Here is a 115,343-nt window from a genome sequence, read left to right as displayed (position 1 = left end):
GCGCCGTGAGCGCGCTCTTGGCTTCGCCCAGTGCCGAGCTGTCGACGGCGAGGCGAATACCGGCACCGCTTTCACCTTCGGCGCCGGCCTTGTCGCGCATCTCGATCACCAGACGCTCGGCGGTCTTGCGGCCGACACCGGGCAGCTTGGTCAGGCGCGCCACGTCGCCGGCACGTATCGTGTTCCAGAAATCCTCGACGCTGACACCGGACAGCACCGTCAGCGCGAGTTTCGGACCCACACCGGAAATCTTGATCAGCTCGCGGAACAGGGTCTTCTCGGTGCCGGTCGCAAAACCGAACAGCAGATGCGCGTCCTCACGCACGGTCAGATGCGTCTGCAGGGTCACGGCCTCGCCGACCGCCGGCAGCTTGTAGAAGGTCGACATCGGCGCCTCGATCTCGTAGCCGACGCCGCCGACGTCGACCAGCAGCAGCGGCGGCTGCTTGAGCACGAGACGTCCGCTGATGCGCCCGATCACGCGCGGCCCCAGCGCTTGCCGCCGGCGAGCGCATCGGTCCGCGCCTTCATGCCGCGCACCTGCGCGTGCGTGAGCGCGATCGCCAGCGCATCGGACGCGTCGACCGCCATCGCGCCCTGAAGATTCAGCAAGACCTTGACCATGTGCTGTACCTGCAATTTTTCGGCACGACCGGAACCGGTCAGCGCCAGCTTGACCTGGGTCGGTGCGTATTCGGCGACATCCAGGCCTGACTGCGCGAGTGCGCACAAGGCCACGCCACGCGCCTGCCCCAGCACCAGCGCGGTCTGCACATTGCGATTGACGAAGACTTCCTCGATCGCCGCCTCGGCCGGCGTGAACTCGTGCAGCAGCGCGGCGAGTTCCCGCTGGATCTGCAGCAGCCGCTGCGGCACCGTGCCGCTGGCGGTGCTGATGCGACCGGCCGCGATCATGCGGGCGCGCCCGCGTTCGGATTCGATGACGCCGTAGCCGGTGTGCCGCGATCCCGGATCAATGCCGATGATGCGGACGGCGGCGATGCTCAATCGCCACCCAGATCGGCGTTCGAATAGACCTTCTGCACATCGTCGAGATCTTCGAGCGTGTCGATCAGCTTCTGCACCGCCTCGGCATGCTCGTCGGCGACGGCCACGACATTGCCGGGCCGCAGTGTGACGTCCGCCTGCACCGGCGTCAGGCCCTGCGCGGCAAGACCCTGCCGGACTGCCTCCAGACTGTCCGGGGCCGACAGCACTTCGGTCCAGCCGTCTTCGCTGATGACATCGTCGGCACCGGCTTCGAGCGCCACTTCGAGAATCTTCTCCTCGAGCGCGGTGTCGCCGGCGGTCTCGAAGAAGATCTGGCCGACGCGGGCGAACATGTAGGCGACCGCACCGCTGGTACCCAGATTGCCGCCGTTCTTGGTGAACGCGTGGCGCACGTCGGCAACCGTGCGCGTCGGATTGTCGGTCATGCAATCGACGATGATCGCGACACCGCCCGGCGCATACCCCTCGTAGCGGATTTCCTCGAAGTGATCCGCCCCGCCCTCGCCGGTCCCGCGCTTGATCGCGCGTTCGGCGGTGTCCTTGGTCATGTTCGCGTCGAAGGCCTTGTCGAGCGCCAGACGCAGGCGCGCATTGGTCTTCGGATCACCGCCGCCGGTGCGCGCGGCGACGGTGATTTCGCGAATGAACTTCGTGAACAGCTTGCCGCGCCGGGCGTCTTCCACACCCTTGCGCGCGGCGATACTCGGACCACGACCCATATATCGATTCCTTGCCGCTGCGCGTCAGAACGTCAGGCTGATGCCGCCGTACAGGCCGTTGTCGATGGTCTGATCCGGCGCATGATCGACACCGATCCTGACGTTGCGATAGCCGCCGAATACCGCGGCGCTGCGATTGATCTGATAGCTGAGCACCGCACTCAGATCGCGATAGTCGTCGACGTCGCCGAAGCTGACGACACCCGGCGCGTAATAGGCGGTGCCGATCAGACCGATGCGGTCGTAGCCCGGCAGACGCGCGTCGAGCTGCACGCCCGGCGCGATCGCCCCGCCGTTTTCGCCATCGCCGCCGACGAAGACGGCGCGCAGGCCGACACCGGCCTTGAGGTCGATGTCGCGCAGGCCGGCATCGCCGGTCGCAAGCGCGCCGACGTGCGCGGCGAAGCTGTCATTGCCGTTGCCGCGATGCTGCAGATAGCCCAGATCGTATTGGCCGTCGACCCCGCTCAGCACGCGCGACAGCGGCCCGCTCAGGCCGAAACGGAATGCGTCGCTGGACAGGCTGAAGTTGAGCGATTCGGCCGACGCCGAACCGGCGACGAAAGCCAGCGCAGCGGCGGCGAGCAACGCCGACTTCTTCACATTCATCATGATTTCTTGACCTTGTTGACTGCATGAATGGCGCGGCCGTCGACCGACAGCACGGCTTCGTGAAAATTCTCGGACAGCGTCGGATGGCCGTGCATGGTCAGCGCGATGTCCTCGCACGTCGCGGCGAACTCCAGACCGAGCACCGCTTCGGCGAGCAGTTCCGAAACATATGGCCCGCACATGTGCACGCCGAGGATACGATCGGTCTTGGCGTCGGCGATGATCTTGATCGAACCCTGCGCCGCCTCCATGGCCTTGGCGCGGCCGTTGGCCGCGAACGGCCCGCTGCCGACCTTGACCTCGTAACCCTTGGCCTTGGCCTGCTCCTCCGACAGACCGGTCCACGCCACTTCCGGCGCGGTGTAGATGACACTCGGGATCGCGTCGTAGTTCAGCTGCGTGTGATGGCCGGCGAGCTGCTCGGCCAGCGCCACGCCTTCCTCGATCGCCTTGTGCGCGAGCATCGCGCCGCCGATCACGTCGCCGATCGCATACACACCCGGCACATTGGTCTTGTAATGCGCATCGACCTTGACGAAGCCGCGCTCGTCGATCGCCACGCCGATTTCCTTCGCATTCAGGCCATCCGTGTTCGGCCGGCGTCCGACCGCGACGATCAGCTTGTCGAAGCTTTCCTTCTTCTTCTCGCCATTGACCTCGTATTCAACCTCGACCGCCTTGGCGCCGCTCTTGGCGGTGATGACCTTGGCGCCGAGGCGGATGTCGAGACCCTGCTTGGTGAAGTGGCGCAGCGCTTCCTTGGCGATCTGCTGATCGACCATCGGCAGGAAGTTCGGCAGCGCTTCGAGGATCACGGTCTTCGACCCGAGGCGGCTCCAGACACTGCCCAGCTCCACGCCGATCACGCCGGCGCCGATGATGCCCAGGGTCTTCGGCACTTCGGTGAAGTCGAGCGCACCCCAGGAATCGACGATGCGCTTGTCGTCGAACGGCGCGATCTTCAGGTTCACCGGCGACGAGCCGGTGGCGATGATGACGTGCTTGGCGCTGAGGACCTGCTTTTCGCCATTGTGCGGCGTGAACTCGACCTTGCCGTCGCCGAGCAGCTTGCCGAAGCCTTCCAGGCCGGTGACCTTGTTGGCGCCGAACAACGCCTTGATGCCGCCGGTGAGCTGACGCGAGACGGCCGTCTTGCGCGCCTGCATCTTGTCGAGGTCGACCTTGAAATCGCTGCCGCTGATGCCGTGCGCGCCGATCTCGTGCTGCATGCGGTGCCACAGCTCCGAGGATTCGAGCAGCGCTTTCGAGGGAATGCAGCCGGCGTTGAGGCAGGTGCCGCCGAATGCGGGGCTGTTGTCCTTGTTGAGCCATGCGTCGATGCAGGCGGTCTTGAAGCCCAGCTGCGCCGCGCGGATCGCCGCCGGGTAGCCGGCCGGGCCGCCGCCGACGACGACGATGTCAAATTGGTCCGTCATGTCGCTCCTTGTCCGTTTCGCCGGCCATTTTAGCGACCGCGGTGCGGCGCCGCACGACTGATCGGCCAGAAATTTCAACGGACTGCGTTGCCCCCCGTGAAACCCGGAGGCGCAGCAACGCGGGAAACGCTCAGGCCGGCTGCGGGTCCAGCGAGCTCATCACGGCGTCGGCGGCGACGATGGCATCGTTGCCGCTGCCTTCGTAGGCGCCCCGCCAGAGCCGGTAGGTGTCCAGATCGCCCTGCTGCCAGGGATGGAAGCCCGGTTTGTAGTAGGCCAGGTAATGGCGCATCAGGCGTGGATACAGGCCGCCCGGTCCGTACAGCCACCACAGCCCCTTGCGCCAGACGGTGAAACGGTTCTGCACGCCGTCGACCGTGAACATGTGGCGCATGATCATGAACACATGCAGCGGGAAGCTGAAGGACACCTGCATCATGCTCAGAATGCGGGTGAAGTAGCCGGCACGCGCAACCTTCTTCAGCACGTCATAGGCCACGGCCTTGTGCTCGATCTCCTCGACGGCATGCCAGGCATACATCGCACGCACGCGCGGATCGGCGTTGGCAAACATGCCGTTGGCGAAGAAGCCATGCGCCATCAGCGCGGTCATGTGCTCGGCAGCCGCGGTCTGGCCGAGCGTGAAGGTCTTCGGCAGGTACTTGCGGAAGAAGCCGAACATGATCTTCTTCTGTCGTTCGAGGACATGATCGACGGCAATGCCCTGCGATTTCAGATGATCGTTGAACGCGGTATGCACCATGCCGTGCTGGCCTTCCTGGTACATGAAGTCCTTGACCTGGGCGCGCAATTCGGGATCGGCAATCCCGTCGCGGAAATCGCGCACGCAGGCGATGAAGAACTTCTCGCCTTCCGGGAACAGCAGCGACATCGCGTCGAAGAAGCGGGTCTTGAACGGATCGTTGTCGAACCACCAGCGCGGCACGTCCTGCCATGCGAAGTCGGGGCCCTTGCGCGGAACGATTGCCTGCGGGCTGCCACCATCCATGCTCTTGCTCCTCATTATCTCTGCTGCCAATGTAGACGGCGTGCCGCGACAGGGCTATGACCGCTCACGCCAGCAAAGGAACAAATCGCGACACGCGCAATGGGATTGCCAAGCGTGACTGAATGTCATGTCTTGCCGCTGCGTACCTGAGGCGCAAGCCGGACGGATCGGGATTTCAGGGCATGAATGTCATGCGCGCCGGGAAGCGCCGAGGCGCCGGTCGAGAGCCGCGGGCTTTCTGGACCCGACTGAATGTCAGAGGTCCTGCCGATCGACGCCCGCGCAGCTCATTTCGCGTCTGGCCGACGCACGCGAGATGGCGGCCACGAGCCAACGCCGTGAACGAGCCGCTCAGTTCGGCGGATCGCGCCGCAGCCAGCTTTTCCAGAACGTGATGCGCGGCATGCCGCCGGCGATTTCTTCGGTATGGCCGGCCATCGTGCTCAAATGCACGGCGATGCGGAACAGCACGAGGCAGATTTCCAGCGCGACGCGAATCAGTGTCACCGACACGAGAAAAGCCACGGGCCCGATCAGCAGCATGCGGCCCATGCCGATCGTCGCCGACTGCGCGAAGCCATCCAGCACGAACATGACGACCAGATACAGGCTGCCGAGCACGCCCAGGACATAGAGCATCGGTGCCATGCGCGGCGTCAGCCATTGCCGGAACCCGAAATCGGTGAGCGCCCGGAAATAGTCGAGCAGATGATCGGCGAAGGTACGCAGGCCCCGCGCCACGATCGCGGCCGGGTCCTGATCCTGCTTCAACTGGGTCTGCTCGTCTCCCTTCATGGCCGACAGCCTACGCCAGGCGCTGCCGTCCCGCTGCTGAACCGGCGACCGCGCAAGCGGCGGGAACCGCCGCGCCTCAGAACGCGTAGCTGAAGCTCAGCGCGACGTTGTCACGATCGCTGCGCGTGTTGTAACGCCCGCCGCCCGTGTACCACTCGTAGACGACGCGGCCGCTGAACGCCGACGTGAAGTTGATGTCGGTGCCGGCGGCAATCTCCTTGCGGCCTTCGACGAAATTCTGTGCCGGCGATGGCGCGATGCCGCCGATGTCCCAGAAATACGCCAGCGTCGGCTTGAAGGTCCAGCCGAACGCCGCATCGTCGTATTCGCCGCGCAACGCGAAGCGCAGACCCCATGAAAACGCGTCGGCAAAGCCGCCGGTCTGCTGGGTCGGATTGAGACGTCGCGGATCGGGCTGGCCGTCGGCCGTGCCGGTGCCATCGGCCCCCGGGCTGTAGTGCGTGCGATTGGCGCCGGAGCCCTCGAACTGCAGCTTGCTGAGTTTGGGCATGCCGAAGACCTGCGTGAAGCCGGCTTCGCTGATCAGGATGATCTGGTCGGCACCGATCACGTTCGAGAACGCCCGGATCGCGGTCAGATCAAGCTGGCCCACCTTCATGCGCTGATAGCCCGGAATGTACTGGTTGGCGTTGATGCGCCCGAGATTGCGGTAGCTGCGCAGGTAGCTCGGCACCGCGACATCGGCGGACGGAAACGTCGCCCCGCCGAGCTGGGCGAGATCACCGATGAAGCCGCCACCGGACGGATACAGATTGGCGATGCTGCTGAGCGCGCCGGGCAGCACGGTGAACTGCTGGGCCGGAAACGCCGGTTGCAGACCGGTGAAGATCACGTCGGTCAACTGCACCTGCAGCGGCAGGTTGTCACGGAATGCATATTCACCGGCCAGCGACCACGAACCGACGTTGGTATTGAAACTGACGCCGTACAGATGGATGTTTTCCGGGTAGTCGAGCTGGATGCGCAGGGTGTCGATCGGCAGGGGCTCGCCTCGCGGCTGCCCGGGCTGCAGTTTCGGCAAGGGCAGCGTGCCGTTGAAGCCGTTGCAGGCCACGGCGGCGCTGAGCAGATCGGCATGATCGCGCGTGCAGGAATCGTCGGTCGCGTAGACCGACGCGTACGGCAGCCGCGAGTGGTAGTTGAGGTAATAGAACGACAGCTCGGTGCCGCCGTTCAGCCATTCGGCAAAGTAGTTCAGGCGGATGCCGTACTGGCCGCTGTCGCGCGGATGGTTGTTGTTCACCAGCGCGCGCGCCGAGGAGCCGCTGATCAGACCGAGCGGCCCGGCAAAGCGGCCGATGCCATTCGGGTCTTCACCGAACTGCCCGAGACTGATCATCGCGTATCGACCGCCGCCGGCGATGTCGCTGTCCGAATAGAAACTGCCGCGCGCATCCGGCTTGGTCGGACGCCACTTCAGCTGATAGAACAGCTCGGCCGACACGTCCTCGACGATGTCGGTCGACAGCAGCACGACCGGTACCGGCTGGAACACTTCACCCAGTTCCGCGCCGGGCATGTGCAGGACATTGGAGTCGGGCGCGTTGATCTCGGAGATGCTGTTGAGCGCGATGAAGGTGCTTTCGCCCCAGCGCACGGTCTGGTTGCCGACCGAGAACGTGCCCTGACGCTCGCCGAAGGTGAAGCCGTACTGCAGGTAGGCATCGTAGAGTCGCACGCCGCGCGCATAGCGGTCTTCGATGTTGCCGGGCCGGTCGCTGTGCGCCGGCTGGTAGGCGGTATAGGTATGGCGTTCGTCGAAGCCGGTATTGACCGGATCGAAGTAGCCGATGCCACGCACGCGCGCAATCCAGTTGTTCCAGCTCATGCGCAGGTCGGAGCTGAGCCGCGACGCCGCGGCAACCACGTCGTACTGCTGGTAGTTGAGATCACCGTCGTCGCCATTGACGCCGCTGAACACGCCGCGCGCGTCGACCAGCCGCTGATTCGGCTCCGGATCACCGTTCAGCGAAATGCAGTCGTCGGGAGCGCACAGATCCTGCTGTCCCGGCACGCTGAGCTTGCCGACCTGGTCGTTGTAGTCGATGCCCTGCATGCGCATCGCCGCACCGACACTGAAGCGGTTGTTGAGCTGGAAATCGAAATCGCCGAGCTGCCATTCCGAGGCTTGTGCCGCGGGCACCAGCAGGCACAGCAGCAGTCCCATCCACGCGCTACGCATGCGGCAACTCCTCCCTGTCCGAACTGCTCTGAGCGGCAGTTGTGAGGCGCAAGCTAACAGTCGACCCGGTCGCCAGCAGTGACCGGGCGTGACCTGGCGCTGTCATTTCGGCAAACTGTCGTCTGCGGCAATCATTCAGTACCGGGGCGAACAAGGCATGCGGGACTCGGGATATTTCCTCGAAATCATCCATGCCGGCATGGTCAATGCCGGCCTCAACGTCAACGCGATCTACGAAAAGCTCGGCTACAACGCCGAGGAACTGCCACTGCGCGAAATGCGCACGCCACATCAGTTGCAGGCGTACTTCTGGGAAACGGTCGAAGCGGTGACCGGCGACCCGGAGATCGGTCTGCATCTGTGTCCGCACCTGCCGGTGTTCCACGGCGAGGTGCTCGAATACCTGATCTTCAGCAGTGCCACGCTCGGCGAGGGCATGGAGCGTGCGCTCAAGTACCTGCGCCTGCTGTCGGACGCGCTGAACGTGCGCATCGTCAACGACGAGCTCGGGGCGCGCGCACTGATCAAGGGCACGGCCACCGAAGCCCCGCAGCTGCGCCACACCGAAATCTGCATCGTCTACGAACTGCTGCAGTTCCTGAAAAGCGTCACCGAAGGCCGCTTCGTGCCGCAGCGCGTGACCCTGCACTGCAGCCAGCGCGCCTCGCAAGCCGAGTACGACAGGATCTTCGGCTGTCCGATCGGTTTCGGCGCCGAGGAAAGCGAGCTGTGGTTCGATGCGGCGATTCTCGAATACCGCTCGCCGCGCTGGGACCCGGACCTGCTGAAGCTGCATGAGGATCTCGCCGAGCGTCGCCTGTCGAAGCTGCGCCGTCACGACCTGATCGAGCGCATCCAGAAACTGTTCGCGCAACGCCTGGAGCTCGATCAGCTGACGCTGGAAGATGTTGCCGCCGAACTCGGCGTACCGACGCGTCGTCTGCGTTTCGAACTGTCGCGCGCCGGCACCAGCTTCTCGGAGCTGCTCGCCGACTTCCGTTTCGCGCTGGCCAAACGCCTGCTCGCGGGCACCGAAGAGTCGATCGAGAACATCGTCTATCTCACCGGCTTCTCGGAACCGAGCACCTTCTATCGCGCGTTCAAGCGCTGGTCGAGCATGACGCCGGTGCAGTACCGCGAACAGAAGCGCGCACACCGCCGCCTCGCACGCGCATCCGCGCCCTGAGCGATCGACGCCGACTGGCTGCACCGCCAGCCGGCCCGTCCAGCGAGCCAAGGACGCCGGCCACGGCGCTCTCTAAGTTTCGTTCACCAAGCGGCCCGACAGAGCCGCCATGCATCCATCCCCCGGATGCCTGAACGACGAGGAGAGTCGCGAATGAACGTGATGCGCAAGGCCGCGCTGGCGGCATGGGTACTGTGTCTGGTCGCCGGCGCCGCCAGGGCCACCGCCACGCCGGAAGAGGCCGCCAGGCTCGGCAAGGAACTGACGCCGGTCGGCGCCATCCGCGCCGGCAATGCCGACGGCACGATTCCCGAATGGACCGGTGAAAAGAACTTCCCGGAAGAAACCAAGCACTTCACGCGCGCCAAGCTCGAAGACCTGCGCAAGAACCAGCCGGACGAGCTCGAAGCCAAGTTCAAGGGCACGCTGCCGCCGGACGTGCTCAAGCCGATCTTCACGATCACGGCCGCCAACATGGCGCAGTACGCCGACAAGCTCACCGAAGGACACAAGGCGCTGCTGAAGAAGTACCCGACCTACAAGATGAACGTCTACAAGTCGGTACGCACGGCGTTCTATCCGGACGCGATCTACAAGGCGACGATCCTCAACGCCACGCGCGCCAGCCTCGAAGGCACCGACTCGATCAAGCACGCCAGGCTCGGCTTCCCGTTCCCGATTCCGAAGTCCGGGGCGGAAGTCATCTGGAACCACAAGCTCAAGTACAAGGGCTCGGCGGCGCGTCGCTTCAACAACCAGGCGATCGTCAAGCCGGACGGCAGCTACACGATCACCAAGATCATCGAGGACGTGAAGTTCAAGTACGCGAACCTGCAGGAGCCCGGCGACACCGACAAGGAAAACCTGCTCGCGTATTACCTCTCGACCGTGGTATCGCCGCCGCGCGTCGCCGGCCAGATCACGCTGGTTCATGAAACGCTCGACCAGTCGACCGGCGGCCGTCTCGCGTGGATCTATTCGCCGGGCCTGGCGCGCGTCAATCGCGCGCCGGACGTCGGCTACGACAATCCGGCGGTGGGGACCGACAACGAGCAGTACAACGACCAGATCGACGTCTTCAACGGCGCGCTCGACCGCTACACCTGGAAGCTGATCGGCCGCAAGGAGATGTACATCCCGTACAACTCCTACCAGATCAATTCGCCGAAGGTGAAGTACAAGGACATCCTGCAGGCGCATCACATCAACCAGGATCTGGCGCGCTACGAATTGCACCGCGTGTGGGTCGTCGAGGCCACGCTCAAGCCGGGCATGCGCCACAACTTCGCCAAGCGCACGTTTTACGTCGATGAAGACAGCTGGTCGATCGCCGTCGTCGATTGCTACGACGCGCGCGGCTCGCTGTGGAAGGTGCAGGAAGCGCATCTGCTGACCGTGCCGTTCATTCCGACCACGACCGGCATTCCGGAACTGATCTACGACCTGCAGTCGACGCGCTACTTCGCGACGACCCTGGCCAACGAGGATTCGATTACCGATTTCGAGATCAGCTTCCCGGATTCGTACTTCGATCCGGCGAATCTCAAGCGCAAGGCGCGCAGCCGCTGAACGCGTGACCGATTGGGGATGTAGTTTCGGCGGCCGCAAGGCCGCCTTTTTTTGAGCACGACTGCCGCCTGCGGGGAGCGGCCCGATGAAGAACAAGTCTTTGCAGGACATCGAACGGGAACTGGGCGCGAGCGCGCCGCCCGGACTCGGCGCGCTGAATGCGTCCGCCCTCAAACAGCTCGGCGCGGCCCTGCACGGCGCCCGCAAGGCGCAGCGTGCGCAAATGGCAGCTGCGACCGAAAGCTCGCTGCAGCATGTACCGTTCCTGCTGCGCGGCGCCGTCAAGAAAGTGCTGGGCATCAAATGAGCGCACTGCGACATCGCGCCGAACTCCAGCGTCTGGCCCGCGTGCTCGGCACCGGCAGCGACAAGCTCGCCTATCTCGAAGCACTCGATCTGGTGACGCTCAAGCAGCTGCGCGAGCGCAGCACGGCGATGCTCTACGACGCCGATCGCGAGTCGCTGCAGCGCATCGCTTCGGCCGCACGGCTGCTGCCGGCGGCGATCACGGCGCTGATCGCCGAAAAAAGTCTCGGCCCCCTGCTCTGTGCGCGCATTGCCGGGCTGATGGCGGTCGAGACCGCCGTCGACGTCGCCAAACGCCTGCCGACCGGCTTTCTCGCCGATGTCTGCCTGGAACTGGACCCGCGTCGCGCCAAGGCCGTCGTCGACGGCATCCCGGTTCCGCGCGTCGTCGACGTCTCGCTGGAGCTGGCGCGGCGCGGTGAATACATCACGATGGGTCATTTCGTCGACATCCTCAGCGTCGACGCGCTGGCGGCGGTCATGGACCGGCTGCGCGACGACACCGCCCTGCTGAAAGTCGCGTTCTACGCCGAGGATCGCCCACGCCTGAACCGCATCATCGAGAAGCTGCCCACCGCGCGTTTCGGCGGCATCATCGATGCGGCCCTGGCCGATGGCGGCGAGCTGTGGCCGGAAGCGCTGTCGTTGATCGGCGAGCTGGAGTTGCGCTGGCGCCGCAAGTTCGGCGAGATCGCCCTGACGGGCGATGCCGCGAGCATCGCGCAGATCATCCTCGTCAGCGACACACAGTCGCTGTGGCCGGCCCTGATGCCGCTCGCCGACGCGGTGGCCGATGACACACGCGCCGTCGCGGGGCTGCACGCCGCCCTGTGCAGGCAGAAGCCGGCACTGCTGAAACGACTGCATGCCGCGGCGGCGGCGCACGGCGGCGCCATGCTCGAATGCCTGGCGACGCTGGACTGGCCGGCCGCGCTGCGTGACACGATGACGGCGCGCCGCCGCTAGCGTCGACGGGCCGTCACGACTCCGGCACCCAGCGCTTGCCGAGCTTGCGTGCCAGCGTGCGGCGATGCATGCCGAGCCGTCGCGCCGTCTCGGAGATGTTGAAGCCGGTCTCGGCGAGCGTCTCGTGAATGCGCTCCCACTCCAGGGTCTTGATCGAGGTCGGCCGCGCCGCAAACGGCACATCGACGTTGCCGCCCTGCTGGCTGAACGCGGCTTCGATGTTGTCGGTATTCGACGGCTTCACCAGATAGTTGCAGGCACCGAGCTTGATCGCTTCCACTGCCGTGGCGATGCTGGCAAAGCCGGTCAGCACGACGATCAACATCGCCGCGTCGCGCTCATGCAGGGCCTGCACGACCGCCAGCCCCGACGCGGCACCGAGCTTGAGGTCGACGACCGCGTAGGCCGGCGACACGACATCGAGCATTGCGCGTGCTTCCTCGACGCTGGCAGCCATCGCCACGCGATAGCCGCGCCGTTCGAAGGAACGCTTCAGCGTGCGCGCGAACGCGGCGTCATCCTCGACGATCAGCAGGCTGCACTCGCCGTCAGCCGACATGGGAGTCCTCGATCGCCAGCGACGCCATCGGCAGCTGCAATATCACTTCGGCGCCGGCGTCCGCGAGATTGCGCGCCGTGACGCGGCCGCCGAACTTGCGCACGACGTTGACGACCAGGAACAACCCGAGCCCGCCGCCCGGCCGGCCCTTGCTCGACTGATACGGCTTGCCGAACTGGCCGAGCATTTCCGGGGCGAAACCGGGGCCGCGATCGCGCACCGTCAGCAGCAGTGATTCGCCGTCGCTCTGCACGGTGAAACCGACCCAGGCCGGCGACGCTTCGAGCGCGTTGTCGAGCACATTGCAGATGATCTGCTTGAGCGCCGAATCGGAAACGATCGCCGGATCGTCTTCGAGCGCGTTGCGGTACTCGAAACCACGTACCGGCCGCGTGCCGCGCCAGTCCTCGACCAGCTCGTCGAAGAAGCCGGCGACCGTGCTGACGGTCGGCGATTCGCCGCGCGCCTCGCCGGCCGACAGCAGGATGCCGGTGACGATGGTCTTGCAGCGTTTGACCTCGGCCTGCATGTCCTCGATTTCCTGCAGCAGTTCGGGATCGGCCTGGAAGGCCGGCACGTGATGCCAGTCGCCGAGGATCACCGACAGCGTCGACAGCGGCGTGCCGAGTTCATGTGCGGCGCCCGATGCGAGCAGGCCCATGCGCACGATGTGATCTTCCTCCGCAGCACGCTGCCGCAAATCGGCCAGGCGTGCGTCGCGTGCGCGCAGATTGCGGTTGATGCGGGTCACGAACACGACCAGCAGCGCGGCGTCCATCACGAAGCAGATCAGCATGCCGATGATGTGCAGCTGATAAAGCTGTTCGTGGCTGCCCGACGGCAGGTTCAGCGGCACGTAGAAGCTCGTCAGCGCGGCGAAGCACAGGCCGGTGATCGCCACCAGCGTCCAGGTCGACCAGGCTTCGAGCAGCACGGCGGCCAGTGTCACCTGCAGCGCGTAGAGGAACACGAACGGATTGGTCGCGCCGCCGCTCAGGTACAGCAGCGCGGTCAGCGCCGCGACGTCGACCGTCAGTCCGAGCATCAGCGCGCCGTTGCGCACATCGCCATGCTTGCGCGGACGGAACAGACTGAACAGATTGAGCACGACCAGACCGGCGACGACGAAGGCCATCGGCAGCAGCGGCAGATCGATGCCGAACACCAGCGTCACGAACGCGATCGTCAGGATCTGGCCGACAACGGCGATCCAGCGCAGCTCGATCAGCTGCAGCATGTTCTGCTGGCCAACCGTCTCGCGCGTCGACGCGCGCAGGGAGCGCCCGGGCGGGGCAACACGGGTCGGCGCGGTGGCGATCGTCGGCGTCATGGTGGCGCCAGTCTAAGGGAGCGCCGGCGCAGCGTCGCCGGCGCTTGTTCAGGACTCGCCGGCGCCCCCCTGCCGCAGCCGCCATTCGTAGCGGCCGAGTCCGAAGGCTGCGCCGGCGACCATCAGCGCCAGCGTGTACCAGGTGATCGCGTAGATCAGGTGGCTGTTGTGGAAATGCACGACCGTCAGACCGCCGATCGGCCAGCCGCCGGGATTCGGACGCTCATCGGCGTCGATGAAATACGGCGCGACATCGGCAGCCGGCAGACCTTGCGCAGTGGCGATCGCCGCGACGTCGCGCGAATACCAGCGATGTGCGGCCGGATCGTTGTGGCGCAGGAAGGCGCCGCCCGGTTCGCTGAACCGCAACAGACCGCTGACGTGCACCGACCCTTGAAACTGCGCGGCCACGCGCGTGTCCGGCGCACGATGCCGGGCGTCGACGAACCCGCGGTTGATGAGCACCACGGAACCCTCGCGCGTGCGCAGCGGTGTCAGCAGCCAGAAGCCTGGTCCGTGCTCGGTGACGGCCTGCACGAAGGTCTCGTGATCGTTCAGCAACTCGCCGTCGACGACGACATGACGGTACTCGTCGCGATCACGGTTGATCGTCGGCCATTGCCCGCGCTCCGGCGCGGAAACCGCAGCGGCATGCAGACGCTGATCGACGCGCGCGATCAGATCGAGTTTCCAGCTGCGTCGATGAACCTGCCAGGTGCCGAGCGCGACAAAGCCGGCGAACAGCGTCAGCGCCAGCAGGGCCAGCAGCAGCAGGGCCGCAACGGAGCGCGGCGCACGATGATCGTCCGCTGCGACAGCCTTTCTCGAGGCGGCGGCGAGCGGCATGTCAGTACCGCGGATGGCCTGCGATGCCGAGGTGTGCCGCGCACGCGGCACCACGGCCGATCAACTCGCGCTCGCCGGCAGCCGTTGCAGACGGCTCAGGGCATGTTGCGCATGTCATGCGCGCTCATTGCCGGCATCATGTTGGCGTTCATGTGATACATCACCCACAGCGAACCGCTGAGCGTGATCACCACCAGCACCGCCGTGAAGATCAGCGCGAGCATGTTCCAGCCGCCTTCCGACGACGTGTTCATGTGCAGGAAGTACACCATGTGCACGAAGATCTGCGCGAACGCGAAGATCAGGATCACCAGCGTCGCGGTCTGCGGCGAGCGGAATACGTCGCCCATGACGATCCAGAACGGAATCGCGGTCAGGATCACCGACAGGATGAAGCCGGTGAAGTAGCCCTTCAGCGTACCGTGCGGTTCGGCCTCGCCATGACCGTGATCGTGGCTGTGGACATGCGCTTCGAGCGGATGGTCGTCGTGCGTGTCATGTGCAGCGCTCATCGCAGCACTCCCATCAGGTAGACGAAGGTGAAGACGCCGATCCAGACGACGTCGAGGAAGTGCCAGAACAGCGACAGGCAGCTCAGGCGACGGCGGTTGGCAGCCGTCAGCCCGCCCCTGGACACCTGCACCATCAGCGTGATCAGCCAGACGATGCCGAAGCTCACGTGCAGGCCATGCGTGCCGACCAGCGTGAAGAAGCTCGACAGGAACGCGCTGCGCTGCGGGCCGGCACCTTCGTGAATCAGGTGGATGAACTCGGTCAGCTCGAAATAGATGAACGCCGCGCCGAACAGGCCGGTGATCGCCAGCCAGGTCAGCGTCGCCAGCTTGCGGTTGCGCGCCATCTCCAGCATCGCGAAGCCGTAGGTGATCGACGACAGCAGCAGCATCGAGGTATTGACCGCGACGATCGGCAGATCGAACAGCTCCTTCGGCCCCGGTCCGGCCGCGTAGTTGCCGCCGAGCACGCCGTACATCGCGAACATGACCGCGAACAGCAGGCAGTCGCTCATCAGATACAGCCAGAAGCCGAGCATCGTCCCGTTTTCGGGATGATGATCTTCGCCGAGATAGAAGCTGCGGACGTCGTCCACGGTCGTCACTGTCGTGCTCATGACACGGATGCCAGTTGGGCGAGCTGCTGTGTGCGCTCGTTTTCGACGCGCGCCACCTCAGCGGCGGGGATGTGGAAGTCGCGGTCGTAGTTGAAGGTATGGGCGATCGCCGAGCCGATCAGACCGACGAACGACAGCGCCGCCAACCACCACACGTGCCAGATCAGGGCGAAGCCGCAGACCATCGCGATCATCGCCAGGATGAAGCCGGCCGCCGTGTTCTTCGGCATGTGAATGGCCTTGAAGCCCTCGACCGGGCGCTGGTGCCCGCCGGTCTTCATGTCCCACCACGCGTCCAGATCATGGATGCGCGGCGTGAACGCGAAGTTGTAGGCCGGCGGCGGCGACGAGGTCGACCACTCCAGCGTGCGGCTGTTCCAGGGATCGCCCGACAGGTCGCGCAGCGACTCGCGGCGACGGATGCTGACGACCAGCTGGACGATGAAGAACACGATGCCGAAGAAGATCAGCAAGGCGCCGAACGCGGCGATCTGGAACCAGATCTGCAGACTCGGGTCGTCGAAGTGGCTGAGTCGGCGCGTCACGCCCATCAGGCCGAGGATGTACAGCGGCATGAACGCGACCCAGAAACCGACCAGCCAGAACCAGAACGACATCCGCCCCCAGAACACGTCGAGCTTGAAGCCGGTCGCCTTCGGGAACCAGAACGTGATGCCGGCGAACGCGCCGAACAGCACGCCGCCGATGATGACGTTGTGGAAGTGCGCGATCAGGAACAGCGAGTTGTGCAGCACGAAGTCGGCCGGCGGCACCGCCAGCAGCACGCCGGTCATGCCGCCGATCACGAACGTGAACATGAAGCCCATCGTCCACAGCATCGGCAGCTCGAAGCGGATGCGGCCGCGATACATCGTGAACAGCCAGTTGAACATCTTCGCACCGGTCGGGATCGAGATGATCATGGTCGTGATGCCGAAGAACGAATTGACGCTCGCGCCCGAGCCCATCGTGAAGAAGTGGTGCAGCCAGACCAGGTACGAGAGGATCGTGATGACGACGGTCGCATAGACCATGGACGCGTAGCCGAACAGGCGCTTGCCGCTGAACGTCGAGACCACTTCCGAAAACACGCCGAACATCGGCAGGATCAGGATGTAGACCTCGGGGTGGCCCCAGATCCAGATCAGGTTGACGTACATCATGGCGTTGCCGCCGAGCGCGTTCGTGAAGAAATGCGTGCCGACGTAGCGGTCCAGCGACAGCAGCACCAGCACCGCGGTCAGCACCGGGAACGCGGCGACGATCAGCACGTTGGTGCACAGCGCCGTCCAGGTGAAGATCGGCATCTTCATCAGCGTCATGCCCGGCGCGCGCATCTTGATGATCGTCACCATCAGGTTGACGCCGGACAACAGCGTGCCGACGCCGGCGATCTGCAGCGACCAGATGTAGTAATCGACGCCGACGTCCGGACTGTAGGCGATGCCTGACAAGGGTGGATACGCAAGCCAGCCGGTGCGCGCGAACTCGCCGACGAACAGCGACATCATCACCAGCACCGCGCCGGCCGTGGTCATCCAGAAGCTGAAGTTGTTGAGAAACGGAAATGCCACGTCGCGCGCGCCGATCTGCAGCGGCACCACGTAGTTGATCAGGCCGGTGATGAACGGCATCGCGACGAAGAAGATCATGATCACGCCGTGCGCGGTGAAGATCTGGTCGTAGTGGTGCGGTGGCAGGTAGCCGGTCGAGTCGCCGAAAGAGATCGCCTGCTGGATGCGCATCATGATCGCGTCGGAAAAGCCGCGCAGCAGCATGACGATGCCGAGCACCATGTACATGACGCCGATCTTCTTGTGGTCGATGCTCGTGAACCATTCGGTCCACAGGTACGTCCACTTGCGGGCCCAGGTGATCCAGCCGAGCAGCGCGCCGCCGAGCAGCGCGACGACGATGAAGGTGATCAGCAGGATCGGCTCGTGGAACGGGATCGCGTCCCAGCTCAGGCGGCCGAAAATGAAGTTCATCAGATCAGAACGGTCTTGCATCGCCATCATTCCGGGTGCCGATCGGCGTGATCGGGCGTGTCATGGTCCATCGTCATGTCGTTCATCACCATGTCGGCATGACCACCGCTGTTCTTGCTGGCATCGATCGCCATCATCCGGTTCACGCACATCTGCTGCGGATCGACGCAGAGATTGAGAATGGCGTCGTACAGGCCGTCGGCCACCTTGCCGTAGTGATGCACCGGCTCGCGTTCGCTGGGCCTGGCCAGTTCAAGATAGTCGGCGCGCTGCAGGCTGCCGCCGTCGGCCTTGACCTGCTGCACCCAGTGCCGGAACTCCGCCTCGCTCAGACCGTGGAAGCGGAAGCGCATGTTCGAGAATCCCGCGCCGCTGTAGTTGGCCGAAAAACCTTCGTATTCGCCGGGCTGGTTGATGACGGCATTGAGCTGGGTTTCCATCGCCGGCATCGCGTAGATCTGGCCGGCCAGCGCGGGAATGAAGAACGAGTTCATCACGTTCGAAGCGGTGATGTGGAAGGTGATCGGCGTATCGACCGGCGCCGCCAGCTCGTTGACCGTGGCGATGCCGTAGTCCGGATAGATGAACAGCCACTTCCAGTCGAGCGCGACGACCTGCACCTGCAGCGTTTCCGCGCCCTTGGCGACCGGCCGACCGGCTCCGAGCCGGTCGATCTTGCGATACGGATCCAGGGTATGCGTACCGATCCAGGTCAAGGCGCCGAGCGCAATGACGATCAGCAGCGGCGCGGCCCAGATCACCAGCTCCAGCTGCGTGGAGTGATGCCAGTCCGGCTTGTACGTCGCCTGCTTGTTCGATGCCCGGTAACGCCAGGCGAACACCGCCGTCAGCACCATCACCGGCACGATGATCAGCAACATCAGGACCGTGGACGCGACGACCAGATCCCGCTGCTGGAGCGCGACATCGCCGGCCGGCTTCAGCACCACGGCATGGCAGGCGCCGAGCAGCGCCAGCAGGACGGTGACGGACAATCCGCGCAAAACTCTGACTGACATGTCGGATCGGTTGCGTTGAGGGATGTGCCACTTTAATCACCCTGGCCCGGAACTGCGATTGGACGTTTTGTCCTATCGCGCTTTTTTGGCCGATCCGTGACACTGGTCGCCGAAATTGCGTAACCACGCCACAATGCGCGCAGGTCCCCTGGGGATGCGGCGCCTGACGTCAATGCACAAAGTCCGCCACGAGGCACGGTCATGAGTCACGATCAGAAACTGGCAGCGCCGTCGTCCGGTGCCCACGCCGAGCCGGAAAACGTCGCCCCCGGTGAAATCGCGATCGGCGTGATCATCGGCCGCGTGTCCGAATTCTTCGATTTCTTCGTGTTCGGCATCGCCTCGGTGCTGGTGTTTCCACAGGTGTTCTTCCCGTTCGTACCGGCGCTGCAGGGCACGATCTACTCCTTCAGCCTGTTTTCGCTGGCATTTGTCGCGCGCCCGGTCGGCTCCTTGCTGTTCCGCTACATCCACCAGTTCTACGGCCGCGGCACCAAACTGACCGTCGCGCTGTTCATGCTCGGCACCTCGACCGTCAGCATCGCCTTCCTGCCCGGCTACGCCGACCTCGGCATCGCCGCCATCGTGCTGCTGGCGATCCTGCGCGTCGGCCAGGGCCTCGCGCTCGGCGGCAGCTGGGACGGCCTGCCCTCGCTGCTGGCCCTCAATGCGCCGGAGAACCGCCGCGGCTGGTTCGCGATGATTCCGCAGCTCGGCGCGCCGCTGGGCTTCATGCTCGCCGCCGGCCTGTTCGCGTTTCTCGTCCACAGCCTGTCGCCGGAGGACTTCGCCGACTGGGGCTGGCGCTATCCGTTCTACGTGGCGTTCGCGATCAATGTCGTCGCCCTGTTCGCGCGTTTGCGCCTGGTGATGACGCCGGAATTCACGCAGCTGCTGAAAACCCGCGAGCTGGAACCGTCGCCGCTGCTCGAGCTGATCAAGACCCAGGGCCAGAACATCGTGCTCGGGGCCTTCGCGCCGCTGGCCAGCTACGCGCTGTTTCACCTCGTCACGGTATTCCCGCTGTCATGGGTGACGCTGTTCACCAAGGCATCGGTCACCGAATACCTGATCGTGCAGATCGTCGGCGCGGCGATCGCCGTCGTGACGATGCTGATCTCCGGCGTCGTCGCCGACCGCATCGGCCGCCGCACGACACTCGGCATCGGCGCCGTGCTGATCGCCCTGTTCAGCATCGCCGGCATGACGCCGCTGTTCGCGCAAGGCAACTCGATGGGCGCCTACATCTTCATCCTCGTCGGCTTCGCCCTGCTCGGTTTCAGTCACGCGCAGGCCGCCGGCGCCGTCAACTCCAGCTTCGCCCGGCAGTTCCGCTACAGCGGCGCGGTGCTGACCTCGGACTTCGGCTGGCTGACCGGCGCCGCCTTCGCGCCGCTGGTTGCCCTGGAGCTGGCCTCGCACCTCGGCGTCGGCTACGTCGGCCTCTACCTGCTGTCCGGCGCCATCGCCACGCTCGCGGCGCTGCGCATCAACCGCAGCCTGGAAATGCGCGACGACGAGTGAGTGGCGTAGCGCGACGTCATTACCCCCCGCAAAGCCTCGTACGCGCCGGCCTGACTTGAACGAGCCTTTGTTCCGATACCCCACCATCGGAAAGCCTGATACGGTCTCAACATACTGCGCACCCACACTACTCATCGTTCCGATACCCCACCATCGGAAAGCCTGATACGGTCAGTGCTGGGCAGGACCCCGGCAATGACGCAGTTCCGATACCCCACCATCGGAAAGCCTGATACGGTCCTCAGCAGCTGCTCGCTGCAGCCGATGCCAGTTCCGATACCCCACCATCGGAAAGCCTGATACGGTCCGCTCGCTGGCGTGGCAGGCACAGATCATGGTTCCGATACCCCACCATCGGAAAGCCTGATACGGTCCGGCCGCGGCGAAGGCCTCGAGCACGGTGAGTTCCGATACCCCACCATCGGAAAGCCTGATACGGTCATCGAGTTCGTGCAAGCCGGCAACGTGTCTGTTCCGATACCCCACCATCGGAAAGCCTGATACGGTCATCTGACCCGCAGGACAGATCGTAGACGCAGTTCCGATACCCCACCATCGGAAAGCCTGATACGGTCCGCGCCCGTGCCAACGCTTCCACTGCCGCTGTTCCGATACCCCACCATCGGAAAGCCTGATACGGTCTCGTTTCAGGTGCTGGCGGCTGCCGATCTTGTTCCGATACCCCACCATCGGAAAGCCTGATACGGTCTGCACGAGCACCTTTGTCGGCGGCATTTCCGTTCCGATACCCCACCATCGGAAAGCCTGATACGGTCGTCACGCCATGAGGCGCAATCAACCCAACAGTTCCGATACCCCACCATCGGAAAGCCTGATACGGTCGGGGCTGGGCCTGACGCGCCTGACGACGATGTTCCGATACCCCACCATCGGAAAGCCTGATACGGTCAGGATCTCGGAAAAGGCCGCTTCGCCAGTCGTTCCGATACCCCACCATCGGAAAGCCTGATACGGTCGACCGCCATCCCGGGCAATGCGCTTGATGAGTTCCGATACCCCACCATCGGAAAGCCTGATACGGTCAATGCCCGCATCTTCGCCGACATCATGTTCGTTCCGATACCCCACCATCGGAAAGCCTGATACGGTCCCTCGCACGCACGGCCATCGAGCTCGACCAGTTCCGATACCCCACCATCGGAAAGCCTGATACGGTCGCCTCGATCAGTTCGTCCTGCGACGCGACAGTTCCGATACCCCACCATCGGAAAGCCTGATACGGTCAGTGCAGACAATATAGCGTTTGGCATGGGTGTTCCGATACCCCACCATCGGAAAGCCTGATACGGTCGTCGCGCGAAAACTACCGCACAGGTGTGCCGTTCCGATACCCCACCATCGGAAAGCCTGATACGGTCTTTGAGGTTGTCGGCCGTGATGGACAGCGCGTTCCGATACCCCACCATCGGAAAGCCTGATACGGTCTCGCGCAGCCGTTCGGCCGCCGCGCAAGCTGTTCCGATACCCCACCATCGGAAAGCCTGATACGGTCAACACAGTCTGGAATGATCCAGTGCCATTCGTTCCGATACCCCACCATCGGAAAGCCTGATACGGTCCCGCTCGGCTGGATGGACGCGATGTACTTGGTTCCGATACCCCACCATCGGAAAGCCTGATACGGTCCGGCGTGGCCGTCGTGTCGGCCGTCACGTTGTTCCGATACCCCACCATCGGAAAGCCTGATACGGTCTATGACGATCAGCTAGAACTGTACGCTGTCGTTCCGATACCCCACCATCGGAAAGCCTGATACGGTCCTGCGGGACCACGCATACGTCTCGGATGTTGTTCCGATACCCCACCATCGGAAAGCCTGATACGGTCCGAATATGCCGACGCCCCCGCACCAATTACGTTCCGATACCCCACCATCGGAAAGCCTGATACGGTCCTTGATGCCTTGCGGATTCGCGGGCGTCTTGTTCCGATACCCCACCATCGGAAAGCCTGATACGGTCGCGCTCTATGTCGGGGTGAATAAAGACGATGTTCCGATACCCCACCATCGGAAAGCCTGATACGGTCGATTGAAAACAAATATCTCTTATATTTATTGTTCCGATACCCCACCATCGGAAAGCCTGATACGGTCCCACGCGTGGACACCGCGCGGTGATAATTGGTTCCGATACCCCACCATCGGAAAGCCTGATACGGTCTGGTTGCCCGCAAGTCTCTGACTTGCGGGCATTCTTTTTAGATAAGCAATAGTTGTTCAGGCGCATCGGGGCGAATTTTGCTGCGCTTTGGACCTATGAATTCGCGCGTCATGCCGTATTGCTTGTCGGTGATGAAGAAAAATGCCACGTGAGCGTCCTCCGGCACACTCGGACGTAGACGCTCAACCTGAGCCTGAGCGGCAGCCAATGTCGGAAAGTGTTTGAGGTACACCGAGAATTGGTGTTGGGTGAAGTTTTCCCCTAGCAGCGCGCGACGAAACACCGTGTAATCGTGTCGTTCCTCTTTCGTACCGACCGGACAATCGAAACTCGCCAGTATCCACACGACACGCCAACTGTTGATTGCCATGATTGTTGCTGAGATTAGTACGCGCGAACCGTCATCAAGGCAATGCCAGTGTGCCGCTACCGGACTCCAGGACGCGTACAAAACTAGCTACCGTTTCCCGCAAAGCTGCAGGCAACCGAAACTCCATATTGCCCAGCGTAACCGTTCGTTTAACCAGCCCTAGCACCTTCAAGCGCGCTTGCGAATCGAATTCGTCGATGTTGCCACGCAATTCGTACACGGTCTTTTCGACCAGATGCCGGTAGGGCTCCATCAAGTCGTCGGCTAGATTGAAGCAGTTCTCGCGGTTGTTGTGCCCGATGCCCAGCATGGGAGTCAGGCTCGCAACTGCCAATTCGCGGGTGACCATTGAGCGCAGTACCGCATACCCGAAATTGAGGGCGGCATTCGTAACATCCTGAGCACCTTGCTTGTCACGCTTGAAATCCTTGCCAAGTAAGCAATCCCAGTAGTGCTTCGCTGCCTGGCCTTCGTGATGTGACGCGTCGCCCGGCAACACCTCTGTCGTCATACGCTCAAGACGCAGCGCACCGCTCAGATCCAACTCGCGCAAGGTTCTGGCCTCCGTGCGGATACGGGATTGGACAACGGCCTGCCAAAGACGTTTTTGTTTTTCCTCTTGTAGAGCGAATTGCTGGCGGAGACGCAGGCTAGCCTGAGGCAGGCCGAACATCGGAGTGAGCCAACCGCACGGATTGTGTTTGCTGTCGGTCAACAATACGATGGCGCGATTCTCGACCAGCAGTTGCAACGCCCGCGCTGTGAGCTCGATCGTATGGTGGTGCAGAACCGCAACAGCTATATCTGAAGGAGCGACAAAGATGTCCTGCTCGGCCTCCCGGCTTATGCGGATGCGGCCCAAATCAACCGTAAGGCGGGCCGGGCTTTCAATGAGCAGGATGCGATGCTCAGACATAGTGCCTTCAGAGCACTCTTAAACTCGCTATCCCGCGCCCTTTGAACTTTCGCAAACCAGAGGCCGCAGCTAAATCTCGTACTTCTCTGGCTTCAGTCACTAGTGTTCCAATCAGAGCACCGCCGTCTTCGGCCTTTATCTGACGAATGACAAAGTGCTTTCCATCTCGAGCATCTTCCACGGTGTCTCCCTTCCAGAATCGCCGCACACCGTGTGGCGGCCTAGAGCCTTTCTCTCGCATCGCCTCCTGGACATTGACAAGTCGCGGCTTTTTGACAAGTTTATTCTCCACCACAAGCACTTCCAAAAAGGCGTTACCATCGTGCGCATAGCGCTTGTGCAGAACCTTTCCTTCGCGATTCCGATGCACAATCAGTGCGGCAGTAGCAATGGAATTACCAAGTAGTCGAACACGGCGAATCGGGGTTCCGAACTGTGGATGCAAGACTACGTCGTTAAAAACTTGCTTGACGGGAATGCCTGCTTCGACGCGTCGATCAAACGCCTGCAACACCGCATCGCGCGTCGCCACGCTCTCAATTCCTTCCAATGCCTTGCGCGTCTTCTCTTTGTTACCTCCTTTGTCGATGAGCATGGTCAGAGGCTTACTTATCGTCAAAAGATGTTCACCGGAACGTTCATCCGGTTTACGGCTAATTCCGTAGGCAGTCTGCTCGAACAATGGGCCATCGGGGTGCCTATCAGGCTTATGTCTTATTCCCACCTTGCGAACAGCGTCGAGCGATAAATCGCGTATCGCTTCGACGGGTGGGGCGATACGCAAGCTCAGCCGCGCCCGCTCACCACGACGTTCCCGCTCTCGCTCGGTTTTGTAGTGGCGTGCCATCTCGGCATAGAGCTGACGTGAAGTGAGCGAAATCACCAAGGCGTCCACCAGATGATGTCGATGGTCGATGCGCTTGTCAGGTTTGCGATCCGTAGGGATTCCGCCAGCTCGCTCGTCGTGGCCCTCCCACCAACTGCGATGCTTGTGGAACTCTTCAGTTGAAATCCGCTCGCCTTCGCGATCAAGCACAGGGAGCCCGGACTCAAGGCGAACTTCGGGAATCACGGTATCGAGCTTCCAGATTCGCCGCAGATGCGCCGTCAGCTCCCCTCGCGAAACGGCAACGTTAGTACAGACTGCGCGCAGCCATTGCGCAATGAGCTTGGCAATCCATGAACTTTCGTGGAACTGTCTATCGCTAAATCCAGAAACTGCCTCGTCGTCCAGAACCTCATCTTCCCAGTCCTGAAGCAGTAGCAGCCTCGCCTTGCCCCATTGCTTGTTGGCTTGAAGTTGCCTGGCGCGGTCCTCGATGATGCGCCAGCGATCCTCGTCCTGACCGAATGCCTGCCAAGGTGTACGATTTCCCTTTTGCTGGTTGCAGGTACGATGAGCCAGGATGAGTTGACTGCGCTTGCCACCGACGCGGGTTAGCGTGCGCGGTAGGATGTGCTCGCGATCTGTTTCGGCGCCAAGCGCTTCCCCCAGTGTTATTCGATGATCGCAGTAGGGGCAGTAGTACAGCTGACTTTCCCACAAGAGATAGCGGTCGATCTTCCTGTCAGTGACCCGCTGACCCTGATCAGCAAGCGCCTTTGCAGCATCCGATCGCGCATTCTGGTTACGCTTGATGCGATTCTCGATCTCTCCACGCTTGCCTATCCCTAATGCCATGTCACGCGACAGTTCAACGATGACCTCTACAGGCGGACCAGCCAAAGCCTCCATTGCGCGATCAACCGCACGATAGATCTGTCGCAGCGCCACATCCACCACTGTGTTGCCGGTTTCCGCCGGCAGTGGAAGTTCACGACTGACAGCCTTTGCCTTGTGATGACCGGGATAAGCGTCGTCCACGGCCGCACGCTCGTCCCAACCTTCCTGCATCAGCGCGGCCAGCTTCCGCAGCGCCTTGATTGAATATCCCACACGACCACCGTCGAACCCCATCGCGGACAGGCGGCCGAACTTCGGATGTGCTCGCAGGTTATTAATGAAGTCCACGAACTCGTTGTTGAAATTTCTCTGCTTCCCCTTACTCGTCTTGAAATTCAGATGCCACTCGCTGCTGTCCAGCGCGTCCGGTGAACCAAGATCGGCGAGGAAGTTGATGACTTGCAACTGAGTACTTTCGTCGAGCGCATTCCAATCATCTTCCATTCCCAATCGTCGAAAACTGGCGAGCGTTGTGTTCCCTTTCAGTGTTTCGCGGCTGGAACGCTCCATGTTGAGGCCGCGACCTTGAGGTGGAGGGCAACCACTCGCCTCAAGTGCCTTTAGGATTTTCTTGAAGCTCAACTCCCCTTTCTCGGTGAGTTGCTCCGCATCATTCAGCAGCTTGCGCAGAATAGCCTTCTCGTCTTCCGTCATCGGTATTGAGCGGCGCCCGATACCCCATCGCAGATCGGCTATCTGCTTTTCGATGCGGAAGACCTGCGCCGCCATCTGCGCAGCAGGTGCGCGAGGCAGCGTCGGCTCCAATGGGCAATGACCGACCATAGGTGCTGGCGACTTCAGGGGACGCTGAAAAAAAACGGCGTTGAAGAAGCGTTGACGGATATCGCTATCGAGCATGACCGGATGGTGCTGCGACTGCGTATCCCAGATTCGGTCGAATTCCTCCTCTATCATGCGCCGACTGGGATAGAGACCGACGTCAGCGCGACCGAGAACAACCGGCTCACCCTTATTGCGCCGCCACGCAAGATACTGTCCTAAAGTTAGAGAGTCTTTGTTCAAAGCTGCTGCCGCTTCGTGCATCAAGTCCTTCAGCTTTCGCACACCGCCAACAATGTCTTTCTTTTCGTCGGCTGGCGCTTTATCTTTTGCAGCGGTCGAATCCGATCTGGGCTCTTTAGTACGCCGCCTGCTCTCCTTTCCGGACATGTCGGGCTCCGCTTCGACCCAGTCTCCAGAAGGACCACGATTCTTCGCCAAATGCAGCAACACAGGCATCAGTTGCGCCAATTCGATGCATTCTTCAGCCGCTTTGGCGCGCAGCGAATGAATCCCTTGGCCGAAATCCGACGGGGCAGCGGATTTATCCAATCCTAGCAACTTCGCCATGTGCGAAATTTTGCGCAAGCGGCGCGCACGCCGGCAGATGCCACGGCGCATCATTCGGGCAACCCGCCGTGCTGCCTTCTTCGGTTCACCGACGCCACCGGACTTAGCCGGAAGCAGTGGTTCAGACCAGATGTCGAGACTGTAATGAGCAAGACGAACTGGCACTCCATTTGCGTCGAGCTCCCACGCAACGAGCCCACAAGATGCGGTACCAGCATCCACTGCAAGTCGATAGTCCATTGCTCCCCCCATTCAATTCTTGTACCCTGAAAGCCGTATCAGGTTTTCCGATGGTGGGGACTATCGGCAACAAAGCCTTAAAAGGCTACCGATACAAACGGCCTCTTCGGAGGCCGTTTTACTTTCCGCACCAAGCTATTTGCTAATCTTCTTTGCTCACGTCGATCATTGACCGGTTGCCAGCGCCAACAAAAATGGCGGCGTCCAGTTCTTCGCAGTAGCTGACTCCGGCATGAGACGAACATTCATGGCCGACGGATACTTCTGCAAGTGCGGCGGTAGCGAGGAAACTGGAATCCGGACGTTAACGTACTTGCGGTCCGCCGTCAGTTGGACCGTAAACGGAAGGGTGCTGGGCATGACAGGGCTCGGCGGCGTAGGGTCGAATCGAGTCTGCCTGTGATTGGGCTCAAAAACTGAGACCCGGCGCAAACTCTGTCGCGCCATCGGCTACTAACCGCCCATGGCATAACGCGCCACCGCCTGCGCCAGCCGCGCCGCCACCGCCTGCCGCAAGGCCGGCGGCCCCAGCACTTCGACGTCCGGGCCGTAGCGGAGGATGTCGAGGATCAGCTCGTCGTCGCGGTGATACGGAACCGACAGTTCGTAGCTGCCGTCCGGCAGCCAGATGCCCTGTTGGTGCGGATGCCATTGCTCGACGGCGATCCAGCGTGCGCGTGCCGGCGTGAAACGCAGGACCGCGGTTGCGGTCGCGGCGCCGGAGAAGATGCCGTAGGAGCCGCCGAGCTCGTCGTCGAGCTTGACCGGGTCGATGTCCTGCGCGGCAGCCACGAGCGCTGCGGCCTGGCGAACGCAGTCGACCGCGAAGGTGCGCAGCCCGTTCGACTTGTGGCACCAGGCGTCGAGATACCAGTTGTCGCGATAGTGGACGAGGCGCTGCGGTGAGATTTCACGCGTCGTCACCTGCCCGGTGCCGCGCGCCTCGTAGTCGATCTTCAGCCGCAGGCGCTGCAGCACGGCACTGGCGATCACGGCGAAGTGCGCACCCGGCGGACGGGCGGCGGCGCGCAGCAGGCGGATGCGGCCGGCCTCGCCGGTCTGCAGGTTCTGCGACTTGAGGATCTGGTCGAGTCGATCGCGCAGCGGATCCAGGGCCTCGTCGAGCAGACCGGGCTGAAAACTGGCGAGCAGCTGCTGCAGGCTCAACAGCGACTGCAGCTCTTCAGGCGAGAACCAGAAGCCCGGCAATTCGTAGGCGGCGTCGGTGTAGCGGTAACCGCGCGGCTCGCGCGAGGTTTCGATCGGCGCGCCGAGCACATCGCGCAGATAGGCGAGCACACGCTTGGTCGTGGCGCGCGAGCATTCCAGCTCGCTCATCACGCGCTCGAACGGCACCGGATAGCGCGAGCGCTTCATGAGCCGGTGCAGACGGTAGACGTGCTCGAAGGATTTCATGGGTGGAGAGTAGCGCGATTGGCGGCCGGGACCGAGCCGACATGGGGGATCGAGCTTGCGCCTTCGAGCTTCACCGCGTGCCTCGATACACCGCCTGCGGCGGCACTCGGCATGAACGGTTTGGGGGTGAGGGGCGTTGCCGAAACCCGCCGTTCGCCCCGAGTGATCGCGCAGCGATCGTATCGAGGGGTCAGCGCTTTTCGGCTGCACCGCGTGCCTTGATACACCGCCTGCGGCGGCACTCGGCATGAGCGGTTGGGAGGTGCTAGGCGATTGGTTTTGGGGGACGCAAAAAAATCAGGGCGCCCGAGGGCGCCCTGACGGGACTGCTTGGAACCACGCGGGCTTCTTTTAGAAGTCGCCCATGCCGCCCATGCCACCCATGCCGCCGGCCGGCATGGCCGGGGCGTCGTTCTTCTGCGGCAGCTCGGCGATCATCGCTTCGGTGGTCAGCAGCAGGCCGGCGACCGAAGCCGCGTTCTGCAGCGCCAGGCGCGTGACCTTGGCCGGGTCGATGATGCCCATCTCGATCATGTCGCCGTACTCGCCGTTGCCGGCGTTGTAGCCGAACGCGGCCTTGCCTTCGGCGACCTTGTTCAGGACCACCGACGACTCTTCGCCGGCGTTCTTGACGATCTGGCGCAGCGGCTCCTGGATCGCACGGCGCAGGATGCCGATGCCGACCGTCTGGTCTTCATTCGCACCCTTGAGCTTCTCGAGCACCTTGGCAGCGCGCACCAGCATCACGCCGCCACCGGCGACGATGCCTTCCTCGACGGCCGCACGCGTGGCGTGCAGGGCGTCTTCGACGCGCGCCTTCTTTTCCTTCATCTCGACTTCGGTCGCGGCACCGACCTTGATCACGGCAACGCCGCCGGAGAGCTTGGCAAGACGCTCCTGCAGCTTTTCCTTGTCGTAGTCGCTGGTCGCGGCTTCAACCTGCGCCTTGATTTCCTTGATGCGCGAGGTGATGCCGTCCTTCTTGCCGGCGCCGTCGATGACGGTGGTGTTTTCCTTCTCGATCTGCACCTTCTTGGCGGTGCCCAGATCGTTCAGCGTGGCCTTCTCGATCGAAAGGCCCAGCTCTTCGGTGATCACCGTGCCGCCCGTGAGGATGGCGATGTCCTTGAGCATTTCCTTGCGGCGATCGCCGAAGCCCGGCGCCTTGACGGCGGCGACCTTGAGGATGCCGCGCAGGTTGTTGACGACCAGCGTGGCCAGGGCCTCGCCTTCGACATCTTCGGCGACGATCAGCAGCGGACGGCCGCTCTTGGCGACGCCTTCGAGGATCGGCAGCAGCTCGCGGATGTTGCTGATCTTCTTGTCGGTGATCAGGATCAGCGGGTTTTCCAGCTCGACCTGCTGGCTCTGCGCGTTGTTGATGAAGTACGGCGAGAGGTAGCCGCGGTCGAACTGCATGCCTTCGACGACGTTCAGCTCGTTCTCGAGGCCCGAGCCGTCTTCGACGGTGATCACGCCTTCCTTGCCGACCTTGTCCATCGCGTCGGCGATGATCTTGCCGATCGCTTCATCGGCGTTGGCCGAGACGGTGCCGACCTGCGCGATCGCCTTGCGATCCTTGCACGGCACGGCGTTCTTCTTGATCTCTTCGGTGACGGCTTCGACGGCCTTGTCGATGCCGCGCTTGATGTCCATCGGGTCGATGCCGGCGGTGACCGACTTCAGGCCTTCGTTGACGATCGCCTGGGCCAGGACCGTGGCGGTCGTGGTGCCGTCACCGGCTTCGTCGGAGGTCTTCGACGCGACTTCCTTGACCAGCTGGGCGCCCATGTTCTCGAACTTGTCCTTCAGCTCGATTTCCTTGGCGACGGAGACACCGTCCTTGGTGACGGTCGGCGCGCCGAACGACTTGTCGAGCACGACGTTGCGGCCCTTCGGACCGAGGGTGACCTTGACCGCGTTGGCGAGAACGTTGACGCCGGCGACCATGCGCGTGCGGGCGCTGTCACCAAAAACCACTTCTTTAGCTGCCATGTTGAGTTCCTCTTTCGAATTCGGGGGTGCGTGCTTACTTGCTGAAGACGGCGATCACGTCGTCTTCGCGCATGACCAGCAGGTCTTCGCCGTCGACTTTGACTTCCGAGCCGGAGTACTTGCCGAACAGGACGGTGTCGCCGACCTTCAGGTCGAGCGCGATGTTCTTGCCGCTGTCGTCCTTCTTGCCCGGGCCGACGGCGAGGATTTCGCCCTTGACCGGCTTCTCGGCCGCGTTGTCCGGGATGATGATGCCGCCAGCCGACTTCTTCTCTTCTTCAAGACGCTTGACGATCACGCGATCGTGCAGGGGACGAAGCTTCATGGTGAATCTCCAGATAGGTCAATGACTTGGTAAAACCCTGAAGAGTGCCGGAGCCGTTTTCTAGGCACGGTGTTAGCACTCTCCGATGAAGGCTGCTAATTGTTGGTGACGGGCCGGCGGGATTCAAGGGGTAGCGGCAAAACAATTTGCGGCAGGCCGATCCGTCCATGCCCCCGGGGCAAAGCCAGGGCGTGGCCCCGACACCGATGACACCCGGCCGGCGCTGGGCCATCATCGCGCGCTCGAGCAGCGGCACATAAGACACGAGTCAAGGGGAGAAACGCAATGCGCAAGGATGGGCCGCGGTGGCGGCAGATGGCCTCGGCCGCCGGCATCGCCGGTCTGGTCCTGCTGTCCGGCTGCGGCCGCAGCTCGGCCCCGCAGTCATCCGGTGGCGCGGCGCTAGGCGACTGCACGAGCGACATCGCCGGCGACGCCGCGATCATCGACGCGCTCGTACCGGACGTCGCGACGGTCCGCAAACGCCAGGTGGCGGCGGACCGCTTCGGCGACGGCTTCCGCGTCGAAGGCAATCAGGCCGAGCTCGATTACATCCATTACCTCGCCGGGCAACTGCGCAAGCTCGGCGCCAGCGACGTGCGCGAAGAACCGTATACCTTCACGTCGTGGTCGGCGAAGACAACGAAGCTCGAGGTGCTGAACGGCGCCTCGCCCGGCCCGCTGCATGTCGCGTATTTCATTCCGTCATCCGGCAGCACCGGCCCCGACGGACTGAGCGCACCGGTCACCTACCTGTCGGCGCTGTCCGGCGTCAATCTGCTCGGCGCGGTCTACGGCGCCCTGAGCCAGCAGAACCCTGCCGACATCCCGCTGGCGATCCAGGCCACGCTGCAGGACACGCTGAGCGGCGGCGTCTCGCTGACGCAGGCCATCGCGTCCGCGAATGTCGGCGGCAAGATCGTCCTGTACGACGCGCCGAAGCTGGCGCTGCCGATCGGCGCGTTCGAGGCCTTGTCGGTCTACGTCCACGACGACAATGGCACGCTGGGCCCACTGACGCCGTACACGCGGCCCTTCGTCAACGAGCTGATCCTGATCGGCGCGATCGACGCCGCGCTGAAGGCCGCCGGCGCCGCAGGGGTCATCGCCGTGCTCGATTATCCGCCGGCGGCCGCCGACAACTCCTACGTGCCGTTCGGCGGCCTGGCGATTCCCAGCGTGCCGGGCCTCTATCTCGACCGCGACACCGGCGCCGCGCTCAAGCAGCAGATCGTCGATGCCGGCGTCACGCCGCTGCAGCTGAAGATGACGCTCGACGCCAGTCAGGCCGACGCGACCTCGTACAACGTCTCGGCGCTGATACCGGGCGAGTGTGATCGGCAGATTCTGGTCAGCTCGCACAGCGACGGCCCGAACTCGATCGAAGACAACGGTCCGGCGGCGATCCTGTCGATGGCCGAATACTTCCTGCATGCGCCGGCCTCACAGCGCCGGCGCGGCCTGAAGATCGTCTTCACCGGCGGTCATTTCGCCGGCAGCCCCGGCATCAGCGCCTACATCGATGCGCATCACGACGAGCTGCAGGAAAAGGCGATGACGGCGATCGAGATCGAACACCTCGGCGCTCGCGAGTGGGACGAGCTCACGCCCGGCACGATGGCGCTCGACGGCCTGCCGGAGCCGCTGGTGCTGTACGGCGATCTCGGCAGCGTGCAGCAGGACGAAAGCGTGACGTTCGCCAGGCAGTTCGACCGCAGCCTCGTCACCGTGCCGCTGCCGTTCGGCGAAGGCGGCCCGTGGAGCAGCGACGCCGGGCTGCCGAAGATCCAGCTCATCACCGGCCCGGTATATCTGCTGAACGGCCCGCTCCCGGAAGTCTCCAGCGACTTCACCGACTACGATCTCGAACAGCGCCAGATCAAGGCGCTGATCCAGATGGTGCTGAACCTCAACACGCACTCGGCGGCGACACTGCGTGCCGATCGCAGCTTCAGCGATCTGCCGTAGCGGTGCGCTCGTGCGCGCGCTGCATCGCCATCAGGCCCTGTTCGATCATCGTCGCGATCCGCGACGCGAGCTCGTCCGGCAACAGATCGGCGATCCAGACCGCACGACAGCGCCCGGCGTCGTCGAACAACTGCAGGCTGGCATGGTGGTAACGCAGCTGCGGCGCATCGAGTACCGACCAGGCGATGCGCCGGCGCGCATCGTCGACATCGACGATGCGTTCGCGAACACGAAGGCCGTTGCCGAAGCACACCGTGCGGACCTCGCCGTCGACGACGGTATCGACGACGAAGCCCGGCACCAGACGATCGTGCAGCGCGCCGACATCGCGAACCGCGTCCCAGACCTGGGCGGTGCTCGCATTGATCAAAGCCTCACGCTGGATCGAGGCCATTTCAGTTGCCCGGCTTGAGGCAGACCGCTTCGACGTTGTTGCCGTCCGGATCGAGCAGGAACGCGGCGTAGTAGTTCGGGCCGTAGTCGGAACGCAGGCCCGGCGCGCCGTTGTCGCGGCCGCCGGCGGCCACCCCGGCATGGTGGAAGGCGTCGACCGCCGCGCGGCTGGCGGCCGCGAACGCCAGATGCACGCCGCGCACGCCGGCGTCGGCGTGCTCGTGCAGCCACAGCATCGGCCGCCCGTCCGGACCGAAGCCGCCGCCCGAGGCGTCCGCGACGTACCCGAGCGGTGCCAGCACGGCACGATAGAAGCGGCCGCTGGCCGCGAGATTTCCGATACGCAAACCGACATGGTCATACATGGCTGAGGTCTCCGGAGATGGAGACCGCAGTCTGGATGGGGCGTGCCAGGCGTTCTTGGAAAATCTTGCGGTCGCCGCGCGAGGCGTTCCGGAACATGCGCGGGGGTACGCCGGCGGCGCGCCGGAAACTGCGCACGAAGTTGGAGACGTCGTTGAAGCCGGCGTCGTACGCGACGTCGATGATCGGCTGCTCGTTCCCGACCAGCAGGCGTGCGGCACGCCGCAGCCGCGCGCGCAGCAGATACTGATGCGGCGTCACACCGAGCACACGCACGAACAGGCGCAGGAAATGGAAGGCGCTGAGACCGGCGACGCGCGCCATCGCCGCAAGGTCGATGTCCTGCACGGCCTGCGCGTCGATCCACAGCGCGGTCTCGACGGCGCGGCGACGATCCACAGCCGACGGCGACGACAGGCGATTGCCCTTGCCGGCGTGCACTGCGAGAAAGCGCGCCGCGAGCAGCAGGCCGAGCTCGTCGAGCGCGACCTCGCTGCACCCGTCGGCCGCCGCCTGTGCCAGCTCGCCGAGCACCATCAACTCCGGTACCGGCGGCATCCAGCCGGCCCGCCAACTCTGCCGTCGATCGCCGATCGTCTCGACGAGTCCCGCGTCGAAATGAAACGACAGGCACTCGTCGCCGCAGACATGATGGTCGTGCGTGCAACGGTATTCGTCGCCGGGATGACCGATCAGGAACGCGCCGGCGACCAGCTCGTATTCCCGGCCGCGCGATCGGCAGCCGAAGCTGCCGCGGCGCACATAGGAGATCGAATGACGCAGATGCTGCTCGTCGTAGGCACGCTCGCCCGGCAGCGCCCGACAACGATAGTCGGCCACCGTCAGCGCACCCTGCTTGAGGATCGTGACATCGGGCATTGCCGGCGAGGCTAGCGCCGGCCCGGCATCGCCGGCAAGCGCGACGCGCCACGCCGCATTGACGACAATGGCGCCACCCTTTCCGGAGAGTTCCGCATGATCTACCGCCTCGGCGACCGCGTTCCGCAGTTCGACGGCGAGCACTGGGTCGCCCCCAACGCCACCGTCATCGGCTCGGTGCGCTGCGCGCCCGGCGTCGGCATCTGGTTCAACTGCGTGCTGCGCGGCGACAACGACGACATCACGATCGGTGCCAACACCAACATCCAGGAAGGCTCGGTGCTGCACACCGACCCCGGCATCAAGCTGACGATCGGCGCCGACTGCACGATCGGCCACATGGTGATGCTGCACGGCTGCGAGATCGGCGACAACACGCTGATCGGCATCGGTTCGGTCGTGCTCAACCGCGCGAAGATCGGCCGCAACTGCATCGTCGGCGCCAACGCGCTGATCACCGAAGGCAAGGAATTCCCGGACAATTCGCTGATCGTCGGCTCACCGGCCAAGGTCGTGCGCACGCTGGACGAAAGCAGCGCGGCGATGCTGAAAATGCAGGCCCTGCACTACGTGCAGAACGCCAGGCGCTTCCGCGAGCAGCTGCAGCCGGTCTGAACGGATACGGCTCGCGCGCGCAGTCGGCGCTTTCTTATGGAAGCGGGCCAGGCCCGCGACCGCTGCGGCGCCGCGATCTCATCGCCAACAAAAAAGCCGCGCGAGTCGCCTCGCGCGGCTTCTTCACATCGCGGTGATTCTCACGCCATTGCTTCGTACAGCGGCAGCGTCAGGAACTCGGGGAAGTTGTCGGACAGCGACATCTCCTCGAAGATCTTCGCGGCCTGGTCGTAGGTGGCGGTGTCTTCGCCGCCGGCCGTGACGGTGGCCTTCACCTTCGCCAGTTCCTCCGGAATGATCGCGCGCACCATCGCCGCGTCGACCTTGCGGCCGTCGTCGAGCTTGCCCTTGGGGCTGACGACCCACTGCCAGATCTGCGAGCGGCTGATCTCAGCGGTGGCGGCGTCTTCCATCAGGTTGTGGATCGGCACGCAACCGTTGCCGGACAGCCACGAACCCAGATAGTGGATGCCGACGTTGATGTTGTTGCGCACGCCGGTTTCGGTGATCGGCTGTTCCGGCTGGAAGTTCATCCAGTCCTTCGGGCCGAAGGTATCGTCGCGCTGCTTGTCCCACTGGTTCGGGCGGTCGCCCAGCACCTTCTGGAACTCTTCCTGCGCCAGCGACACGAGGCCCGGATGCGCGACCCAGCCGCCGTCGAAGCCGTCACGCGCGTCGCGCGCCTTGTCGTTGCGGATGCCGGCCATGGCCTTTTCGTTGGCCGCTTCGTCGTTCTTGATCGGGATCAGCGCGCTCATGCCGCCCATCGCCGGTGCGCCACGCTTGTGGCAGGCCTTGACCAGCGCCAGCGCGTAGGCGCGCATGAACGGCACTTCCATCGTGATCGCCGCGCGGTTGGCGAGGCAGAAGTCCGTGTTGCGCTTGAACTTCTTGATGCACGAGAAGATGTAGTCCCAACGCCCGGCGTTCAGGCCCGCCGAGTGATCGCGCAGTTCGTAAAGGATTTCTTCCATCTCGAACGTCGCGAGAATGGTCTCGACCAGCACCGTCGCCTTGATCGTGCCCTTGGGCAGACCGATGTGCTCCTGCGCCATCACGAAGATGTCGTTCCACAGGCGCGCTTCCAGATGGCTCTCCATCTTCGGCAGGTAGTAGAACGGGCCGGCGCCGCGCGCGATCTGCTCCTTGGCGTTGTGGAAGAACACCAGCGCGAAGTCGAAGATGCCGCCGGACACGCGCTTGCCGTCGACCAGCACATGCTTCTCGTCGAGGTGCCAGCCGCGCGGACGGATCTGCAGGGTCGCGATCTTGTCGTTGAGCTTGTACTCCTTGCCCTTCTCGTTGGTGAAGCTGATCTGGCGGCGGATCGCGTCGTACAGGTTCACCTGGCCCTGGATCTGGTTCGACCAGTTCGGGCTGTTGGAATCCTCGAAGTCCGTCATGTAGGAATCAGCGCCCGAGTTGTAGGCGTTGATGATCATCTTGCGCTCGACCGGGCCGGTGATTTCGACGCGACGGTTTTCCAGCGCCTTCGGCAGCGGCGCGACCTTCCAGTCGCCCTCGCGGATCGCTTTGGTTTCCGGCAGGAAGTCCGGCAGTTCGCCGGCGTCGATGCGCTTCTGGCGTTCGACGCGGGCCTTCAGCAGTTCCTGGCGGCGCGGCTCGAACGCACGGTGCAGCCTGGCGACCAGCGCCAGTGCGTCCGGCGTGAGGATTTCGTCGAAGCGCGGCTGCAGCGGCGCGTTGATCTGCATGCCTTCGGGCAGTTTGAGGCTCATCGGGGGCTCCGGTCGGGTCCAAGAAACGAATCGCGATGATAGGCCTCGAAACGCGGCAGAAGAATGAACTACACTGCAAATCATCTTTTACTTTTTGTATCAACAGAGTGAATCCGCTCCGGGAAATCGAGACATTCGTGCAGGTTGCCCAGCGCGGCAGCCTCTCCGCCGCGGCGCGCGCGCTGGACCTGACGCCGGCGATGATCGGCCGCCGCATCGATGCGCTCGAAGCCCGGCTCGGCGTACGCCTGCTGACGCGCACGACGCGCAGCCTGAGCCTGACCGAGGAAGGCACGGCGTTCCTCGAGGACTGCCAGCGCATCGTCGAGGACCTTGCCAGCGCCGAGGCCAATGTGCGTCGCGGCAGCATGAGCGCCAGCGGCCACCTGCGGATCACGGCGCCGGCCGGCTTCGGCCGCCGGCACGTCGCGCCGGCCGTCGCCGACTTCCTCGCCCAGCACCCGGACGTCGATGTCTCGCTCGATCTGTCCGATCGCATCGCCGATCTCGCCAACGAAAGCATCGACTGCGCGATCCGCGTCGGCGAGCTGACCGATTCGCGGCTGGTGCGTGTGCATCTGGCCGACAACCGTCGCGTCGTCGTCGGCAGTCCGGCCTATCTGAAGCGCCGCGGCACGCCGAAACATCCGGACGAGCTGGCCGAGCACGACGGCCTCAGCCTCGGCGACACCGGCGGCCAGGCGCGCGGCTGGAGTTTCGTCGTCGACGGCGAGCTGCGCAGCGTCCGGCCACAGGGCCGCTTCGACTGCAACGACGGCGCCGTCCTGCACGAATGGGCGCTCGCCGGGCGCGGTCTGGCGTGGCGCTCGATGTGGGAGGTCAGCGACGACCTCGCCGCCGGCCGCCTGCGCGCCGTGCTGCAGGCCTTCGCCGCGCCGCCGAACGGCATCTACGCGCTGTTTCTCGAGCGCCGCCATCTGCCGCTGCGCACGCGCTTGTTCGTCGACCACCTCAAGCAGCGCTTCGGCAATCCGGCGTACTGGGGAACGCGCGAGCCGTCGGCTTGAGAAAGCAGGCCGCGGAGGCCGTACCATGCCACCACGTTTTCCGAGGAGCACCTGTCATGCGTCGTCTGCTCAGCTTGTCCCTGCTGTGGGTGCCGCTGCTGGGTCTGAGCGCCTGCGCTGCGGTCGCGCCGGACGCACCGGCACCGGTCGCCGCCGAAGCCGCCAACCCTGTGGCGACGCCACCGGCCGAGGCGGTACCGATCAGCGAGCGCCTCGCCGACTACGCCAGCGTCCGGCTGACCGCCGATCTGTCCGGCCTTGATGCCAATCAGAAAAAGATGCTCGGTCTGCTGATCCAGGCCGCCGATGTCACCAATGATCTGTTCTGGCAGCAAAGCTGGGGCGACAAGGACGCGCTGCTGCAGCGCATCGCCGATCCCGGGCGGCGCGCGTTTGCCGAATTGAACTTCGGCCCCTGGGACCGGCTGCACGCGGACGAACCCTTCGTCGCCAGCGTCGGCCCGCGACCACCCGGCGTGCAGTTCTATCCGGCCGACATGAGCAAGGCCGAGTTCGAGCAGGCCGACCTCGCCGACAAGACCGGGCTCTATACCCTCCTGCGTCGCGATGCGCAGGGTCGGCTCGTCACCGTGCCCTACCACGAGGCGTACAAGGCCGATCTGGCGAAAGCCGCCACGCTGCTGCGCGAGGCCGCGACGCTGTCGAAGAACCGCGACTTCATGAAGTATCTGAGGATGCGCGCCGACGCCCTGCAAAGCGACGACTACCAGCCCAGCGACTACGCGTGGATGGCGATGAAGACCAATCCGATCGACATCGTCATCGGTCCCATCGAAACCTACGAAGATCAGGTGTTCGGCTACAAGGCCAGCTACGAAAGCTACGTGCTGATCAAGGACCGGGCCTGGAGCGCACGACTCGCCCGCTTCGCCAAATACCTGCCGGAGCTGCAGCGCGAGCTGCCGGTGCCGGCGAAATACAAGGCCGAGACACCGGGCTCGGATGCCGACCTGAACGCCTACTTCGCGGTTTACTACGCGGGCAACGCCGATGTCGGCGCCAAGACCATTGCCATCAACCTGCCGAACGACGAGCAGGTGCAACTGAAGGCCGGCACCCGCCGCCTGCAGCTGGAGAACGTGATGAAGGCGAAGTTCGACAGCATCATGCTGCCGATCGCCAAAACCCTGATCGCCGAAGACCAGCAATCGCATCTGAGTTTCGACGCGTTCTTCCAGAACACCATGTTCCACGAGGTCGCGCATGGCCTCGGCATCAAGAACACGCTGGACGGCAAGGGCACGGTGCGACAGGCGCTCAAGGATCAGGATTCGAGCTTCGAGGAAGGCAAGGCCGACATCCTCGGTCTGTACATGGTCGCCAAGCTCGCCGACAAGGGCGAGCTGGACAAGACCAGGCTGATGGACAACTACGTGACCTTTCTCGCCGGCATCCTGCGCTCGGTTCGCTTCGGTGCCACCGACGCGCACGCCAAGGCCAACATGGTGCGCTTCAACTTCTTCGCACAGGAGGGCGCATTCACCCGCGATCCGGCCAGCGGCCGCTATCGCGTCGATTTCACGCGCATGACCGAGGCCATGAACGCGCTGTCGGCAAAGCTGCTGACGATCCAGGGCGACGGCGACTACGCCGCCGCGCGGGCGCTGACCGACAGCATGGGCAAGGTCGGTCCGACTCTCGCCGCGGACCTGAAGAAGCTCGATGCCGCGCACATTCCGGTCGACATCCGCTTCGAGCAGGGCGCCGCCGTGCTCGGCCTCGATTCCGCCACGACACCGAACTGAGTCGTCAGCACGGAAAGGGCCCGACGCGAACAGGTCGCGCCGGGCCCTTTTGCATGCACCGGCTCAGATCACGCTGAGCTGCACGTCGACGTTGTTGCGCGTCGCATTCGAGTACGGGCAGACCTGATGCGCCTTGGCGACCAGCGCCTCGGCATCGGCACGGGCCAGACCCGGCAGCGACACCGCAAGTGCGATCTCCAGACCGAAGCCGCCTTCCGAGCGCGGGCCGATGCCGACCGTGGCCTTGACCGTCGTGTCGGCCGGCACCTTCGGGCCGCCCTGCGCTGCGACGGCTTTCATCGCGCCGATGAAGCAGGCCGAGTAGCCCGCGGCGAACAGCTGCTCCGGATTGTTGCCATCGCCGCCGCCGCCGAGTTCCTTCGGCGTGCTGAGCTTGACGTCGAGGGCACCGCCTTCGACGACGCTGCGGCCGTCACGGCCGCCGGTGGCGGTAGCGCTGGTGCGATAGAGAACATTGACTGACATGGGGCACTCCTTGGCTTGTGGATTCTGGATGCGGCCGGCGATTTTTGGATGGATCGCCGCGCCCGACAGGAGTTAATTTACGTCAAATTAAATTGTGTACAAAATAATTTATGGGAATATGGCGCACGAGAATTATGCAATTCAATTGCGCACAATATAATCTTCCGCAAGGAGCCTGCCGGCTCCGCCCTGCTCCCGGACTGCCGCCATGACCCGACCGACCGACACCTTCGAAGACGCCGCCCTGAAGCTGTCGAACCAGCTGTGCTTTGCCGTGTATTCGACGGCGCTGGCGTTCAACAGTGTCTACAAGCCCCTGCTCGACAAGCTGGGCCTGACCTATCCGCAATACCTCGTGATGCTGGTGCTGTGGGAAGGCGACGACCTGCCGGTCAAGGACATCGGCCAACAACTGCATCTGGACTCCGGCACGCTGACGCCGCTGCTCAAGCGTCTGGAAAGCGCCGGCCTGCTGGCGCGCAGGCGTAGCGCCGTTGACGAACGCCAGGTTCGCATCACGCTGACAGCTGCCGGCCGCCGTCTTCGCGAGAAAGCGAAGACCGTGCCCTTGCACATCATGCAGGCCTGCGCACGCTCGACGCCGGCGATGCTGGAATTGAAGGACGATCTGCTGGCGCTGCGCGACCAGCTCAACGCGACCGATTGAGAAGCGAAGCGTGCCGGCCCGCGCGCCGGCCGCGCCGGATCGATGCTGCGTGAATGCCGGCTCAGGGCGCCGGGGTGCTGTGGCCGACGTACTCGAAGCGCGGCACCGACACGCCGCCGCCCGTGCTGACGACTTCGTTCCAGACCGCGAGTCGTCGCGTGCTCATCGGCAAGCCCTCGCGCACATACAGGCGCGTGTAGACGACGACGATCTCGTCGTTCTCGTCGGCCCGCGCCAGGCCCAGCGCAAGGTAGTGCTGTCCCTTGTAGTGACGATAGACACCGGGTCGGAAATCGGGGCTTTGCATGATGGATCGCGGCCGTGAATTCACCGCAGCTTCGCAAATTCCGGCGTGTCATGCCGCGCCGGCGATGGCGATGACGATGACTCGTCTGTACGGGTGACCGCCGCGCGACGGCGGCGCGCTAGAGTCGAGGCCGCAAGAACGGTCGGACGCCATCGCGCGCAGGCCGTCATCCACGGGAGAAAAGCTTATGAAGTCAGCTGGCATCGCCGCGCATGCGCGCGGGATTCTGTTCGGCATTGCCGCATCGCTGGCGCTGGCCAGCACCGCACAGGCCGCGTCGCAGATCGACAACGCCGCCCTGTCGAACGACGCCGACGGCAGCAACTGGGCGGCCAACGGCCGCACTTTCGACGAGCAGCATTTCAGCCCGCTGACACAGATCAACACGCAGAACATCGGCAAGCTCGGGCTGGCGTGGTCGCTGGACTTCGACGATGTCTGGAACATGGCGACGATGCCGGTCGAGGTCGACGGTGTGGTCTACGTCGCCGCCGGCTATTCGGTGATCCACGCCGTCGATGTGCGCACCGGCAAGCTGCTGTGGAAATACGATCCGCATGTCGGCGTGCGCAAGATGCGCATGGCCTGGGGCATTCGCGGCCTGACGTACTGGAACGGCAAGATCTACGCCGGCGTGCAGGACGGCCGCCTGTTCGCACTCGATGCGCACACCGGCGAGCTGGTCTGGGAAACGCAGACCACCGAGCCGGACGACAACCGCTACATCACCGGCGCGCCGCGCGTCTGGCAAGGCACGGACGGCCGCGCGCGCGTGATCATCGGCCAGGGCGGCGCGGACTTCGGCCACGTGCGCGGCTATGTCACGACCTACGACGCCGAAACCGGCCAGCAAATCTGGCGCTGGTGGATCGTGCCCGGCAATCCGGCCGACGGCTTCGAGAACAAGGCCATGGAAATGGCCGCCAAGACCTGGCACGGCAAGTGGTGGGAGAACGGCGGCGGCGGCACCGCGTGGAACGCGATGACCTATGACCCGAAATACAACCGCGTCTACATCGGCACCGGCAACGGCGGCCCCTGGAACGCCAAGCTGCGTTCGCCGGGCGGCGGCGACAACCTGTTCCTGTGCTCGGTCGTCGCGCTCGATGCCGACACGGGCGAATACGTGTGGCACTACCAGACCACGCCCGATGAAAGCTGGGATTTCACGTCGACGATGGACATCGAGCTGGCGACGATCGAGATCGACGGCAAACCGCGCGACGTGATCCTGCACGCACCGAAGAACGGCTTTTTCTATGTCATCGATCGCGCGACCGGCAAGCTGATCTCGGCCGAGAAGCTCGGCAAGGTCACCTGGGCCAAGTACGTCGACATGAAGACCGGCCGCCCGGTCGAGAACAAGGGCGCGCGCTATGAAGATGGCGAGGCGATGATCTGGCCGGGCTCGGCCGGCCTGCACAACTGGCCGCCGATGAGCTACAGCCCCGACACCGGGCTGGTCTACATCCCCGCGCACGAGATGGCCGGCTACTACAACGACGCCGGTCGCGACCCCAGCACCTGGAAGATGAGCAAGGGCGACGTCATGGGCCTCGATGGCTTCTTCGACGACGTGCCGAAGAACGCCGGCTCGAGTTCGATGCTGGCCTGGAATCCGGTCACGCAGAAGAAGGCCTGGGAGGAACCGACGCCCGGCGCCAACAACGGCGGCGTGATGGCCACCGCCGGCGGCCTCGTGTTCCAGGGACAGGCCGACGGCAAGTTCGTCGCGCACGACGCAAAAACCGGCAAGGTGGTCTGGAGCTTCGACATGGGCGTCGGCTCCATGGGTTCGCCGATCAGCTATGAAGTCGATGGCAAGCAGTACATCAGCATTCCGGCCGGCTGGGCCGGCGGGCAGATGCTGCTGGGTTCGCTGTCGGCGCAGCATGGCTGGGTCGGTCGCGACCATCCGCGTCGACTGCTGACCTTCGTGCTCGATGGTGACGCCAGGCTGCCGCCGACACCACCACCGGCGCAGGTCGCGCCGCTCGCGGCACCGGAGTTCAAGATCGACCCCGCGCTCGCCGAAAAGGGCAAGTACGTCTACCAGCAATGCGTGATCTGCCACGGCGTCGCCGCTGTCGCCGGCGGCTACGCGCCGGACCTGCGCGCCTCGCAAATTCCGCTGTCGACCGCGGCATTCACTGCCGTCGTCCGCGACGGCGGCCTGCTCGCGCGCGGCATGCCGCAGTTCAGCGAACTGTCCGACGAGGACATCCTCGCGCTGCAGAACTACATTCGCGATCGCGCACGCTACAAGCCCTCGGCCTGGGATCAGATCAGGACCGGCTGGCACTTCCTGATGTTGATGCTGAAGATGAAACTGAAAGCGCTGTTCGGCTGAGATCCGCCATTGCGGGAGCGCGCCCCGATGCGCTCCCGCTGAACCGCGACGCTCAGGAGGCGCTGCGCTGCTCGCGACGCTTCCTGATCAGCAGCACCAGCGCCGCGAGCAACAGGCCGGCCAGTGCCGAACCAAGCAGCATGACCGCGGCGGAGGCGGTGATCATGCCGAGCTTGCGCATCATCGACAGCACCGAATCGATCGTCGGTCCACTCTGCACCGGCGCCGGGGCCGCTTGCGCGGCGCCGTGTCCCTGCTCATCGAGTGGGCGCACGTAAACCGGCGCCGGCGCCGGGGTCTGGTCTGTCGCCGGTGGCGGCGCTGCCGGCGGATCGGCAGCCAGCGACGGCAAACTCGCAGCGGCGATGGCGCCGCCCAGCGCCACCGCGATCAGGACAGGTTTGAAAGTCATCGCGCATTTTACGCACAGCAGCAGTCGCCGCTGAAAAAACGGTGCCGGGGACCTCGCGGACACGCGCGTACAATCGGGCGGACACTTCGTGTCGGACCGACGGGCTTGCATGCACGCACTGGTATTTGACGGCGACCTGATCGTCACCATCCTGCAGATCATCACGATCGACGTTCTGCTCGGTGGCGACAACGCGGTCGTCATCGCGCTGGCCTGTCGCCAGCTGCCGCCGGAGTTGCGTGGCAAGGGCATCTTCTGGGGCACATTCGGCGCCATCGTGTTGCGCATCGTGCTGGTGTTCTTCGCGCTCGAACTGCTGGCTTTCCCATACCTGCGTCTGGCCGGCAGCGTGCTGTTGCTGTGGATCGGCATCAAGCTGTTGCTGCCGGAAGCCGACGACCACGCCGGGATTCCGGCCAGCACCCATCTGCTTGGCGCGATCCGCACGGTGATCGTCGCGGACACCGTGATGAGCCTCGACAACGTGGTCGCGATCGCCGGCGCCGCCAACGGCCACATCGGCCTGGTCGCCGCCGGCATCCTGATCAGTGTGCCGATCATCGTCTGGGGCAGCCAGCTCGTGCTGCGCCTGATGGACCGCTTCCCGATCGTCATCACGTTCGGCGCCGCGCTGCTTGGCTGGATCGCCGGCGAGATGGTGCTCGACGATCGCGCGCTCGCTATCAGGCTCGGCGCGCTGCCACCGTGGTCGCACTATGCCGTGCCGCTGGCCGGCGCCCTGCTGGTGATCGGCATCGGCCACACGCTCGCGAAGCACAGGCAGCGGCGCAAGATCGGCCGCTGAGCGCAGCCCGCTTTCGCAGCGGCGCTTGCCGCCTGCCACCGGCCCCGTAACACCAAGGTGTTATTTGAGCCCCGGCCGGCCTGCGGTACAAAGACTCCAGGCATCGTCCGTCGCGACCCGATCCGGGAGTCGGCGGTCATCAGCGCATTTCGACACGCGCCATAACCAGCGAGGAGAGCGGCAATGACGATCCGGCGAAAACTGCGGATTGCGTTTGGATTTGTGGGCCTGCTGACGGGCATGGCGATCGTCGGCAGCGCTCAGGCTGCGGCAACGACACCGACCGTTGTCGATCTGTGGCCGGCATCGGTTACCGATCACGCCCCGACCCGCGGTCCGGAACGCAGCGGCACCGAAGGCAAGGGTCTTGGGGCGGTCTCCAACATCAGCCGCGCGCGCATGGCGATCTATCAGCCGGCGCACCCGAACGGGACAACGGTCGTGATCATGGGCGGCGGCGGCTATTTCCGCATCCAGATCTCGAACGAAAGCCTGCCGGTCGCACAATGGCTGAATGCGCTCGGTGTCACGGCCGCGGTGCTCTACTACCGACTGCCGGCAGACGGCTGGAAGGCGGTCGCGCCATTCCAGGACGGCCAGCGCGCGGTGCGCATCCTGCGCGCGCACGCGACCGAGTACGGCATCGATCCGCACAAGATCGGTGTGCTCGGCATGTCGGCCGGCGGCAATCTCGCCGGCATCACCGAAACCCGTTTCGACGATCCGCTGTACGACGCGGTCGATGCCAGCGACAAGGTGTCGGCACGTCCCGACTTCGCGGCGCTGATCTTCCCGGTGATCTCGCTCAAGGGCGCGCTCAACACCACGCGCAGCCGTCGCGAGCTGAACACGCAGAGTGACGCCGACGACGCCTACTCCGCCGAGCTGCACGTCACGCATGCCACGCCGCCGACCTTTCTGGCGCATGCCGCAGACGACCCGATCGCCAACGTCGGCCACAGCCTGGTGATGTTCAACGCGCTGCACGCGGCGCAGGTTCCGGCCGAGCTGCACGTCTTCGAGAAAGGTGGTCATGGCTGGGGGCTCGGCGCGCCGGGCACGCTGGTCTCGGCCTGGCCGCGCCTGTTCGCGAGCTGGGCCCGCAGTCACGGCTTCATGGACAGCGCGCGCACCGCAGCAGCAGCGAAGCAGCCGGCGCCATCCGATGCCGACGATGCCGGTGACGACGACGCCGACGATTCCGACGGCCGCATGCGCGACTGATCGCGCCGCAGTCCTTTCCTCTTCCATCATTCAAGGGTGATCCCATGATCCCGTTCCGCAAGACCGTGCTCGCCACCGTGGTCGGCAGCTCGCTGCTGGCGATATCCCTGCCGGCGCTCGCCGACGACACGTCCAACGCGGCGCTGATGCGCCTGATCAAGCAGCAATCCGAGCAGATCGAACTGCTGCAGAAGCGTCTCGCCGCCGTCGAAGCCAGGGAAGCCGGCACGGCGGCGGCGGGCGACGCTGCGGCTGCGCAGGCTGCCGAGAAGAAAGCGGAAGTCGACGCCGCCGTCGCCGATTCGCAGCAAGGCCAGCTCGATCAGATGCAGGCACAGCTGGCACAGCTGGCCGGCGGCAGCAGCGGCAACGGCAACATCCGCTGGCGCAACGGCGGTCCGGAGTTCCGCAGCAGCGACGGCTTCTTCACGTTCCAGCCGCGCGGCCGCATCATGCTCGACTTCTCCAGCACGCACGGCTCGTCGTATGACGAGCGCAACATCAGCGGCACCGCCGCGCGCAATCTGCGACTCGGTGCCGACGGCGACATCGGCAAGCTCGGTTACAAGATCGATGTCGATTTCGCCGACAACCTCACGTCGGTCAAGGACGCCTGGCTGTCGTACAGCACGCGGCCGTTCGGCCTGCCGATCACCTACTACGTCGGCAACAAGCTCAAGGATCGCAGCATCGAAGGCTCGGGCACGATGTCGCGGCAGCCGTTCATGGAGCGCAACGCAGTTGCCAACGTCGGCGCCGGCGTGAACGGCTACTACGGGCTGGGCGGCTACGTGAAGGCCTACGGCTCGAACTGGCATGTCGGCGCCAGCATCACCGGCGACGACATCGACAACACGGGCGACAACAGCGATTCGCTGATGTACGCCATCCGTGCCACCTACAACCCGATCAAGGGCCGCCAGGGCTTCATCCATCTCGGCAGCTGGTACTACTACGAGAAGCTCGGCAAGGACATCACGTCGATCAATAACGTGCCGCGCATCGGTCAGAACTTCAACGACAATCTGCGCATCTCGTCGAGTTCGATCGCCGATCCGACGCGCGACGAGGCCTATGGCTACGAGCTCGGCGGCGTGTTCCGCAACTTCTGGGGTTTCGGCGAGTGGACACGCCGGCGCATCGATTCGTCGTCCGTCGACGTCGTCGATCGCCATGCGAGTTCAGTATCGGCCGGCTGGCTGATCACCGGCGAGAAGCCGGGCTTCTCGTCACGTTCCGGCGTCTGGGGCACGACCAAGGTGCTGAGCCCGGTCACCTCGGGTGGCTGGGGCGCCTGGGAACTGGCAATGCGCTTCGACCGCTACGACTTCCGCGATGCGCCCAACGGCGGCACCGGCAGCAGCAACACCATCGGCCTGAACTGGTACCTCAACGACTGGTCGCGCGTGATGCTCGACTACGTCGACTGGAATACCAACAACCGCGTCGGCAGCTACAAGGGGCCGGACGACGGCGACTCGGTTGGCCTGCGCATGCAGATCTCGTTCTAACACTCGCGACTGACGGAGACTCCACATGACGATCGAACATTCCGGTGCGGCTCGCGAGCGCCGCCTGCCCGCCCTGAGTCTGATGGCCGGCGCCTGCCTCGCGCTGTCGCTGCAAGGTTGCATCCAGCGCGATCATCCGGACAGCGGCAGCGGCGATACCGGTGGCGGCGGCGATGGCGGCACGACGCCGGGTGTCTGCGCCAATCTGCCTGCCGCGCTGACCCAATACAAGGGCGGTGATGCGCTCGGAGAGGAACTGACGCTGAGCCTCGACCCGGCAACGCTGGCCTACACGATCACGGTCGATGCCAGTGTCCAGCGCGCTGCCGCCAGCACGCGCAGCGGTACGCTGGCCCAGGTGGATGGCTGCACCTACACCAGCGGCGAATCCGGTGCGGTCTTCACGCTGTCCGCCAACGGCGTGGTCGAAGGGGGCGTGCAGACGCCGGCCGGCGACAGCTTCACGCCGCTGCTCGCGTTCCGCGATACCTACAACAATGCCGATGCACCGACCGCCTTCAACGATGTCGCACTGATCTTCAACGCCGTCGGCGTGCAGACCGAAGCCGGCGTCACCAGCTCGTACGCCGGTTCCGGCCGCCTGCGCAACGCCGGCACCGTGCAGTTCTGCACCGACGCGACGACCGGCGGCTTCACCGTCTACTCATCGAGCTGCGCGGACACCGCCAAGGGTTACATCAGCTACAACGCCACGCACGACGCTTTCGACTTCTACACCACCGATCCGGCGGGCAGCGCCGTCACCACCGGCGGCACGCTCAGCGGTTCGGTGATCCTCGGCGAAGCGGGAACCACGATCGTGCCGCTGCAGCTGGTGCGCAATTCGGCGACGAGTTTCGGCATGCGCATCCTGACGCTGCAGGACACCCTGCCGTCCGGCACTGCCGACGGCAGCTACGCGGTGGTCGACAGCGCCGGCAGCAACGCCGACGCCAGCTGGTCCGGTGATGCGTTTACCCGCGCCGGCAGTGCCGCGACGCTGGCCTATGACACGCCGGTGCCCGGCGTGGTCGAAGCCAGCGGCGCGCTCAGCGGCCATCTGATCTATGCCGGCGGCGTCTACGGCTTCGTGCCGGCGGCGGACGGTGCGGCGTTCGAAGTCGGCGTCGCGAACTGACGGCCACGAGACGGTCGCGCTTGCGCGGCCGTCTCCGCTGTCCCAAGGTAAGCGCATGCCCGCCGACGGCGTTCCGCCCGATGACCCTGCGCCGATGAAGCTGCTGATTGCCGACGATCACCCGCTGTTCCGCATCGCGATCTCGCACGCACTGCAGGGCATGCTGGCCGGCAGCGCACCGGTCGAAGCCTCGAGCCTGCGTACGCTCGAAGAGGCCGTGCACGCGCACGCCGATCTCGATTTGGTGCTGCTCGATCTGCACATGCCGGGCGCGCGCGGCTTCTCGTCGCTGGTGTTCCTGCGCGGCGAACGCCCGGACCTGCCGGTAGTCGTGATCTCGTCGAACGACCATCCCCGCACGATCCGCCGCGCACAGCAGTTCGGCGCCGCCGGGTTCATCCCGAAATCGACGCCGGTCGCGAGAATGATCGAGGCGCTGCAGACGGTACTCGACGGCGGCGTCTGGTTTCCGCCGCTTGCCGAAAAGAGCGAAGCGGACGAACAGCTGGCAGCCAGGCTCGCGCAGCTCACGCCGCAACAGGTGCGCGTGCTGATGTGCCTGGCCGACGGACTGCTCAACAAGCAGATCGCCTACGAGCTGGGGCTGGCCGAGAACACGGTCAAGGTTCATGTCACCGCGATCCTGCGCAAGCTCGAGTGCCACAGCCGCATGCAGGCGGCACTGCTGGTCAAGGCGCTGGAACCCGATCCGCCTCCCGAGCGTGAACGTGCGCCGGGCGACGGGGATTCAGACGCGGCGGACGACGAGCCGGCTGATCAGCGCTCGTAAGGCGGCCGGCCGGATCGGCTTGGCGAGAAAGCCCCAGCCGGCCTCGCGGGCGCGCGCCAGCAGTGCCGCGTCGCGCTCCGCCGAGATGACGATCACCGGCACGCTGCGGCCCCAGCGTGCGTTCAGTGCCGGCAGGCAGTCCGGACCTTCGCCGCTGCCGAGCCGGTAGTCGAGCAGCATCAGGTCGGGCACCGCCTGCGGATCGGCCGCGGCGAGCGCGGCTTCGGCATCGGCGTAAAGGCCGACCGTGCATCCCCAGGTTTCGAGCAGGGCGCGCGTCGCTTCGCGCACGCGCCCGTCGTCGTCCAGACACCAGAGCCGCAAGCCGCGCAGCGGTGAATCGTCGATGCGCGCCGGTGCCGGCGTCGTCACCGCAATGCGCGCCGGATCGCCGCGCGGCACGGTGACCGAGAACACACTGCCGCGGCCCGGCCACGAACGCAGCGCGACGCGATGACCGAGCAGTCGAGCGACGCGCTCGACGATCGCCAGGCCCAGCCCGGCACCGCGCTCCTGGGCATTGCGGCCGGTATCCAGCCGCCGGAACTCCTCGAAGATCACCGCGCGCTGGGCGTCGGGAATGCCGACGCCGGTGTCCCAGACCTCGATGCGCACGGCCTCGCCGGCGCGCCGGCAGCCGAGCACGATGCGTCCGCGCGGCGTATAGCGGATCGCGTTCGACAGGAAGTTCTGGACGATGCGGCGCAGCAGGTCTTCGTCGGTATGCACGATCGCGCGCGTCGGCACGTAGTCGAGGCGCAGGCCGCGCGACTCTGCGAGCACACCGAACTCGCGCGCCAGCGTGTCGAGCAGCGCGTCCAGCCGCAGATCGCGCCGACGCACATCGAGCGTGCCGGATTCCAGACGCGAAATGTCGAGCAGTCCGGCGAGCAGCGCGTCCTGTGCCGACAGGGCCTCGTCGACGTTGTCGATCAGGGTCTGCGCCTCGCCCGCCGCAACGCGGTTGCGCAAGGCCGAAACGAACATGCGCGCAGCGTTGAGCGGCTGCAGCAGATCGTGGACTGCGGCCGCGACGAAGCGCGTCTTGTAGAGATTGGCGCGCTCTGCCTCGCCCTTGGCCAGCTGCAGATCTTCGGTACGTTCCTCGATGCGGCGTTCCAGCGTGACCGCCAGCGTACGCAGATCGCGCGCCGCGTTCTTGTACTGGGTGATGTCGGCGTAGCTGGTGACGAAGCCGCCGCCCGGCAGCGGATTGCCGCGAATCTCCAGCACCGTGCCGTCCGGGCGTTCGCGCTCGTGCAGATAGGGCGTGCCGGCGCGCAGGTGTTCGAGGCGGCGGCGAATCGCCTCGTCGTAGTCGCCGTCGCCGAGCAGGCCGCGCTGCGCGTTGAAACGGAACAGATCGTCGATCGGCCGGCCGATCTGCATCAGCTCCGACGGGTAGCGGAAGATGTCGACATAACGCTTGTTCCAGGCTACCAGCCGCAGCTCGGCATCGACGACGCTGACACCCTGCGGCAGATGATCGAGGCTTGCGCTCTGGCCGAGCGCGGCACGACGCGCCGCTTCGACGACGCCGTCGCGCGCGGTGCGCAGCGCCGCCGCATGCTGCTTGACCATCTCTTCGAGTTCCTCGCGACTGCGCTTGCGCAGGCTCGCCAGCCGGGCGCGGCTCTGCACGAACAGCGCGAGCAGCAGCAGCGCCAGCCAGGCACCGGCCGCGGCGAGCCCGGCGATCCGTCCGGCGGCACGCGCCGCTGCGGTATCGCGCAGCAGATGCAAGGTCCAGTGCTCGCCACTCAGCGGCAGCGATTGCCAGAGCACGTCGAGACGCACGCGCGGTGCGTCCGGTGCCTTGATCTGCACACGCCGCAGGCGGTCACCCGCCGGCGGCGCCACCGGCAGGTCCAGCGCGCGCAGCGGCAGATCCGCGTATTGCCGGCTGCGGCCGATCTGCGCCGCTTCGTCCGCCGCCAGCGGGTGCAGTTCGCGGTAGCGCCAGGCCGGCCGGTTGGCGAGAAAGATCACCCCGTGTTCGTCGGACAGGAAGACGATGTCGGTGCTGGTCGCCCACTGCGTCTCCAGCTCCTGCAGATCGAGCTTGATGACCACCACGCCCAGCACCGCGCCGGCTGCATCGTGGACGGCCTCGGAGAGAAAATAGCCGGCGACGCCGGTGGTCGCACCGACGCCATAGAAACTGCCGTGGCCGGTGCTGACCGCTTGCTGGAAATAGGGCCGGAACGCGTAGTCGTAGCCGACATTGCTCGACGGCAGGCGCCAGTTGCTGGCGGCAATGCTCAGACCGCGACGATCGATCAGCGTCAGGGTCGACGAGCGCGTGACCCCGTTGACCTCTTCGAGTCGCGCATCGAGGCGCGCGCGCGCGGCCGCATCCGGCGGCCCGCTCAGTGCCTGTCGCAGCTCCGGTTCCAGCGCCAGTACCGCCGGCAGGGTGCGGTAGCGATCGACATAGCGACGCAAGGCATCGGCGTAGAGCTGCAGTTGCACGCGCGCCTGCGCGGCGTCCTGTTCGAGCGCGCGGCGCCCGGCATAGTGCGCCACCAGCAGACCGATCAGCAGCGCGCCGCCGAGCAGCAGCATGGCCAGCGCCAGCGCGTGGCGATACGCACGCAGCCGCGCCTTCAGCGACCAGCGCACGGCAGCTCCCGCCTTGGCATGCTCGGACCCATGCCGCATTCTGTCATCTGCCCATCGGCGCCGCGTCGCGGTAGTCCTAAGGTGTTATTGGAATGCCGACGGGGGACTGACATCCTCGCCTCATTCCGATGGCTTGCGTTGGAGCGCGCGCGGAAATGAAATCGAAGGCCTCACGTTTCTATCTGGTCGTGCTGTCGGCCATCATCGCCGGCGGACTGCTCGGCCATTTCGCGCCGGGCATCGCCGTGCAGCTCAAGCCGCTCGGCGACGGTTTCATCGCCCTGATCAAGATGCTGATCGCGCCGGTGATCTTCCTGACGGTCGTGCTCGGCGTCGCCGGCGTCGCCGACGTCAAGAAGGTCGGCCGCGTCGGCGGCAAGGCCATCCTGTATTTCGAGGTCGTGTCCAGCTTCGCGCTGCTGATCGGCCTGCTGGTCGTCAATCTGCTGAAACCCGGCGCCGGCTTCGACGTCGACCCCGCGACGCTCGATGCCGGCGCGGTCGCGCATTACGCGCAGCAGGCGCACGAGCAGTCGACCGTGCAGTTCCTGATGCACATCATTCCCAAGACCTTCATCGACGCGTTCACCGGCGATGGCGATCTGCTGCAGGTGCTGCTTCTCGCCCTGCTGTTCGGCTTCGCGCTGATGCAGATCGGCGAGGCAGCGAAGCCCGTCGTCGGTCTGCTCGAAAGCCTGTCGCAGGCGTTCTTCCGCATGATCGCGATGGTGATGAAGCTGGCGCCGCTCGGCGCCGGTGGCGCGATGGCGTTCACCATCGGCAAGTACGGCGTCGACAGTCTCGGTCCCCTGCTCAAGCTGATGGGCTGCTTCTATCTGGCCTGCGTGCTGTTCGTGCTGCTGGTGCTCGGCGGCATCGCGCGCGTCACCGGCTTTTCGATCCTGCGCTTCCTGCGCTACATCCGCGACGAGTTGCTGCTGGTGCTGGGCACTTCGTCGTCGGAATCGGCACTGGTGCCCCTGATGCAGAAGCTCGAACGGCTGGGCTGCCCGCGCGCCATCGTCGGCCTGGTGATCCCCAGTGGCTACTCGTTCAATCTCGACGGCACCAACATCTACCTGACGCTGGCGGCGATCTTCGTCGCACAGGCGCTGAACGTCGATCTGACGCTGACCCAGGAACTCACGCTGCTGGCGGTGGCGATGCTGACGTCGAAGGGCGCGTCCGGCGTCACCGGTACCGGCTTCATCACGCTGGCCGCGACCTTGACCGTCGTACCCTCGGTGCCGGTCGCCGGCCTCGCGCTGATTCTCGGCATCGACCGCTTCATGAGCGAGGCGCGCGCAATCACCAACATCATCGGCAACGGCGTCGCCACCATCGTCGTTTCGCGCTGGGAGCACGAACTCGATGTCGAGCACCTGAATCGCGAGCTGCACGCCCCATCCGACGAAGTGCCGTCGGCATTGCAGCTCGACGGCCGTGCCTGAGGCCCTCGATACACGAGGCCTGCGGCCCCGCACTCGGGATGACCGGCGAAGGGCGTGCTGGTCGCACCACAAGCCGTTCATGCCGAGTGCCGCGCGCAGCGCGGTGTATCGAGGCACGCGCCGCCGCGCGCTTCAATCCTCGCTGATCCGCGAGTGCGCCCTGGTGTCGCGCATGCCGACGTAGATCAGCAGCGAAATCGCGATGCACACCGTCACATACCAGGCGTAACCGCTTTCATGGCCGACATGCTTGAACCACAGCGCGATGTACTCGGCCGTGCCGCCGAAGATCGATACGGTCAGTGCGTATGGCAGCCCGACCCCGATCGCGCGGATTTCGGTCGGGAACAACTCGGCCTTGACGATGGCGTTGATCGACGTGTAGCCGCTGACGATCAGCAGCGCGCCCATGATCAGCCAGAACGCGCCCCAGACCGTCCTGATCTCGCCGAGCGCCGACAGGATCGGCACCGTCAGCAGCGTGCCGAGCACGCCGAACGCGATCAGGATCGGACGCCGGCCGATGCGATCGGACAAGGCGCCGATGAGCGGTTGCAGCAGCATGTAGAGAAACAGCGTCGCGGCGGAAATCAGGGTCGAGTCGGCCTTGCTGAAGCCGGCGGTATTGACCAGATATTTCTGCATGTACGTGGTGTAGGTGTAAAAAGCCAGGGTGCCGCCCATGGTCAGGCCGACGACGGTGGCAAGTGCCTTCGGATGCCTGGCCAATTCGCGCAGCAGACCGGTGTCGCGCAGCGCACCGCGACGCTGGAACGATTCGGTCTCCGCCATGCTGCGGCGCAGAACCATCGCGACGATCGCGCAGCCGGCGCCGATCACGAACGGAATGCGCCAGCCCCAGCTCTCCAGCTGCGCCGGCGTCAGCAGCACGAACTGCAGCAGGATCAGCACGCCGATCGCCAGCAACTGACCGGCGATCAGGGTCACGTACTGGAAGCTCGAATAGAAACCACGGTGTTCGCGTGTCGCCATTTCCGACAGATAGGTCGCCGACGTACCGTACTCGCCGCCCAGCGACAGCCCCTGCACGAGACGCGAGATCACCAGCAGGATCGGCGCGGCGACACCGATCGTCGCGTAGCCCGGCGTCAGCGCGATCGCCAGCGAACCGAAGCACATCAGCCAGACCGACAGCAGCAGCGCCGCGCGACGCCCGTGACGGTCGGCATACCAGCCGAGCAGCCAGCCCCCGATCGGCCGCATCAGAAAGCCGATCGCGAACACCGCGGCGGTGTTGAGCAGCTGCGTGGTGCGGTCGCCCTCCGGAAAGAAGGCTTTCGCGAAATACAGCGAAAACGCCGAGTAGACGTACCAGTCGTACCACTCGACGAGGTTGCCGATCGATCCGCTGAAGATCGAGCGGATGCGGACGGCGGTGCGTGGCGGTGCCTCGGGCATCGGGACTCCTGGTCACGGCCGCGACACCGGCGCAGCCTCGCGCCGATTGTGCAACATCGTGGCGCCGCCATCGGCCGGTCTGCGCCGTATTCCCTATAATCGCCGCCTGCTCGCGACCCCCGACGCGAACCCGATCCGAAGACCCATGCGCGACCTCAAAGCCCTTCGCCAAGCCGCTCTCGACTATCACGAGTTTCCGGTGCCCGGAAAACTCGCGGTCACGCCGACCAAGCAGATGACCAATCAGAGCGATCTGGCGCTCGCCTACTCGCCCGGCGTCGCCGCCGCCTGCGAGGAGATCGCCGCCGATCCGGTCAACGCCTATCGCTACACCGCGCGCGGCAATCTCGTCGCCGTCGTCAGCAACGGCACCGCGGTCCTCGGTCTCGGCACGATCGGTCCGCTCGCCGCCAAGCCGGTGATGGAAGGCAAGGCCGTGCTGTTCAAGAAGTTCGCCGGCATCGACGTGTTCGACATCGAGCTCGACCAGCGCGATCCGGACAAGCTGATCGAGATCATCGCCGCACTGGAACCGACCTTCGGCGGCATCAATCTCGAGGACATCAAGGCGCCGGAGTGCTTCTACATCGAGCGCGAGCTGCGCAAGCGCATGAAGATTCCGGTCTTCCACGACGATCAGCATGGCACTGCGATCATCGTCGGCGCGGCCGTCACCAATGGCCTGATCGTCGTCGGCAAGAAGATCGATGAAGTGAAGCTGGTGGTCAGCGGCGCCGGTGCCGCGGCGCTGGCCTGCGTCGAGCTGCTGGTCGATCTCGGCCTGCCGAAGCGGAACATCTGGCTGACCGACCTTGCCGGTGTGGTCCACGAGGGCCGTACCGAGCTGATGGACCCGGACAAGGCGCAGTACGCGCAGAAGACCGACGCGCGCACGCTGGCCGAAGTGATCGACGGCGCCGATCTGTTCCTCGGCCTGTCGGCCGGCGGCGTGCTCAAGCCGGAGATGGTCGCGAAGATGGCGGCCAGGCCGTTGATCCTCGCGCTCGCCAATCCGACGCCGGAAATCACGCCGGAGGAAGTCAGGCAGGTGCGTGACGACGCCGTGATCGCCACCGGTCGCACCGACTACCCGAATCAGGTCAACAACGTTCTCTGCTTTCCGTTCATCTTCCGTGGCGCGCTCGATGTCGGCGCAACGACGATCACGCGCTCGATGGAAATCGCCGTGGTCAATGCGATCGCGACGCTGGCTCGCCAGGAACAGAGCGACGTCGTGGCCCAGGCCTACGGCATCGAAGACCTCTGTTTCGGCCCGGAATACATCATCCCCAAGCCCTTCGATCCGCGCCTGATCGTGCAGATCGCGCCGGCCGTGGCGCAGGCCGCGATGGACGCCGGGGTCGCCACCCGACCGATCGACGACTTCGATCTCTATCGCCAGCGCCTGCAGCAGTTCGTCTACCACAGCGGCACGCTGATGAAGCCGATCTTCGCCGCCGCACGCAAGCTCGCCCCGGAGAAGAGCCGCATCGTTTTCGCCGAGGGCGAGGAAGAACGCGTGCTGCGCGCGGTGCAGATCGCCGTCGACGAAAAGCTCGCGCGACCGCTGCTGGTCGGACGACCGGCGGTCATCGAACACCGCATCTCGCAGTACGGTCTGCGCCTGAAAGCAGGCCAGCACTACGACATCGTCAATCCCGAACACGACCCGCGCTATCGCGAATACTGGGCGGCCTATCACGCGCTGATGGAACGCCGCGGCATCACCGCGCAACAGGCCAAGCTGGAAATGCGCCGCCGCACGACGCTGATCGCCTCGATGCTGCTGAAGAAGGGCGAGGCCGACGGCATGATCTGCGGCACGATCTCCAGCGTCGCACGTCATCTGCGCTACATCGACGAGGTGATCGGCAAGCGCGCCGGCATTTCGAGCTATGGCGCAATGAACGCCTTGATCCTGCCGGATCGTCAGCTGTTCCTTGTCGATACGCACATCAATCTCGACCCCAGTGCCGAACAGCTCGCCGAAATCACGCTGATGGCCGCCGACGAAATCCGCCGTTTCGGCATCGAGCCGAAGGCAGCCCTGGTCTCACACTCGAATTTCGGCAGCTCCGATGCGCCGTCGGCAGTGAAGATGCGCCAGACACTGGCCCTGTTGCGCGAGCGTGCACCGACGCTGGCGGTCGACGGCGAAATGCACGGCGACTGCGCGCTCGACGATGCCATGCGCAAAAGCATCCTGCCGTCGACGACCTTGCACGGCAACGCCAATCTTCTGGTGCTGCCGAATCTCGATGCCGCCAACATCGCCTACAACCTGCTCAAGACGGCCGCCGGCAATAACGTCGCGATCGGTCCGATCCTGCTCGGCGCCGCCGCGCCGGTGCACATCCTGACGCCGTCGACGACGGTGCGACGCATCGTCAACATGACGGCACTGACGGTGCTGGAGGCCAACGCCGCCGCGAACCGCTAGGGCCCGTCGAGCCCGAAAAAAAAGGGCGCCGGAGATCCGGCGCCCTTTTTCGTTGCAGCAGTGTTGTTACGGCGTCGCGCTGGCGGCCGTCGCCGCACAAGCCGAATGCACGTGCAGGGACGCCAGCAGACTGACCAGGCCACCCTGGAAGCTCAGGCGCACGCCATTGGCGGGCTGGGTGATCGGATCGGTGGCCAGCAGATACTCCGGCACGCTGCCGATCAGACCGAGCAGGCCGAGATGCAGGGCATCGCTGGAGCCGGCGAAGGTCTCGACCGGCGTGCAGTTGCTGCCGTTGACGTCGCAGTTGACGGTGGTCACGGTCAGCGTCGACAGCAGTTCCGCGGACAGCAGATCGGCGTCGCGGCTCAGGACCAGGCCGACCGACTTGCCGACCGTCAGCGGATTGCTGCTGTCGGACACGTTCAGCGAAAGCGTCGCGCTGAGCAGCAGGCCGAGCGGAATGTCCATCGTCGCATCGGTGTTGAGATCACCGTCGATGGCCTGCTCGGGATTGGCGACCGTGCAACCCAGGCAACCGATCGAGGTTTCGACCGACGTCTTGGCGCTGGGGGCCACGAATGCGCGATCGCAGAATGCATTGGCCGCCTGCACGACCAGCGTCGCGGTCGCGAATGTCGGCGTCACGCCGGTGACCGCCGAACCATCGGGCTGCTGCGTGACGGTGCCGCGGATCACGGTGGTGCCGGCGGTCGACGTCGTGAAGTTGCCGTCGCCCGCCGGGTTGTTGGCGACATCGGTGGCGCTGCTGGTCCAGGTGATGCCGAACGAGGCGTCGTCGAGCAGACGCGGTGCGTCGCTGGCGGTCTGATCGCTGAAGCGTCCGTAGAGCTGGAACGGCACGTTGTTGCCGGTGATCACCGTGTACTGATCGTTGCTCGTGCGTGCGGTGCCCGCTTCCGCCGCGTAGACGACGCTGGTCAGCACCGCAGACGTCACCGTGACCTGCACGGTATCGGACTTGCCGCCATAGCTTGCCGTGATCGTGACCGGCGTTGCGCTCGCCGACTGGCCTGTCACGACACCCTGGCTGACGGTCGCAACCGACATGTTGCTGCTGGTCCAGTCGGTCTTCGAAGTGACGTCTTCAGTGCGCGTCTGCGAGTCGATTTCGTTGCCCGCGGCGTCCTTGGTGCCGGGCTGCACCGTCACGCTGACGGTGGCCATCGCACGATACGAAAGCGTGGTACCGGCCGGCAGCGTGTTGGGCTGGCCAGCGGTCGCCGGCTGGATGTCCACACTGATGAGCGTGGTGACCGGCTCGAAGTCCGGGCTCTTGATGCTGCCGTTGCCGCATCCTCCCAACACCATCAGCGCGGCCAGCGCGCCCAATATGCCAACAGCCTTCACTGCCTTCATTGGAAGCTCCTGCCCTTTCTCGATGACCACGAATATCAGTTTTCCGACGCGCGACCGTATTTACGGCGTTCGGTTTCGCAATCATAATCGAGAAAGCCTCATGAAAGAGAAGTGCGAGATACCGCTTCGCGGTTCCCACTTCGAAGCCAGCATTACCGTCCGGGTACAGGGACGGGCCTGGCCCGGAACCATGCGGCGCGACAAGGGATTGGGAGAAGAAGAATGCGGAAATACGGTTGGCTGATCGTCGCGAGCATGCTGTGGGTCGGCAATGCCTTCGCACAAACCGACTACGACGGACGCTGGTACGTGTCGCCCTCGGTGGGCATCGTGTTCTCGGACAAGAACGACCTCGACTCCGGCATCGCCGGGTCGCTTGCCGTCGGTCGTTCGATTGCGCCTTACCTCGGCCTGGAATTCGAAGGCGGCTACAGCTACCTCGACGTCAAGGATCTCAGCAAGCAGAACGACTACAAGCGCGCGATTCTCGGCGTCAGCCTGATGCAGTATCTGGCTCCCGAGAAGTGGACCGTGCGGCCTTACCTGCTCGGCAACGTCAACGGCCACTATCTGAAGTTCCTCGACACCAATACCGGTGGCGCGGGCGTCGGACTCGGCCTCGGCAGCTTCTTCAACCTGTCGCAGAATCTCGATTTCCGGGTCGAAGGCCGATACAACCTCGACTTCGTCAACGGCAAGGGTCCGGTTGCCGACTCCACTTTCTACCTGTGGACGGCAACTGCCGGCCTGCGCTGGAAGTTCGGCGCCGATCCGAACGACGACGACGGCGACGGTGTGCCGAATTCGCGCGACAAGTGCCCGGGGACGCCGAAGGGCGTGACCGTGTACTCCGATGGCTGCCCGACCGACCTCGATGGCGACGGCGTGCCGGATTATCTCGACAAGTGCCCGAACACGCCGAAGGGCACGCAGGTCGGGCCCGATGGCTGCGAGCTGGATTCCGACGCCGATGGCGTGCCGGATGTCCGCGATCGCTGCCCGAACACGCCGAAGGGTGTGCAGGTCGACGTCAATGGCTGCCCGCTGGATTCCGATGGTGACGGCGTGCCGGATTACCTCGACAAGTGCCCGAACACGCCGAAGGGCACCAAGGTCAATGCCGACGGCTGCTCGACCAACGATTCCGATGGTGACGGCATCCCGGATGACCTCGACCGTTGCGCCAACACGCCCAAGGGTGTTGCCGTCGGTCCGGACGGCTGCCCGCTCGACTCCGACGGTGACGGCATCCCGGACTACCTCGACGAGTGCCCGCACTCGCCGCCGGGCGCCAAGGTGCTGCCGAACGGTTGCGCGCTGGTCGGCGATTGCCGCAAGCCGCATCCGGGTGAGCAGGTCGACGCCAACGGCTGCGCGGTTGAGCAGAACTTCGTCCTGCGTGGCGTGAAGTTCGAGTTCGACTCCGACCGCCTGACGCCGGAAGCGCAGCGCATCCTCGATCAGGTGGCGGTCACGCTGCAGGCTTACCCGAACGTCAAGGTCGAGGTCGAAGGCCATACCGACAACATCGGCTCGGAAGCCTACAACCTGGGTCTGTCGGAACGCCGTGCGATCGCCGTCAAGAAGTACCTGACCGACCACTCGGTCGCGGCTGGTCGCATGACGCCGGTGGGCTACGGCGAAACGCGCCCGATCGACACCAACGACACCGACGCCGGCCGCGAGAACAACCGCCGCGTCGAGCTGCACGTCGTCCAGTAAAGTATCCCTGCGGTCATCCCGCAGAACTTCAAAAGGCCCCGCTTCGGCGGGGCCTTTCTTTTGGCAGGGACTTCAGGAAGCGGGGATCGGGCCGCTAACAGGGCAGATTCGCCACGTTTGCCTGTCATGCCCACATCCAATTTCGGGCGGCTTTGCCGCCAACTCGAAGCCTGGGATGCCTATCCGGGTGCGATGCTGGTGTATGTCGACATCCGCCAGATGCGCAGCATCAACCAGTGGGCGGAACCGGAAGTCGGCGACCGCATCATCGAGCGCACACTCGAAACCCTGCAGCACTGGGCCGAACCGAGCGGCATCGCCGCTCGCCTCTGGAGCGCGGAATTCGTCGCCGCCAAGGCAATCGACCATGGCCAGACCGCGATCGACGAATGCCGGCGTCTGCGCGACGCGCTGTGCGCCATTCGCTATCCGTCGACCCTGGGCGAAAGCGAGCTCAGCGTTTCGCTGGGATTGGTCACGGTCGGGCAGAAGCGGGATTGGGCACGCCACATCGTGGCCGCCGGCGAAGCCTGCCAGGCCGCCAAGCAACGCGGCCTGAATCAGATCGTCACGGCGAAGACGGCGCAGCACGAAGGCGCCTGCGCACACCGCGATGCCGCGGCAGTGCTCAATTTCCGACGACTGCGCGACGAAGGTCTGCTGACCCTGCATCCGCAGCCGATCATGGACATCCGCGGCGGCGAGCCGCGCGTCGCCAAGGCCGAGTTCCTGATGCGCATGCGCGGACGCAACGGCTATGAGTCACTGCCGGCGGGCACGATCGAAACCCTCGAATACTTCGGTCTGACGCCGGAGCTCGACGCGTACTCTGCGCAATTCGTCCTGAGCTGGATCGAGGAGCAACCCCAGCTGGTCGGACAGCTGGATGGTCTGACGATGAACCTGTCGGCCCACTCGCTGGCCGATGCCCGCTTCATGCAAGGCCTGTTCAACGATGTCCGCGCGCTGCGGCCGCCACCCGGCAAGCTCGGCTTCGAAATCACCGAAACGGCTGCGATCGCGCAGCTGGAAATCGCTGCCGAGATCATCGAGGACTTCCGCTCGATCGGCTGCAACTTCAGCCTCGACGACTTCGGTTCGGGTCTGTGCTCGTTCGGCTACCTGCATTCGCTGCCGGTCACCGAAGTCAAGATCGACGGTCGCTTCGTTCGCGACATCGCCGACGACCCGCTCGCCCAGGAAATCGTCCGCGCCATTCACCAGGTCGCGCGCGCGGCCGGCAAGCGCACGGTCGCCGAGTTCGTCGACTGCCCGCGCAAGCTGGCAATGCTGCGCAGCATCGGCGTCGACTATGCGCAGGGCTTCCTGTTCTCGCCGGCGGTACCACCGGAACGACTGGCCGAAATGCTGCGCGGCAACACGATGCGCGCCGCCTGAGACAGCGTCAGCGCGAACCGGGGGCGCGCGCTCGGCGCCGCAAGCCGCCTGCCCCGGCAGACATGCGCGTCCTTGCGGCGACACACCGCACAAAGCGAAGCCATCCAGCCGCAGTACCCGATGCAGCTGCGGGCTGGATGGCTTTACCGCCAGGCAGTTCGCCGGCGCGAACTCAGATCGGGATCTGCATCCCTGCAGCGATCCGCGCTCCGCGAACCAGCGGCACCATCAGTGCCGCACGTACAGCAAGGCGTTCGGCGAACCGCTGCCGACATTGCTGAGCACCCCCAGCGTCGCATCGCCGAGCAGCTCGTCGGTCACCTGTGCCGGGTTCAGGCCGGGATTGGCGCCCAGCAGCAGCGCGACGGCGCCGGTCACGTGCGGCGTCGCCATCGAGGTGCCGCTGATCGTATTGGTCGCGGTGTCGCTGGTATCCCAGGCCGAGGTGATGTTGGTGCCCGGCGCGAAGATGTCGACGCAGCTGCCGTAGTTCGAATAGCTGGTATCGCGCGAATCGGCGTTGGTCGTCGCACCGACCGTGATCGCGTCCGGCACCTTGTTCGGCGAGCCGCTGCAGGCGTCGGCATTGCTGTTGCCGGCCGCGACGACGAATGTCACGCCCTGCGCGATCGCGCTGTCCACCGCATCGTCGAGGGTTGCCGAATCGCTGCCACCGAGCGACATGTTGGCGACCGCCGGCAGCACGCGATTGGCGGCGACCCAGTCGATGCCGGCGATCACGCCGGAAGTGGCGCCGCTGCCGCTGCAGCCGAGCACACGCACCGGATGGATCGTCGCCTTCTTGGCGATGCCGTAGACCGTGCCGGCCGCCGTGCCCGAGACGTGCGTGCCATGGCCATTGCAGTCGGTGGTGTCGTTCGGATCGGTATTGCCGCCGAACAGGCCGCCGAGCGACGGCAGGCTGATCGGCAGCAGGCCACCCAGCAACCCGCCCAGCAGGCCGTTGCTGTTCGGCGCGAAGTTCTGGCCGTTGCCGATGCGACCGGTGAATTCGGTGTGCGTGGCGGTGATGCCGGTATCGATGACGTAGATATTGACGTTCTGACCGCCGTTGTCCGGATAGCGATACAAGCCATCGAGCGGCAGCGCCGTCTGGTCGACCCGATCCAGGCCCCAGGTCGCGCCCGATTCGGTGGCGCTGGCCGTCATCACGCGGTCCGGTTCGACGCGGCGCACGCCGGGCAGCTTCGCCAGCGCCGCCGCCTGGTTTGCGGACAGCCGCACGGCGAAACCGAGCAGCGCATGGTCGTATTGCGCGAACACCTGTCCGCCACCGACCTTGACGAGCAGCGATTGCGCCAGCGCGGCGATACCCAGACCGTGTTCGCGCGTGCCGATCGCGGGCGTATTCAGTTCGACGATGTATTGATCGGAGATCGCCTGCGACGCCGCAGCGTGCGCATTGACGAACATAGAACCCAGGATGATGCCGGCCGCGACATGGCGCAGCGCTCTGCCCTTGCTTCCCATTTCATTCTCCCTTGCCTACTGCTTTTATCACCCGCCGACATGGCGAGCGCCCTGAAAATCAGCTTGCTGTCCCGCCCCGGCCGGACAAAAGAAAGGCGGGCCCGAAGGCCCGCCGAATGCTTGACCAAGCGATGAACATCGTGGCAGCGCCGTCCCTGGCGCCCATGACATTCACTTTCCTGCACCACCGTGTCGGCGGTGATCGCTCGCGTCGCGATCATCGCTGTCGTCGCCGTAGTGATACGGTGTCCATTGATGACGTCGGTAACCGGCGCTCACATCCCGTTGCGCCTCGTAGGGCCGCGACACGTCGAGATAGACGTTGTAGCCACGACTCGCATACTGCTGATAGAACACCGGCAGCGCACCGCCGCTCATCCAGCTGTCGCCGTCGGGCCAGAACCACATCTGTGTTTCCGGCGCGTAGTAGATGCGCTTGTCCGGGTAGTAGATGTAGTGGTGCGCACCGTGCTCGGCGGCGTGCCCGGGCGACGGCGCCTTCGGCGCCGCAAATGCCGCTGCGACCGGCAGCGACAAGGCCAGTGCAGCGATGGCGACCTTCAGCGTTCCGACCATGACGAAAAACCCCGGCGAAGCCTGGGTCGAGGCTAAGTCGAAGCGCTGAATTGAACCTGAACCCGGTGCGCGGAGCGCCGCGCATGCCGTGCGATAATCGCGGCCCGCTCTTCGCCGCTTCCTTCGAGCCATGGCCCGCCAGATTCTCGTCACCAATGCCCTGCCCTACGCCAATGGCCCGATTCATCTCGGTCACATGGTCGGCTATATCCAGGCGGACATCTGGGTACGCTTCCAGCGCATCCAGGGCCATGCGGTGCACTACGTCTGCGCCGACGACGCGCACGGTACGCCGATCATGCTGGCCGCCGAAAAGGCGAGTCTCGCGCCGGAGGCCTTCATCGCCACCATCCAGGCACAGCACGAGCAGGACTTCGCCGACTTCCTGGTCCAGTTCGATCATTATCATTCGACCCATTCCGAGGAGAACCGGCTGCTCTGCGAGCTGATCTACACGCGCCTGCGTGCAGGTTCGCCGGTCGCGGCCGAACGTGCCGCGATGCCGCCGGCGATCGCGCGTCGCACGATCCAGCAGCTCTACGATCCGGTGAAGGACATGTTCCTCCCCGATCGCTACATCAAGGGCGAATGCCCGAACTGCGGTACGGCCGACCAGTACGGCGACAATTGCGAGAACTGCGGCGCGGCGTACGCGCCGACCGATCTCAAGCATCCGAAGTCGGTGGTTTCCGGCGCGACGCCGGTGTTGAAGGACTCCGAACACTTCTTCTTCGAGCTGCCGAAGTTCCAGGCGTTTCTCGAAGGCTGGCTGGCCGGCGAAGTCGCGCACCCGTCGATCAAGGCCAAACTCCGGGAATGGTTCGCGGCCGGTCTGAAGGACTGGGACATCTCGCGCGACGCACCGTACTTCGGCTTCGCCGTGCCGGACGCGCCCGGCAAGTTCTTCTATGTCTGGCTCGACGCGCCGATCGGCTACATGGCCTCGTTCAAGGCCTTGTGCGAGAAGCTGGCCACCGACGGCAATCATCGCGACGCCGCGGAAATCTTCGCCGAGTTCTGGGACCCGCAACCCAGCGCCGCCGCCGAGCGCAGCACCGACAACGGCGGTGCCTGGCCGCTGGGCACCGAACTGCATCATTTCATCGGCAAGGACATCGTCAACTTCCATGGCCTGTTCTGGCCGGCGATGCTGCACGGCGCGGGCTTCCGCACGCCGACCGCGCTGCACGTCAACGGTTATCTGACGATCGACGGCGCGAAGATGAGCAAGAGCCGCGGCACGTTCATCAAGGCGCGCAGCTATCTCAAGCACCTGAATCCGGAATATCTGCGCTACTACTTCGCCGCCAAGCTCGGCAGCGGCGTCGACGATCTCGATCTCAACCTCACCGACTTCACGAATCGCGTCAACAGCGATCTGGTCGGCAAGTACGTCAACATCGCCAGCCGCTGTGCAGGTTTCATCGACAAGCTGTTCGACGGCCACCTGGCCGTCGCGATGCATGACCGCACGCTGTTCGAAGACTTCGCCGGCGAAGCCGACAATCTTCGCGAATTGTTCGAAGCCGGCGACTTCGCCAGCGCACTGCGCGAAATCATGCTGATGGCCGACGACGCCAATGCCGCCATCCAGAGCATCGCACCATGGACGCTGGCCAGGGACGAGGCGCGCCGCGAAGAACTGCAGCAGGTCTGCACCAGTTTCCTCAACCTGTTCCGCCAGCTCACCGTCTACCTCAAGCCGGTGCTTCCGGGCATCGCGGCTCAAGTCGAGCATTTCCTCAACATTGCGCCACTGGAGTGGAACGATGCGAAGAAGCCCCTGCTCGGCCACCAGATTCGCGCGTACTCGCCGCTGATCACGCGTATCGACCCGAAGGCGATCGCGGCGATGCTGGCCGAGGAAGCGGCGCCGATCTCACCGGAGCCGGCGAAGCCCGCAGCTGCGACACCGGCCGCAAAGACAGCACAGGACGAAGGCGCGGGCGAGACCATCGGCATCGACGATTTCGGCAAGGTCGATCTGCGCATCGCGCGCATCACCGCCGCCGAGCACATCGACGGCGCCGCCAAGCTGCTGCGCCTGACGCTCGATGTCGGCGCGCTCGGCAGCCGCCAGGTGTTCGCCGGCATCAAGTCGGCATACGCGCCGGAAGCGCTGGTCGGCCGTCTGACCGTGATGGTGGCCAATCTCGCGCCGCGCAAGATGAAGTTCGGCATGTCGGAAGGTATGGTGCTGGCGGCCAGCGACGAGCGCGGCGGGCCGTTCCTGCTGGCGCCGGACAGCGGCGCCGCGCCGGGCATGAAGGTGAAGTGAACGCAACGATGGCGTTCCGCGTCGCACTGATCGACGAAAGCCGCTGCATCGGTTGCGCGAAGTGTCTGCCGGCCTGTCCGACCGATGCCATCGTCGGGGCCGAGCACTATCTGCACACGGTCATCACGCGGGAATGCATAGGCTGCGAGCTGTGCCTGCCGCCCTGCCCGGTCGATTGCATCGAAATGCGACCGGTCGCGCAGCAGGCGTTCGACAGCGCGGTCGCGCGTCAGCGCGTGAAGTCGCGCAAGCTGCGCCTGCAACGCCAGGCCGACGAGCGCGAAGCCGAACGCGCACGCCGCAAGGCCATGCTCAAGACGCGCCCCCACTCGACTGATCCGGGCACAACGCCGCAGCTCGGCGATCCGCTCGCGCGGGCGCTGGCCGCCGCGCGCAAACCGGAACCCCGATGAACGCCGCCAAACGCGCCGAAATCTACCGCCGCCTGCGCGACGCCAATCCGTCGCCGACCACGGAGCTGCGCTATGCGACGGCATTCGAGTTGCTGGTCGCCGTCGTGCTGTCGGCGCAGGCCACCGATGTCGGCGTCAACAAGGCGACGGCGCGACTGTTTCCGGTCGCCAATACGCCGGACGCGATCCTGGCCCTCGGCGAGGCGGGCCTGCGCGACTACATCAAGACCATCGGCCTGTACCAGACCAAGGCGAAGAACGTCATCGGTCTGTGCCGGCAGCTGATCGAGTTGCACGGCGGCGACGTGCCGCGTGATCGCGAGGCGCTGGAAGCCCTGCCCGGCGTCGGCCGCAAGACCGCGAATGTCGTGCTCAATACCGCGTTCGGCGAACACACCATCGCCGTCGATACGCATATCTTCCGCGTGGCCAATCGCACGGGCCTTGCGCCCGGCGTCAATGTCCGCAAAGTCGAAGACAAGTTGCTCAAGCTCACGCCGGACGAGTTCAAGCGCGATGCGCACCACTGGCTGATCCTGCACGGCCGTTACGTCTGCAAGGCGCGCAAGCCCGAGTGCGGACGCTGCGCGATCGTCGATCTCTGCGACTACCGGAGCAAGACGCCGTTCGATCCGGCGCCGGTCAGCGACTGAGCGTCTACCAATGCAGCGTCAGCGCTGCATAGAGCTGTCGGCCGGGCGCCTGCTGCGCGTAGTACGAACCGGGGAACAACACCGCGTCGGTGACCTGATTCAGCACGCGCTTGTCACCAAGATTGCTGCCGCCGAGCGTCAGGCTCCAGTCGTCGTTCTGGTCGCCGACGCTGACACGCGCCGCGTACTGCCAGTAGCCACCGACATGGGTGTGCGGGTCCAGATCCGTGTCGGTGTACTGGTCGCCCTGGAAAATCGCATCGCCGGCAATGCGCACCGCCAGATCCCAGGGCATCGGCACGGTCAGGATCGGCGTGATGGTCGCCGTCTGCTTCGGAGCGAAGGCGATGCGGCGCCCCTTCAGGTCCTGCGTGGCATTGATGCCGTTGGCAATCGGCGCCGGCGCATCCGGGTAGGAATCGTAGGTGGCGTGCAGCAGGCCGAACGAGCCATTGATCGTCAGCAAACGCCAGGGCGTGAGCCACTGGAAATCCGACTCCAGACCCTTGGACGTCGCACTGGCGTTGCCGACATTGGTGGTCGCGCCGTGAAATGCGAGCACCTGCAGATTGTCGAGCGTCGTGTAGTAGAGCGTGGTGTTGAAATTCAGCGTGTGATGGAAGAAGCGGCTCTTGAAACCGACTTCGGTCGTCGCTGCCTTCTCCGGCTTGAAGGTCAGATCGGTGCCGGTGTACGACAGCGAGTTGTAGCCACCGCTTTTGTAGCCGCGCGCATAGCTGGTGTAGAAGTTGAGGTTCTCGTCCCAGATGTACTGCAGCGCGACCTTCGGCGAGATGTCGGTTTCGTCGCGTTTGCCCGGCACGTCGTAGTCGTTGGCACCGAGCAGCAGGCTGGTGACGCAGATCGACGATGCCGCGCCCTTGGCCGGGCACCCGGTGCCGGCCGTGTCGATGGTCTTGGTCTCGTGATTGACGCGGACGCCCGGTGTCAGCGCCCAGTGATCGCTGAGGTTCCAGGTGAACTGGGTGAAGAACGCCGCCGACTTCACGTTCTGCGCGTAGTCGAACTGGTAGTAGTCGTCGCCGATCACCGGCGACAGCAGGCTGCCGAGTATCGGGAAGCCCGGCAGATCGATCAACGTCAGCGGCGGTGCATTGAGGTTGCCGGTGGCCAGCTGCGCAAAGTCGCGCGTCAGCAGATAGGACCCCAGATCCTTGCCGGCCTTGATCTGCGCGAGCAGTTGGTAGTCGGACGTGAAGTAGTAGCCGCCGGTCACGAAGTCGACCGACTTGCCGAGACCGAACAGGCTGTCGGCACGGCCGTTGAAACGCAGCTCGACCGAGGTCTGATGGTAGTGCTCGTGGTTGACGAGTCGCAGCAGGTCGGCCGGCGAGACGTCGAGATCATTGAGCTGATTGATGTACAGCTTGCTGTAGCCGCCGACCAGCACGGCGTGCGCATCGTGGATCGGGCCGAGATCGCCGATCGTCCAGTCGGTCTTCAGGCTTTCGGTCGACGAGCCCTTGTCGATGAAGCCGGGCGCATCGAAGGAGGTCTTGAAGTCGTACGGATCTTCGTCCAGGTTCGGATCGAAGCTGTGCAGATACTGGCGCGTGCCATTGTCGAGATTGAACAGCTCGTAGGGCCAGAAGTTGATGCTGGTGTCCGAACGCACCAGATTGAGATCCATCTGCACATCGTCGACCGGCAGGTAGCGCAGCTTGATGCGCGCCGCCTTCTGATTCATCTTGTTCTCGTCGCGATCGAGATATTCGTTCTCGAGATCGCCGTCGCGGGCCTGCGCGAGGACCGACACGCGCGCGCCGAACGAATCGTTGAACATGCCGCCGACACCGCCCTCGAAGCGCTTCTCGTTGTCTTCGGCATAACTGAGGCGACCATCGGCGGACAGGGTGTCGGTCGGCCCCTTGCTGATGACGTTGTACAGGCCGGCGACCGTGTTCTTGCCGAACAGTGTGCCCTGCGGGCCGCGCAGGACTTCGACCCGATCGATGTCGAACATCGCCTCGGTGAAATACGCGCCGCGCGCGTAGAAGATGTCGTCCTCGACGAAACCGACCGAGCTCTCGAAGCTCGGATTGAAGGTATTGGTGCCGAAGCCGCGGATGAACACCTGTGGCGAGCCGAGGTCGTCGGTATCGACGCGTGCGTTCGGCACGTACAGCGCGACGTCGGTGAGATCGGACGCATTGATGTCGTGCAGCTGATCGGCACCGACCGCGGTGACCGACAGCGGCACGTCATGCAGCGACTGCACCCGTTTCTGTGCGGTGACGATGATCTCCGCCAATCCCTGCTGGTCGTCGTCGGCGGTGGTGGCCGGCAGCGGCTGTGGCTGGTCGCCGGAATCGACCGGGATCGTCGGTAGCGGCTCGGTCGCATCGGGCGTCGCCGCGTCCTGCGCCGTGGCCGAAAGGCAGAACAGCAGCGAAGCGGCGGCAAGCGATATTGAAGAGCGCGTAAAGCGTCGACCCATGACGATTCCCCTGGCCAGGCATGGCCGCGCCGGAGCCCGGCGGCGGCATTGGGCGGAACTTAGCAAGTCCGCCCCCCGGCGCGCTTTACATTTGCCGCCACCACGACATGGCGCCGGCAGTGGCGGAATCAGGCCTTCAATGCTTCCTGCGGCGGCAGGTAGTCGTAACCCAGCACGTCGGCGACCGCCTTGTAGGTGATCCGGCCGTGATGGACGTTCAGACCTTCGCGCAGATGCGGGTCGTCGAGCAACGCCTTGCGATAGCCCTTGTCGGCGAGCGCGAGCGCGAACGGCATGGTCGCGTTGCTCAGCGCGAAGGTCGAACTGTGCGCAACACCGCCCGGCATGTTGGCGACGCAGTAGTGGACGATGCCGTCGACGAGATAGGTCGGCTCCTGGTGCGTCGTCGGTTTCGAGGTCGCGAAACAGCCGCCCTGGTCGATCGCGACGTCGACGATCACCGTGCCCTTGGCCATCAGCCCGAGCATCTCCCGCGTCACCAGCTTCGGCGCGGCCGCACCGGGCACCAGCACCGCGCCGATCACCAGATCGGCCCTGGCGATACTGGTCTCGACGGCATCGACCGTCGAATACAAGGTCGTCAGACGTCCGTCGAACGTGGTGTCCAGCCAGTTCAGCCGGGCCAGCGAGCGATCGAGAATCGTCACGCGCGCGCCCATGCCGACCGCGATGCGCGCCGCGTTGTAGCCGACCACGCCGCCGCCGATCACGACAACTTCCGCCGCCGGCACGCCCGGTACACCACCGAGCAGCACGCCGTTGCCGCCCTGCGCCTTTTCCATCGCGTGCGCGCCGGCCTGGATCGACATGCGCCCAGCAACCTCGCTCATCGGCGCCAGCAGCGGCAGGCCACCGCGAGCGTCGGTCACGGTCTCGTAGGCGATCGCAACACATCCCGAGTCGACCAGAGCCTTGGTCTGCGCCGGGTCCGGCGCGAGGTGCAGGTAAGTGAACAGAACATGGTGCGGGCGCAGCATCGCGCATTCGGCGGGCTGCGGTTCCTTGACCTTGATGATCATCTCCGCGGTCGCAAAAACTTCGGCCGCAGTCGGCAGGATCGTGGCACCGACCCGCACATAGGCCTCATCGGCAATGCCGATGCCGAGCCCTGCACCGGCCTCGATGAAAACCTCGTGCCCGTGCGCGCACAGTTCGCGGACGCCGGCCGGCGTCAGGCCGACACGATATTCGTGGTTCTTGATTTCCCTGGGCGTACCGATACGCATGGATGTACTCCTTTCGCAGGCCGGGATTATCCCGCGCGACGCCGAACCCGGCCCTCCTGAAGTTCACCCAGACGCGGCAGAACCGCCGTGCTGCAGCCCTTAGAATGCCGAACTACTCATTTTCCGGACTCCGAACATGCTGCAAGCCCGCCGCTCGCGCGCCGCCTTCCCGTTCATGCTGCTCGCCGTCGGCATCGGCCTCAGCGGCTACTACGGCCTGAAGTGGTACGAGTTGCCGGCATACAGCGAAGCCGACATCGACGCGTCGGCCGAACTCAATCTGCAGCTCGATCTGCAGACGCAACATGAACACGTCAGCGAAGCGGATCTGCCGGCACTGCGTGCCAGGACCCGCGCGGAAGTGGTCGCCGACATCGCACGGGAACGCAATCAGATCGAGACCGGTCTCGGCGCCGGACTGATCGCGCTGGTCGTGGCGTGCGGCAACCTCGTGCTGATGAGCTTGCTGAATCGATCGCGCCAATGAAAACGGCGGCCCGAAGGCCGCCGTTTCGTTTACCTCGGATCAGTTCAATTCGGATCCGCGCAATCCAGAACGGTTCCGTACGGGCTTTCATCAGGCAAATGCGGAGCATCGGTCTCGGCAATACGGAGCCAGAACGCGCGCGATTCGGTCGTTTCCGTGCCAGCAACGTGCGCAACGCCAACGATTTTCACCTTGACGAATTCACCGAACTCTTTCGGGTAGGTCACGAAGAACTGACCGGTACCGTCGCTGTCGAGCGTCACCGTGCTCGGCACGGTCGCGACACGGCCGGGTTCCAGAATGCCATCGCCGTCCTTGTCTTCGCCAGGTTCGATGATGTCGTTGAGATTGACGTCTTCGTTATCGCACTCCAGGACGCTGCCGGACCGCGTACCCTTGCGGAATTCCAGGGGAATGATGCTGAGCGTGAACTCGGCATCGGTCACCGGATTGCCTGCCGAATCGTTGATCAGCACAGTCCAGGGATCCTGATATGTTGAAATGTTCTTCGACGTGATGTCGGCACCTGTGCCCAAGGTGATGCTGACCGCCCGCGCGCCGACCGTCAGCATTGCGGTGTCGGTAATCGACGTGCCACGCACCTTGCCGGTCACGACCACGTTCTGACTGGCGCTGGCCTGCGAGGTGGCGGTGTAGGTGACCTTCGCCAGACCCTGACTGTTCGTTACGGCACTGGCGGACGACAGCACACCGCCGGTCAGATCGGACAGGGAGAAGTCCACCGTTGCGTTCTTGACGAGGTTGTTGTCCGGATCACGGACGATCGCGCTGATTTCGCTGGTCTGATTGGTTGCGAGCACTGCCGGACTGGCCTGTACGTCAAGCATGTTGGGCGTCGTCGCGACAAACTCGATGGCAAGGCTCGCCGACGGCTTCGAAAACGCGGCGCTGCTGGCCGTGATCTCGGAGAAGCCGGCTTCACTCGACTTGATGTTGACGGTCGCAACGCCACCCGTCGTCGTCGCGGAGGCCGCCAGAAGCGTCCCGCGGGTCGCCGTGAAATCGATCACCGTACCGTCGGGAACCGCCGTACCGCTGCGCAGCCAGCGCAGCTTCACTGCCTTGCTGGCCCCGAGATTCACTTCGGTAGCGGCGGCAGGAGAGGTGAAAGTGAACTGATCGGTCGAAACGGTCACCGCCTTGGTCGCAGTCAAGCCGAGCGCGGTCGCGGTCAACGTCGAACTGGCTTTCGTCGCGTTGAGCGTGACCGTCACCTGGCCTGCTGCGTTAGTGACGGGTGCCACCGGTGTCACGGTGTTGCCGCTGTCCGTCGTAACGCTGATCGTCTTGCCGGCAATGCCGTTGCCGGCCGAATCCGTCAGCAGGACCGTATAGGGCGTATCGACACTGATCTGCGTGCTGCTCGATCCCGAAATGCTCAAGCTCGTGCCGACCACGTCGATGTTCGAAACCGTATGCAGCGATCCTGCAGTTGCCGTGACGTGAATCGTACGATTCTGAGGGTCACCGCCCGTTGTCACGACTGCCGTCGCGCGGCCATTCGTGTCGGTCGTCGCCGGATTGCTGACATTGATCTCGGCCGAGTCCGGGGTTCCGAATTGGACCGTCACACCAGGGACGACATTGTTGTTCGCATCCTTGACGATGGCCGTCAACGTCACGCCACTGGCGACAGCCGAAGCATTCGACGACAGCTGCGGCGCCGACGCCAGCAGCGTGAGCGTTGCTACATCAGGTTCGGTGCTGCCGCCCGTGGTACTACCCGTGGTGCTGCCGCTGCCATCGCCCAGTTCCGCACCACCACCGCAGGCCGTCAGCGCAAGAACAGCGAAAATCGCGACGCCATGCCGAATCGTCTTAAACACAGTCATCCCCCAGAGCCAGCCCGTCGGGCCTGCCAACATGATGCTTCGATGCTAGCCGGAAAACCCAGATCAAACAAGAAACTCTGCAAGGTTTTGAAACTGTTGCTGCAGATTTGGTGCCGCACCCGCAAACGTCCGCATGCCTTATCATGCCGGCCCGATGCGCCTCCGTAGCTCAGTGGATAGAGCGGCCGCCTCCTAAGCGGCAGGTCGCAGGTTCGATTCCTGCCGGGGGCACCAGATCCCCGTCCTGGCGTTCGCGGACGCCGATCCGCGCCGGAAACCCCAAAAAAAAGCCCCCACCGGAGGGCGGGGGCCAGCTTGGGATGAGTTGATGCCACGTCGCCAGCATGGCATGCGACGGCGAGCCAATCCGTGATCCAGGCCTCAGTACGGCGCGAGTCGCATGCCCCGTTCGGGGAATACCGATCGGGCACATCGCTTCCTATGGTTCCTGCCGGCGACTACCGTCGAACCAGGGGGAGTCGACATGAAAGCAGCAGGGATCATCGTGTGGGCCACGATGCTGGCGGTGACATCGCTGGCCGGAACGGCCGCACTGGCGGACGACGGGGCGGCCGCGGCGGCCACCGACACCGCGGCGCTCGCGGCCGGCGGCAATGCCGGCATCGGCCTGCCCGATATCGACGCCGACACCTATTTCGACGGCGCCGAAGGCGGCACGTTCGGCAAGAAGGTCAGCAAACTTCTCGGCCACAGCAATCGCGTGGCCGTGGCCGGCTTCCGGGTCGTGTTCATCACCGAAGCCGATGCCTCGGCTTCGGTACGGCCCAGCTACCTGCCGGGTCGCGACACGACCGGTGCCCATGCGTCGATCCACGTCTCGGTCGACGGCGTCGACAACGCGACGCGGCAGGCCATCACCGATCGCGCGTACGCGAACCTGCTCGCGGCGCTGAAGGCCGCAGGACGTGAAGTGGTGCCGGCGAGCGAACTGCAGCCGCTGTTCGCCAGGCTCGAACTGACGCCGAGCAGCGTCGACGCGCCGTACAGCAAGTCGGCGTACGGTCGCACCGGTGTCGCGTTCAGCCCGAGCGGCATGCCGATGTGGTGGTGGAGCGCGCTCGATGGCTGGGGCAATCTCGGCGCCTTCGGCCAGCACAACATGCGCACCGTGCCGGAGTTTTCAAAAGACCTGAACGCCTACGTGATCTCGCCCACGTTCGTGGTCGACTTCGCGCAGCTGAGCTCCAGCGGCAATCACTCCGGACTTGCCGCCAATTCGGCGGAAGTCGGCGTGTCGCTGCGCATCGCGGTGACCGACATGATCACCGGGCTGGTTCGCGCCGACGAGGTCAAGGGTGGCCTGACGGCCTCCGGCGACGATGCCTACATCCGTCTGACCAAGCCGTTCACCACCGATCTGTCGTTCGCCGATCTCGCCGAGACCGAGAGCCGCAAGACCACCGGCTTCATGGCGCTGATGACGGGATCGTCGAAGAGCAAGTCGACCCAGGTGGCAACCACCGACGACGCCCGCTACAGCGCCGCGGCCAACGCGACACTCGATCAGGCGACCGGCGCGCTGGCGCGCTTCTTCCAGCAGCACGCGCCCTGAGCCGCGCAGCCTGATGACCGGCTCGGGACCGCTCGGAACCGGCGGCCCCGAGCTACTTGAGAATCTGGCCGAGAAAGCCGCGCAGACGTTCATTGTCCGGCGCATCGAAGAACGACGCCGGTGCCGCCTGATGGACGATCTCGCCGGCCTCCATGAACACGACGCGGTCGGCGACCGCACGCGCGAAGCCCATCTCGTGGGTCACGACGCACATGGTCATGCCCTCGCCCGCCAGCAGCTTCATGACGTCGAGCACCTCGTTGACCTTTTCCGGGTCCAGCGCCGATGTCGGCTCGTCGAACAGCATGATGTCGGGCTGCATCGCCAGCGCACGTGCGATCGCCACACGCTGCTGCTGGCCGCCGGACAGCTGCGCCGGGTGCGCGTCGTGCTTGTCGGCGAGACCGACCTTGGCCAGCAGGGCCTCGCAGCGGGTGCGCACCTCAGCCGCCGGGGTACGCGACACGACCAGTGGCGCCAGCATCAGGTTTTCCAGCGCGGTCTTGTGCGGAAACAGATTGAACGACTGGAACACCATACCGACGCGTGCGCGCAGGCGATCGAGATCGACTCTCGCGGCATGCACGGATTGGCCGAGCACGACAACGTCGCCACTGCTGATCGTCTCCAGCGCGTTGAGCGTGCGCAGCAGCGTCGATTTCCCGGAGCCGCTCGGGCCGACGATGCAGACCACTTCGCCGCGTCGCACCTGCAGGGACACGTCCTGCAGCGCGACCACGCCGTTGGCGAAGGTCTTGCAGACGCCGCGCACATCGATCAGCACATCGGCCTGCGTGTCAGTCATGGGCGAGTTTCTTTTCCAGACGCCGGACCAGGATCGACAGCGTCCCGGTCAGGAGCAGATACATCGCCGCAACCGTGAACCAGACCTCGAACGGACTGAAGGTCGAGGCCACGACCTCGCGGCCCGCCTTGGTCAGATCGGTCAGCGCCATCACCGACACCAGCGAGGAATCCTTGATCAGGTTGATGAACTGTCCGGCCAGCGGCGGCAGCGTCTTGCGGAACGCCTGCGGCAGCACGACGTGGCGCATCGCCTGCGGCACGCTCATGCCGAGGCTGCGCGCCGCTTCCATCTGCCCGCGCGGAATCGCCTCGATGCCGGCACGGATGATTTCCGCGACGTAGGCGCCGGTGAATACCGCCAGCGCCGCGACGCCGGCGGTGAACGCCGAAAGCTTGAGCACCGTGCCGACGAAGAAATAGAAGATGAAGATCTGCACCAGCAGCGGCGTGCCGCGGATCAGCTCGACGTAGCTCGTGGCCAGTCCATAAACCGCCGGATTCTTCGCAACGCGGCCGAGGCCGGCGATCAGGCCGAACAGCATCGAGAACAGCAGCGCGATCGCCGAAATCTTCAGCGTCATCCACAAGCCGATCGTCAGCGGGCCGGCGACCCAGCCTCGCTTGCGCGCCAGCGGATCGTTCTGGAACACCAGATCGCCGTCGCCGACCAACAGATCATCGAAACCGCTGAGCACCTGCGTGCGGCCGCCCTTGAGCTCCTTCAGCGTCAGGCTTTTCTGGTCGGCCGCGATCGACACGAAGCCGTCGAACGGTGCCTTCATCTCCGTGCCGTCGTCGCTGATCAGATATTGCGGAATCCGCTCCCAGCGCCAGCTGTAGTCGACGCGTTTGCCGGCGGCATGCACGGCGACGCCGAACGCAAGCATCACGGCCAGGTAGACGCCATACCACCACCAGCGACGGGAGGAAGCCTGCATGCGGGAATGCCTAGCAAGAAACGGCCCGGATCGGCCGGCCGCGCCTCGACCGTAGCAAGCACCGGGGCCGCGCCGCAATCGGCGAAGCTGCTCAGGCCGGCAACATCAGGCTGACGCGCAGACCGCCGCCATCGCGATTGGCAAGCTGCAGACGCCCTCCGTGCGCTTCGGCAATCTCGCGCGCCAGCGCCAGACCCAGCCCTGTGCCGGCGCGCTTGGTCGAATAGAACGGCAGCAAGGCGTTGGCGAGCACCGTCTCGCTCATGCCGCTGCCGCGATCACGTACTTCGACGCGCCAGTTCGCGGCCACGCGCCGGACCTCCAGTTCGACCGCATCGGCGTCGCTGCCCGCCTCGTGCGCATTCTTCAGCAGGTTGATCAGCACCTGTTCGATCTGCGCACGATCGAAGCGCGCCTGGCCGTCCGGAACGCTGCCCGCGACCCGGAATTCGGCCTGCAGGCGCAGCGCGGAAACCAGATCCTGCCAGACGACCGCCTCAGGCCGCGGCGCCGGCAGGCGCGCGAACGTGGCATAGCTCTCGATGAACGAATGCAGGTGTTTGGCACGGCCGCCGATGCTGGCGAACACGTCCGGCAGACGTTCGGTCTGTCCGCGCCGCGCCAGTTCGCCGCCGGAATGCGCGAGCGACGAGATCGGCGCCAGCGAATTGTTGAGTTCATGGCTCATGACACGGATCACTTTCTTCCAGGTCGCGACTTCCTGACGCGACAGCTCGCGCGTCATGCGCCGGAACAGATAGAGACGATGGCCGCGCCCCTGCAGGCGGAAGCCTCGCTGGGAGAGGTGAAAGGTCTCCTCGCCTTCGCTGAAGTCGACGCTGAACAGGGCGTCGCCACCTTCCGCCAGCGCCTCGCGCATCGACGCGGGGCCGGACGCGACGATCGCCTCGAACGACATGCCGGCGAGGCTGCGGTTGTCGTTGAACAGCTGCCGCGCGGCGAGATTGGCGTAGGCAACGTGACCACTGTCGTCGACCAGCACCAGCGCGGTCGGCGTGTTCTGCACGACCGTATCGAGCAGCAGCTCGCGTTGCGTCAGATGCTGGCGCTGCTCGCGCAGGGTCTGACCCAGCGCATTGTGCAGCCGCGTCAGCGCGCCGAGCGGACCACGGCGATCGTCGGCGATCGAGAAACTGAAATCGCCGTCGCGAAAGCTCGCGACCGCCCCTTCGAGCGCGCGCAGCAGACGCTCCAGCGGCTGCACCAGCTGGTGCGCCAGCCAGCTGCCAGCCAGCAGCGCGACGGCAGTGGCCGCCAGCGCCGCCAACAGCATCGATGCCGTGCGTTGCGCAACCAGGACCGCCGCCATCGCCGCAAGCGCGGAAACGATCACAAACACCAGACTGAGGCGAGCCTGCAGCGAAAACGGGCGCATGAGCGAAGCCTGCGGAGCGATGCCGTGCAGCGTAGCAGCCGCTGCCGCGCGGCGGATCGGCTCAGCTGCCGGCAGTCTCGAAACCGTGGCGATCCATGCGCCGGTACAGCGCCTGTCGCGACATGCCGAGACTCTGTGCGGTGCGGCTGATGTTGCCGCCGCTGGCCTTCAGCGCCGCGGCGATGGTCTCGCGATCCGGTTCGTCGCCGCCACGTGCGCCAGCCCTGCGCTGCTGCGGCAGTCCCAGATCGGCGGCCCGAATCACCCCGGCCCGGCACAGCAGCCGCGCGCGCTCGACCGCGTTGCGCAGCTCGCGGACATTGCCCGGCCAGTGGTAATCGAGCAGCGCCTCACGCGCCTCGTCGGAAAATTGCGCGGCATCGCCGACGAAGAATTCGGCGAGCGGCAGGATGTCGTCGCTGCGCTCGGCCAGCGGCGGCAGGGCGACTTCGATCAGGTTGAGCCGGTAGTACAGATCCTGGCGGAAGCCGCCGTCGGCGATCAGCTTCGCAAGCTCGGCATTGGTCGCGCTCAGCACCCGCACCTTGACCTGCCGGGTGCGCGACGAACCGAGCCGCTCGAACTGTCCGGTCTCGAGCACGCGCAGCAGCTTCACCTGTCCGGACAGCGGCAGATTGCCGATCTCGTCGAGAAACAGGGTGCCGCCGTCGGCCGCCTCGAAACGGCCTTCCCGCGCGCGGTTGGCGCCCGTGTACGCGCCGGCTTCGGCACCGAACAGCTCAGCCTCGATCAGCTCGCTCGGCAAGGCGCCGCAATTGACGGCGATGAACGGGCCGTCGCGAACCGCCGAGTTGGCGTGCACGATCTGTGCGATGCGTTCCTTGCCGGCGCCGTTCGGGCCGGTGATCAGCACCGGTACGTCGGCGCGCGCGACCTGGCAGGCGAGCTCGACGACGCGCTCCATCGCTTCCGAACCATAGACCAGGCCGCGCAAGTCGTAGCGACGCGCCAGCTCTTCACGCCGCCGCCGGCGCTCGCTGCGCAGACGCGACATCGTGCGGCTGGCCTCCGACAGCTCAAGCAGGTTCTCGACCGTCGTCAGCAGCTTGTTGTCGTCCCAGGGCTTGGCCAGATAGTCGGCCGCGCCGGCCTTGACCAGTTCGACCGCGGTCTCCAGATGCGTCCACGCCGTCAGCAGCATCACCGGCATGTCCGGATAGCGCTCGCGGATCGCGCGAAACAGCGCGACACCTTCCTCGCCCGACGTCGTGTCGGCGCGGAAATTCATGTCGGCGATCACCAGATCGATGCGCTCCACCATCAGCATCGCCAGACCTTCCTCGGGCGTCGCGGCGCCACGCGCGCGAATCTCGTGCAGGGACAGCAGCAGGCCCAGTGCCTCGCGCACGGCGGCGTTGTCATCGATGATCAGGACACTGCGCATGTCGGTTCGTCGTGCCATGCATCACAGATGCAGGGCCTGCGGAAAAGGTTGGAATACGCTTCGATCATAGCCTGTGACCGGCCCCCAGGAAGACGCGCCGGCGAGCGGCGCGCAAGCTTGGGAGCAAAACGGAACCTCGACATTCAGACCGTGCGCGTCGCCGTGGCCGGCGGCACCGACGCCGCACGCAAGGCCGGCGCGAGCACTGACAACTGTCCAAGCAGCCACAAGGCGACGGCGCCCACCGGCAGGTAATACAGCGGCAGCCTCGGCAGTTCGTACTGATGCATCAGCCAGCCGCTGATCGCATAGGCGGCACCCATGCCGATGACGATGCCGACCGTGACGATCAGGAAATTCTCGGTCTGGAAGTAATGCAGGATCTGCCGACGCGTCGCACCGAGCGCGCGACGGATGCCGATCTGGCGGCGGCGGCGCTGTACCCAGAAGCTGGCGAGGCCGACGATGCCGAGCGCGGTGACGATCAGCAGCGATATCACCACGGCGACCAGCAGCCCGGCCATCACGCGATCCTGCTTGAAGTAGTCGCTGCGCGCGCTCTCCAGCGTTTTGGCGTCGAGCACGATGCGGTTCGGGGAAACCTCCTTGAGCTTCTTCCTGGCGGCGGCGATCACGGCGTCACGGTTGCCGGGGTCGGTGCGCAACACAAACTGGCCGTACCCGAGACTGAGACGCACCGGCAGGATCATGCTGCTGTCGGCGTCGATCAGGTCACTGCCGAAATTCGGCCGGATCAGATGCTCGACGATGCCGATCACGCGGGTCGGCTTCGTGTCGTCCAGATAAATGTTCTTGCCGATGGCGTTCTCGTCGCCGAACAGGCGCCGGGCCAGCGTCTTGGTGATGATCATCGAGGACGGCGGATCGCTCTTGCCCTTGAGCACGTCATCGAAGTTCAGAAACTCGTCGGATGTGAACTGGCGCCCGGCGATCAGCTTCACCCCGAAACTGTCAAGCATATGCTCATCGGCGTAATAAGCACCGACGTTGGCGCTGGTCTGCTGCTGGTCCGCGGCCAGCTTCACCCCGGTATTCCAGGACGAGTGCCCGAACGGGATCTGATTGATGATGGTTGCCGACTTCACGCCGGGAATGCTGGCCAGCGCTGCGCGGTCCTCGCGGGCGCGGACCATGGGATCGTCACCGCCGCTGGCGCCGATGCCGGCGGTACGGATGTAGACCAGCTCGTCTTCGACGACGCCGCTGGGCACGTGACTGCGCTCGAGACGATGTGTGATCAGGAACAGCACGTTGCAGATGATCGCGCAGGACAGGGCGATCTCGATCGCAATCAGTGCCGCCGCCGTCTTCTGCCGCTTCAGTGCCGCGATGATTGGGGCGATATCCATTGTCGTTTCCTCAGTCGCTTTTCAGTTGCAATGCCGGCGTCACCTGGCACGCCCGCCAGGCCGGCAACAGCCCCGACAGCAGGGCGGTCGCCAGCGCCAGCAGCAGGGTCATCAACAGCATGGTCGGATCGATGTGCGCCAGTTCCGCATAGTCGGCTGCCTGCTGGCGCACCCCCCAAAGCCCGAACAAGGCCAGCAGCAGACCAAGCACTGCGCCGGCGACCGCACCGGCTTCGACGAGGAACTGCGCGAAGATTTCGCGACGGGGCGCGCCGATCGCACGACGCACCGCGATCTCGCCGTTGCGACGCAGGAACTTGGCGAGCATCAGACCGATGGTGTTGACCAGACAGACCGCGAGAAATCCGAACGACAACCAGACCTGCAGACGCACGTCGGTCGGCACGACCTTCTGATCGTCCAGCCACTGCATCACAGTCGGCAGCCGCACATTGTTCGGCCGCGGGAAACGGCCCTGACTGCGCTGCTCGTCGGAGTAGTTGTTGAGGAAAGCCTGGTATGCCTTCGCTTTTTCCGGTGTATCGAGCTCCACCCAGAACTGCAGCCATGAGCAGTTCGGCGAGTGCAGCTGGTCGCCGTCGGGCGTGTTGTCCCAGCAATCCATCGAACCGTTGCGGCCGAATTCCAGTTCCATCGCCGTCGACAGCGGCAGAAAGACCTCCTCGTAGTCGCTGTAGCGCGCGCTGTTGAGGTCGTAGAAATGCGGGGTCGGCCGCCAGTCGTCGAGCACGCCGACCACACGAAAATCGGTACTCTGCAGGCGCAGCGTCTTGCCGACACTGTTGCCACCACCAAAGACCTTCTTGTTGAGACTCCTGGTGATCACGACGTCGCGCGCATGCGCGTCGTCGTCGGCCGCCTTCCAGCCGCTGCCGTACTGGAACGGCGCGTCGAACATCGCGAAGAAGTCGGCCGTCGTGTAACGCGCATCGACCGAAAACGGATCGATCGCCGCATCGTCCGGCAGCACGACCGCGCCGCCGCCGGTCATCAGCGCCTGCCGGTCAGCACGCTTGGCCTGCAGCAGATTCATGCCATCCGGATATGTGACCTGCTCTGCCGGTGCCTCGCCCGGGTGGTAGTCGTTGATGGTGCGCGGATCGATCTGCGGATAGAAAAGTCGCGCGCTCTTCTCCGGGATCGGGTCACCGGAGAGGATGTGCAGCACCGTCAGCGTGGTGATGCTGGCGCCGATGCCGAGACCGATCGCCAGCACCATCAGCGCCGTCAGCGCCGGATTTCTCTTGAGGCTGCGCGCCGCCAGCCAGGCGTAATAGCGGAGCATGGTCGTCTCCTCAGGCGTTGGCAGCGACGTTCATGCGTAGCGTCGGCGCTTCGCCGAGATCGACGACCTGGCCGTCGATCACATGGACATTGCGCTGCGCGCGCGCCGCCAGTTCCGGATCGTGCGTGACCATGACGATGGTCGCCCCGTCGCGGTGGATCTCTTCGAGCAGCTGCATCACGGCGCGCGCCATCTGCGAGTCGAGATTGCCGGTCGGTTCATCGGCCAGCAGGAGCTTCGGCGAGCCGGCCAGCGCGCGCGCGATCGCGACGCGCTGCTGCTGGCCGCCGGACAGTTCGGCCGGATAGTGGCGCAGACGGGCCGACAGGCCGACGCGTTCCAGGGCCTCGCCGATGCGCTTCTTGCGTTCGGCGCCCGACATCTTGCGATAACGCAGCGGCACATCGACGTTGTCGTAGATGTTGAGGTCGGGAATCAGGTTGAACGCCTGGAAGATGAAACCGATCTTGCCGTTGCGGATGCGCGAGCGGGCGTCGTCGCCGAGCCGGCTGACGTCTTCACCGTCCAGCTCGTAACTGCCGCCGGTCGGCGTTTCCAGCAGGCCGGCGATGTTCAGGAACGTGGTCTTGCCGGAACCCGACGGCCCCGTCACGGCGACGAACTCGCCGGTGCGCACATGTATCGAGAAATCGCGCAGCGCGTAGGTTTCGACGACTTCGGTGCGAAAGGCCTTGGCCAGATGCGTCATCTTCAGCATGGGAACATCCTCTCCAGAGTTAGGGCTCGTGTCGGCTCAGCGACTGAGGGCGACGCGATCGGCGTCGTTGAAGGTATCGGTGCCGGAAATGACGATCTGATCGCCCGGCTGCAACCCGTCGAGAATTTCGACCTTGTCGACGCTGGCGGCGCCGGTGCGGATGGCACGCTTCTCGGCGATGTCGCCGTCGACCACATAGGCCGTCGTACCGCGACCGAGGTCCAGGAACGGACCGCGCGCCACCATCACCACGTTCTTGCGTTCGTCGAGCACGACACGCACCGACAGGCGCTGGCTCTGGCGCAGACCCTGCGGCGCCTCGCCGACAAAGCGAACACGCGCCGTCACTTCACCGTTGACGACTTCCGGCGCCACCGCACTGACCTCGCCGCGCCATTCGCTGCCATTGCCGCGAATCGTCGCCGGCATGCCGACGGCAAGATCGCGCGCGAAGCTCTCCGGCACCTTGACCTCGACCTCGAGCGCGGACAGATCGACAACCGTCAGCAGTGCCGCGTCCTTGGCGACCGTCGAACGGTCGGTGACCATCAACTGGCCGACCTGACCGGACACCGGCGAGCGCAGCGTCAGCAGATCGACCTGACGCTGCAGATCGTCGACCATCAGCTGCTGGCGATCGCGCGCGAGGCGCCTGGCCTCGACATCGAAGCGACGCCCTTCCTTCTGCAGCTCGTGATCGGTGTCGGCCCGCTTCAGGGCGATCTCGGCCTTCTGCAGCGCGGCCTGCGTGCGCAGCACTTCGATCTCCGGCGTCACGCCGAGCTCGAAAGCCTTCTTCGTGCGCTCCTGTTCGGTGACCGCGGTCTGGCGATCGATCTGCGCCTGCTCCAGCGTCTGCTCCGCCACCAGCGCCTGCTGCCTGGCATCGAGTTGCGCACGCGAGTAATCGACCTGCAGCGCTTCGAGATTGGCGCGCTCCTGTGCGAGCTTGCTGGTCAGCTCCGGACTGTCGACGCTGCCGATCACCTGATCCTTGTCGACCTTGCCGCCGGCCTGCACGCTGAAGCGCACCGAGCCCGGCGCCGGTGCATACAGTGTCGGGCTGACGGCGGCGACGACGCGGCCTTCGGCGGAAATGTCGCGCGTGAAATCGCCGCGCTCCACGGTGGCGATGCTGATGCGCTGCCGGCTGACCGATGTGCCCGCCGACAGCGAGCGCAGCGTGACCGGCACGATCAGCGCGAGCACCAGTGCCGCGATGCCGCCGATCAGCAACCACTTGCGATGGCGCCGCCACCACGGCGTCCGCGCGATCACGCGATCCTGCCCGCTGGTATCCCGAATCATCATGGTCATGCCGGTTCCCCGCCGCGATTCGCGGTCCGGCTTTCGATGGCGCAAGCGCCATACCAGCCGTCAGCGACGCGATAAATTACTGTTATCAAAGACTTCTCCTCCGGGCCGACGGTGCCGGCGAGGCGTCCGCGGACAGCTGCCGCGGACACTGCGGACAGTTTTGCCTGGCCCCTCATGGCGCCTGTTCGTCCGGCATTTCGATCTGGCTGCCGTCATCGGCCAGTTCGGCATCGACAGCCACCAGATCCGCTTCGGTCAGCCGCCCGGCCTGCGCCTTGAGCTTCAGGCTGTTGTCCAGATAGTCGTAACGCGACTGGTAGTACGCGCGCAGGGCCGCGTAGTAATTGGTCTGCGCATTGAGCAGATCGAACTCCGTGCGGGTGCCGGCCTCGACGCCGTTCTGGCTGGCCTCGACTGCCGTGCGATTGGCATCGACCGCGAGCCGCCCGGAGCGGATATTGCGGATGCCGGCGATCACGCCGCGGTAAGCGGCGAGCGTGTCGCGCTCGGCCTGCCGCTTGCGATTCTGATATTCGGCCCAGCTCTGGCGAAATCGCGCCTCGGCCTCTCGGGTCTGCGAGCGCACCATTCCACCCTGGAAGATCGGCCACTGTGCGACCACGCCGATGCTGTCGACGCGCTGATCGCCGCCGAGCACGTCCGGGACTTCCGTCTTGCCCAGCGAACCTTGCAACGAAATCGTCGGCCAGTAACGCCCGCGCACGACCGCGACGCCGCGCTGCGCGGCGGCTGCCGCCAGTTCGGCCGCCTGCACGCCGTAGTTGTCGTCGCGCGTCGCAACCAGCCAGTCGTCCGAACTCGCCGGCCGCGGCGATACCAGCGGAATCTCGCCGCGCAGCGGCACGATCGCCGTCGACAGGCGCGTCATCTGCAGCAGGGCGCGCCGGGCGTCGAGCAGTGCCAGTTCGGAGTCGCTGACCGACTGCCCGGTCAGCGTGTAGAACGACTGCGCCTCCTCGACGCCAATGCGCGCGCCCAGACCGGTCTGCAGTTTCTTCTGCGCCTGGTCGACCAGCGCTCCGTAGGCCTCGCGCTCCGAACGATTGGCGCTGAGGTTGTCGGCTGCCGCGAGCACGGCGAAATAGGATTCGGCGACGCGCAGGATCAGCGCCTGCTGCGCATCGCGATACGCCGCTTCGGCCTGCGCGACCTCGAGACTGGACTGTCGCAACTTCTGGAACGACTCGACGCTCCACAGCGGCTGATCGAGATCCAGGCCGTAGGTCCTGCGCGTCGCCGCGAAGTTCGCGTTGTCGTCGGCCGGTGTCGGATTCGACGGATCGCCGACCACCGAATTCGCACCATCGAGCCGGTAGTGTTCGCGCGCCGCGGAAGCCGTGGCGGTCACCGTCGGCAGCAGCAAGGCGCGCGCCTGCGGCTGCACTTCGACCGCCGCATCCCGCACCGCGAGCGCCGCATCGAGCACCGCATCGTTGTGCTGTGCGGCGCGATACGCATCGAGCAGGCTGTTGGCCTGCGCCGGCGAGGCGCCGAACACACTGATCAGTACCGCCGCTGCCACCATCCGCATTGCCAGTGCCCCACTCTGGATTCAAGGGCTACTACGCAGCGCCTGTGCCAGCCGGGCTTCGTTCGGCACTACATTGACTGAAAAGGAATTTCCAGAATTCGTCCGGCTCGTGCCGCTGTCCGCGAACAGCGAGCGGACAGCAGCGGACACCCGATCGGCAGACCGGCGCCGCCCGGCCCCTGCCCGCGACAACGCCAATCCGCCGGTGGCGGACAACGGACCGTCGGCATGGCCAAACGACATCGGGTCCTGGCGGCGCTTCGCGCGACCGCGCCGCCCGATGCCGACCGCTCATGAGCTTCGTGCTCGCCGTCGGCGACCGGTCGCCGCGCCGCATGACGAGGCCAGGCGTGCCAATCACCCGGCTAGTCCGATCCGAGGGGGCGGCCGATGCAGGCGACGCGCAGGCTTGCGGAACGGAAAACGTGCCCGGCACCGCAACAGGAGTAGCGATGAGCATCGAACGCAACAAGCAACTGGCGCACGCATTTTTCGACGCGCTCAATCGCGGTGACGTGCCGGCGATCATTGCTGCCTATGCCGATGATGGCTACTGCCTCACCACCGGCAACACCCTGATCTCGGGAAAATTCGGCAAGGCGCAGATCGCCCAGGCTGCAGGCAGCGTGTTCGAAGTCTTCCCGAACGGCATCCGTTTCACGATCAAGGCGATGACCGCCGAGGACGATCGCGTCGCCGTCGAAGCCGAATCGGAAGGCGACCACGTGTCCGGCCAGCGCTACCGCAACCAGTACCACTTCTTCATGCGCTTCCGCGACGGCAAGCTCGCCGAGTTCAAGGAATACATGGACACCGAGCGCGTCACCGACATCCTCTGCGGCGGCCAGCGTCCGGGACCGTGAACCGCGCTTGAGCGCGGCCATCTCGGCATGACGCAGCTGTGTCGTACCGGCATGATCAAGCGCGGGAATCAAGAAGGTCGAGCAGACAGTATCCTGTCGCCTGCTCGAACGCTTGATTCCCGACACGTTCGTTCTGCTCACTCACTTGCCCAGTGGCCTCGGCCAACAGCTCGTCTTCGCTGAAGCTCGGCAAGTATCGCCGAGTGCGTGTTCCGGTTCAGACGATATCTGAGGAGAACGGCAACGGACAGCGCGGACAGCACAGCTGCCCCAGGGCCATAGATGAAGCCCAGCGCATTGGCTGTCGCTGCAGGTAGCACCGTTGTCGAGTCGACGTCTCCGACGGGAAAGTTGATCGCCTGCAGTGCAATGCCGGACAGAAAGGTCCCGAGCCCACTCGCCGCCTTGCTCGCAAAACTCCAGCTTGCGAAGTACAGCCCCTCACGGCGTGCACCGAAGCGGAGCTCATGTTCGTCGGCGGCGTCGGTTATCATCGACAGCAACGCGATTGCGGCGACCGTCGTCATCGCACCGCCGGCCAGGGCGGAGAGTGCCAGGACTTCAGCCAAAGGCAGCACCTCGGGCTTCAGCAAACCGGAAAGCTTCAGAGCGGCCGGCGTTGCCTGCGCCAGAATCAGTCCGCTCAAACCGATGAATGCAGCGGTGCGGCGTTCCAGCCTGGCAACAATCGAGCCCGCACAGGGCGCGCCCAGAATCAATCCGACGGGAAATGCCAGGGTCACCAGCTGGATCTGGTCGCTTGTCAATCGCCAGAAGAACGTGTTGGCGTGAAGACCAAGCGACTGCGTAATCCCTTGCGCCGCCGCGAACAATAGAGCGACGACGAAGACGACGAGGAACGTACGATTTGCAGCCAACTCGCCGAGTTCCAAGAAGAAGCCGGTGACAGACGCCGAGCCACGGGGCGGTGGCAAGTGCTGACGTGGCAGCGTTTGGCGAACGGCACTCATCGACAGCATAGCAGCCACGCACATCATTGCGGCAAGGGTCATCGCGAAGGGCGCATATGCCGCACGTGTACCAGTTCCGTGCGGACCTTTGAAGAAGACGCTGAATCCCAGTGCAACCGTCACAAGGGCCGCGAGCATTCCCGCGAGCCAGCGCCAGGCGATGATGTCGGAGCGTTCGCCGGCATCATCGCTGATCTCCGCACCGACAGCGAAGTACGGCAGATTGAACAGCGACAGGCTGACACGGACTGCAATGCAGGCCGCAGACAGGGTTGCAAAGAGCACCCACTGATTCGTCAGCTGTGGCAGGGAAAACAGCAAAACGAAACTCAACAGCAGAACAGGCGCGCCAAGGACCATGAAGGGCAGACGACGGCCCCACCGCGAGTGATGATTGTCAGACAGCGATCCGATAAGCGGGTCAGCGACCGCATCGACGATCAGGCCCATCGCCAAGGCGCCACCCGACAGTGCCGCCGACAAGCCGCAGACCACGCTTGCATAGAACAACAGAAAGACATTGATGCTGGTGTTCACGGTCAGGTCGAGGACCGAACCCGCCGCATAGCTCAGCTTCGAGGCCCGTGGTATCGGCACCGACCGCAGCAGCGCGCGTTCGTATTCACCAGACGGCGGACGCATTTGGATCGACGGCTCGTCTCTCAATGGCCCACTCCGAGGTGCAGCTCAACCCGGGCGCTCCGGCAGTCGCCGACGTTCGCAGGGTCGTATAGCGTCACGCTCGCTGTCCCGGCATCCCGGCATGCCACGCAATTCGATGTGCAGCCTTGCTCGGCAGCGGCCCGCCGGCGGCGCCGAGTTGAGGCGACCGGTGCACCCGCGGAGTACATATTTATAATACACGCTGTATTATCATGTCTTTCGCTGCATCGAATTGAAAACCGACCTTCAGGCCCATGGCAACCAAACTCAAACGCGTCGGCGTTCAGCGACTTTCTCGCGCCGACCAGAAAATCAGACGAACCGAATCCATGCTTGATGCTGCCTGGGTGATGTTCTGCGAGAAGGGCTACGAGGCCAGCACGATGGAAGAAGTCGCCGAGTCTGCCGGCGTCTCGCGCTATCCGGTGTACTACGCCTTTGGTGACAAGCAGAATCTTTTTCTGGAACTCTGGAAGAAAAAAGTGGGCGAAGTTTTCGAACGAGTGGAACCTCGCATCAAGCGTGGCGGCCCGCTTCGACTCAACCTCATGGCTCTCGCCCAGATTCTGGCGGAAGATCATCAAACGGTTCCGTACGCTCCAGTCGACAGCCTCTTCTTCGTCGTTCACAGCATCAGTCTCGGCAGACCCGATATCGCAGAGAAACTGAATCTGGTATCCGCAAGCGGCGTCGAGTACTTCGCGGGCATTGTCGAGTCGTCCTCTCTGGGCGCCGGCGAAAAGCTTGCCGGTCCGGCAAGAAACATCGCGGCCCACTTGCTCGCCATGACCAGCGGCCTTTCGGTTTTGCGATTCCAGACACACCAGTTGAATGTCGACGCAAAGCACATCCTGAAGGTATTTCTGACGATCGCGCTGGACACTGCCAAGACGTAACGGCGGATGTTCGACGACCGGCTGCGGCTAGGTCCAGATTTCATGCCGGTATTCCGGATCGACGTCGTACTCCAGGCGACAGCCATCGGCGGCTACCCGCATCGACGCACGCTGCGTCGACTCATACATTGGCCAGGAGCCCAGCGTGTCACCGGGCTCACCGGTGCGGGCAAAATGACCGAGCATCGCGACCCAGCGGCGAGCAAGGGCTGGTGCTCCCGGGTGCTCGGCAAATGCCGGAACGGTGTGTTCCGGATCGTCCCAGACGTTGAACGTCAGTGGCAGATCGACGCAGTGGCTAGACCGCAGCAGGCGGTCGGCGATCCGGGTCGGCACGTCGATGACATAGACGTAGCCGCGGCTGCCGGCTGAAGACGTGGCCTCGGCGTAATCCATCGATGCACGCCGAAACACATCTGTCCATACCAGATCGTTGAAGCGCGATCCGAATCCGATATCTCTCTTCACTTTCTTGAGACGCTTCAGGTAGGTCCTGACCTTGTCGGTGCCGTCCGCCGGATGTCGGGCCATTGTTCTGGCAACGATGTGCTGGACAACGTCGAGCAGCGGCCACGGTAAACCGGTCTCGAGTTTCAAGATGTAATCAAGGCTCTCACCTTCGTGGGTCGCAAATCCGGCGATCAATGGCACGGCACTCGATCCGCGATCCTGAATGAGCTGCTCGATTCGGGTGGGAAGCAGCGGGGTATTCACGACTTCGTGAGGTCCCAGGCCCTTGCCTTTGCGTCTCTGAAGCGCGAGCAGCTCCCCGGTGGAAGCGGCTTTCAGGTAACTGATTGCAGCCTCACGCGAACACTTGCGCATTTTCGCTATGATCGCGACGACATCGGGCGCGGGATCGCAGACCATGTTGCCAGGACTGCAGGCTACGGCTCGATGCACAAGTCCTCGGGCCTCCGGTGCGGCGCACAAAGCGATGACGGAAACCGCACCGGCAGATTCGCCGATGATCGTCACGAGTTCCGGATTACCCCCGTAGTCGACGACGTTTTCCCGAACCCAGCGAAGCGCGGCTATCTGATCGCTCAACCACAGCTCTCCGCGCCCTTCGTCCTGAGTGCCGAAGCGAGTGCTGTCGATCGACGCGAAAATGCCGAGCCGGTAGTTGATGCACACGACCACCGCATCGGCACCCGAGGCCAAGGCAGTGCCGTCGTAGAAATTCCCGGAGCCGGTAAGGTGGGAGCCGCCGTGAATGAACACCAGTACCGGGCGAAGTGCGGGTGAACTTTCGTTCGGAACATGCACATTCAGAAACAGGCAGTCTTCAGAAAGTCCGCTCTTCGGCATAGGGCCGAAAATGTCTTCCCGAATGGGCGCCTGGGCTGCTGCCGCCCGGTAGGCGGTTGCGTCATAGGTTCCAGCCCATGGCGTCGCCGACTCCGCCGGCTGGAATCGTCGGGCGGGCTGGGCGTAGCGGAGACCACGATAGGTCTCCACACCCAGGCGCACTGTTCCGCGTACGCGTCCTAGTCTTGTGGATCGTTCAATTGCGGGAAGAAGGTTCATTGAAGTTCTCTGATTCCGAGGTCTTTCCGATGTTCATTTCGGCGCCCGCGTCGCTGCGCGCGGGTCCGAGGCGCGAGCATCAAAAATCGACACTCAACCTGAGCGAATAGGTTCGCGGCGCAATCAAGCCGTACGCGTAGAGGTCGCCCAGCGGTACAAGCGGCGTCACGGCCCCGCCGGCGTTCGGGCGAGTTTCGTTGAGTATGTTGCTGACGTTAAGCGCCAATTTCGGATTGAATCGGAACGCATCCGTACCCAGCGTGAGACCTGCATCCAAGGTCCCGTACCCATTGATTTCGACGCTGTGCTGAAGGTCGCTGTAGCCTTGGCCGACATAGGTGTACCCGGTGCTTCCACCAATCACGAATTTGCCGATGGGTCGGAGATATTCGATGGTCGCGTGATATTGCTGCGGCGCCGTTCCCGGCATCTCCTGCCCCGATTCGATCTCCTCGCCGTTTGCCGCCTGGAATGGAGAGGTGATGTGGGCGTCGGTCAGCGCGGCCGTCAGCGCTATGCTCAGTCCGCGGAGTGGCGTATTCCACAGGAGGTTTGCTTCCAGTCCACGACTGATGGCAGATGACACGTTGTCGTTGTAGTTGATGGGGATTCCGGGTGTCGCCTGTGTGATGATCGGGTTCTTGTAATTGATGAAGAACGCCGTGAGATCGGCGTTCAATGTTCGATCCAGCCAACTCGTTCTCAGCCCGATCTCATAATTCCAGAGAGAGTCCGACTTGAAGGTGGGCGGCACGCCATTCGTGGGCGTCGAGGGCACATACTGGATGCCGCCGAAACGGAATCCCTTGGCGATCTGCAGATAGACCGAAACATCTCTCGTGAAGGCGTAGGTCGCGGTCAATTTCGGATTGACGCCGCGTTCCGCTATCTGGTCTCTCGTGTCCGAATTCATGCCATTGTTTTCGGCGCGAAGCAGGATCCCGGTGGCAACGAATCCACCGGCAACCTTCGTCTCGTAAAGACGCGCGCCTGCCGAAAGATCGAGTCGATCCCATAGCTTGTAACTGAGATCGAAGAATAGGGCGCGCTCCGTTGAGGTCACGTCGGAGGTGCCATTGAGCAGCTCCAGATTTTCGGTAAGTTGTGCCAGTGGAATGCCCAGCCGCGCGGCCAGCGTCACAAGTGCGCTGTCGGGTCCCGTCAGCGCCTGATTCAGCGGCGTGTCGATCAAGATATTGAAGTACAGGTGATAGCGGTAGTAGTACCCCCCGACCAGCCACTGGAATGGATCAGAACCGGTCGACTGCAGACGTATCTCTTGCGAGAAGGCTCTCGAGTTTTCCGTGACGGGTGACAGAAAGCCCAGGGCCGGCGGATACCCGATCGGCGGCGCTCCGATGATTGCCGGTGTGGCGTCGATATTGAATATGGAATCCTTGAACAGGTACGAACTCAGCGAGACGACTTTCATGGACTCAAAGTCGTATCCCGCCTCAAAACTGTCCATACCGAATTTGTTGGTGGCCGGCACCTTGAGGACATTGACCGAATTCTCTCTAGGGCCGTCTGCCGAATCGGCCGTGTAGATCGCGTTTGGTGCGTGGAAATCCTGGAAAAGGTGCGTCACCTTGATGGACCAGTCTTCAGGACGCCAAAGGACAATGGCGCGATACTGGTTGCCGCCGCCATGGTCAACGTCTTTTTCGCCCGTTTGCAGATCGTCATAAACGCCCGGGTAGTTTCGCCTGACGTAGCCGACTCGAAGGGCGAGATTGTCCTCGTTCAAGGGAACGTTGGCGGCCGCGCCACTGGTAAAGGCCGCGCTTCCACCGGACGGACTGGTGAATTGCGTAAATGCGCGTGCCTGCCATTCACCGAACACCGGCTCCTGTAGTTCGTAGCGGACTGCACCGGACAGCGCCGCTCCGCCGAACAGGGTCCCTTGAGGCCCCCTCAGCACCTGCACGCCCGCCAGATCGAAGGCACTGAGGTCGGGCACGATGTTCGCGATATACGGGTCGGTAAACGCCGTGTCGCCGATGAACACGCCGACCGGAGACGGTGACGGTGAGGTCGGTCCGGTGTCTGTGCTGATACCGCGCATCGTGAATCGTGTATATCCGGAATTGCCCTGTGTCGCGGTGACCCCTGGAGTCTGCGCGATGAAGTCGATCAGATTCAGCTGGCCATGTTCCTCCAGGCTCTCACCGCTGATTGCCGTAATCGAGGCAGGGATGTCGCGCACCGACTCCGCTCGTTTTGTGGCAGTGACCACAATCTCGGGGATCTGCTGCGCCGAGGCTCCGGTATCAACTTGCCCCACGACCGCTGTGGAAGTGCCAGGCACCGGGATCGTGTCTAGCTGGTCAGACGCGGGCCCTTTCGCTGCAGCAGGCTGTTCATCGGGCTTGTTCGATCGTTCGGGATCAGGACTTTCAGAGACATCGGCAGCCCCTGTCGCCACGGCCCCGCCTTTGGAAGTACCTGCTTCGTCATTCGACGGGCGTCCCTGGGCATGCATCGCCGGGCTGGCGAGCGACACGAACACGCAAGCGACAGCGAGCGCCATTCGGCCAATGCCGCATCTGTTCTTCTGCACAAGCATCCACGTTCTCCCCTGCACTTCGTATTTTCGGGTCTGCTTGTCCAGTCGCCGAACGGCCATCTGCAACTCGCGGCAATGACGCGGCATTCAATCGCGTCACTAACCGATGCATCCCGTGTTCATGATCATACTTAGTGTATGATAATAGTTAGTGTATTATTCATGTCAAGCCATTCTTGCCGAATGGCGGCGCAATTCGATTGCACGGCGCTTGGCAGCGGCGTCTTCCGGAACGAGCGACGACACGAGCAAGATCAACGAACCACTGGGGAGGGCCGCATGGGCAAGGACAAGATGTCGCCCGGTACGAGATTGACGCAGCTCGCGTCTGAACGGCCGGATGCGATCGCACTGATCCTGCAGAAGATGGACGGCAGCGACGAACGGCTGACGTGGATGCAGCTTGAGCGATGGGCAAATCGCCTGGCCCATAGGCTTTCCGAGCGCTCGGCAGGACCGGGGTCATTCATTGCGATTCATCTGCCGAATTGCCTCGAGCATGTGGTAGCGACGCTGGCCGCATACAAGCTTGGGGCCTGCCCCATGCCGATCAGCCATCGCATGCCCGCCACCGAGCGGGATCAGATGCTGGCTTTGTCGACACCGACGGCGGTGATCAGTGACGCGCCGGACCTCGAGGGGATATCCCGCGCTCAGCTCCGCTCGCTGGACAGGTATCCCGACGCCCCGCTGCCAAATGCAATCCCTCAGCCATTCAAGGCGATCGCCTCTGGTGGTTCGACCGGGAAACCCAAATTGATCGTGTCGCCCGGCGCCTTTCACTATGCTGCTGATGACTATCCATTTGCGACGCTTCTCGGAATCGTCGATGGCGATCGGCTGTATTCTCCCGGGCCCCTGTACCACAACCAGGCATTCCTGTTCACTCAGGCGGCTCTTTTCGTAGGCGCCAGCGCGGTCCTGAACGAGAAGTTCGATGCGGAGCAATCACTGTCCGCAATCGTGCGACACCGGCCGAGTGTGCTCAATGTGGTCCCGACCATGATGCTGCGCATGCTGCGGGCGGCCTCCTTCCAGGCAAGCGACCTGCGCAGCCTCCGCAGACTCTGGCACCTGGCAGCGCCATGCCCCGACTGGGTCAAGCGTGCCTGGATCGAACGACTGGGCGCCTCGAAGGTGTACGAACTCTGGGCCTCTACCGAAATCACCGGCATCACGGTCATAAGCGGAGCGGAATGGCTGGAACGCCCTGGCAGCGTTGGCAAGGGATACCACACCGAGATTCGTATCCTCGACGCTCGGCGCTGCCCTGTCCCGCCGATGGAGATTGGAGAAATCTTCACTCGCGCCTGGGGCGGGCCACCCCAGTACCGCTATCTCGGCGCTCCGGAACTGGAGACGGTTGGAACGGACTTCGCCAGCGTTGGCGATCTCGGCTACGTCGACGAGGACGGCTATCTCTACCTGTCGGATCGTCGCGTCGATCTGATCATCTCTGGTGGCGCGAACGTGATACCCGCGGAAGTCGAAGCGATTCTCACGCAGCATCCCGAGGTTCGCGATGCCGTGGTCATTGGCGTGAAGGACGAGGACCTGGGTCGGCGGGTACATGCACTGATCGAGCCCACGTCCGAAGATCGTTGCCCCGGCCAGGACGATCTCGATCGGCACGTCAGAGCGCATCTGGCAAGTTACAAGGTGCCGCGCGGCTACGAATTCCTCACTGCACTTCCCCGGGACGAAGCGGGAAAGATTCGGCGCAGCAAGTTGCGCGACGAGCGTGGCGGCTAAACACCTCAGGAGCCCCCGAGAAAGAGGGCTCCTGTCATCGACGACACTCACCGACGTGCGCGAGACAGCCCCTGATTGCCGGCGGCTCGGTGACAGCACATTCGAATTCATAGTCCGGACAGGGATCAATGGCAGTGGCTGGGAAACTCGACGGGAAGGTTGCCCTGATTACCGGTTCCGGCTACGGCATCGGTCGCGCGACGGCGCTGGAGCTGGCGGCCGAAGGCGCCCGTGTCGTGGTCAACGACCTTGATTCCGGACCAACCGACGATGTCGTGTCCACGATCAAGGCGATGGGCGACGATGCGGTGGTTTTTGCAGGCAGCGTCACTGCCGCCGATTTTGTCGAACGCTATCGCCACGGCCGTGCAGACCTACGGAGGCTTGGACATCGTCGTCAACAACGCCGGCCACAGCTGGGACAACGTGATTCAGAAAATGTCTGGTGAGCAGTGGCATGCCATGCTCGACTCCCATCTGACAGCACCGTTCCGAATTCTGCGCGCTGCGCAGCCGGTGATCCGCAGGCTGGTCAAGGCTGAAGCTGATGACGGTCGACGTGCAGTTCGCAAGATCGTTAACGTTTCGTCGATTGCCGGACTGTTCGGGAATTCTGGACAGACCAACTATTCGGCCGGAAAAGCGGGCATCGTTGGGATGACGATGACACCAGCCAAGGAGTGGGGGCGCCTGAACACGACGGTGAACTGCGTCGCCTTCGGTTTCGTCGAAACCCGGTTGACGGCCGCCAGCGCCGATGAGGGCGCGACGGCGAACATCGAGGACCGCGAGATCGGGACCGGCTTCAGCAAGGAACTCAAGCAGGCCCCGGAACGGAGTCTCCTGCTGGGGCGCGCCGGGACGGCTGATGACGCGGCAGGTTCGGTTCATCTGCTGTGCGCGCCGGAGTCGGACTATGTCAGCGGTCAGACCCTGATGTGCAGCGGTGGTGCTGACCGGCATTTGAATCGGCAGCCCTGCATCTGCGGCGACACGGCGATTCCTGTTCGTGCTCCATCGCCTGCAGGCTGTCAAACGGCGAGCGCCGAAACCCGAGCCGATGACAACTGGCGCACATTCGATCGAGCGGCGAACGACATGCGATCAAACCAAGGCGGCGGTCAAATCAAAAGGTGGAAGGCAGATCACATCATGCGTAATGAACCGCCCCGAGATTCTCGGAGGCCCCTTCATTTGAGAAGATGGAGCCAAGACGCGAGCGTCGAAGTTTTCTCCGGAAGTAATCAGTTTGATGGCTGACGCGCGGAACACGATCGTCCTTATCCGAACCGGACTGCTGGGGAAGGTGGTCTTGCCGCAAATCCACCGACCTGCGTCAATGCGCAGGAAACAAAAAAGCCACTGATTAATCAGTGGCTTATGTTGGTCGGGGCGACAGGATTCGAACCTGCGACCTCTTGCTCCCGAAGCAAGCGCTCTACCAAACTGAGCTACGCCCCGTCAGACGTTCAAGCCGCTCGATTGGTATTGAATCGGGCCAGCTCGATCATCGCTTTCTTGTGTGGTGAGTCGGGAATTTCACCGAGCGATTCGACCGCTTTGAGGCTGTGCCTTTCAGCGAGGGCGCGAGTGTAAGGAATCGCCCCTGTGGATTCAACTGCTTTCATTACGGCTTCAAGCTGGTCGACGCGGCCGTGCGTGATGGCGTCCCGAATCAGGGCGGCTTGCTGTGCGGAGCCGTGCTTCATGGCGTGAATCAGCGGCAGCGTCGGCTTGCCCTCGGCCAGGTCGGTGCCGACGTTCTTGCCGCTGACTTCACTGTCTGCCGTGTAGTCGAGTACATCGTCGACGAGCTGGAACGCCAGGCCGAGATGATGTCCGTAGTCGTGCAGGCGTTGCTGGATCGCATCGCCCTGTTCGGCGGCGAGCGCGCCGAGCCGGCAACCGGCCTCGAACAGGCGCGCGGTCTTCAGTTCGATGACGCGCATGTAACGCGCTTCGTCGGTATCCGGGTCGCCGCAGTTCAGCAGCTGCAGGACTTCGCCTTCGGCGATGGCATTGGTGGCATTGGCCATCACGCTCATCACTTCGGTGCGCCCGGGCTCGACCATCATCTGGAACGCACGCGAGTACAGAAAGTCGCCGGACAACACGGCCCCGGCATTGCCGAACACGGCGTTGGCGGTCTTGCGGCCGCGACGCAGTCCCGACTCGTCGACGACATCGTCGTGCAAGAGCGTCGAGGTGTGTATGAATTCGATCATCGCGGCATGCAGCACCGGTTCGGCGCTGGTGCAGCCGCAGGCGCGCGCGGCCAGCAGCACCAGCGCCGGCCGCAGGCGCTTGCCGCCGGCCGAGGTGATGTAGTGGCCGATCTCGTTGATCAGCGCGACCTCCGACCGGAGCCGGGCATGAATGGTGTCATCCACCTGCCGCATGTCGTCGGCGATGGGGGCGAGGATGGTCTTGAGGTCCATAGGGCGGCGCGATGCTAGGCGGCCGAACGCTTGGCCGTCAACGACTTAGCCGCATTCGCCCGGAATTTGGCGAAACCGCGGCCGCGTCCGACGCAAGCATGCAAATCGGTTGACCTTTCAGGGGGGCGCACCTACAATCACGCGCTTCATTCGGGCCGGGCAGCTTCATCGCTGCGGCTTACAAACATAATTAGATGATTTTCATTTTTGGAGTCAACGATGTACGCCGTAATCAAGACGGGTGGCAAGCAGTACAAGGTTGCCCAGGGTGACACCCTGAAGATCGAAACGCTGGTTGCCGAAGTCGGCAGCATTGTGTCGTTCGAAGAAGTGCTGATGGTGGGCGAAGGCGAGCAGGTCAAGATCGGCGCGCCGCTGGTTGCCGGCAGTGCGGTCAAGGCCGAAGTACTCTCGCACGGCCGTGGCGACAAGATCCGCATCGTCAAGCATCGCCGCCGCAAGCATTATCACAAGGAACAGGGCCATCGGCAGAACTTCACGGAAGTGAAGGTCACCGAAATCCTCGGCGCCTAAAGCGCACGGCCCACCGATTCAGGAGCATCCGAAATGGCACACAAAAAAGCAGGCGGCAGTACTCGTAACGGCCGCGACTCAGAATCCAAGCGCCTTGGCGTGAAGAAGTTCGGCGGCGAAGCGGTTGTCGCCGGCAACATCATCATCCGCCAGCGTGGCACCAAATATCACGCCGGTGTCGGCGCCGGCGTCGGCAAGGATCACACGATCTTCGCCCTCACCGAAGGCAAGGTGCAATTCCGCACCCGTGGCCCGGCCGGCAAGCTTCACGTCGACATCGTTCCGGCCTGAACGCCCGCATCCAAGCGCAAAAGAGCCCCGGAAACGGGGCTTTTTTGTGCGTTACCGTATGTACATCCTGTACAAACCGGCGCCATCCTCGGCCCCGGCGATCAAAGCAAGCACGACGCATACACCGCCATGAAGTTCGTTGACGAAGCCACGATCCGCGTTGAAGGCGGCAAAGGCGGCAATGGCTGCATCAGCTTCCTGCGCCTGAAATACATGCCGTTCGGTGGCCCGGACGGCGGCGATGGCGGTGATGGCGGCAGCGTCTGGGCGATCGCCGACGCCAACCTCAATACACTCGCCGACTTCCGCTACACGCGCCTGTTCAAGGCGCCGAGCGGCATCAACGGCCAGGGCTCGAACTGCACCGGCGCCGCCGGCGAGGACATCGAGATCCGCGTGCCGCCCGGCACCCGCATCTTCGACGCCGGCACCGAGGAGCTGATCGGCGAGCTGACGCGTGAAGGCCAGCGCGTGAAGGTCGCACAGGGCGGCCATCGCGGACTCGGCAATCCGCACTTCAAGTCATCCGTCAATCGCACACCGTACAAGGCCACCAAAGGCTCGCCGGGCGACATCCGCGAGCTGCGACTGGAGTTGTCGCTGATGGCCGATGTCGGCCTGCTCGGCATGCCGAACGCCGGCAAGTCGACGCTGCTCGCCTCGGTTTCCGCAGCGCGCCCGAAGATCGCCGACTATCCGTTCACGACGCTGTACCCGCAGCCGGGCGTGGTTGCCGCCGGCCCCGGCCGCTCGTTCGTGATGGTCGACATTCCGGGCCTGATCGAAGGCGCCGCGGAAGGTGCCGGACTGGGCATCCGCTTCCTCAAGCATCTGCAGCGCACGCGCCTGATGCTGCACCTGATCGATATCCTGCCGCCGGACGGTTCGGACATCGTCGCCAACATCAAGACCATCAATGCCGAGCTGAAGGCGTTCAGCGACGAACTCGCCGCGCGCGATCAGTGGCTGGTGTTCAACAAGATCGACGTCATGCCCGAAGACGAATGGCAGGCGCTGGTCAAACAGACGCTGAAGAAGCTGCGCTGGAAGGGTCGCTGGTTCGCGATCTCGGCTGCGTCGCACGCCGGCTGCGATGAAATCGTCGAAGCCGCCATGCAGTGGGTCGAAGCGCGCACATCGAGTACCGCCGCGCCGCAGGCATCCGCTGAAATCGAAGCGGCACCGGCACCCGCCCGGCGCAAGCGCGCGATACCGAAACGCAATCTCAAGGAAGAGGTTCCCAACAAGGACCTCGGCCGCACCAATACCCGCAGCACGCGCGCGCGTCGCAATGCGCCGCCGAAGCGCCCGCTCGACTGAGCGCTCCAACCCTCCCGACACGATGACGGCCTCCCCTGCTCCGCTTGCCGCGAACGCCCGCGCCAGGCTCGCCAACACCCGCCGCTGGGTGATCAAGGTCGGCAGTTCCCTGGTCACGGCCAAGGGCCAGGGTCTCGATCACGAGGCGATCCGCGACTGGTGTACGCAGATTGCGGCGCTGCGCGCGAGCGGCAAGCAGATCGTCCTCGTGTCGTCCGGTGCGGTCGCCGAAGGCATGGCGCGGCTGGGCCTGAAGAAGCGTCCCGGCGCCCTGCACGAACTGCAGGCGATGGCGGCGGTCGGCCAGATGGGCCTGGTGCGTGCCTACGAGTCGGAGTTCAACACGCACGGCATCAAGGCAGCGCAGATCCTGCTGACCCACGACGACGTCGCCGATCGCGACCGCTACCTGAACGCGCGCGGCACGCTCAACGCGCTGCTCGAATTCGGCGTGGTGCCGGTCGTCAACGAGAACGACACGGTGGCCACCGACGAAATCCGGCTCGGCGACAACGATACGCTCGGCGCACTGACCGTCAATCTCACCGAAGCCGATCTGCTGATCCTGCTGACCGATCAGGATGGTCTGTACGAGGCCGATCCGCGCCTCGTGCCCGATGCGCAGCTGGTGAGCGAGGCAGCGCTGACCGACACGCGTCTCGCCGGCATGGCCGGCGACAGCAAGGGCGTGCTCGGCCGCGGCGGCATGCGCACCAAGCTCAACGCCGCGCACACCGCGGCGCGCTCCGGCGCCGCCACCATCATTGCCCACGGTCGCCGGCCGGACGCACTGATGCAGATTGCGCGCGGCGAGACGATCGGCACGCTGCTGACGCCGGCGCTGGGCGTGATGACCGCGCGCAAGCGCTGGATCGCCGGCCAGCTGCAGCTGCGCGGCAAGCTGCACCTCGACGAGGGTGCGGCGCGCGTGTTGCGCGAGCAGGGCCGCAGCCTGCTGCCGGTCGGCGTGGTCCGGGTCGAGGGTGATTTCTCGCATGGCGATCTGGTGGCGCTGATCGACCCCAGCGGCGTCGAGATCGGCCGCGGACTCTGCAATTACGACGCCGACGAAGCCGCCAGGATCATGGGCGCGAAGCGCGACGAGCTGGCGGCACGCCTCGGCCACGTCGGCGAACCCGAGATCGTGCATCGCGACAACCTGGTCGTCGGCCCGACGCATCGCTGATCGGCGGTCGCGCGCCGCAGCAGCAGTGCCGCCTGCGGCCTATTGCGGCGTGTCGGCAGGCGGATCGCGCGGCGGCCAGAAGTAGTGCTGCGGGCGGCGCAGGAAACGCCGACCGAGTTCGAACAGCAGCGCACGCGTATCGGTGAAATGGATGCGTTGCGCCCGCAGCGCCACCGACAGCGCCAGCGTGAAGCTGACCCCGAGATTGAGGAGCCCGATCACCGCCACGCCGGCACAGAGCCGCGCGATCTCGCCTCCGCTCAAGCCACCGTCCAGCGTGACGATCGCGTAGGCGCAGTTCGCCGACACGAAGGTGACGTGCAGGCTGCCGAGCGGCACCCCGAGCACGCGACCCAGCGCCGCGGTGGTGCCGAGCATGATGCCGAACGCGATGCTGCCGACCAGACCGCCGAGATTCAGATCGATGTAGGTCGCCAGACGCTCGATGCCGCGCCGGCCGAGCAGCGCGCGCAACCAGCGCAGCTGCCTGAGTCTTTGCGGGACACGGTCGTACGCGGCCTTGTTGTCGTAGAAGCCGGAGATCAGGCCGGTCAGGAACAGCCAGATGCCGGTGATCGCAGCCCAGGCCCAGACGCGCGGATCGAGCGGATCGGCGTCTTCGAGCAGATGCCGGGCCTTGGCCTCGCCGACGTAGTAGTGCCCGGTCTGCGCGTACATCAGATCGGCGATCAGCAACGCGACCGGCACGACGATCAGCAGGTTGCCGGCGATCGCGACGAACTGGCTGCGGAAGGTGCGCACGACGATTTCCGCCAGTGCCTCGATGCGGCGCCTGGCGCCGGCTTCCTCGATGCTCCGCGCAAAGCGGTGTGCGGTCACTGCCGGCTGCTTGGTTGCCAGCGAGAAATGGCAGACGTACATCAGCACGAACGCGGCGGCGTAGTTGAGGCTGTAGACCACCGCCTCGCCGAACGGCGCACGCGCCTCGCCCGACAGCGCCAGCTTGATGAACGCCGCGACGACGACCACGAAGCCGGCACCGAGCGCCGAGTTCAGCAGACCGAAGTACTCGCTGCGCGTGGTCGTGATGTACTGCTCGCCGGTCTTGCTGGCGTTCTCGATCACGCGCGAGCTGAGCAGGTCGGCGGTCTGCGACCACAGCTCGCGAATGCTGTGCCGGCGGTTTTCGGCTCGCACCAGCGCCTTGAGAAACTGCACGCGCACACCGTTCAGCTCGTGTGTCGGCCGGTCTTCCAGCAGTGCCAGCAACACGCGCAAACGCTCGATCTTCTGTTCGATGCGCACCAGCAGCACGGTCAGGCTGACGCTGGCACCGGTCTGTGCGGCCTGCTTGCGGACCTTGTCGATGATCTTCCTGCACTGGTCGAGCAGCATCAGCAGCTGCTTGTCGTCGAGCGCGACTGCGCGCTTCTCCGCGGCCGCCGCGCGCCGTTCGGCAATGAAGGCATGCACCTCGACGTTCTGCATCAGGAACGGCGACTCGTAACGTTCGATCGCCGGATAGCTGCGCACGAACTCCGGCTCCAGGCCGATCGATGCGATGCGATAGGAGACGACCTGCAGGGCATCGAGAATCTGCAGCGACATCACCGCCTGCTCGCCGGGCGCCGCCGGCAGGCGCGCGGCCGAGAAGTCGAGCGCGTCGAGCAGCGCCACCCAGACGTCGTCGGCGACCGCGCCGACCCAGACATGATCGGTGTCGCGATCGAAAAGGCGCGCGAGGCAATCGCGCAGTTCGTCACCGCGCCACTCTTCCGGCAGCAGGCGTTCGCCGAGGCGCCGACGCAGACCGGCGAAGAAGCTCTCCTGGGCCAGGACGCCGGATTCGGTGAACAGGCGCAGCGGCTGCTTGCTGCCCAGCAGCCAGACCAGCGCGTCGCGCAGGCTGGCGCGCACCGCCGGGTCTTCGCGCACGCGCTCGGTCAGCCGCTGCAGCTGCGTCTGCGCCGGCTCGGCCAGCCGTGGGCGCGCCGGCCGCAGGGCATCGACCAGCGCCGCCAGCGCGTCGAGGCGCTGCGTCTCGTCGGCCGCGGCGATCCGCGCCAGTGCGGCGTCGAGCGCGCGCGCCTGGCGCTCGGCCGGCGGCATCCGTCGCAGACGCGGCAGCAAGCTGCGTGCGGCGCCGTCGGCGGAACCGGAAGCTGCGTTGTCGTTCGGCGGGCTCGGCATCGAATGCTTTGGGAAACCGCGTGGCATGGAGTAAGGTCTCGGCCGGTTCTCGCGGCCTGAAGGTGCCATGACCAGGGTTCTGACGATCGAAGACGACGAGGTCACGGCTCGGGAGATTATTGCCGAACTCGAGCAGCATGGAATCGAGGTCGACTGGGTAGACAACGGCCGCGACGGTCTGGTCAAGGCGATCGGCCCCGGTTACGACGCGATCACGCTCGATCGCATGCTGCCCGGCGTCGACGGTCTGGCGATCGTCACCACCATGCGTCAGGTCGGCGTCGAAACCCCGGTCCTGATGATCAGCGCGCTGTCCGACATCGACGAGCGCGTGCGCGGCCTGCGCGCCGGCGGCGACGACTACATGACCAAGCCCTTCGCGCCCGACGAGATGGCGGCGCGTGTCGAAGTGCTGTTGCGCCGCAGCCGCGGCGGCGCGGTGCCGCTGACCGAGTTGCGCGTCGCCGATCTCGAACTGGACCTGATGACGCGCAACGCGCGCCGCAGCGGTCGCGACCTCGAACTGCTGCCGACCGAGTTCCGCCTGCTCGAGTTTATGATGCGCAATTCCGGGCAGGTGCTGACGCGCATGATGATCTTCGAGGCGGTCTGGGGCTTTCATTTCGATCCCGGTACCAACCTGATCGACGTGCACATCGGTCGCCTGCGCAAGAAAGTCGATCCGGCCGGCGTCACGCCGCTGATCCGCACCGTGCGCGGCTCGGGGTATCGCCTTGGCGACGCCTGACTCGCCGCTGCACGGCCGCTGGCGCTCGTCGACGACGCGCCTGCTGCTGATCTATGGCGCGCTGTTCGTGGTCTGGGGGACGGTGTTGATCGGCGTCATCAACCTCGAAACGCAACGCTATCTGTCACAGGTTGTCGACCAGATTCTCGAACAGCGCGCGCATTACCTCGCCAGTATCGATCGCAGCCAGTTGCCGGCGGCTATGGCGACGACGAGTGCGCTCGATCTGCAAGGCGTGATGGCGTTCGGCGTGTTCGCCGCCGACGGCCGGCACCTGGCCGGCAATCTCGCCGAACTGCCGGCGCATCTGCAGGCGGACGGTCATGTGCACCTGCTCGCGCATGGCGTGCAGCGCCTCGATCAGGTACGCGTGCAGCGTGCACGCGCACTGGCGCTGCGCCTCGGCAGCGGCGAGCTGCTGGTGCTGGCGCGGGCCACCAGCGTCGTCGACCAGGTCGGCGTGATCCTGCGCCAGAGCCTGCTCTGGGCGCTGTCGCTGACGCTGATTCCCGGCCTGATCGGCGGCTACCTGCTGAGCCGCGGGCCCCTGCGCCGCGTGCGCGCCCTGGAAGCGGCGGTGCAGCCGATCATGCGCGGCGATCTCGGCCGCCGCCTGCCGCTGTCCGGGCGACGCGACGAACTCGATCTGCTGGCCTCGATCGTCAATGCCATGCTCGCCGAACTCGAACGTTCGATGAGCGAGGTCAAGGGCGTTTGCGACAACATCGCGCACGACCTGCGCACGCCGCTGACGCGCCTGCGCGCGCAGCTGCACCGCCTGCAGCAGCACGCGCCGATCGACGCCGATCGCGGCGCCCTGGTCGAGCATTGCATCGCCGACGTCGACTCCCTGCTCAGCCGCTTCGCCGCGCTGCTGCGGATCTCGGAGATGGAAGACCGGCGCCGGCGCGCCGGCTTCGGCAGCGTCGATCTCGGTGCGATGCTGCGCGAGATCCACGAGCTGTTCGCCCCGCTGGCCGAAGACAAGAACGTGCGGCTCGAACTGCAGCTCGAAGCCGTGCCGGCGATCGACGCCGACCGCGAACTGCTGTTCGAGGCGATCAGCAATCTGGTCAGCAATGCGATCAAGTTCACGCCGGACGGCGGCATCGTGCAGCTGCGCGCGCGCACCGACGCCCATGGCGCGCGGCTGTGCGTACTCGACAACGGACCGGGCATTCCGGCCGGCGAGCGCGATGCCGTGCTGCAGCGCTTCTATCGCAGCGAAGGCACCCGCCAGCTGCCGGGATCGGGACTCGGGCTGTCGATCGTGTCGGCGATCGTGCGCCTGCACGGGTTCCGCCTCGACATCGGCACCGGCGAACACGGCGGCGCGCGCGTCACCCTGCACTGCCAGCCGCCGGCGATCGGCAACTGAGCCGCAGCCCGCGCGCGGCGCTGGCGGACGGCGTCATCGGCGGGAAAGCGGCGCGCGCCAGGGCTCATGACTTTTCTTTCATGAAGCGGACAGCCTCGCGCCACCTGCGGGCAGCGATACTGCGCGGCCTCCGCTCCCCGCCGCTCCCCCGGAAAACGCCATGCAGGGCCTGGTCAGAATCGCGCTCGCGCGGCCGTACACTTTCGTCGTTCTCGCGCTGCTGCTGCTGATCATCGGGCCGCTGGCCTATCTGCGCACGCCGACCGACATCTTTCCGGCGATCAGGATTCCGGTGATCGCCGTCGCCTGGCAGTACAGCGGCCTGCCGCCGGACCAGATGGCCGAGCGCATCACCACCGCCTACGAGCGCGTGCTGACAACCACGGTCAACGACATCGAGCACATCGAATCGAGTTCGCTGGTCGGCTTCGGCATCGTCAAGATCTTCTTCCAGCCCGGCGTCGACATCGCCACCGCCAACGCGCAGGTCACGGCGATCTCGCAGACCATCGTCCGGCAGTTTCCCGCCGGCACGACGCCGCCGCTGATCCTCAACTACAGCGCCTCGACCGTGCCGATCATCCAGCTGGCGCTGTCCGGCCCCGGCTTCTCCGAACAGAACCTCGGCGATCTCGGCCTCAATCTGGTGCGCACGCAGCTGGTCACCGTGCCCGGTGCCGCCGTGCCCTATCCGTTCGGCGGCAAGACGCGACAGATCTCGATCGACATCGACAACAGCAAACTGCAGGCGCGGGGCCTGGGTCCGCAGGACATCTCCAATGCGCTGGCAGCGCAGAACGTGATCCTGCCGGTCGGCACGCAGAAGATCGGCAGTACCGACTACAGCATCCGCCTCAACAACGCGCCGCTGAAGTTCGAGGACCTCAACGATCTGCCGATCAAGGCCGTCAACGGCACCAACGTCACCATGCGCGACGTCGGTTTCGTGCACGACGGCAACGCCACGCAGACCAATATCGTCCACGTCAACAACAACCGCTCGGTGCTGCTGACCGTGTTCAAGATCGGCGCGACCTCGACGCTGGCGATCGTCGACGGCGTCAAGGAACGTGTCAAACAGCTCAAGGAGCTGGTGCCGGACGGACTGAAGATCGATCTGATCGGCGACCAGTCGGTGTTCGTGCGCGGCGCCGTCAACGGCGTGCTGCACGAGGGCATCCTCGCCGCATCGCTGACCAGCCTGATGATCCTGCTGTTCCTCGGCAGCTGGCGCTCGACCGTGATCATCGCCGTCTCGATTCCGCTGTCGGTGCTCGGCGCGATCACCATCCTCTCGCTGCTCGGCGAGACGCTGAACATCATGACGCTCGGCGGCCTGGCGCTGGCGGTCGGCATCCTCGTCGACGACGCGACCGTGACGATCGAGAACATCAACTGGCATCTCGAGCAGGGCAAGGACGTCGAGACCGCGATCCTCGACGGCGCGCAGCAGATCGTCACGCCGGCGTTCGTGTCGCTGCTGTGCATCTGCATCGTGTTCGTGCCGATGTTCTTCCTCGACGGCGTCGCGCGTTTCCTGTTCGTGCCGATGGCCGAGGCCGTGATGTTCGCGATGGTCTGCTCGTTCATCCTCTCGCGCACGCTGGTGCCGACGATGGCCAAGTACCTGCTCAGGCCGCACGCACCTCATACCGACGTGCATGGCAACGATGCCGCGCTGCCGCCATCGCGCAATCCGCTGGTGCGCTTCCAGCGCGGTTTCGAGGCGCGCTTCGAGCGCGTGCGGGCCGGCTATCACGACCTGCTCGATCTGGCGCTGCACCACCGCGGCGTGTTCGTGCCGGCGTTCCTGGCGTTCGTCGCGCTGTCGTTCCTGCTGCTGCCGTTTCTCGGCCGCAACTTCTTCCCGTCGGTCGACTCCGGGCAGATGCTGATCCACGCGCGCGTGCCGGTCGGCACGCGGCTCGAGGAGACCTCGCAGCGCTTCGCGCACATCGAAGATGCGATCCGCCGCGTCATTCCGGCCCGTGAACTGGCGGCGCTCGCAGACAACATCGGCGTGCCGGTATCGAGCATCAACAACACCTACAACAACACCGGCACCATCGGCCCGCAGGACGGCGACATCCAGATCGCCCTGAGCGAGGACCATCATCCGACCGCCGATTACGTGCGCACGCTGCGCGAGCAGCTGCCGCTCGAATTTCCCGGCGTGCAGTTCTCGTTCCTGCCGGCGGACATCGTCAGCCAGATTCTCAACTTCGGCTCGCCGGCGCCGATCGACGTGCAGATCCGCGGCCCCAGGCTCGACGCCGACTACGACTACGCCAGGCAGCTGTTGAGCCGGATCCGTTTCGTGAAAGGCGTCGCCGACGCGCGCATCCAGCAGTCGCAGCGCTATCCGGACCTGCAGCTGAACATGGATCGCGCGCGCGCCGAGCAGCTCGGCGTGACCGCGCACAATGTCACCGACAGCATGCTGATCTCGCTGGTCGGCACCAGTCAGGTGTCGCCGACCTTCTGGCTCAACCCGACCAACAGCGTGTCGTACCCGATCGTCGCGCAGGTGCCGCAATACCGTCTGCAGACGCTGTCCGATCTGCAGAGCCTGCCGGTATCGTCATCGAACGGCGGCACACAGATCCTCGGCAGCGTCGCCAGCATCTCGCGCGGCATGAGCGATGCCGTCGTCACGCATCGCGACATCATGGCGGTCGTCGATATTTACGCAACGCCGCAGGATCGCGATCTCGGCGCGGTCGCCGCGGATATCCGCGACATCGTCGATGCCGCCGCCGGGGATGCTCCGAAGGCCACGACCGTCACCCTGCGCGGTCAGGTGCAGACCATGAACAGCGCGTTCTCCGGCCTGCTGTTCGGTCTGCTCGGCGCCATCGTGCTGATCTACTTCCTGATCGTCGTCAATTTCCAGTCCTGGGCCGATCCATTCGTCATCATCACCGCGCTGCCGGCGGCGATCGCCGGCATCGTCTGGATGCTGTTCACGACGCACACGACGCTGTCGGTGCCGGCGCTGACCGGCGCGATCATGTGCATGGGCGTGTCGACCGCCAACTCGATTCTCGTCATCAGCTTCGCGCGCGAGCGGCTCGAAGCGACCGGCGACGCGGTGCAGGCCGCGCTCGACGCCGGCTTCACGCGCTTCCGGCCGGTGCTGATGACCGCGCTGGCGATGATCATCGGCATGGCGCCGATGGCCTTCGGTCTCGGCGAAGGCGGCGAACAGAACGCGCCGCTCGGGCGTGCCGTGATCGGCGGCCTGCTGTTCGCCACCGTCGCCACGCTGATCTTCGTGCCCGTCGTGTTCAGCATCGTCCACGCGCGCTACGGCCGCAAACCTTCCTCCGCGCCTGCGGGAGTTCCCCATGTCGCCCACTAAACCACCTGCCACCACCGCCCGCCCCGTGCCGCGCAGCCTGCGCACCAGCGGCATCGTCATCGCCGTCGTGCTGGTCGCGATCGTCGCGATCGGCCTCACGCAACGCGCACGCAGCAGCAGCCAGCTGCGCGACTGGACCGATGCCAACGCGCTGCCGGTGGTCGCGACCGTGCAACCGCAGGCGCTCGGCGAGAGCGATGCGCTGCAACTGCCGGGCCGACTCGAGGCCTACGCCAGCGCGCCGATCTACGCCCGCACCAGCGGTTATCTGAAAGACTGGAAGGTCGACATCGGCGCGCACGTGAAGGCCGGCCAGTTGCTCGCCGAAATCGAAACGCCGGACGTCGACCAGCAGCTCGCGCAGGCACGGGCCGACTTCGCCAAGGCGAAGGCCGACGCCGATCTCGCGCGCAGCACGGCGACGCGCTGGCAGGCGATGCTCGGCAGCGATGCCGTGTCGAAGCAGGAAGTCGACGAAAAAGTCGGAGACGCCGCCGCCAAGCAGGCCGCCGAAGCGGCCGCGCGCGCCAACGTCGATCGTCTCGCGGCGACGCAGGGCTTCCAGCGCATCGTCGCGCCGTTCGACGGCGTCGTGACTTCGCGCTCGACCGATGTCGGCGCACTGATCAGTGCCGGCGGCGGCAGCGGCCCGGAACTGTTCACGGTTGCCGACACGCACAAGCTGCGTGTCTACGTGCAGGTGCCGCAAAGCTACATCGCAAGCATCCGGATCGGACAGACCGCGACAATGACCGTGCCGGAATATCCGGGCCGGGAATTCAGCGCGAAGATCGAAAGCACGGCGCAGGCCATCAGTGCCGCCAGCGGCGGCACGCTGGTGCAGCTGGCGGTCGACAACACCGATGGCGATCTGCTGCCCGGCGGTTATGCCGATGTCAGCCTGGCTTTACCCGGCGACGCCAAGGGCGCGTCGGTGCCGGCCAGTTGCCTGATCTTCGACGGCAGCGGCATGCACGTTGCCCTGCTCGGTGCCGACAACAAGGTGAAGATGACGCCGGTCGACATCACCCGCGACCTCGGCAAGACCGTCGAAGTGGCCGGCCTGCAGAGCAGCAATCGCATCATCGACAGCCCGCCGGACTCGCTGCGCGACGGTGACGCCGTGCGGCTCGCCGACAAGCCCGCGGTGGCCCCGAACGCTGCGCCCGGAAAAAGCGATGCGAACCGGAAAGCTTGAGCGGCGCGCGATGCCGGCTACGCCCGGCTGGACAGCGGCCCTCGCCGGCCTGGGCGCGATCGCGCTGAGCGCCTGCTCGTTTGCACCGAAGTACACGGTCCCCGACGTGCCGATCGCAGGGCGGTATCAGGCCGGCGCCGGCGGCGACGCAGGCGCCGGCTGGACGCCGGCCTCGCCGGCCGATCGTCTGGCACGCGGCAACTGGTGGACGCTGTACGGCGACGATCAACTCGACGCGCTGGCCGCGCGTGTCGAAACCGGCAGCCCCGATCTCGCGGCCGCGCTCGCGCATTACGAACAGGCCGCGGCCTATCGCGACCAGACCCGCGCCGCGTACTTTCCGAACCTCTCGCTCGGCGGCACCGTCGAGCGTGAACGCGCTTCCGCCATGCAGCCGCCGTCCGGACGCAGCGAGAAATATTTCGACAGCAACTCGCTGGGCCTGAGCGCCGCCTACGAACTCGATCTCTGGGGCCGCGTCCGCAACAGCGTGCGCGCCGGCAACGCCGGACTGGCCGCCGCCGCCGCCGATCTGGAATCGGCGCGCCTCAGCCTGCAGGCCGAGCTGGTCGACGACTACGTGCAGCTGCGCCGCTACGACAGCGAAACGCAGTTGTTGCAGGACACCGTCGTCGCCTACGACAAGGCCTTGCAACTGACGCAGACCCGCCACGATGGCGGCATCGCGTCCGGCCTCGATGTCGCCCGTGCGCGCACCCAGCTGCAGACTGCCCGCGCGCAGGTATCGACGACCGCGGCGCAACGCACGCTGCTCGAGCACGCGATCGCCGTGCTGATCGGCGAGTCGCCGTCGAGCTTCACGATCGCAGCCGATACGACGCCGCTGGCGCTGCCGACGATTCCGCTGGAACTGCCGGCGACCCTGCTGCAGCGTCGTCCGGACATCGCCGCCGCCGAGCGCCGTACCGCTGCCGCCAACGCCACCGTCGGCGTCGCGCGCGCGGCCTGGTTTCCATCGCTGAACCTGAGCGCCAGCGCCGGCTATTCGAGCTTCGACAACAGCGACTGGTTCAAGGCCTCGAACCTGTTCTGGGCCGTCGGCCCCAGCCTCGCGCTCGACCTGTTCAACGGCGGGTTGCGCGCAGCGCAAGTCCGCCAGGCACGCGCCGCACTCGACGAAGCCGGCGCGGACTATCGCGCCGTCGCCCTGCAGGCCTTCTCGCAGGTCGAAGACAATCTCACCGTGCTGGCCCGCTATCGCGACGCCGCCGCCGACCAGACCCTCGCCGTCGACGCCGCGCAGCAGGCGCTCGACTATGCGATGACCCGCTACCGCGAAGGCGCCGTCAACTACCTCGACGTCACCGTCGCCCAGACCGCCGCCCTGCAGACCCGCCGCGATCAACTCGCCCTGCAAACCGGCCGCCTGCGCGCCAGCGTCGCCCTGATCCGGGCACTTGGTGGCGGATGGTCGGAAGGCGATCGACCGGTGATGGCGGAAGCGATGCCGGAATCCGACGCGTCGCGTTAGTCGGCGGGGCCGAAATGTCTGCATGAGTTGGTTTACCGGCGACGACGGGCTCGCATCGCTGAGTGCATGCGTGTCCGCGCGCTGATCCCTTGATCGGGCACCCACCTCCCCCAAGCCCCTCCGCCCTGAAGGGCGGAGGGGAATCGGGCGCTTGCATGCGGACGCAAGCCGGAGTTCGAATCGCTGAGTGCATGCGTGTCCGCGCGCTGATTCCTCGATCGGGCACCCACCTCCCCCAGCCCCTCCGCCCTGAAGGGCGGAGGGGAATCGGGCGCTTGCACGCGGACGCAAGCCGGGGGCTCGCATCGTTGAGTGCCTGTGTGGCCATTGGCTGCTCGCCTGATCGGGCACCTGCCTTCCTCGGCGCCTTCGCGCTGAAGGGCGGAAGGGGGGTGGGCGCTTGCACGCAGACGCAAGCCCGGGGGCTCGCATCGCTGAGTGCATGCGTGTCCGCGCGCTGATCCCTCGATCGGGCACCCACCTCCCCCAGCCCCTCCGCCCTGAAGGGCGGAGGAGAATCGGGCGCTTGCATGCGGACGCAAGCCGGGGCTCGCATCGTTGAGTACCTGTGTGGCCATTGGCTGCTCGCCTGATCGGGCACCCACCTTCCTCGGCGCCTTCGCGCTGAAGGGCGGAAGGGGGGTGGGCGCTTGCACGCAGACGCGGACGCTTTGCGTTGCCTGCAGCGGTCGGGGTCTTTGACCCTGCGCTTCAACATTCGCCGCAGATGAAGGAAGTCGGGCGCAAGGCGCTGCGGTGCGCTGGCCCTCTCCTCCTCCGGAGGAGAGGGTTGGGTGAGGAGGTCGACCGGACGAAAGCCGCGGGTGCTGATCACATCACTGTGACTTGAATCCCGAACAACTGCACTCCGCCACGCGACAATCATCGCGGAGAACAGCGCAATGGCGATCAAACCCCGCACCCGGCGCGCCCGCGCCCTGCGTCGGAACATGACGCCCGCGGAGCAGCGGCTGTGGCTGGCGCTGCGCGCGGCGGAGCTGCCGTGGAAGCTGCGGCGCCAGCACCCGATCGGGCCGTATATCGTCGACTTCGCGATCCCTGCGCGCCATCTGGTCATCGAACTCGATGGCGGCCAGCACGCGCAGTGTCTGGACGCCGACAAAGCGCGGACGGCAGCGATCGGGCTGCGGGGATACCGGGTACTGCGTTTCTGGAACCACGACGTCCGCGAGAACCCGAGCGATGTCGTGGACGTGATCCTGCGAGAACTGGGGTTGGTCACCTGATCCGCACCCACCTCCCCCAACCCCTCCGCCCTGAAGGGCAGAGGGGAGCAGGGCGCAAGACCAAGCGAGATGTTCGCAACGCTTCCAGCAGAGCAGCGCCCACATCGAACTTCGACGGTATCGGACGATCGTCATTTTCGAGATGACGAAGTCGAAGCCTCGGGAGTCCACGTCCACCGCCCGCTGAAAGACGCGCAGCTCGGACACTAGTTGCGCACGCTGGCCTCGCACGCTTCCTTCCACCGAGCGGCACCCGGCACGCGACCGTGGCCCCATCCTGAGCGCTCTCCTTCCGTGTCGAACCCGCTCCTCCGACGGAGGAGCGGATTGGTGAGAAGGCGCAGTACTCGGAGCCCCTGTTCCTTCGGAAGCGGAAGAGCCAGGACGGTGGATCGCGGAGGCCACGTTCCGGACGCGGGATGCGGAATGCCGCTTGCCGCACGCCACATTCCGGACGCGGGATTCGGGTGCGGAACACTGGATGCTGGATGCCACACGCCACGTTCCGGCCATGAGATGCGGGATACGGGACGCTGGATGCCGGACGCGGGTTTCGGGGTCCGGAACACTGGCGCTGGATGCCACATTCCAGCCGCGAGATGAGGGATACGGGACGCTGGATGCCGGACGCGGGATTCGGGGTCCGGAACACTGGGCACTGGATGCCACATTCCAGCCGCGAGATGAGGGATACCGGACGCTGGATGCCACACGCGGGTTTCGGGGTCCGGAACACCGGGCGCTGGATGCCACATTCCAGCCGTGAGATGAGGGATACCGGACGCTGGATGCCACACGCGGGATTCGGGGTCCGGAACACTGGACGCTGGATGCCGCACGCCACATTCCGGACGCGGGATTCGGGTGTGGTACACCGAATGTCGAATGCCGGATGCCGGATGCCGGATGCCGGATGCCGGATGCCGGATGCCGGATGCCGGATGCCGGATGCCGGATGCCGGATGCCGGATGCCGGATGCCGGATGCCGGATGCCGGATGCCGGCAGGTTCGTCGCAATCCTCCTTCCGTCAAGCAGAACCCGGCAGGCAGCCGTGACACCGTGCCCGAGCCCTCTCCTCCCGTGGAGGAGAGGGTTGGGTGAGGAGGCGCGGCGTTGCCGCGTAGTCGGTCAAATGGCCCCGTTTCCGTGATCTATAAAGCGATACGGAAACTTTATCATTGAATTATGCACAATCTCCCCTGCCGGTGGAACGCGTGTGGAACCGGCATTTCGGGGCGCGGATCGTGGCTGCATCAGGATCGCGCACGGTGCTCGAATGGTGACGGAAGCTAAGTATCTGTTTCGTCGCGGCATTCGGGTATTTGTCCCACATTTGCCCACAGCTTGTGCACGCACCTTGCACCGCTTCAACACAAGCCCTTGGGGTCGCATGGAAATATAACCACAATATGTTGGAAAAATCGGTTGACGCTCAACGGAACGAAGCCTAGTCTTGGGAGACTGCCACCCGTCACCCCGCCATGGAAATAAAGCGGCCGGGACGCGTGACGCCAGATATCGAAATCAGCAGTCCAGGGGACGTCAAAAATGCTTACTCAAAACACCACGTCGTCGGCGGAATCGCGCCGCACCCCGCCGGAAACCCAGGTCAGCACCGCAGAAGTCGCGGCGACCGCTCCCGGCGGCATCAAGGTCATACGCCGCAACGGCAAGCTGACCAGCTTCGACGCGCAGAAGATCGCGGTCGCCGTCACCAAGGCGTTCCTCGCCGTCGAGGGCGGCGCGGCAGCGGCGTCGGCGGCCGTGCGTTCCAAGGTCGAGGCGATCACCGCGCAGGTCGAATCGGCGCTGACGCGCCACATGGTCGGCGGCGGCACCCTGCACATCGAAGACATCCAGGATCAGGTCGAACTGGCGCTGATGCGCGCCGGCGAGCACAAGGTCGCCCGCACCTACGTGCTGTACCGCGACGAACAGGCGCGCAAGCGTGCCGCCGAAGCGGCGAAGGCGCCGGCGGTCGTGCGCCCGGGCATCAACGTCAAGCTCGACGACGGCAGCGTCGTCGCCCTGGACGAAGCGCGCATGCGCCGTCTGGTGACGGAAGCCTGCGCCGGACTCAGCGGCACCGACATCGAGGAAGTGGTCGCTGCCGCGCTGCGCGATCTGTATGACGGCATTCCGGAAACCGAACTCAGCCAGGCGCTGACGCTGGCCGCGCGCGCGCGCATCGAGAAGGAGCCGAACTACACCTACGTTTCGGCGCGCCTGCTCTGCGACGCGATGCGCCACGAGGCCCTGAAGTTCCTCGGCCTGCCTGAAACCCGGCCGACCTTCGAGGAAATGAAGGCGGTCTACCCGGACTACTTCCGCGCCTACATCCACAAGGCCGTCGAACTCGAACTGCTGGACCCCAAGCTCGCGCTCTACGACCTCGACGCGCTCGGCCGCGCCCTGCTCGCCGATCGCGACGGCATGTTCGACTACCTCGGCCTGCAGACGCTGTACGACCGCTACTTCATCCACAGCAACAAGACGCGCTTCGAACTGCCGCAGGCGTTCTTCATGCGCGTGGCGATGGGACTGGCGATGAACGAGATCGACCGCGAAGCCCGCGCCATCGAGTTCTACACGCTGCTGTCGTCGTTCGACTTCATGAGCAGCACGCCGACGCTGTTCAACTCCGGCACGCTGCGTCCGCAGCTGTCGAGCTGCTACCTGACGCAGGTGCCGGATGATCTGCACGGCATCTTCGGCGCGATCCACGACAACGCCATGCTGTCGAAGTTTGCCGGCGGCCTCGGCAACGACTGGACGCCGGTGCGCGGCATGGGCGGCTACATCAAGGGCACCAACGGCAAGTCCAACGGCGTCGTGCCGTTCATGAAAGTCGCCAACGACACGGCCGTGGCCGTCAACCAGGGCGGCAAGCGCAAGGGCGCAGTCTGCGGCTATCTGGAAACCTGGCACCGCGACATCGAGGAATTCCTCGAACTGCGCAAGAACACCGGTGACGACCGCCGCCGCACGCACGACATGAACACGGCCAACTGGGTGCCGGACCTGTTCATGAAGCGCGTCATGGAAGACGGTCAGTGGACGCTGTTCAGCCCGGAAGAAACGCCGGACCTGCACGACCTGATCGGCCGCGCGTTCGAGGTGAAGTACACGGAGTACGAGCGCCTCGCCGACGAAGGCCGCATCAAGAACTTCAAGCGCATGCCGGCCACCAACCTGTGGCGCAAGATGCTGTCGATGCTGTTCGAAACCGGCCATCCGTGGGTCACGTTCAAGGACCCGTGCAACCTGCGTTCGCCGCAGCAGCATGTCGGCGTCGTGCACTCGTCGAACCTGTGCACCGA

Annotated in this window: 89 protein-coding genes, 2 tRNA genes, 1 pseudogene and 1 CRISPR repeat array (2 of these 93 cut by a window edge); of the genes and pseudogenes, 41 read left to right on the top strand and 51 right to left on the bottom strand. The window is 64.9% G+C overall.

Going from position 1 to position 115,343, the window contains the following annotated elements:
• The 8 genes from ruvA to G7Y85_RS05550 form a co-directional block, all read right to left on the bottom strand.
• On the bottom strand, positions 1-481 hold the 5' portion of the coding sequence (gene ruvA / locus G7Y85_RS05585) for a Holliday junction branch migration protein RuvA (RefSeq protein ID WP_166253047.1). It extends 107 nt beyond the left edge of the window; only the first 481 of its 588 coding nucleotides appear in the window; the start codon lies at positions 479-481; its stop codon lies beyond the left edge, outside the window.
• Positions 478-1,008: a crossover junction endodeoxyribonuclease RuvC gene (gene ruvC / locus G7Y85_RS05580; protein WP_166253044.1), complete on the bottom strand. Its 531-nt coding sequence runs from the start codon at positions 1,006-1,008 to the stop codon at positions 478-480. The genes ruvA and ruvC overlap by 4 nt, the downstream gene beginning before the upstream one ends.
• Positions 1,005-1,730, bottom strand: a complete 726-nt coding sequence (locus G7Y85_RS05575; protein ID WP_166253041.1) for a YebC/PmpR family DNA-binding transcriptional regulator — start codon at positions 1,728-1,730, stop codon at positions 1,005-1,007. The genes ruvC and G7Y85_RS05575 overlap by 4 nt, the downstream gene beginning before the upstream one ends.
• 24 nt (positions 1,731-1,754) lie before the next feature.
• On the bottom strand, positions 1,755-2,339 hold the full coding sequence (locus tag G7Y85_RS05570; protein WP_166253038.1) for a YfaZ family outer membrane protein: 585 nt from the start codon (positions 2,337-2,339) through the stop codon (positions 1,755-1,757).
• Positions 2,339-3,778, bottom strand: a complete 1,440-nt coding sequence (lpdA, locus tag G7Y85_RS05565) for a dihydrolipoyl dehydrogenase (protein WP_166253035.1) — start codon at positions 3,776-3,778, stop codon at positions 2,339-2,341. Before lpdA ends, G7Y85_RS05570 begins: the two co-directional genes overlap by 1 nt.
• 130 nt (positions 3,779-3,908) lie before the next feature.
• Complete coding sequence (locus G7Y85_RS05560; protein ID WP_166253032.1) at positions 3,909-4,802, bottom strand: metal-dependent hydrolase; 894 nt, start codon at positions 4,800-4,802, stop codon at positions 3,909-3,911.
• A gap of 336 nt (positions 4,803-5,138) precedes the next feature.
• Positions 5,139-5,582, bottom strand: coding sequence for a DUF4282 domain-containing protein (locus G7Y85_RS05555; RefSeq protein ID WP_166253029.1), 444 nt, complete (start codon positions 5,580-5,582; stop codon positions 5,139-5,141).
• Positions 5,583-5,658: 76 nt separating this feature from the next.
• Positions 5,659-7,785, bottom strand: a complete 2,127-nt coding sequence (locus tag G7Y85_RS05550) for a DUF1302 domain-containing protein (protein ID WP_166253026.1) — start codon at positions 7,783-7,785, stop codon at positions 5,659-5,661.
• Between the two features lie 157 nt (positions 7,786-7,942).
• Here G7Y85_RS05550 and G7Y85_RS05545 point away from each other — a divergent pair, with 157 nt between their 5' ends.
• The 4 genes from G7Y85_RS05545 to G7Y85_RS05530 all read left to right on the top strand — a co-directional run bounded on the left by G7Y85_RS05545 (position 7,943) and on the right by G7Y85_RS05530 (position 11,812).
• The gene (locus G7Y85_RS05545; protein ID WP_166253021.1) at positions 7,943-8,971 is read left to right on the top strand and encodes an AraC family transcriptional regulator; all 1,029 of its coding nucleotides are present in this window, start codon (positions 7,943-7,945) and stop codon (positions 8,969-8,971) included.
• A 153-nt stretch (positions 8,972-9,124) separates the two neighbouring features.
• Complete coding sequence (locus G7Y85_RS05540) at positions 9,125-10,540, top strand: DUF1329 domain-containing protein (RefSeq protein ID WP_166253018.1); 1,416 nt, start codon at positions 9,125-9,127, stop codon at positions 10,538-10,540.
• Between the two features lie 85 nt (positions 10,541-10,625).
• Positions 10,626-10,847 (top strand): hypothetical protein, encoded by a 222-nt coding sequence (locus tag G7Y85_RS05535; RefSeq protein WP_166253015.1) that lies wholly within the window; start codon positions 10,626-10,628, stop codon positions 10,845-10,847.
• Positions 10,844-11,812, top strand: a complete 969-nt coding sequence (locus G7Y85_RS05530) for a hypothetical protein (RefSeq protein WP_166253012.1) — start codon at positions 10,844-10,846, stop codon at positions 11,810-11,812. Before G7Y85_RS05535 ends, G7Y85_RS05530 begins: the two co-directional genes overlap by 4 nt.
• Before the next feature lie 13 nt (positions 11,813-11,825).
• On the opposite strand, the gene G7Y85_RS05525 is transcribed toward G7Y85_RS05530, so the two are convergent.
• From G7Y85_RS05525 to cyoA, 7 genes are all read right to left on the bottom strand, one after another.
• Positions 11,826-12,371: a response regulator transcription factor gene (locus G7Y85_RS05525; RefSeq protein WP_166253009.1), complete on the bottom strand. Its 546-nt coding sequence runs from the start codon at positions 12,369-12,371 to the stop codon at positions 11,826-11,828.
• Positions 12,361-13,701, bottom strand: coding sequence for an ATP-binding protein (locus G7Y85_RS05520; protein ID WP_166253006.1), 1,341 nt, complete (start codon positions 13,699-13,701; stop codon positions 12,361-12,363). Before G7Y85_RS05520 ends, G7Y85_RS05525 begins: the two co-directional genes overlap by 11 nt.
• Before the next feature lie 48 nt (positions 13,702-13,749).
• On the bottom strand, positions 13,750-14,547 hold the full coding sequence (locus G7Y85_RS05515) for an SURF1 family protein (protein WP_166253003.1): 798 nt from the start codon (positions 14,545-14,547) through the stop codon (positions 13,750-13,752).
• Positions 14,548-14,642: 95 nt separating this feature from the next.
• Positions 14,643-15,059: a cytochrome o ubiquinol oxidase subunit IV gene (gene cyoD, locus G7Y85_RS05510; RefSeq protein WP_166253000.1), complete on the bottom strand. Its 417-nt coding sequence runs from the start codon at positions 15,057-15,059 to the stop codon at positions 14,643-14,645.
• A complete protein-coding gene (cyoC, locus tag G7Y85_RS05505) occupies positions 15,056-15,676 on the bottom strand; it encodes a cytochrome o ubiquinol oxidase subunit III (protein WP_166252997.1) in 621 nt (206 codons plus the stop codon). Before cyoC ends, cyoD begins: the two co-directional genes overlap by 4 nt.
• The gene (gene cyoB, locus G7Y85_RS05500) at positions 15,673-17,685 is read right to left on the bottom strand and encodes a cytochrome o ubiquinol oxidase subunit I (RefSeq protein WP_174839738.1); all 2,013 of its coding nucleotides are present in this window, start codon (positions 17,683-17,685) and stop codon (positions 15,673-15,675) included. The genes cyoC and cyoB overlap by 4 nt, the downstream gene beginning before the upstream one ends.
• Before the next feature lie 5 nt (positions 17,686-17,690).
• Positions 17,691-18,683 carry a ubiquinol oxidase subunit II gene (gene cyoA, locus G7Y85_RS05495; RefSeq protein WP_166252991.1) on the bottom strand — a complete coding sequence of 331 codons (993 nt, stop codon included), beginning with the start codon at positions 18,681-18,683 and terminating at the stop codon, positions 17,691-17,693.
• Between the two features lie 201 nt (positions 18,684-18,884).
• On the opposite strand from cyoA, the gene G7Y85_RS05490 reads away from it, so the two are divergent.
• The gene (locus tag G7Y85_RS05490) at positions 18,885-20,207 is read left to right on the top strand and encodes an MFS transporter (protein ID WP_166252988.1); all 1,323 of its coding nucleotides are present in this window, start codon (positions 18,885-18,887) and stop codon (positions 20,205-20,207) included.
• A 69-nt stretch (positions 20,208-20,276) separates the two neighbouring features.
• Positions 20,277-22,390: a CRISPR direct-repeat array (repeat unit 37 nt; unit sequence GTTCCGATACCCCACCATCGGAAAGCCTGATACGGTC).
• A 37-nt stretch (positions 22,391-22,427) separates the two neighbouring features.
• On the opposite strand, the gene cas2 is transcribed toward G7Y85_RS05490, so the two are convergent.
• From cas2 to G7Y85_RS05460, 6 genes are all read right to left on the bottom strand, one after another.
• Positions 22,428-22,760 (bottom strand): CRISPR-associated endonuclease Cas2, encoded by a 333-nt coding sequence (gene cas2, locus G7Y85_RS05485; protein WP_166252985.1) that lies wholly within the window; start codon positions 22,758-22,760, stop codon positions 22,428-22,430.
• A 34-nt stretch (positions 22,761-22,794) separates the two neighbouring features.
• A complete protein-coding gene (gene cas1 / locus G7Y85_RS05480) occupies positions 22,795-23,676 on the bottom strand; it encodes a type II CRISPR-associated endonuclease Cas1 (RefSeq protein WP_166252982.1) in 882 nt (293 codons plus the stop codon).
• A 7-nt stretch (positions 23,677-23,683) separates the two neighbouring features.
• Positions 23,684-26,989: a type II CRISPR RNA-guided endonuclease Cas9 gene (cas9, locus tag G7Y85_RS05475; RefSeq protein ID WP_166252980.1), complete on the bottom strand. Its 3,306-nt coding sequence runs from the start codon at positions 26,987-26,989 to the stop codon at positions 23,684-23,686.
• Between the two features lie 453 nt (positions 26,990-27,442).
• Complete coding sequence (locus G7Y85_RS05470; RefSeq protein WP_166252977.1) at positions 27,443-28,405, bottom strand: helix-turn-helix transcriptional regulator; 963 nt, start codon at positions 28,403-28,405, stop codon at positions 27,443-27,445.
• Positions 28,406-28,756: 351 nt separating this feature from the next.
• Entirely contained in the window at positions 28,757-30,400 is a 1,644-nt protein-coding gene (gene groL / locus G7Y85_RS05465; protein WP_166252974.1) for a chaperonin GroEL, read from the bottom strand.
• 34 nt (positions 30,401-30,434) lie between these two features.
• Positions 30,435-30,725, bottom strand: a complete 291-nt coding sequence (locus tag G7Y85_RS05460) for a co-chaperone GroES (protein ID WP_166252971.1) — start codon at positions 30,723-30,725, stop codon at positions 30,435-30,437.
• A gap of 285 nt (positions 30,726-31,010) precedes the next feature.
• Here G7Y85_RS05460 and G7Y85_RS05455 point away from each other — a divergent pair, with 285 nt between their 5' ends.
• Positions 31,011-32,693, top strand: a complete 1,683-nt coding sequence (locus G7Y85_RS05455; protein ID WP_166252968.1) for a zinc-binding metallopeptidase family protein — start codon at positions 31,011-31,013, stop codon at positions 32,691-32,693.
• Here the strand turns inward: G7Y85_RS05455 and G7Y85_RS05450 are convergent.
• Genes G7Y85_RS05450 through G7Y85_RS05440 form a run of 3 tightly spaced genes read right to left on the bottom strand, consistent with a single transcriptional unit; the run spans position 32,677 to position 34,328 of the window.
• Positions 32,677-33,087: an SRPBCC family protein gene (locus G7Y85_RS05450; RefSeq protein ID WP_166252965.1), complete on the bottom strand. Its 411-nt coding sequence runs from the start codon at positions 33,085-33,087 to the stop codon at positions 32,677-32,679. The two genes, G7Y85_RS05455 and G7Y85_RS05450, sit on opposite strands and share 17 nt — an antisense overlap.
• Position 33,088: 1 nt before the next feature.
• A complete protein-coding gene (locus tag G7Y85_RS05445) occupies positions 33,089-33,451 on the bottom strand; it encodes a VOC family protein (protein WP_166252962.1) in 363 nt (120 codons plus the stop codon).
• Positions 33,444-34,328, bottom strand: a complete 885-nt coding sequence (locus G7Y85_RS05440) for a helix-turn-helix domain-containing protein (RefSeq protein WP_166252959.1) — start codon at positions 34,326-34,328, stop codon at positions 33,444-33,446. The genes G7Y85_RS05445 and G7Y85_RS05440 overlap by 8 nt, the downstream gene beginning before the upstream one ends.
• 96 nt (positions 34,329-34,424) lie before the next feature.
• Here G7Y85_RS05440 and G7Y85_RS05435 point away from each other — a divergent pair, with 96 nt between their 5' ends.
• Complete coding sequence (locus G7Y85_RS05435; RefSeq protein ID WP_166252956.1) at positions 34,425-34,943, top strand: gamma carbonic anhydrase family protein; 519 nt, start codon at positions 34,425-34,427, stop codon at positions 34,941-34,943.
• A gap of 140 nt (positions 34,944-35,083) precedes the next feature.
• On the opposite strand, the gene aceB is transcribed toward G7Y85_RS05435, so the two are convergent.
• Complete coding sequence (aceB, locus tag G7Y85_RS05430; protein ID WP_166252953.1) at positions 35,084-36,682, bottom strand: malate synthase A; 1,599 nt, start codon at positions 36,680-36,682, stop codon at positions 35,084-35,086.
• A gap of 107 nt (positions 36,683-36,789) precedes the next feature.
• Here aceB and G7Y85_RS05425 point away from each other — a divergent pair, with 107 nt between their 5' ends.
• Positions 36,790-37,710 carry a LysR family transcriptional regulator gene (locus tag G7Y85_RS05425; RefSeq protein WP_166252950.1) on the top strand — a complete coding sequence of 307 codons (921 nt, stop codon included), beginning with the start codon at positions 36,790-36,792 and terminating at the stop codon, positions 37,708-37,710.
• Between the two features lie 56 nt (positions 37,711-37,766).
• A complete protein-coding gene (locus G7Y85_RS05420; RefSeq protein WP_166252947.1) occupies positions 37,767-39,476 on the top strand; it encodes a DUF8614 domain-containing protein in 1,710 nt (569 codons plus the stop codon).
• A gap of 63 nt (positions 39,477-39,539) precedes the next feature.
• On the opposite strand, the gene G7Y85_RS05415 is transcribed toward G7Y85_RS05420, so the two are convergent.
• Positions 39,540-39,962: an organic hydroperoxide resistance protein gene (locus G7Y85_RS05415; RefSeq protein ID WP_166252944.1), complete on the bottom strand. Its 423-nt coding sequence runs from the start codon at positions 39,960-39,962 to the stop codon at positions 39,540-39,542.
• A gap of 208 nt (positions 39,963-40,170) precedes the next feature.
• Here G7Y85_RS05415 and G7Y85_RS05410 point away from each other — a divergent pair, with 208 nt between their 5' ends.
• Entirely contained in the window at positions 40,171-40,629 is a 459-nt protein-coding gene (locus tag G7Y85_RS05410) for a MarR family winged helix-turn-helix transcriptional regulator (protein ID WP_166252941.1), read from the top strand.
• Between the two features lie 61 nt (positions 40,630-40,690).
• Here G7Y85_RS05410 and G7Y85_RS05405 read toward each other — a convergent pair whose 3' ends face one another.
• Entirely contained in the window at positions 40,691-40,936 is a 246-nt protein-coding gene (locus G7Y85_RS05405; RefSeq protein WP_166252938.1) for a DUF1653 domain-containing protein, read from the bottom strand.
• A gap of 187 nt (positions 40,937-41,123) precedes the next feature.
• Between G7Y85_RS05405 and G7Y85_RS05400 the strand changes: the two genes are divergently transcribed.
• Positions 41,124-43,286, top strand: a complete 2,163-nt coding sequence (locus G7Y85_RS05400; protein ID WP_166252935.1) for a PQQ-dependent dehydrogenase, methanol/ethanol family — start codon at positions 41,124-41,126, stop codon at positions 43,284-43,286.
• Between the two features lie 52 nt (positions 43,287-43,338).
• Here G7Y85_RS05400 and G7Y85_RS05395 read toward each other — a convergent pair whose 3' ends face one another.
• The gene (locus tag G7Y85_RS05395) at positions 43,339-43,698 is read right to left on the bottom strand and encodes a hypothetical protein (RefSeq protein ID WP_166252932.1); all 360 of its coding nucleotides are present in this window, start codon (positions 43,696-43,698) and stop codon (positions 43,339-43,341) included.
• A gap of 109 nt (positions 43,699-43,807) precedes the next feature.
• Between G7Y85_RS05395 and G7Y85_RS05390 the strand changes: the two genes are divergently transcribed.
• The 5 genes from G7Y85_RS05390 to G7Y85_RS05370 all read left to right on the top strand — a co-directional run bounded on the left by G7Y85_RS05390 (position 43,808) and on the right by G7Y85_RS05370 (position 49,166).
• On the top strand, positions 43,808-44,503 hold the full coding sequence (locus G7Y85_RS05390) for a TerC family protein (RefSeq protein WP_166252929.1): 696 nt from the start codon (positions 43,808-43,810) through the stop codon (positions 44,501-44,503).
• A 183-nt stretch (positions 44,504-44,686) separates the two neighbouring features.
• The gene (locus tag G7Y85_RS05385; protein WP_241696011.1) at positions 44,687-45,727 is read left to right on the top strand and encodes an alpha/beta hydrolase; all 1,041 of its coding nucleotides are present in this window, start codon (positions 44,687-44,689) and stop codon (positions 45,725-45,727) included.
• Positions 45,728-45,771: 44 nt separating this feature from the next.
• Positions 45,772-47,238: an OprO/OprP family phosphate-selective porin gene (locus G7Y85_RS05380; RefSeq protein ID WP_166252926.1), complete on the top strand. Its 1,467-nt coding sequence runs from the start codon at positions 45,772-45,774 to the stop codon at positions 47,236-47,238.
• A 25-nt stretch (positions 47,239-47,263) separates the two neighbouring features.
• On the top strand, positions 47,264-48,376 hold the full coding sequence (locus G7Y85_RS05375) for a hypothetical protein (protein WP_166252923.1): 1,113 nt from the start codon (positions 47,264-47,266) through the stop codon (positions 48,374-48,376).
• 94 nt (positions 48,377-48,470) lie between these two features.
• A complete protein-coding gene (locus G7Y85_RS05370; RefSeq protein ID WP_166252920.1) occupies positions 48,471-49,166 on the top strand; it encodes a LuxR C-terminal-related transcriptional regulator in 696 nt (231 codons plus the stop codon).
• Here G7Y85_RS05370 and G7Y85_RS05365 read toward each other — a convergent pair.
• A complete protein-coding gene (locus tag G7Y85_RS05365; protein WP_206675512.1) occupies positions 49,125-51,731 on the bottom strand; it encodes a hybrid sensor histidine kinase/response regulator in 2,607 nt (868 codons plus the stop codon). The genes G7Y85_RS05370 and G7Y85_RS05365 overlap by 42 nt on opposite strands.
• Positions 51,732-51,943: 212 nt before the next feature.
• On the opposite strand from G7Y85_RS05365, the gene G7Y85_RS05360 reads away from it, so the two are divergent.
• The gene (locus G7Y85_RS05360) at positions 51,944-53,239 is read left to right on the top strand and encodes a dicarboxylate/amino acid:cation symporter (RefSeq protein WP_166252914.1); all 1,296 of its coding nucleotides are present in this window, start codon (positions 51,944-51,946) and stop codon (positions 53,237-53,239) included.
• A gap of 132 nt (positions 53,240-53,371) precedes the next feature.
• On the opposite strand, the gene G7Y85_RS05355 is transcribed toward G7Y85_RS05360, so the two are convergent.
• A complete protein-coding gene (locus tag G7Y85_RS05355) occupies positions 53,372-54,658 on the bottom strand; it encodes an MFS transporter (RefSeq protein WP_166252911.1) in 1,287 nt (428 codons plus the stop codon).
• Positions 54,659-54,803: 145 nt separating this feature from the next.
• On the opposite strand from G7Y85_RS05355, the gene G7Y85_RS05350 reads away from it, so the two are divergent.
• Positions 54,804-57,098: an NADP-dependent malic enzyme gene (locus tag G7Y85_RS05350; RefSeq protein WP_166252908.1), complete on the top strand. Its 2,295-nt coding sequence runs from the start codon at positions 54,804-54,806 to the stop codon at positions 57,096-57,098.
• Between the two features lie 66 nt (positions 57,099-57,164).
• On the opposite strand, the gene G7Y85_RS05345 is transcribed toward G7Y85_RS05350, so the two are convergent.
• The gene (locus G7Y85_RS05345) at positions 57,165-58,478 is read right to left on the bottom strand and encodes a hypothetical protein (protein ID WP_166252905.1); all 1,314 of its coding nucleotides are present in this window, start codon (positions 58,476-58,478) and stop codon (positions 57,165-57,167) included.
• Positions 58,479-58,700: 222 nt separating this feature from the next.
• On the opposite strand from G7Y85_RS05345, the gene G7Y85_RS05340 reads away from it, so the two are divergent.
• Both G7Y85_RS05340 and G7Y85_RS05335 read left to right on the top strand, forming a co-directional pair.
• Positions 58,701-60,200, top strand: coding sequence for an OmpA family protein (locus G7Y85_RS05340; RefSeq protein WP_166252902.1), 1,500 nt, complete (start codon positions 58,701-58,703; stop codon positions 60,198-60,200).
• A 126-nt stretch (positions 60,201-60,326) separates the two neighbouring features.
• The gene (locus G7Y85_RS05335; RefSeq protein WP_166252899.1) at positions 60,327-61,598 is read left to right on the top strand and encodes an EAL domain-containing protein; all 1,272 of its coding nucleotides are present in this window, start codon (positions 60,327-60,329) and stop codon (positions 61,596-61,598) included.
• Positions 61,599-61,826: 228 nt separating this feature from the next.
• Here G7Y85_RS05335 and G7Y85_RS05330 read toward each other — a convergent pair whose 3' ends face one another.
• Positions 61,827-63,089 carry a S8 family peptidase gene (locus G7Y85_RS05330; RefSeq protein WP_166252896.1) on the bottom strand — a complete coding sequence of 421 codons (1,263 nt, stop codon included), beginning with the start codon at positions 63,087-63,089 and terminating at the stop codon, positions 61,827-61,829.
• Between the two features lie 171 nt (positions 63,090-63,260).
• Complete coding sequence (locus G7Y85_RS05325; protein WP_166252894.1) at positions 63,261-63,665, bottom strand: hypothetical protein; 405 nt, start codon at positions 63,663-63,665, stop codon at positions 63,261-63,263.
• A gap of 130 nt (positions 63,666-63,795) precedes the next feature.
• Between G7Y85_RS05325 and metG the strand changes: the two genes are divergently transcribed.
• From metG to nth, 3 genes are read left to right on the top strand one after another with little or no spacing between them, the layout of a single operon-like run.
• Positions 63,796-65,943, top strand: coding sequence for a methionine--tRNA ligase (gene metG, locus G7Y85_RS05320; RefSeq protein WP_166252892.1), 2,148 nt, complete (start codon positions 63,796-63,798; stop codon positions 65,941-65,943).
• A complete protein-coding gene (locus G7Y85_RS05315) occupies positions 65,940-66,356 on the top strand; it encodes an RnfABCDGE type electron transport complex subunit B (protein ID WP_366514916.1) in 417 nt (138 codons plus the stop codon). The genes metG and G7Y85_RS05315 overlap by 4 nt, the downstream gene beginning before the upstream one ends.
• Positions 66,353-67,009 (top strand): endonuclease III, encoded by a 657-nt coding sequence (gene nth / locus G7Y85_RS05310; protein ID WP_166252890.1) that lies wholly within the window; start codon positions 66,353-66,355, stop codon positions 67,007-67,009. Before G7Y85_RS05315 ends, nth begins: the two co-directional genes overlap by 4 nt.
• A 4-nt stretch (positions 67,010-67,013) precedes the next feature.
• On the opposite strand, the gene G7Y85_RS05305 is transcribed toward nth, so the two are convergent.
• Positions 67,014-69,467: a TonB-dependent receptor gene (locus G7Y85_RS05305; RefSeq protein WP_166252888.1), complete on the bottom strand. Its 2,454-nt coding sequence runs from the start codon at positions 69,465-69,467 to the stop codon at positions 67,014-67,016.
• Between the two features lie 128 nt (positions 69,468-69,595).
• The gene (gene ald / locus G7Y85_RS05300; protein ID WP_166252886.1) at positions 69,596-70,714 is read right to left on the bottom strand and encodes an alanine dehydrogenase; all 1,119 of its coding nucleotides are present in this window, start codon (positions 70,712-70,714) and stop codon (positions 69,596-69,598) included.
• Positions 70,715-70,850: 136 nt separating this feature from the next.
• On the opposite strand from ald, the gene G7Y85_RS05295 reads away from it, so the two are divergent.
• Positions 70,851-71,201 (top strand): hypothetical protein, encoded by a 351-nt coding sequence (locus tag G7Y85_RS05295; RefSeq protein ID WP_166252884.1) that lies wholly within the window; start codon positions 70,851-70,853, stop codon positions 71,199-71,201.
• Between the two features lie 44 nt (positions 71,202-71,245).
• Here the strand turns inward: G7Y85_RS05295 and G7Y85_RS05290 are convergent, their stop codons facing one another.
• On the bottom strand, positions 71,246-73,087 hold the full coding sequence (locus G7Y85_RS05290) for an Ig-like domain-containing protein (RefSeq protein ID WP_166252882.1): 1,842 nt from the start codon (positions 73,085-73,087) through the stop codon (positions 71,246-71,248).
• Between the two features lie 125 nt (positions 73,088-73,212).
• Between G7Y85_RS05290 and G7Y85_RS05285 the strand changes: the two genes are divergently transcribed.
• Both G7Y85_RS05285 and G7Y85_RS05280 read left to right on the top strand, forming a co-directional pair.
• A tRNA-Arg gene (locus G7Y85_RS05285) sits at positions 73,213-73,288 on the top strand.
• A 250-nt stretch (positions 73,289-73,538) separates the two neighbouring features.
• The gene (locus G7Y85_RS05280) at positions 73,539-74,627 is read left to right on the top strand and encodes a hypothetical protein (RefSeq protein WP_166252880.1); all 1,089 of its coding nucleotides are present in this window, start codon (positions 73,539-73,541) and stop codon (positions 74,625-74,627) included.
• Between the two features lie 52 nt (positions 74,628-74,679).
• On the opposite strand, the gene G7Y85_RS05275 is transcribed toward G7Y85_RS05280, so the two are convergent.
• The 9 genes from G7Y85_RS05275 to G7Y85_RS05235 form a co-directional block, all read right to left on the bottom strand.
• The gene (locus tag G7Y85_RS05275) at positions 74,680-75,432 is read right to left on the bottom strand and encodes an amino acid ABC transporter ATP-binding protein (RefSeq protein ID WP_166252878.1); all 753 of its coding nucleotides are present in this window, start codon (positions 75,430-75,432) and stop codon (positions 74,680-74,682) included.
• On the bottom strand, positions 75,425-76,372 hold the full coding sequence (locus G7Y85_RS05270; protein ID WP_166252876.1) for an amino acid ABC transporter permease: 948 nt from the start codon (positions 76,370-76,372) through the stop codon (positions 75,425-75,427). Before G7Y85_RS05270 ends, G7Y85_RS05275 begins: the two co-directional genes overlap by 8 nt.
• Before the next feature lie 91 nt (positions 76,373-76,463).
• Positions 76,464-77,768: a sensor histidine kinase gene (locus G7Y85_RS05265; protein WP_166252874.1), complete on the bottom strand. Its 1,305-nt coding sequence runs from the start codon at positions 77,766-77,768 to the stop codon at positions 76,464-76,466.
• A gap of 61 nt (positions 77,769-77,829) precedes the next feature.
• Positions 77,830-79,173, bottom strand: a complete 1,344-nt coding sequence (locus G7Y85_RS05260; RefSeq protein ID WP_166252862.1) for a sigma-54-dependent transcriptional regulator — start codon at positions 79,171-79,173, stop codon at positions 77,830-77,832.
• 143 nt (positions 79,174-79,316) lie between these two features.
• On the bottom strand, positions 79,317-80,543 hold the full coding sequence (locus tag G7Y85_RS05255; RefSeq protein WP_166252859.1) for an ABC transporter permease: 1,227 nt from the start codon (positions 80,541-80,543) through the stop codon (positions 79,317-79,319).
• 10 nt (positions 80,544-80,553) lie between these two features.
• The gene (locus tag G7Y85_RS05250; protein WP_166252856.1) at positions 80,554-81,849 is read right to left on the bottom strand and encodes an ABC transporter permease; all 1,296 of its coding nucleotides are present in this window, start codon (positions 81,847-81,849) and stop codon (positions 80,554-80,556) included.
• A gap of 10 nt (positions 81,850-81,859) precedes the next feature.
• Positions 81,860-82,567: an ABC transporter ATP-binding protein gene (locus G7Y85_RS05245; protein ID WP_166252853.1), complete on the bottom strand. Its 708-nt coding sequence runs from the start codon at positions 82,565-82,567 to the stop codon at positions 81,860-81,862.
• Positions 82,568-82,603: 36 nt separating this feature from the next.
• Positions 82,604-83,875 carry an efflux RND transporter periplasmic adaptor subunit gene (locus G7Y85_RS05240; protein WP_166253356.1) on the bottom strand — a complete coding sequence of 424 codons (1,272 nt, stop codon included), beginning with the start codon at positions 83,873-83,875 and terminating at the stop codon, positions 82,604-82,606.
• Positions 83,876-84,056: 181 nt separating this feature from the next.
• Positions 84,057-85,436, bottom strand: coding sequence for a TolC family outer membrane protein (locus G7Y85_RS05235; RefSeq protein WP_166252850.1), 1,380 nt, complete (start codon positions 85,434-85,436; stop codon positions 84,057-84,059).
• Positions 85,437-85,888: 452 nt separating this feature from the next.
• Between G7Y85_RS05235 and G7Y85_RS05230 the strand changes: the two genes are divergently transcribed.
• Positions 85,889-86,299, top strand: coding sequence for a nuclear transport factor 2 family protein (locus tag G7Y85_RS05230; protein WP_166252847.1), 411 nt, complete (start codon positions 85,889-85,891; stop codon positions 86,297-86,299).
• Between the two features lie 137 nt (positions 86,300-86,436).
• On the opposite strand, the gene G7Y85_RS05225 is transcribed toward G7Y85_RS05230, so the two are convergent.
• Positions 86,437-87,936 (bottom strand): MFS transporter, encoded by a 1,500-nt coding sequence (locus tag G7Y85_RS05225; RefSeq protein WP_166252844.1) that lies wholly within the window; start codon positions 87,934-87,936, stop codon positions 86,437-86,439.
• Between the two features lie 251 nt (positions 87,937-88,187).
• On the opposite strand from G7Y85_RS05225, the gene G7Y85_RS05220 reads away from it, so the two are divergent.
• On the top strand, positions 88,188-88,829 hold the full coding sequence (locus tag G7Y85_RS05220; protein WP_166252841.1) for a TetR/AcrR family transcriptional regulator: 642 nt from the start codon (positions 88,188-88,190) through the stop codon (positions 88,827-88,829).
• 27 nt (positions 88,830-88,856) lie between these two features.
• Here the strand turns inward: G7Y85_RS05220 and G7Y85_RS05215 are convergent, their stop codons facing one another.
• Both G7Y85_RS05215 and G7Y85_RS05210 read right to left on the bottom strand, forming a co-directional pair.
• Complete coding sequence (locus G7Y85_RS05215) at positions 88,857-90,359, bottom strand: carboxylesterase family protein (protein ID WP_166252838.1); 1,503 nt, start codon at positions 90,357-90,359, stop codon at positions 88,857-88,859.
• A gap of 79 nt (positions 90,360-90,438) precedes the next feature.
• The gene (locus G7Y85_RS05210) at positions 90,439-92,925 is read right to left on the bottom strand and encodes a TonB-dependent receptor (protein ID WP_241696009.1); all 2,487 of its coding nucleotides are present in this window, start codon (positions 92,923-92,925) and stop codon (positions 90,439-90,441) included.
• Between the two features lie 279 nt (positions 92,926-93,204).
• Here G7Y85_RS05210 and G7Y85_RS05205 point away from each other — a divergent pair, with 279 nt between their 5' ends.
• Together G7Y85_RS05205 and G7Y85_RS20610 are read left to right on the top strand one after the other, a co-directional pair.
• The gene (locus G7Y85_RS05205) at positions 93,205-94,677 is read left to right on the top strand and encodes an AMP-binding protein (RefSeq protein WP_166252835.1); all 1,473 of its coding nucleotides are present in this window, start codon (positions 93,205-93,207) and stop codon (positions 94,675-94,677) included.
• A 134-nt stretch (positions 94,678-94,811) separates the two neighbouring features.
• Positions 94,812-95,628, top strand: a pseudogene (locus G7Y85_RS20610) (SDR family NAD(P)-dependent oxidoreductase); the annotation flags it as partial.
• Positions 95,629-96,061: 433 nt separating this feature from the next.
• Here the strand turns inward: G7Y85_RS20610 and G7Y85_RS05195 are convergent.
• Together G7Y85_RS05195 and G7Y85_RS05190 are read right to left on the bottom strand one after the other, a co-directional pair.
• Positions 96,062-96,138 (bottom strand) — tRNA-Pro (locus G7Y85_RS05195).
• Positions 96,139-96,146: 8 nt separating this feature from the next.
• A complete protein-coding gene (locus G7Y85_RS05190) occupies positions 96,147-97,115 on the bottom strand; it encodes a polyprenyl synthetase family protein (protein ID WP_166252832.1) in 969 nt (322 codons plus the stop codon).
• 219 nt (positions 97,116-97,334) lie between these two features.
• On the opposite strand from G7Y85_RS05190, the gene rplU reads away from it, so the two are divergent.
• The 4 genes from rplU to proB all read left to right on the top strand — a co-directional run bounded on the left by rplU (position 97,335) and on the right by proB (position 100,446).
• On the top strand, positions 97,335-97,649 hold the full coding sequence (rplU, locus tag G7Y85_RS05185) for a 50S ribosomal protein L21 (RefSeq protein WP_166252829.1): 315 nt from the start codon (positions 97,335-97,337) through the stop codon (positions 97,647-97,649).
• Between the two features lie 33 nt (positions 97,650-97,682).
• Positions 97,683-97,940, top strand: a complete 258-nt coding sequence (gene rpmA, locus G7Y85_RS05180; protein ID WP_166252826.1) for a 50S ribosomal protein L27 — start codon at positions 97,683-97,685, stop codon at positions 97,938-97,940.
• 129 nt (positions 97,941-98,069) lie between these two features.
• Complete coding sequence (gene cgtA / locus G7Y85_RS05175; protein WP_166252823.1) at positions 98,070-99,260, top strand: Obg family GTPase CgtA; 1,191 nt, start codon at positions 98,070-98,072, stop codon at positions 99,258-99,260.
• Between the two features lie 22 nt (positions 99,261-99,282).
• Complete coding sequence (gene proB / locus G7Y85_RS05170) at positions 99,283-100,446, top strand: glutamate 5-kinase (RefSeq protein WP_166252821.1); 1,164 nt, start codon at positions 99,283-99,285, stop codon at positions 100,444-100,446.
• Positions 100,447-100,485: 39 nt separating this feature from the next.
• Here proB and G7Y85_RS05165 read toward each other — a convergent pair whose 3' ends face one another.
• Complete coding sequence (locus G7Y85_RS05165; protein WP_241696008.1) at positions 100,486-102,597, bottom strand: site-specific recombinase; 2,112 nt, start codon at positions 102,595-102,597, stop codon at positions 100,486-100,488.
• A 67-nt stretch (positions 102,598-102,664) separates the two neighbouring features.
• Here G7Y85_RS05165 and G7Y85_RS05160 point away from each other — a divergent pair, with 67 nt between their 5' ends.
• The 7 genes from G7Y85_RS05160 to G7Y85_RS05130 all read left to right on the top strand — a co-directional run.
• The gene (locus G7Y85_RS05160; protein WP_166252818.1) at positions 102,665-103,345 is read left to right on the top strand and encodes a response regulator transcription factor; all 681 of its coding nucleotides are present in this window, start codon (positions 102,665-102,667) and stop codon (positions 103,343-103,345) included.
• Entirely contained in the window at positions 103,332-104,723 is a 1,392-nt protein-coding gene (locus G7Y85_RS05155; RefSeq protein ID WP_166252815.1) for a sensor histidine kinase, read from the top strand. Before G7Y85_RS05160 ends, G7Y85_RS05155 begins: the two co-directional genes overlap by 14 nt.
• 160 nt (positions 104,724-104,883) lie before the next feature.
• A complete protein-coding gene (locus G7Y85_RS05150) occupies positions 104,884-108,084 on the top strand; it encodes an efflux RND transporter permease subunit (protein ID WP_166252812.1) in 3,201 nt (1,066 codons plus the stop codon).
• On the top strand, positions 108,071-109,282 hold the full coding sequence (locus G7Y85_RS05145; RefSeq protein ID WP_166252809.1) for an efflux RND transporter periplasmic adaptor subunit: 1,212 nt from the start codon (positions 108,071-108,073) through the stop codon (positions 109,280-109,282). The genes G7Y85_RS05150 and G7Y85_RS05145 overlap by 14 nt, the downstream gene beginning before the upstream one ends.
• Positions 109,263-110,774 carry an efflux transporter outer membrane subunit gene (locus tag G7Y85_RS05140; protein WP_241696007.1) on the top strand — a complete coding sequence of 504 codons (1,512 nt, stop codon included), beginning with the start codon at positions 109,263-109,265 and terminating at the stop codon, positions 110,772-110,774. The genes G7Y85_RS05145 and G7Y85_RS05140 overlap by 20 nt, the downstream gene beginning before the upstream one ends.
• A gap of 902 nt (positions 110,775-111,676) precedes the next feature.
• Positions 111,677-112,021 (top strand): endonuclease domain-containing protein, encoded by a 345-nt coding sequence (locus G7Y85_RS05135; RefSeq protein WP_166252807.1) that lies wholly within the window; start codon positions 111,677-111,679, stop codon positions 112,019-112,021.
• 1,550 nt (positions 112,022-113,571) lie between these two features.
• Positions 113,572-115,343, top strand: partial view of a ribonucleoside-diphosphate reductase subunit alpha gene (locus G7Y85_RS05130; protein ID WP_166252802.1) — the 5' portion only. 1,192 nt of this gene lie beyond the right edge of the window; 1,772 of the gene's 2,964 nt are visible here — the first part of the coding sequence; it begins with the start codon at positions 113,572-113,574; its stop codon lies beyond the right edge, outside the window.

The organism is Solimonas terrae (assembly GCF_011067135.1).
GTDB classification, from domain to species: Bacteria; Pseudomonadota; Gammaproteobacteria; order Nevskiales; family Nevskiaceae; genus Solimonas; species Solimonas terrae.
This window is presented reverse-complemented; position numbering and strand designations above follow the sequence as displayed.

Coding starts and splice junctions, on each gene's coding strand:
- G7Y85_RS05575 (WP_166253041.1), bottom strand. CDS start 1,730: ATGGGTCGTGGTCCGAGTATCGCCGCGCGCAAGGGTGTGGAAGACGCC.
- G7Y85_RS05570 (WP_166253038.1), bottom strand. CDS start 2,339: ATGAATGTGAAGAAGTCGGCGTTGCTCGCCGCCGCTGCGCTGGCTTTC.
- lpdA (WP_166253035.1), bottom strand. CDS start 3,778: ATGACGGACCAATTTGACATCGTCGTCGTCGGCGGCGGCCCGGCCGGC.
- G7Y85_RS05560 (WP_166253032.1), bottom strand. CDS start 4,802: ATGAGGAGCAAGAGCATGGATGGTGGCAGCCCGCAGGCAATCGTTCCG.
- G7Y85_RS05555 (WP_166253029.1), bottom strand. CDS start 5,582: ATGAAGGGAGACGAGCAGACCCAGTTGAAGCAGGATCAGGACCCGGCC.
- G7Y85_RS05550 (WP_166253026.1), bottom strand. CDS start 7,785: ATGCGTAGCGCGTGGATGGGACTGCTGCTGTGCCTGCTGGTGCCCGCG.
- G7Y85_RS05545 (WP_166253021.1), top strand. CDS start 7,943: ATGCGGGACTCGGGATATTTCCTCGAAATCATCCATGCCGGCATGGTC.
- G7Y85_RS05540 (WP_166253018.1), top strand. CDS start 9,125: ATGAACGTGATGCGCAAGGCCGCGCTGGCGGCATGGGTACTGTGTCTG.
- G7Y85_RS05535 (WP_166253015.1), top strand. CDS start 10,626: ATGAAGAACAAGTCTTTGCAGGACATCGAACGGGAACTGGGCGCGAGC.
- G7Y85_RS05530 (WP_166253012.1), top strand. CDS start 10,844: ATGAGCGCACTGCGACATCGCGCCGAACTCCAGCGTCTGGCCCGCGTG.
- G7Y85_RS05525 (WP_166253009.1), bottom strand. CDS start 12,371: ATGTCGGCTGACGGCGAGTGCAGCCTGCTGATCGTCGAGGATGACGCC.
- G7Y85_RS05520 (WP_166253006.1), bottom strand. CDS start 13,701: ATGACGCCGACGATCGCCACCGCGCCGACCCGTGTTGCCCCGCCCGGG.
- G7Y85_RS05515 (WP_166253003.1), bottom strand. CDS start 14,547: ATGCCGCTCGCCGCCGCCTCGAGAAAGGCTGTCGCAGCGGACGATCAT.
- cyoD (WP_166253000.1), bottom strand. CDS start 15,059: ATGAGCGCTGCACATGACACGCACGACGACCATCCGCTCGAAGCGCAT.
- cyoC (WP_166252997.1), bottom strand. CDS start 15,676: ATGAGCACGACAGTGACGACCGTGGACGACGTCCGCAGCTTCTATCTC.
- cyoB (WP_174839738.1), bottom strand. CDS start 17,685: ATGCAAGACCGTTCTGATCTGATGAACTTCATTTTCGGCCGCCTGAGC.
- cyoA (WP_166252991.1), bottom strand. CDS start 18,683: ATGTCAGTCAGAGTTTTGCGCGGATTGTCCGTCACCGTCCTGCTGGCG.
- G7Y85_RS05490 (WP_166252988.1), top strand. CDS start 18,885: ATGAGTCACGATCAGAAACTGGCAGCGCCGTCGTCCGGTGCCCACGCC.
- cas2 (WP_166252985.1), bottom strand. CDS start 22,760: ATGGCAATCAACAGTTGGCGTGTCGTGTGGATACTGGCGAGTTTCGAT.
- cas1 (WP_166252982.1), bottom strand. CDS start 23,676: ATGTCTGAGCATCGCATCCTGCTCATTGAAAGCCCGGCCCGCCTTACG.
- cas9 (WP_166252980.1), bottom strand. CDS start 26,989: ATGGACTATCGACTTGCAGTGGATGCTGGTACCGCATCTTGTGGGCTC.
- G7Y85_RS05470 (WP_166252977.1), bottom strand. CDS start 28,405: ATGAAATCCTTCGAGCACGTCTACCGTCTGCACCGGCTCATGAAGCGC.
- groL (WP_166252974.1), bottom strand. CDS start 30,400: ATGGCAGCTAAAGAAGTGGTTTTTGGTGACAGCGCCCGCACGCGCATG.
- G7Y85_RS05460 (WP_166252971.1), bottom strand. CDS start 30,725: ATGAAGCTTCGTCCCCTGCACGATCGCGTGATCGTCAAGCGTCTTGAA.
- G7Y85_RS05455 (WP_166252968.1), top strand. CDS start 31,011: ATGCGCAAGGATGGGCCGCGGTGGCGGCAGATGGCCTCGGCCGCCGGC.
- G7Y85_RS05450 (WP_166252965.1), bottom strand. CDS start 33,087: ATGGCCTCGATCCAGCGTGAGGCTTTGATCAATGCGAGCACCGCCCAG.
- G7Y85_RS05445 (WP_166252962.1), bottom strand. CDS start 33,451: ATGTATGACCATGTCGGTTTGCGTATCGGAAATCTCGCGGCCAGCGGC.
- G7Y85_RS05440 (WP_166252959.1), bottom strand. CDS start 34,328: ATGCCCGATGTCACGATCCTCAAGCAGGGTGCGCTGACGGTGGCCGAC.
- G7Y85_RS05435 (WP_166252956.1), top strand. CDS start 34,425: ATGATCTACCGCCTCGGCGACCGCGTTCCGCAGTTCGACGGCGAGCAC.
- aceB (WP_166252953.1), bottom strand. CDS start 36,682: ATGAGCCTCAAACTGCCCGAAGGCATGCAGATCAACGCGCCGCTGCAG.
- G7Y85_RS05420 (WP_166252947.1), top strand. CDS start 37,767: ATGCGTCGTCTGCTCAGCTTGTCCCTGCTGTGGGTGCCGCTGCTGGGT.
- G7Y85_RS05415 (WP_166252944.1), bottom strand. CDS start 39,962: ATGTCAGTCAATGTTCTCTATCGCACCAGCGCTACCGCCACCGGCGGC.
- G7Y85_RS05410 (WP_166252941.1), top strand. CDS start 40,171: ATGACCCGACCGACCGACACCTTCGAAGACGCCGCCCTGAAGCTGTCG.
- G7Y85_RS05405 (WP_166252938.1), bottom strand. CDS start 40,936: ATGCAAAGCCCCGATTTCCGACCCGGTGTCTATCGTCACTACAAGGGA.
- G7Y85_RS05400 (WP_166252935.1), top strand. CDS start 41,124: ATGAAGTCAGCTGGCATCGCCGCGCATGCGCGCGGGATTCTGTTCGGC.
- G7Y85_RS05395 (WP_166252932.1), bottom strand. CDS start 43,698: ATGACTTTCAAACCTGTCCTGATCGCGGTGGCGCTGGGCGGCGCCATC.
- G7Y85_RS05390 (WP_166252929.1), top strand. CDS start 43,808: ATGCACGCACTGGTATTTGACGGCGACCTGATCGTCACCATCCTGCAG.
- G7Y85_RS05385 (WP_241696011.1), top strand. CDS start 44,687: ATGACGATCCGGCGAAAACTGCGGATTGCGTTTGGATTTGTGGGCCTG.
- G7Y85_RS05380 (WP_166252926.1), top strand. CDS start 45,772: ATGATCCCGTTCCGCAAGACCGTGCTCGCCACCGTGGTCGGCAGCTCG.
- G7Y85_RS05375 (WP_166252923.1), top strand. CDS start 47,264: ATGACGATCGAACATTCCGGTGCGGCTCGCGAGCGCCGCCTGCCCGCC.
- G7Y85_RS05370 (WP_166252920.1), top strand. CDS start 48,471: ATGAAGCTGCTGATTGCCGACGATCACCCGCTGTTCCGCATCGCGATC.
- G7Y85_RS05365 (WP_206675512.1), bottom strand. CDS start 51,731: ATGCTGCTGCTCGGCGGCGCGCTGCTGATCGGTCTGCTGGTGGCGCAC.
- G7Y85_RS05360 (WP_166252914.1), top strand. CDS start 51,944: ATGAAATCGAAGGCCTCACGTTTCTATCTGGTCGTGCTGTCGGCCATC.
- G7Y85_RS05355 (WP_166252911.1), bottom strand. CDS start 54,658: ATGCCCGAGGCACCGCCACGCACCGCCGTCCGCATCCGCTCGATCTTC.
- G7Y85_RS05350 (WP_166252908.1), top strand. CDS start 54,804: ATGCGCGACCTCAAAGCCCTTCGCCAAGCCGCTCTCGACTATCACGAG.
- G7Y85_RS05345 (WP_166252905.1), bottom strand. CDS start 58,478: ATGAAGGCAGTGAAGGCTGTTGGCATATTGGGCGCGCTGGCCGCGCTG.
- G7Y85_RS05340 (WP_166252902.1), top strand. CDS start 58,701: ATGCGGAAATACGGTTGGCTGATCGTCGCGAGCATGCTGTGGGTCGGC.
- G7Y85_RS05335 (WP_166252899.1), top strand. CDS start 60,327: ATGCCCACATCCAATTTCGGGCGGCTTTGCCGCCAACTCGAAGCCTGG.
- G7Y85_RS05330 (WP_166252896.1), bottom strand. CDS start 63,089: ATGGGAAGCAAGGGCAGAGCGCTGCGCCATGTCGCGGCCGGCATCATC.
- G7Y85_RS05325 (WP_166252894.1), bottom strand. CDS start 63,665: ATGGTCGGAACGCTGAAGGTCGCCATCGCTGCACTGGCCTTGTCGCTG.
- metG (WP_166252892.1), top strand. CDS start 63,796: ATGGCCCGCCAGATTCTCGTCACCAATGCCCTGCCCTACGCCAATGGC.
- nth (WP_166252890.1), top strand. CDS start 66,353: ATGAACGCCGCCAAACGCGCCGAAATCTACCGCCGCCTGCGCGACGCC.
- G7Y85_RS05305 (WP_166252888.1), bottom strand. CDS start 69,467: ATGGGTCGACGCTTTACGCGCTCTTCAATATCGCTTGCCGCCGCTTCG.
- ald (WP_166252886.1), bottom strand. CDS start 70,714: ATGCGTATCGGTACGCCCAGGGAAATCAAGAACCACGAATATCGTGTC.
- G7Y85_RS05295 (WP_166252884.1), top strand. CDS start 70,851: ATGCTGCAAGCCCGCCGCTCGCGCGCCGCCTTCCCGTTCATGCTGCTC.
- G7Y85_RS05290 (WP_166252882.1), bottom strand. CDS start 73,087: ATGTTGGCAGGCCCGACGGGCTGGCTCTGGGGGATGACTGTGTTTAAG.
- G7Y85_RS05280 (WP_166252880.1), top strand. CDS start 73,539: ATGAAAGCAGCAGGGATCATCGTGTGGGCCACGATGCTGGCGGTGACA.
- G7Y85_RS05275 (WP_166252878.1), bottom strand. CDS start 75,432: ATGACTGACACGCAGGCCGATGTGCTGATCGATGTGCGCGGCGTCTGC.
- G7Y85_RS05270 (WP_166252876.1), bottom strand. CDS start 76,372: ATGCAGGCTTCCTCCCGTCGCTGGTGGTGGTATGGCGTCTACCTGGCC.
- G7Y85_RS05265 (WP_166252874.1), bottom strand. CDS start 77,768: ATGCGCCCGTTTTCGCTGCAGGCTCGCCTCAGTCTGGTGTTTGTGATC.
- G7Y85_RS05260 (WP_166252862.1), bottom strand. CDS start 79,173: ATGCGCAGTGTCCTGATCATCGATGACAACGCCGCCGTGCGCGAGGCA.
- G7Y85_RS05255 (WP_166252859.1), bottom strand. CDS start 80,543: ATGGATATCGCCCCAATCATCGCGGCACTGAAGCGGCAGAAGACGGCG.
- G7Y85_RS05250 (WP_166252856.1), bottom strand. CDS start 81,849: ATGCTCCGCTATTACGCCTGGCTGGCGGCGCGCAGCCTCAAGAGAAAT.
- G7Y85_RS05245 (WP_166252853.1), bottom strand. CDS start 82,567: ATGCTGAAGATGACGCATCTGGCCAAGGCCTTTCGCACCGAAGTCGTC.
- G7Y85_RS05240 (WP_166253356.1), bottom strand. CDS start 83,875: ATGATTCGGGATACCAGCGGGCAGGATCGCGTGATCGCGCGGACGCCG.
- G7Y85_RS05235 (WP_166252850.1), bottom strand. CDS start 85,436: ATGCGGATGGTGGCAGCGGCGGTACTGATCAGTGTGTTCGGCGCCTCG.
- G7Y85_RS05230 (WP_166252847.1), top strand. CDS start 85,889: ATGAGCATCGAACGCAACAAGCAACTGGCGCACGCATTTTTCGACGCG.
- G7Y85_RS05220 (WP_166252841.1), top strand. CDS start 88,188: ATGGCAACCAAACTCAAACGCGTCGGCGTTCAGCGACTTTCTCGCGCC.
- G7Y85_RS05215 (WP_166252838.1), bottom strand. CDS start 90,359: ATGAACCTTCTTCCCGCAATTGAACGATCCACAAGACTAGGACGCGTA.
- G7Y85_RS05210 (WP_241696009.1), bottom strand. CDS start 92,925: ATGCTTGTGCAGAAGAACAGATGCGGCATTGGCCGAATGGCGCTCGCT.
- G7Y85_RS05205 (WP_166252835.1), top strand. CDS start 93,205: ATGGGCAAGGACAAGATGTCGCCCGGTACGAGATTGACGCAGCTCGCG.
- G7Y85_RS05190 (WP_166252832.1), bottom strand. CDS start 97,115: ATGGACCTCAAGACCATCCTCGCCCCCATCGCCGACGACATGCGGCAG.
- rplU (WP_166252829.1), top strand. CDS start 97,335: ATGTACGCCGTAATCAAGACGGGTGGCAAGCAGTACAAGGTTGCCCAG.
- rpmA (WP_166252826.1), top strand. CDS start 97,683: ATGGCACACAAAAAAGCAGGCGGCAGTACTCGTAACGGCCGCGACTCA.
- cgtA (WP_166252823.1), top strand. CDS start 98,070: ATGAAGTTCGTTGACGAAGCCACGATCCGCGTTGAAGGCGGCAAAGGC.
- proB (WP_166252821.1), top strand. CDS start 99,283: ATGACGGCCTCCCCTGCTCCGCTTGCCGCGAACGCCCGCGCCAGGCTC.
- G7Y85_RS05165 (WP_241696008.1), bottom strand. CDS start 102,597: ATGCCGAGCCCGCCGAACGACAACGCAGCTTCCGGTTCCGCCGACGGC.
- G7Y85_RS05160 (WP_166252818.1), top strand. CDS start 102,665: ATGACCAGGGTTCTGACGATCGAAGACGACGAGGTCACGGCTCGGGAG.
- G7Y85_RS05150 (WP_166252812.1), top strand. CDS start 104,884: ATGCAGGGCCTGGTCAGAATCGCGCTCGCGCGGCCGTACACTTTCGTC.
- G7Y85_RS05145 (WP_166252809.1), top strand. CDS start 108,071: ATGTCGCCCACTAAACCACCTGCCACCACCGCCCGCCCCGTGCCGCGC.
- G7Y85_RS05140 (WP_241696007.1), top strand. CDS start 109,263: ATGCGAACCGGAAAGCTTGAGCGGCGCGCGATGCCGGCTACGCCCGGC.
- G7Y85_RS05135 (WP_166252807.1), top strand. CDS start 111,677: ATGGCGATCAAACCCCGCACCCGGCGCGCCCGCGCCCTGCGTCGGAAC.